Below are 115,343 nucleotides of genomic sequence, written 5' to 3'. Positions count from 1 at the left end.
TCATGCCGATGCCCTCGCCGACCAGGGTGCCGTCGGCACTGTCGTCGAGCGGCTTGATGACACCGGACCGCGACAGCGCCCCGACCTTGCTGAAGCACAGGTAACCGAAGATCGAGTTCTCGGTGTCACAGCCACCGGTGATCATCATGTCGGCGCGACCGGACACCAGCTCGCTGATCGCGACGTGGACCGCCGACAGCGAACTGGCGCACGCCGCGTCGACGGTGCAGTTCATGCCGCCGAGGTCGAGGCGGTTGGCGACCCGGCCCGCGATCACATTGCCCAGCAGACCGGGGAACGAGTTCTCCTCCCACGACGGGAAGGCGTCGGCGTACTTCTGCGCGATCTGTTCGGCGTCGGCCTGGGTCAGCCCACAACTGCGGATGACCTCCTTGAGCACCGGCGTCGACAGACGGGCGGCCAGTGGGTGCGACAGTGTCGTCGGTCCGGCGACGCCGAGAACCACACCGGTGCGCTCGGGCCGGTACCAGTCCGACCCGACGGCGCCCGCGTCGGCGAGCACGTCACGGGCGACGAGCAGGCTCAGCAGCTGCACGACCGTGGTGACCTCGAGCTGATTGGGCGGCAGCCCGAACTCGGTGACGCTGAACGGCATCTCGGGCACGAAACCGCCACGGCGGCAATAGGTCTTGTCGGGCGCCGTCGGGTCGGCGTCGTAGTAGTCGTCGAGGTTCCAGTGCGTGGCCGGCACGTCGGACATGCAGTCCGCGGCGTCGACGACGTTCTGCCAGAAGTCACGGAAGTTGGCGGCCATGGGGAACAGGCCGCTCAGTCCGACGATCGCGATCGGATTGTCGGCTAGTCGCCGCGTCATGGCCGGGTCTTCGGAGTGCCGAAGGTGGTCGTTCATGGTTGCTATCCCTTGTCTTCTGCTCAGAGTTGCGAAACTCGCACAGTCCGGACCTCGTCGATGAGGTCGGCCATCGCCGTGCCGATGAGCTGATGGCCCGCCGGGCTCGGATGCATGCCGTCCGGGGACCACATGACCGGGTCCGCGGTGATGGGTGCGTTCACCAAATCGAGTCGCACGAGATCGAACTCGTGGACGAGGTCGTCGAGATAGTCGTTGGCTTGCGCGAATCGCGACCGCAACACCGTGCGGACGGATTCGGGCAGGCCGGGCAGGCGGTCCGGGATATTCGGCCAGTTCGTGGTGAACACCAGCCGATCCGGGCGTGCCAGCCCGGCGTAGATGTGACGCAGGTTGCGGCGGAAGCGGTCCGGGTCGTAGTCGGTGACCAGGTCGTTTCCGCCGACGATCACGCCGACCAGCGGAGCATCGGCGGCGAGGGCGACCGGCAGCTGCCGGTCGAGGACATCCTGGGTGGTGGCCCCGTAGGAGCCGAGGTTCAGGGTCGCGCCGGAAATTCCGAGCAGGTGCTCGACGTGCGCGACAAATCCCGCGAAGGAGCCGTCGGCGTTGACCGAACCGCCGCGCCCCTCCGCGAAACTGTCGCCGAGCACCATCAGCTCATACGTTGGCACCGAGCAATTTCGCGATGCGTTCCGGCGCGAAGAATTCCTCGCCGGTCATTCCGCCGCCGACCATCGCATAGAAGTCCGTGGCATATTCTTCGTTCTTTTCCAGCGCACGGAAAACGGCCAGCAATTGCGGAGTCAGTTCCAGCGTGGAAATCGTGCAGGTGAACTCGAAACTCGACTGCGATTTCTCGTCACGCTCGCGCTGGTAATCGGCGAGCGCCTCGGCCATCGGTCGCTGATCGCTCAGACCCTCGTGCACCCGCTCGGCCAGCAGCGCCGCGTAGTCGAACGCGTCGGAGATGCCGAGCCCGGTGAACGGGTCCTTGTGGTACCCCGCGTCCCCGACCAGCGCCCAGCCTTCGCCGTGCGACTGGCGGCGGTAGTTGTCCGGGTACCGCATCGGGGTGAAACGCTCCTCGCGCTTGCCCTTGGTGACCAGTTCCTCGGCGAACTCGGGCAGGATCTCGCGAGCGACCTTCACGAAGTTGGCCTCGACGTCGGCACGGAAATCAGCGTAGGTGTCGATCTTGCGCATGACCGCCACGAGGGTCTGGTCGTTGTGGGTCGGCCAGATGCCGATCTGCTGCTTGTCGCCGATCCGGCTGTGGAACTCCGACACCGACAGGCCGCTGAAGTAGCTGTAGTAGATGAAGCACTCGGCCGCGACCTTCGTGTAGGTCTCGGCGCCGACAGCGTTGGCGACGAACGAGTTGGTGCCGTCGGCACCGATCACGATGCGGGCCCGCTCCTCGGCGATCTCACCACCGGCGACCGAACCGCGAATACCGACGACCACACCGTCTTCGATGATCAGTTCGCTGACGGTGTACCCGGTACGCACCTCGGCGCCGGCCTCCCTGGCACCCTCGACCAGGATCGCGTCGAGTTCGGTGCGCCGCGGCGCGTAGGTAGCGTCGATGCCCTGGATGGGATCGGCGAACCCCGCGATGACGATGTCGAGGTAGGACACCGTCATGCGCTTGATCGCCGGCACACCGGTGGCGATCAGCTTGTCGAGCAGGCCCCACTGGGCCAGCCGGGCCAGCCCGCGCTGCTGAATGTAGTGCGTCGAGATGGTGTCGCTCGGGAACGTGGCACGGTCGACCACCAGGACTCGATGCCCCTGCCTCGCCAGCAACATGGCAACCGGTGAACCCGCGCACCGCGCGCCGACAACAATCGCGTCATACATCAGGGTGACTCCTCAGTAAATGAAACGCTTATGGCCCCGGATGCGATTTTACGGAGTCGAACCGCTCGATCCGCGTACCGATTTCCAATCGGATTACATGAATAGATGTTCCAGAACAATGATTTCGAATATTAGCGATCCGGCAGCTCGGATGAATAGTTGAATTCAACTTCCGTTCATCACGAAAAACGGTTCGATATGGGCTAATTGGGGCATGCCAACTGGAAATGAACCGGCCCCCGGAATCGCCGCAGCACAGGCTCGGCTGACGAATATGACCGGTGCCGCGACGCCGGACTACGAACAGATCCGCAAGACCGTCGACACGCTCGTCCCGTTCGTGAATCTGGTGGGCGTGCGCATGACCGAGCTGGGCCCCGGCTCGGCGGTGGCCGAGATCCCCGAGGCACCGGCGATGAGCAATCACCTGGGCACGGTGCACGCGGGCGCGCTGTTCCTCGCCGCCGAAGTCGCCTGTGCCGGTGCGTTTTCCGGCATCATCGCACCGCGCATCCTGCACGTGCGGACCTTCGTGCTGCGCAGCACCAAGGCCACCTTCTTCCGGCCTGCCCGCGGCCGGATCCGCGCCAGTGGCACGGTGAGCTCCCCGATCCTGGCCGAGGTGGTCGGGCGCAGGACCGAGGAGCAGTTCGATATCACCGGAAAGGCGCTGCTGCACGACGACAGCGGCGCCTTGCTCGCCAAGGTGGATCTCGAGTACTTCTGCTGGCTGGGCGCGGCTTAATCCGGATACAGCGTGGTGATGACGGCGCCGAAGTCGGCTTCGATCGCCGCGCGACGCAGCCGCAACGAGGCCGTCAGCTGACCCTTTTCCATCGAGAAGTCCTCCGCGAGAACGGCGAACCGGCGAATCGACTCCGCACGGGAGACGAGCCGGTTCGCCGCCTCGACACCGGCGGAGATCTCGGCGAGCAACCGGGCGTCCTCGGTCGGGACCCCGCCGGACACGTCCACGCCGTGCTCCGCGGCCCAGCGAGCCAGCACCACCGGATCGACGGTGATCAAGGCGGTCACATACGGTCGGCCTTCACCGACGAGCATGCAGTTGCTCACCAAGGCGTGCAGGCGAACCCGGTCTTCGAGCGGCGCGGGCGCCACGTTCTTGCCGCCGCTGGTGACGATGATCTCCTTGCGCCGGCCGGTGATGAACAGGAATCCGTCCTCGTCGAGCCGGCCGAGATCGCCCGTGGCCAACCAGTTCTCGGCCGAATGGCCGCCGTCGGGCCAGTACCCGGGGAAGACCTGCGGGCCCCGGACCAGGATCTCGCCGTCGTCGGCGATCGCGACGGTCGTGCCGGGCACCGGTCGGCCGACCGCGCCTGCCCGATTGGCGTGCGGCGCACTCATACTGACCGTCGACGACGCCTCGGTCAGCCCGTACGCGCCGATGATCTCCACACCGATGCCGGTGAAGAAGTCCGCCGTCGACGGTTCCAGCGACGCGCCACCCGCGACCATGTGCTCGAGCCGCCCGCCGAGCATGCCACGCCACTGTTCGCCGATCCGGGCGTCGATCACCGCGTCCGCCGGTGGCTGCTGACCGCGCCTGCGCGCATGGCCGACAGCGATCGCCGCCGCCTCCGCGGCGTCGTACCGATCACCGCCGAGGGCCTGACGCGCCGCCTTGCGGATCTTCTCCAGGACGTAGGGGACACCGATCAGGAACGTCGGCCGAAAGATCGGCAGTTCGGCGGGCAGTTGCGCGGGAGTGGCGACCAGGCCCGTGCGGACTCCGGCCAATACACACCCGAACTGCACGACCCGCCCGTACACGTGCGCGAGCGGGAGGAACAGCAGTGTCGACGCGGGATCCGCCGGGGTGCGGCGGAATACGGTGTCGAGGAGTTCCACCACGTTGGCCGCGGCGGCGAAAATATTGCGGTGCGTCAGCAGGCAGCCCTTGGGGACGCCCGTGGTGCCGCTGGTGTAGACGATCGTCGCGACATCATCGGCGCGCACTGCCAGCCGACGCTCGGTGGCCTCGGCGTCGGCGATCACCTCGCCCTGCTCGACCAGCGCAGGAAACGACGAACCGAGCAGCCAGGCCCGGCCGCGCAGATCTCCCGCCGCCGCACCGATCAACTCGCACTGTTCGACCGTCTCCACGAAACACGCGCTGGGACGGGCATCGGCCACGATGTGCTGGATCTGCTCGGCCGACGATGTCGGATACACCGGTACGGCCATCGCGCCCACGCTCAGCACGGCGAAGTCCGCCGCCGACCATTCGAAACCGGTCCCGCCGAGGATCAGCACCCGATCGCCTACGCCGATCCCGTTGGCCAGCAGGCCCTTCGCGAGTTCGAGGACGAGCCGGGCGAACTCGTCGTAGCCGACGTCGAGCCAGCCCTCGGGCGTTCTCCGGCTGAACACCACGGCCGACGGGTCGGCCGCGGCCTTGAAGAACACTACGTTGGCCAAGTTGTCGTCATCGGCCATGGTGACCAGTGGCGCGACACTGTATTCCTGCGCGACCCGCAGTCCCTGCACGGCGCCGGCATCTTGCACGGCGCTATCCCCCTGCACGGCGCTACTCATCGTGACTCGATGCTGGTCAGCGGGGCCGGAACGTAGGTCGAGCAGCGACCCGGGAGCCGCACGCCCGCCGCGCGCAACTGACTCACGCGGGTGGCGAACGCCGCACCGTGCATGATCTGCAACCCGACCTCGGCGACATGGCGGTGCGCCGGTGCGGCCAGGTAGGTGCCGGCGACCCAGTCGTTGAACGCGCCCATCGCGGGCCCGCACCAGATCTGATAGTCGAGGGTGCGCTCGGGCGTCGCGGCCGTGCTCCAGCCCGACGACCGGCCCAGATACCACCGGAAGATCAGTGCCATCCGGCGTTTCGGGTTTCCCTCGGCGCGCGCGATCTGCTCGGGGTCGCGCTCACGGAAGTAGCCCAGACAGTCGTTCCACACCTCGTCGAAGGAGCGGGCCAGGATCCGCTGCTCGATCTCGGCGCGTTCGGCGGCGGGGATCCCCTCGATACCGTCGTAACGCCGATAGGTGTCGTACAACCGCCGTGCGCGGCTCGCGAACATCGTGCCGCGTTGCAGCACCTGCACGTCGACGCCGAGTTCGAACATGTCCGACGAGGGCGCCATGGTGGTGTCGGCGACGCCTGCGGCGGCCAGCAGCCGCTTCGCCGTCTCCGACTGCGCCGCTTCGACAGTGGCCTGATTGACCGACCCCGTGACCACGTAGGAGGCACCCATCGCGAAGGCGGCCGCGGCGGCCGCCGGAGTGCCGATGCCACCGGCCGCGCCGACCCGGACCCGCTGGGCGAAACCGTATTCGCGCTGGATCCGTTCGCGCACCGCCAGCAGCGACGGCAGCAGCACCACCAGCGGACGGCGGTCGGTGTGGCCACCGGAGTCCGCCTCGCCGGTGATGTCGTCGGCCATCGGAACCGATGCCGCCAGCTGCGCCTGCTCGGCGGTGATCTCCCCCGCGTCCAGCAATCCGCGCACCAGATGCTCCGGCGCCGGGCGCAGGAACAGTTCGGCCACCTCAGCGCGAGATACCTTGGCGATCACCCGGTTCCGGGCGATCACCTGACCGTTCGGGTCACGGTGCAGACCGGCCAGCCGGTAACGCACCACCTGCGGGGTCAGGTCGAGGAAGGCCGACGCCTCCACGCAGCGCACCTCGTGACGCAGGCACGCGTCGACGATCGCCCGCTCCAGCGCGTTCTCGCTGGGACTGTGGATCAGATTGCAGGCGAAGGGTTTACCCGGCGCCTCACGCCCGATCGTGGCCAGGGCCTCGTCGATCCGGGCGGGCAGCACACCAGCGGCGCCGAACGAGGCGAGCAAGCCGGCGCGCGCCATCTCGACCACCATCGGCGCCGAGGCGATCCCGTTGGCCATCGCACCGGCGTGGTAGGCGAAGTTCACGCCGTGGGTCTGCCGGAACTCGGTGTTGCCCAGCGTTTCCGGCCGCAGCGCCGGAGCCGCTGCCAGCACTTGCGCGCCGCGCGCGGTGCCGGCGTCGGTGGTCACCGCGACACCGCGTTCGTCACGGACCACGAACACCGGCTTGTCCAATTCCGACAGCGCACGGTAGATGGAGTTGTCGTCCCTGGCGAGCGCCGAGGGTGCAAGGGAAGTCGTCACTGTGCCAATCCTTCTGAGAGCCCGAGGGCAGAGGTCGCTATCGAGAAATGCCACGAACGGTCGGCGCCGCGAACGACGCACATCGGCGCCCGAGGTGGTCGGCCGTCCTGCGGCGAGGCGGGCAGCCATCGCTACCGAGTCGGCCGACCATCGCTGAGCGATCGGCCTGCGCTACCGACCGAGATCGGTCTTCGATGCCGAGTGGATCGGCCATCGCTACTGGGGCGGTCGGCCTTCGGCAACCCAAGCCGCGACCGCGGGCGCGACCAGTTCGCTGTCCTTCACCCACGACGCATGGCCGATGTGGGTGAAGCCCGAGGCCCGGTCGATGTGCCAGCGATGCTGATCCGCCGCGCCCATCCGCTTGCTCAGGAACCGCACCGTGGACTCGGGGCCCAGCGGGTCGCCGTCGAGCGAGATGAGCAGCACCGGCAGCGTGAATTCGCGCAGCAACCGGTCGTAGTCGCGGGCACTGCCGCTGGGCCGGTAGTTGCCGGTCCGCAGGTGCCGGGCCCAGTCGATCATCACGCCCGCGGTCATCGGCCCGATGCCGCCACCGCCGGTCCACCGGCCGCGCAGCCGGGTGACCGCACCGACCGACCAGCCGCGCGCCAGCACCTCGAGGCGCCTGCGCAGTTCGAACGACCACCAGTACACCGAGCCGGTACCGATCGTCGTGATGCTCGCGACCCGATCCGGTTCGGCCGCCGCGAACAGCAACGCGAGCTGTCCGCCCAGGCTGTGCCCGAACAGGTGCAGCGGCGCCTCGGGGAACCGCTCGCGCAGCGCGTCCGCCACGGCGGGCAGGTCCACCTCGATCAGCTCGCGATAGCCGAACCCGGGACCTTCCCCCAGTGCGGGCAGGCTGTCGCCCTGCGCGCGCAGATCGAGCACGGCGGCCGTCAGTCCGGCCGCGTGCAAGGCCGTGACCAGCGGCAGGTAGTACTTGGCCTTGATGGCCATGGCGGGCAGGATCAGCACCACCGGTGCGGCCGGATCCGCCTGCGGCAGCAGGCGTACCGCCAGGGTGGCGCCGTCGGGGGTGGCGACGGTGGTCGATTCCAGCCCGACGATCTGGGCGCGTTGCTCGCTCATCACGCCTCCGCGGCCAGCGTGCAGACGTAGTCGAGCGCCACCTTGCCGACCAGCACACCCGCGGTGTCGTACATCAGCGCCCGCGCGTCCACATCCAGCCGCTGGCCGCCCTTGGCCGCCAGTACCGTCGCGACGTCGCTCGGGTCGATGACCCCGATCGCCCGGATCCGGCCGAGGGCGGGCTTGCGGAACGACAGCCGCGCGTCGCGCAGCACCAGGGTGTCGATGGCCGACAACCGCGACGCCAGCGCGCCCACGAAGGCGCACGCGCCGGCGATATCGGCGGCCAGGAATTGCGCACCGGCGTGCACGGTACGCAGATGGTTCAGGACGTAGGGCTCGTCGGGAATTTCCACGATCGCGCGGTGCGGACCGATTTCGGTGATCTCGGTCCCCGCGTGGGTACCGAAGGGGACCAACTTGCTCACAATTCGCTGCAGATGCAAGAAGTCGGGGTTATCCGGATCGATCGCCTCGAATACCGAACCGAGGGTGGCTGAGGTTTTCAGTTCAGGTGCCATGAAATAATTGCACCATCCGCACCCGCCGATTCGGATTTCCATTGCCGATCTCAATCGACCGAATGGTAATCAACTCGCCAGCGGTTCTCCGTAGACCTTGCCGCGGATAGTGGATTGCAGGAAATTCTTCGTCGAATCGAGGCTGTCCAGGAATACCTGCACCACTTCGTTGGGACTGTCGACGCGCCAGGCGACCTGTAATTCCACCACCGGTTCCGGATCGACGAGGGGAACCACCTTCAAACCCATCGGCCGCGGCTCGTCCATGCTGATGAACGACGCGAACCCCACATACCGGCGGGCGGCCACGGTGATCTCGGTGGCCACCGAGTCGTTCATGTACTCGGCGACCTTCGGGAACGCGCCCGCCCGCTCGCCCGCGGTCATGATGGCGTCGTACATCGCCGGGCTCACCTCGCGGTTGAACAGCACGCACGGCGTTTCGGCCAGTTCGCGGATCGAGATCGAGGACCGGTCGGCCCACCGGTGCCCCTGCCCCACCAGCGCGCCGATGCGCATCTGCAGCAGACACCGCGACAGCACCGACCCGCCGTTGGACGCACCGCCGTAGAGCAGCCCGACATCGAGCTCCCCGCGTGTGAGAGCGGTGAGCTGCGGCCCGGAGCGACCCGAGCTGAGTTTGGTGGTGATGTTGGGATAGTGCGCGTGCAATTGGGCCAGTGACCTGGGCATGATGAGCTGCCCGGCCCGCCCGTTGAACCCGATGTTGATCTTGCCCATCCGCCCGGCCGCGATGTCGCGGACGGTGTTGGTCGCCGAGTGCACCTCCCCGAGAATCCGTCGCGCGTCGGCGCGGAACGCCTCGCCCGCGGGGGTCAGCTGCACCACCCGCGACGTCCGCGACACCAGTTCGACGCCGAGATGGCGTTCCAGGCGTTTGAGTTGCTGGCTGAGTGACGGTTGCGTGAGATGGAGCCTGGCGGCCGCCCTTCCGAAGTGCAGTTCGTCAGCGATGGCAAGAAATGCCTCGATATGCCGTGTCTCCATAGTGCGCGCCTCGCGTGATCAGGTACGTGACTCGTCCGAGATATGCACCTTGTATAGCGGCACCGCACGTCATCGGGGAACGGGCCCGTGAAGCCCAGATGAGCAGCGACCGAATTCCTGCCGACCCTGCGGCGTGTCCACCCCGCCTCGCGGTGACCGGTGCCGCGAGCGGCACCGTGAACACGGTCGATTCGGCACTCGAATCGCTGACTCGGAAAAACCCGATGATCCCCGTCTTGACAGGGCGATCCATTTCGTACCGCAATTGATCAATAATGCGTTCCGCGTTGTCGCCCGCGACACCGGAGTGGAAGACTTTTATCCGGTGCAGGCGAAGTAATTTCGACGCCGATTTTCGAAGGAGCCCAGAATATGACGACCACGGTTGCCAGCCAGCACGACGCCGAGTCGACACTGGCCGAACTGTTCGCTCCCGATACCCGACCCGATCCGTATCCCGTCCACCGCGCACTGCGCACGAAGTCCCCGTTGGTCACCAAAGGCGGCGACCTCGTGATCATCGCCAACTACGCCGATTGCCAGCAGGTGCTGCGCGACCCGTCGGTGCGCAACGACCCCAAGCTTTCCCGGCTCGGCAAGGATCACCCGGAGCGCTCGGAGTCCCTGCTGTTCCTCGATCCGCCCGCGCACACCCGCATTCGCCGGCTCGTGTCGAAGGCCTTCACACCCAGGGTTATTCGGGCCTCGCAGCCGCAGATCCACTCGATCGTGGACGAACTCATCGAAAATATCGCGAGCAAGAGCGAATTCGACGTGATCTCCGAATTCGCGCTGCCCCTGCCGGTGCGGATCATGTGCGCTCTGCTCGGCATCCCCGTCGAGGAGTTCGGCGACTTCGAACCCGCCGCCCGCAGGCTGGGCCGTGTCCTCGACTTCAACCTCGTCGTCCACAACGACGATCTCGACGACGCCGAGGGCGCGCGCAACGAGCTGATGAACTACCTGGTCAACCTGATCTCCCGCAGGCGCGGCAACCTCGGCGACGACCTGCTCTCGCGGCTCATCGAGGTCGAGGAGGAAGGCGAGGTGCTCAGCGAGGGCGAACTGCTCGCCACCTGTGTGCTGCTGATGGTCGCCGGCCACGAGACCACCGCCAACCTCATCGCCAACGGCGTACTCGCCCTGCTCCAGAATCCGGACCAGCGCGAGATCCTCGCCGCCGACCCCGAATTGGGGATCAGCGCCGCCGACGAGGCGTTGCGCTACGACGCGCCGATCCAGTTCGTGATGCGCATCGCCACCCGTGACATGGAGGTGAGCGGCACCGCGATCAGCCCCGGCACCGCGATGCTGGTGCTGCTCGCCGCGGCCAACCGTGATCCCGAGCACTACCCCGACGCCGACCGCTTCCTGGTCGCCCGCGGCGCGGCCGACCACCTCGCCTTCTCGGCCGGGGCGCACTTCTGCCTCGCCGCGGCGCTGGGCCGGGCCGAGGGCGCCGCGGCGCTGTCCGCCTTCGCCGGGCGGGTGATCGACCCGGTGCTCGTCCCGGGCTCGCTGCGCTACCGGCCCAATGTGAACCTGCGTGGCATCGACGCTTTGACCGTCACGCACGGCGGAGTTCGTCTCCGTTGATCTCCGATTCGACCACCCCCTCCACAGAAAGCCTGTTATGAACTCGCACCACCACGGCCGTAAGGCCGGATGGGGGATCGTGCTCGTCGCGGTCACCACGCTGCTCGCGGCCTGCGGCCAGAACAGCTCGGCCCCGGTCGCGGCCGACGACCCGGTGACCATCACCTTCCTGTCCTACACCTACGGACAGACCAACCCGCTGGGCAAGGGCATCGAGAAGTTGATCAACGACTTCCAGACCGCCAACCCGAAGATCACGGTCAAGCCGCAGTCGGTCCCGACGGCCGACGCACTCACCAAGCTCCAGAGCGAAGTGGTGGCGGGCAACCCGCCCGATGTCGCGCAGATCGGGTGGAGCAAGGTCGCGCAGGCCTCGCAGACCTTGCCGCTGCGCTCGCTCGAAGAGGTCGCCGGGACCGACGAGTGGAACAAGCACATGGCGGGCTTCGTGCCGTCGGTGCTGAAGGCGACCCCGGTCGCCGGTGCGAAGAAGCCGGTCGCGATGCCGTTCATGATGGCCACCCCGGTGGTCTTCTACAACGCCGACCTGTTCACCGCGGCCGGGCTCGATCCCGCCCAGCCGCCCAAGACGATGGCCCAGCTCAAGCAGGCCGCGCAGGCGATCAAGGACAAGACCGAGGCGCAGGGCGTGTACGTCTCGGCGGCCGACCCGGGCAAGTCCGACTACCTGACCCAGTCCCTGGTCAACAGTGCCGGTGGCGCGCTGGTGTCGAGCAGCGGTGAAGTCACCGTCGACTCGGCCCCGGTGATCACCGCGCTGTCGACGATCCAGGATCTGACCAAGTCCGGTGTGCAGCCCGCGGTCGACTTCGCTTCCGCGCAAAGCGCTTTCAACTCGGGCAAGCTCGGCATGCTGGTCACCACCGGCGGCGGTCTGCTGACCCTCGACGCGGCGGCCAAGGGCAAGTTCGCCCTGCAGGTGGCGCCGCTGCCCGCCTTCGACAACCTGCCTGCCCGCCCCACCTTCTCCGGGTCGGGCCTGACGGTCGTGGCCAAGGACGCCGCCAAGGCGAAGGCGGCGTGGAAGTTCGTGCAGTTCATGACCAACGACGAGAGCTTCAAGCTCATCGCCTCGCAGATGGGCTACCTGCCGCTGCGGACCGCGGCGGAGTCCTCGGCCGATCCGCGGCTCGGCTCGGCTGTCAAGCAGATGGCCGATCTGGCTCCCTACACCGCCTTCCCGGGCAAGCAGTCCAACCAGGGCGTCGTCATCCTCCAGGACGAGGCCGTCGAACCGATCGTCCTTCGCGGCGCCGACCCGGCGGCGACCCTGCGCGCCGCCGCCGCGAAGATCCGCGGACTCAACTGAGTTCACGCACCCTCCGCTGACCACCACCCCCTCGAAGAGAGACACCGTTGTCACACCAGGTATTCGCACACACGCCGCCGAACGGTTCGACCGACGGCGGCGCGATCCCGAACAAGATCGGCCTGACGGTCAATCCGTGGTCGGGAAAGCAGCTCCTACGCTCCGATTTCGAGGAGATGCGCGAATTCCTCGATGAGGCCGCGACCGCCGGGTTCGGCTATGCCGAACTCGGTGGCTGCGGCCTCGGGGTGGTGATCGGCGGACAGGTGCAGCGCTCCCGGCTGGCGGCGCTACGCGACGCGCTGGCCGATTGCCGAGTCCGGCTCACCCTGCACAGTTCGTGGCATTCCTCCGGACGCACCGGCAATCTGCTCGACACCGGGTCCGCGTCCTCGCAGCAACTCGGTCTGCTGGCGGATCTGGAGATCGCCGCCGCGATCGGCGCCGAGGTGCTGGTCTACCACGCCGGAGTGCTGCCGAGCCTCTACAGCGACGGTGCGGCACTGACCGAGGGCATGGCGACCGAGCGCACGATGTTGCGTGAGCTCGCCGACGAATCCGGCGCGCGCGGGGTCACGATCGCGATCGAGAACCGGGCGCCCGGTCCCGCGGTACTCACCCGCCGTTCCTACGGGATGCGGCTGGATCTGGTCGCCGAGCAGGTGCGCCAGATCGATCACCCCGCGGTGACGATGTGCCTCGATGTCGGCCACGCGTACCTGTCGGCCGGCTACCTGAACTACGACTTCCTGGCCGCGATCCGCGAAGTCGCCCCGGTTGTCGGCCACATTCACCTGCACGACAATTTCGGCCGGATGCCGCGCCAGCCCGACGCGAACCCGTACGAACTCGAACTCCTCGGTGAGGGCGATCTGCACCTGCCGCCCGGCTGGGGCACGATCCCGCTGGACGAGGTGCTGGCGACGCCCTTCCCGCACGACCCGGCGATCATCATCGAGATGCGCCACGCCCGCCACCACGCGGAAGCCCTGCACACCACCCGGCGGCTGCTCGATGCGCGAGCCCGGTCATGACGCTCACCAAGGACCCCGAGGTCACGCCGAAGGCGCGCGTGGTCACGCCGAAGGCGCGCGTGGCCGAACGCCCCGCCGCGACCGGGCTCGCCTGGCTGTACTTCTCGCCGACCATGCTCTCGATCACCGTGTGGGTCTACGGGCCGCTGCTGTTCACCGCGGTACTCAGCTTCCTCGACTGGAACCTGGTGTCACCCGACATCGCGTTCAACGGCCTGAAGAACTACGAAACCCTCATCACCGAACCGGAATTCGGCAACGCGGCCTGGAACACCCTGAAGTACGCGCTGTTCGTGCTGCCGTTCGCGACGGTGGTGCCGTGCGCGCTGGCCATCGCGCTGTGGAAGCGCCCTGGCCGGATGAGCGAGTTCTACCGGATGCTGCTGTTCCTGCCGGTCGTGCTCGCGCCGGTCGCCAACGCGTTGTCGTGGCAGTTCATCCTGGACCCGCTGTACGGAACCCTCAATCAGGTACTGGGGTTCGCCGGGGTGGAACCGATCAATTGGCTCGGTGACCCCGCCACCGCGCTACCGACCGTCGTGGTGGTGACCGCCCCGAAAGTGGTGGCGCTCAACACCTTGCTCTTCGGCGCGGCGCTGGCGAACCTGGACCGCCGCACCATCGACGCGGCGCGCCTCGACGACGCCACCGAGGGCGAGATCACCCGCTCGATCATCCTGCCCCAGCTGCGACGCCCGATCATTCTGCTCGGACTGCTGTCGATGGTGGTGGTGTGGCCGTGGTTGTTCACCAATATCGGGGTGCTCACCCGAGGTGGACCGAGCAATGCCACCGACAACGTCTACTACCGGCTCTACACCTACGGTTTCACCTTTTTCGACGCGGGCACCGCATCGGCGGCGGCCATCGTCATCGCGCTCGCGTTCGGGCTGCTGCTGACCGTTCACACCCTGCTCTCGAGGAGATTCCGTGCGACGCGGTGACGCGATCGGCAGACACCTGCTACTGATCACAGCCATTGTGCTGATGCTGTTCCCGGTGGCGATGGCCTTGGCCACCTCGTTCAAACCGGTGTCGACCATCTTCGATCTGAATCCGATCCCGCTTCCGGCGAGCTTGGAGAACTACGAAATGGCAGTGGGCAAGTTCCCGATCGGCAGGCTGCTGTGGAACACCTTCGTGATGGCCGCGGGCGTCACCATCGCGACAATGCTCGTCGCCCTGCCCGCCGCCTACGCGCTGGTGCGCTTCGACAAGGCGCGCGGCCGTGGTTTCGTCCTCGCGGCCGTGGGCATTTCGCTGCTGATCCCGCCGCAGGCGCTGATCATCCCGCAGTTCCTGATGACCGCGAAACTGGGCTGGCAGGGGCACACGATCGGGGTGATCGTCCCGCAGCTCGGCGTCAGCGCGCTCGCGGTGCTGTTGCTGCGCGACCACATCCGTTCGGTGCCGCAATCGCTGATCGGCGCCGCCGTGCTCGAGGGCGCTACGTCGTGGGAGATCCTGCGGCACGTGGTCCTCGGCGTGATGCGCCCGGCACTGGGCGCGGTGGCGATCCTGCTGTTCATCAGTACGTGGAACGAGTTCCTGTGGCCGCTGCTGGTGATGCCCGATCCCGAGGACACCACCATCCAGCCGGGTCTGGCGCTGTTCCTCGGCCCGGAGAGCGCGGACTACGGACCGATGCTCGCCGCGGCGATGCTGGCCTCGCTGCCGGTCGTCGTGATCTATGTCCTGGCGTCGCGACGGATCGCGGACGCCTTCCTTCATTCAGGGGTTCGGTAATCGACATGACCAGTCTCAGTGTGAGCGAGCCCCCGGTGCTGACCACCGAGCTCGATCTCTCGGCCGGCGTGGTGCTCGACGGCATCACCAAGCAATACGACGAGGACCGCCCGGCTCTCGACGTCGACCTGCTGCATGTGCCCGGACAATCGCTGACCGTGCTGGTCGGCCCGTCCGGCTGCGGCAAATCGACCGCGCTCGGCGTGGTGTCCGGCCTGATCACCCCCACTGCGGGACGGGTGCTCATCGACGGCGCCGACGTCACCGAGGTGGCGCCGGGACGACGCGGAGTCTCGATGGTGTTCCAGGATTTCGCGCTGTACCCGCATATGACCGTCGAGCGCAATATCTCCTTCGGCCTGCGGCTCGAGGGCAAGCACAACCGCAAGTCCGGGCTGGACCGCACCGAGATCGAACGACGGGTGGCCGGCGCGTGCGACAGCCTCGGCCTGAGCGAACTGCGCCACCGCAAGCCCGCTCAGCTCTCGGGCGGTCAGCGTCAGCGCGTCGGGCTGGCCAGGGCGATCGTTCGGCAGCCGAAGGTGCTGCTGCTCGACGAGCCGCTGTCCGCACTCGACGCGCAGCTGCGCCAGCAGGCCCGGGTCGAGCTGGTACGACTGCATCGCGAGCTCGGCAATACCGTCGTGCTCGTCACCCATGACCAGCTCGAGGCCTTGTCGATGGCCACTCACCTGGTGGTGATGAACAACTCGCGGGTGTTGCAGGTCGGTAGTCCGGCGCAGGTGTACCGGCGACCGGTCGATCTGTTCGTCGCGACGTTCCTGGGTAGCCCGCCGATGAACCTGGCGACGGTGACGATGAACGACGCCGGGGACGAGATGACCGGGCGCGGGCTGGAAGTACTGCTCCCCCAGGCTGTCCCCGGTGTTCCCGCCGAACTGACACTGGGCTGGCGGCCCGGTGACGGCACGCTCCGTGACCACGACGGCCCGGGCTTGCTCGTGCACGGTGTGGTGGAGCTGGTCGAGTTCACCGGCGACTCCAAGATCGCGCAGTGCACCGGCGAATCGGGTCGCTGGGCCGTGACGCTGCCCGCCAACGATCCGGCTCCGGCCGTCGGCGCGCGGATCCAGGTGTTCGTCCCTGCGCACCGGCTGCACCTGTTCGACCCCGACACCGGCTCCCGGGTAACGGCTTTCGATGCACCTGCTGATCACCAACGATGACGGATACCGCGCGCCGGGGCTCCTGGCGTTAGCGGAAGCCGTGCGGGCGCTCGGCATCGACGCGACGGTGGTAGCACCGAGCGGTCCGATGTCGGGCGCGAGCCAGTCCCGGCGCAGTGGCGTCGCAGTGGAGTGGGAGTGGGCCGCGCCGACCGCCGGAATTCCCACGATTCAGGTGGGGTCGACCCCGGCGGCCTGCGTGGTGTTCGCGCTGACCTCCGGGGTCCTCGCGCCGGTGGATCTGTGCCTGAGCGGTGTGAACGCGGGCGAGAACATCGGCGCCACACTCAATGTCAGCGGCACCTACGGTGCCGTCCAGGAGGCGGGAGCGCGCGGTGTGCCCGGCATCGCGCTCTCGCGCGAGTTCGGTGGTCCGTGGAACGCACCGCACGATTGGGATTGGAGCTGGGTCCCCGAGGCGACAGCCGGCGTACTCACCACGCTGCTCACAGCGCGGGCGGGCTGGTTCACCGCGAACGTCAACCTGTCCGGCACCGACCGGGGCGCGGATCCGGCCTACACCACGGTCAGCCGCGCGCTGTATTACACCGATGTCTTCGACATCGCCCAGGGCGCCATCCTCAGCACGATCGGTTACCGCGCCGAGGATCTGGCGCCCGACGACGACATCCACGCCTTCGCCGAGCAGCGGCGGACCAGCATCACCCTCGTCCGGCGGGCTTGAACGGTTCGGACCGCAACGCGGTCTTGACGACCTTCCCGCCGGGGTTGCGCGGCAACGGCGCCGTGCGCACCGAGAAGTACTGGGGCACTTTGAAATCGGCGAGCCGCTCGCGCAGGTGGTCGAGCACGGCGGCTTCGTCGAACTCGACGCCCTCGACCGGCACCACCACCGCGCCGACCTTCTCGCCCATCATGTCGTCGGGCACCCCGACCACCGCGGATTCGCCGATGCCCGGGGCACCGGCCAGGGCGTTCTCCACCTCGACGCAGTACACGTTCTCGCCGCCACGGTTGATCATGTCCTTGGCCCGATCGGCGATCGACACCAGCCCTTGCTCGTCGATGCGGGCGAGGTCACCGGTGCGCAGCCAGCCGTCGACGAAGGTCGCGGCGGTGGCGGCGGGGTTGTTCCAGTATCCGGCGACGACAGTGGCGCCGCGGATGAGCAGTTCGCCGACTCCGCTGACCGGATCGGGCGCGTCGATGGCCAGGTCGATGATCGGCGCGGCGAACCCCACCGATTCCGCGTGTTCGGTGGCCCACTCGTGGGGCAGATAGGTCGCGATGGACGAGGTCTCGGTCAGACCGAACCCGTTGGCCAGCCGCGCGTTCGGGAAGTGCCGGGCGATCTCGGCGACCAGCGCGGGCGCGACCGGCGCGCCGCCGTAGGCGACCCGGTTCACCGCGCTCAGATCGAAGTCGGCGAAGTTCGGCTGCCGAAACGCAAGGTAGTAGATGGCGGGAGTGTTGGTGAGCGAGGTGACCCGCTCATCGACGATCGCGCGGAGGAAATCCTGAATCTTGAACTGCGGCAGGATGATCGTGCTGCCGCCGATGGCCAGCTGAGGAATCAGCTGACTGTTGCAGGCGGTGACGTGGAACAGCGGCACCGAGACCAGGTTGCGCAGGGTCGGGCCTTCGTCGGCGGCGATGTGGGCGAGTCGGCGCACGTTCTCCACGGTGGACAGCAGGTTGCGATGTGTGGTCATCGCTCCCTTGGGTCGTCCGGTCGTCCCGCTGGTGTAGAAGATCGCGGCCAGATCCGTGGGACCCGCACCCTCGTGGACGTTGGGATCGCCCTGGGGCAGTGCCTCATTCGGCCGCAGGCTGAACGCGGCGTCGGAATCGGTGAGGACATAGTCGATTTCGGGGTCGGCGAACCGGGTGTTGACCGGCACGGCAACCGCACCCGCGAGCACGATTCCGAGAAAGCCGACCACCCACTCCGTTCCGGCGTTCAACAGGATGGCAACACGGTCGCCCGGTTGAATTCCCTTGTCCCGCAACCCACCGGAGACCGCGGCGGCCCGGTCCCACAGTTGCCGGTACGAAAGTCGCTCGCCACCGATCTCGACGACGGCTTCCTGCTCGGGCCACGTCTGCACGGTGTGGCGCAGCATGTCCACCAGGGAATCGGGCAGGTCGGCGTAGTGCGCGATACCGTGCTCGTCGCGAAAGATCCCGGCGGGGCCGAACGGTTGCACGGTCATCGCGCACCCTGCGGGTTCAGCAGCGCGGCGAGATTGTCCTCGGCGAAGAAGTCCCGGCCGCTGAGCCCGCCCGCCATCATCCGGAACCATTGCTGCGTGTGCTTCGCGCTGCTCGGCAACGCGCGCATCACCTCGACGTGCTTGTCCGGCAGCACCAGTCGCGAGGACTCACAGGTGAACCGGTACATCGGCTTGCTCGACCGATCCCGCTGCGCCTGATAGTCGGCGAGCGCTTCGTCGAGTGGCCGCGCCGCCGACAGCCCCTCGTGCGCCCGCTCGGCGAGCAGGTCGGCGTAGGTGAACGCGTCGCTGATCCCGAGGCCGGTGAACGGGTCCTTGTGATATCCGGCGTCGCCGACCAGCGCCCAGCCGGGGCCGTGCGATTCGCGGTAGAAGTTCTCCGGATAGCGGGCGATATAGAACCGTTCGTCGCGTTCGCCGGTGTCGAGCAGTTCGGCGAGGTCGGGCGCGGTTTCCTTGAACGCCAACGAGAAGTTGCGCTCGACATCGGCGCGGAACGGCGCGAACCGGTCGACGTATTGCACACACCAGATCAGCGTCTTGCCGTCGTGGGTCGGCCAGCCACCGACCGCCTGCTTGTCGCCGATCCGCAATTGGCTCTGCATGGTCAGGCCGGACCAGTACGAGTAGGCGGTGAAGGTCTCCCCCGGGATCACGTCGTATTTCTGGGCCCCGGTGAGTTGGGCGACAGTGGACGCGTATCCGTCGGCGCCGATCACGAGGCGAGCATGTTCGGTCACCGGTTCGCCGTCGCGGTCGCGGCCGACGATGCCGGTGACGAACTCACCGTCGCGCACCAGATCTGTCACGGTGACGCCTTCGCGCAGATCGACCCCGGCCTCGCGGGCGGCATCCTGCAACAGCTTGTCGAGCACGATGCGCCGCGGCGCGTAGGTCTCGGCGATACCGTCGATCGGGTCGGAGAAGCCGGAGAAGTGTGCGTCGGCGTAGGACATGGTGATCGAGTGGATGGGCGTGCAGCCGGTGGCTTTCAGCCGATCGAGCAGGCCCCAATCCCGCAGTCGCGCCAGACCACTCTGCCGCAGCATGTGGGTCGACACGGCGTCTTTGGGAAACAGCGCCTGGTCGACGCAGAGCACCCGGTAGCCACGCCGCGCGAGCAGCATCGCGACTGTGGCGCCGGCGCAGCGCGCGCCGACAACAATGACATCGTGCACAGTTTTCGACCTTTCAGGCATCGAGCACGAGACGGTCCGTGCGCGCTCGGGAAACGCAGATCATCATGGTTTTGCCCGACTCTTGTTCAGCCGGGGTGAGCACCGAATCGCGGTGCTCGACTTCGCCTTCGAGCACGGTGGTCTCGCAGGTCGCGCACGTTCCCTCACGGCACGACCACAGCACGTCGGCGCCCGCCCGTTCGAGTGCGTCCAGGACCGACGACCCGGCCGGAACCTCGATGGTCCGGCCGGAACGGTTGAGCACGACGGTGCTCGTCCGCTCGGGTCCGGTGGCCGCGATCTCCTTCGGATGAAAACGCTCGACCCGCAAGGCATCCGCGACACAGTGCTGCTCGACCGCGGCCAGCAGCGGCTCGGGGCCACAGCAGTACACGAGCGTGCCCGAGGTCACCGGCGCGAGAATCTCGGCCAGTGGCATCAGCCCGACGTCGTCCTGCGCGTAGCGACGAACCCGCGCACCATAGGCGGACAGCTCGCCGGCGAACGCCATCCGCGCGCCGGTGCGGCCGCCGTAGTGCAGTTGCCAGTCGGCGCCGCGCTGCTGCAGTTCGCGGATCATCGGCAACAGCGGGGTGATCCCGATACCGCCGGCGATCAGGAGGTAGCTCGCCGCCTGCGTGAGCGGGAAATTGTTGCGTGGCTCCCGGATCTCCAGCAGCGTGCCCGGCCGCACGTTCTCGTGCATCCACGCCGACCCGCCGCGGCCCTGCTCCTCGAGCAGCACCGCGATGCGATAACTGTCCCGATTCGCGGGATCGCCACACAGCGAGTACTGGCGAACGACGCCGTCGGGCAGGACGACGTCCACGTGCGCACCCGGTGCCCACGGCGGCAGTGGCGCGCCGCCGGGGTCGGTGAGCACAAAGGACAGCACGCCCTCTGATTCGTAGGTGATGGACCGAATTCGCACAATCGCGCTGATCACACGACGAGTCTCGCAGGGGTTCGGCGGCCCGCGGGGATTGATACTTTCAACGAATTGCCGGATTGAAATGGGGTCGATCGGCTATCGGCGGTCAGCGGGAGAAACGATCAGGAATCGAGAAGTTTCCAGGTCGGCGCCGTGTCAGCATTGTTTTCCATGGATCGACGAAAGGGTTTTGCGATGAACATCACCTGGGTTCGGCGAACCCATCGCGTGCTCGCCGTCGCCTTCCTCGCGGCCGTGCTCATCACGGTGCTCGGATTGTCGCTCAGCGGGCCCGAATGGGTGGTCTACCTGCCGCTCGTTCCGCTCGCCGGGCTGTTCCTGTCCGGTGCGTCGATGTTCGTGCGGCTCTTGCGCGGCCCGCACCCGCTGTCGGCGTTCGGCGACAGTGCCGGTCGCGTCCGTCAGGTGCATCGCTGGTCCGCGGTGGTATTCGTCGTCACCGTTGTCGCCACGGTGATCGCGCTGGCACAACCGGAGCCGATCGTGTGGATCTCCTACCTCCCGCTGATCCCACTCGCCGGGCTCTTCCTGTCCGGCTCGTTCATGTTCGTGTCGCCGCTGGTACGGGCGCGGCGCGCCCACTAGCTGGGTGACTCCCGTCAGCCGATGTCGACCACTCGCGCCCATGCGGGTGGGCTGTCCGGGACGTAGTCCGGGTCGTCGTGGCGCCACGCGCGTTCTCGGCGGAAGAGGCCGACGACGGTTCGGCAGGCCGGTTGGTGGGAGGGCCAGGGGGTTTGGCCGTCGGTCAGGGCGACGAGTACGTCCGGGCGGGTGCGCAGGGCCTGGGTGAAACCGGTGCGCAGGTCGGTGCCGCCACCGCCGATCAGCGTCATGCCCTCGGCCTGGCACAGCGGGTGGGCGATTCTCGCCGCCGCGTCGCAGGAGAACACGGTGACCAGGTCGCGGCGGCCGCCGACGGCGCGGATGATGGCGGCGACTTCGAGCAGGGCGCTGCCCAGTTCGTCGTCGCTGACCGAACCCGAGGTGTCGATGACCACGCTGACCTTGGGTGGGGTGCGACGCAGGCTGGGCAACACGATGCCGGGCAGTGCGGTGCAGCGGCGGGCGGGGCGCCGGTAGGTGTAGTCCTCGCCGACGCCCGGAGCCGAGGCGGCCGCGCGCAGTGCCGCGCCGAGCAGGTCCCGCCACGGCTGGGAAGGATGCAACGCCTCCTTCGCCCAGCGCCGCCACCCCTGGGGCGCGTCTCCCGGACGCCCGACGATGCCCTGTGCCACCAGGAATCGGACGCCGTCGCGCTGCTGTTCGCTGAGACCGTCCGCGCCGTCGGGTCCCAGCTCCCATTCGCGGTCCGATCCGTCCGCGCCGCTGCCGCAGTCGAGCCACGCCATGTCTTCGGTCAGCCGCCCGAGGCGGAACTGACCCAGGTAGTCCTCCATGAGTTGCCCCGGGTCCAGCCCCAATGTGCTGGGCAGCACAGCGCCCTCGGGCCAGACCAGCCCGTCACCGAACGCGTCGTCGTTGATCTCGGCGTCCGCGGCGATGTTCATGCGCAGCCGCTCCCCCGGACCGGTCAGGTCGTGGGCGTGGGCGTAGCGGTCGCTGCGCGCGTGATGGTCTCGCAGCAGGTGCGACACCTCGTGCACCAGGATCGAAGCCAGTTCTTCCACCGGTGTGTAGTCGACGAATCGTGGCGAGACGTAGCACCGCCAGTGTTTGTCCACGCCCATCGTCGGTGACCTCGGCGACTCGACGATGTGCAGCGCGTACAGAGCGGTCGCGAGATAAGGGCGGGCCGAAACCGCCTGCAGCCGTGCGGCATACAGCTTGCCGAAATCCAGTCCGGTGGCGTCCGCTGTCATCGGCCCGCCTGCACGGCAACGCGGGCCGCGGCGCGATCGGCACTCTGCGACACCGCCACCACCCCGGCCAGCTGTTCGATCGCCGCGGGCACCTCCCAGTTCTCGCGGCGCAGCGTGGCCAGCGTCGTCGCGGGAACAACCACCAGGTCGGGTGCTCCGGTTTCCACGGCTTTCACCAGCAGCGACCAAGCCGCGTCCCACCGAGCCCGCTCCGGCCGTTTGCGCACCGCGGCCACCACACCGTCGAGAACGGCCTGACGCAAGTCGCCCCGGGTCGGCAGTTCAGCGGCGACCGGATCGGCCAGCAGTGCTTCCGGGTCGGGCAGATCCATCCGATCGATGCTGGTGAGTAGTTCGAAACCGGGCCCGTCACCAACGGTGCCGCGGATCAACTGCGACAGCGCATCACGACTCGCGTCGGCCGCGGTGGCGAAGGCGATCAGCCGCACGGTCATCTCCCAACTCCGCGGTGACGCCCAGGCACCGCCCCGCCGGGTTTCGGTGGTGGGCATCTGGTGCACGAGCTTGGGCCGAGCCGCGAGCAAGGTGCATACCGCGCGACGGGCGAATGCGACCGACTCCGGCAGGCTTTCGGCCGCGAGCCGAGGCAAGGTCGCGTGTGGCCAGGTTCCGCCGAGGCCGCGGACGACCACGTCGTGCTCGTGAGTCCACTGCAGGTGCACGAATCGGTTCGCCAGCGGCGGGCTCAGCTCCCAGCCGTCGGCGGCCGACGAGCGTGGGTTGGCGGCCGCGACGATGCGCACACCCGACGGCAGTTCCAGTGCGCCGACCCGCCTTTCGAGAACGACGCGCAGCAGCGCGGCCTGCACGGCGGGCGGCGCGGTGGACAGTTCGTCGAGGAACAGCAGGCCGCGCCCGGCCCGCACGAGCCGAACCGCCCAGTCCGGCGGCGCCATCGGCACCCCCTGGGTCGCGGGGTCGTCGCCGATGATCGGCAGGCCGGAGAAGTCCGACGGTTCGTGCACACTCGCGATCACCGTGGTCAGCGGCAGTTCCAGGGACTCCGCGAGCTGGGTCAGGGCAGCGGTCTTGCCGATGCCCGGCTCACCCCACAGCAGCACCGGCAGGTCGGCGGCCACAGCCAAGGTGAGCGCTTCCAGTTGCGTGTTGGTGCGCGGCTCCGTCTTCACCTCACCCAGCAGGGCAAGGAGTTCGCTCGCGACGTCGAGCTGGGAGTCGGTGGCGCGAGTCGGAAGCGGGCAGAGGGTATGAACAGTCATGTGTGCATCACCTTTTGGGTTCGGAGGAATTCGATGGGCGAGCTCAGGCGGAGCGAGCCCGGCCTCGGGGTCTGTCGATGAAGTACGAGGTCGGCGGCGCGAAGGCCGCACGAATCCACGGTCGAGGCGAGGTCCCGGCGACCCGCGGATCAGCCGGTCGTACCAGGCCCACACGACCCCACCTGTCAGCGAGACAAGGCGTGGCCCTGATGGCCCGGACGCCAACTCAGCGCAAGGCCAGGCGTTTCGGACGTGCGCGACGACCCTTGCGGTCGTAACGGTCGGGAAGAACGTGGCCGCGACCGGGTGCGGGTAGACCGGCCCGGAACAGACCATAGGTAATCCGTTGCCGTACAGCGGCTTCGAGTGCGTCGCGAAGTGGTCCGTCGCGCAGCGTCGCGTCCGCGCCGAGCTGGGCTTCGACGATGGTGAGGGCGCCGTCGATATCGCCGTGGTCCAGGCGGTCGCAGACGCCGACGAGCCAATCCGGTTGGCGCAGTGACCGGTCGATGGCCTGGAGGCAGGGCATCGGTGTTCCGGTCAGGGCCGCCAGGAGTTCTTCACGCCGGATCTCGGTGGGGTCGTGATCCAGGGCGGCGAGCACCCCGTTCACCAACCCGATCCGATGACGTTCGCCCCGGCACTCCACGATCCGATGACCGGCGGCGGTGATCCCGGAGGTCGCGGTCGGCGCGCCGTCACAGCCGAGCGCCGAGGCGACCAGCGGATGCAGTCGATCGGCGGCGAGCACGCCCGCGCGCAGCAATTCCAGGTCGGGGAGCACCCAGGTCGCCGCGTCGGGCAGAACCGGGAGGGCGGAGATTCCGCCACGCGGGTGTTCCCTCGAAATCCGCACGGCGAGTGGGTCCTCCGCACTTACGTCCAACACGAGCCGCTTGCGCGCACCACACCGCACCGCTACCAACCCGGACCGGCGCCCCTCGGCACGCAGCAGAATCCCCGCTTCGTCCGCCCACCGGTCGACGGCGCAACCCGGCGGCGCCGTTGCGGACACAGAATCCCTGGGGTCGTCGCCTGCCGCAAGCCCTGGGGCGGCGAATTGCCCTGCACCAGAACGGGTCCGCAACTCCCCCACCCTGCGCGAATCCCACAGGTGACGGTGCAGGTCGAGCCGGTAGCGACTGCTGGGTCGGGGGTGTGGGTGCATGCGCGCGCTGGCGACGGGGCTCGCCGTGTCCCACAGCGCGAGGCTGATCCGCTGTCCGGCGGCCGCCCAGGCCGGTGGCGTACGGACCACCAGATGCACGGAATCCGCACCGTCACACTGCGTTACGTCACCGGCCGCGCTGTCGAGGCCGGCGATGCCCCCGGATTCGTACCGAGCCAGCGCCATCGTCAACCCGGGTCGCAACAGACCGTCCGGCGCGATTCTGGGTAGATGCCAGCGCAACAGGTCCGGCGCCAGATATCGCAGGTCGGCCCGTACCCGGGCGGCGAGTCCTCGACCGTGGGTCCGCGCCAACGTCCGCAGATCCACATCGAGATCGACGTGCGCAGCGGCGCAGGCCCCCGACCAGTCACCGACGAGCCGCCGTGCGGTGGCGGCCTCGATCATGGCGGACGGCACAGCGAGTTCGCGCACACGCAGCCAGAGGTCGAGGCGCGCATCGTCATAGGACGTACGGGAAGACTGCTGATTTTCGGTGAATTCCCCGCGTTCACGCGGGGCAGAAGCCGGTTCGATGACCGGCGTGGGGCTCAACGGCCCGGGCGCAGAACGCCCTTTCGACTCGATGTCATGTCGCCAGTATGCACAACAACACGCGAGCCGACAAGCGGTGCTGGTCGGGTCGCGCGGTCTGCCACCGAGTCGACGAGGCAGGCGGGCCCTGGTCACCGACCAGATGCCCGCCTTGCCGGCGGGCCGCTATCGCGCGTCGGTGAGCTCGCGCACGTCGGACTGCGCACCCAGTTGCGGGTAGGTCGGGTATTCGATGCCCGAGATGTACTGCACGGTCCGCACCACCTGGCACGAGTAGCCGAATTCGTTGTCGTACCAGACGTAGAGGATGGCGGTGTCGCCCTCGACGATGGTGGCGTTGGCGTCGATGATCGAGGCCGCCCGCGAGCCGATGAAGTCGCTCGAGACCGCGTCGGTGGCGGCTGTGTAGTCGAGGTTGCGGCTCAACGGGCCCGCGAGGGATACCTGACGCAGGTACGCGAGCACGTCTTCCTTGGTCGTGTCCTGCTTCAGCTGCAGGTTCAGGATCGCGACGGAGACGTCCGGGGTGGGAACGCGGATCGAGTTGCCGGTGATCTTGGCTTTGAAGTCCGGCATCGCCTTGGCCACCGCGGAGGCGGCGCCGGTCTCGGTGAGCACCAGGTTGAACGGCGCGGAACGACCGCGCCGATCGGCCTTGTGGTAGTTGTCCAGCAGGTTCTGGTCGTTGGTGAACGAGTGCACCGTCTCCACGTGTCCACGCACGATGCCGAACTCGTCGTCCATGGCCTTGAGCGGCGGCACGATCGCGTTGGTCGTGCAGGAGGCGCAGGAGAAGATCTGCTGCGACAGGTCCAGGTCGCGGTGGTTGACGCCGTGCACGATGTTGGGCACGTCACCCTTGCCGGGCGCGGTGAGCACGACCTTCGCGATGCCGGGACGCAGGTGCTGCTCCAGGCCCTCGCGGTCACGCCAGCGACCGGTGTTGTCGATCAGGATCGCGTTGTCGATGCCGTAGGCGGTGTAGTCGATCGTCGTCGGGTCATCGCTGTAGATGAACTTGATGACGTTACCGTTCGCGGTGATCGTGTCGTTGTCGGTGTCGACCTTGATCGTGCCGTTGAAGTGCCCGTGCACCGAGTCGCGCCGCAGCAGCGACGCCCGCTTGGCCAGGTCGTCGTCGCCGCCCTTGCGCACCACCACCGCGCGCAGGCTCAGCCCGTTGCCCGACCCGGCCTTCTCGATCAGCAGCCGGGTGACCAGCCGCCCGATCCGCCCGAACCCGTAGAGCACCACATCACGCGGTCCCTGCGACACGGCCTTGTTGCCGTCGCTCACCTCGGCCAGCACCGAGGTGGTGAACTCCTCGACCGACAGGCCCCGCTCGTCGGCGTGAAACGCCATCACCAGCTGGCCCAGGTCGATCTTGCACGGCCCCAGATCCAGCCGGCTGATCACCTCGAGGAACGGCAGGGTCTCGTCCACCGACAGCTCTTCGCCGCCGATCTGGCGCGCGAACCGATGCGTCCGCAGGATGCTGATCACCGACTTGTTCACCAGCGACCGGCTGTGCAGCAGAATCGTCACACCCTTGCTGCGGTACAACGTCCCGATGATGGGAATCATCGCCTCCGCCGCAGCTTCCTGAGCGTTCCAGCGATCAAGTTGTTCGGTAGTCAACACACGTCCTCTGGGTTCATCGATACTTCCGCTGCATCGATGCTAGTGAGCGCGGAATTTTCACCGTGGGCCACTCCCCACCGGTGAGATCGTGCGCACTGTGCCGAGAGGAATGCCCGCGATCGGGCGACTGTGACCCGCGGCACCGAACACGGCTCAGAACTTGCCGGTGTGGTGCTCGACGCGGTGGCCGAGCCGGGCGGTGAACTCGGCGATGAATTCGTCGGTCAGCGGTGGCCAGCCCCAGAAGTCGAAGGCAAGGGCGCCGAGGGCGAAGCCCCACGGCCATTGCCAGTCGGTGATCGCGCCGGCCGTACCGCACGCGGTGCAGGCCACCGCACCGGTGCCCGTCTGCTCCCACCCTTCGATCGCGTCCGAAAACGGTTGCCACACTGCGGGATCAGGTTCCCAGGCCCGCGGATAGTCGATGATCACCGTGCTTGCCCGGCAGCTCGGGCACGTCGCGTCGGCCGGGGCGATCTCACCCTGGCCGCCGTAGTGGGCGTGGCGGCCGACGATGACCCCGACCGGGGCGGGAATCCACTCGGCGCCCCAATCCTGGGCGATCTCCGCCCACGCGGGCCCTGCCACATACCCTTCGTCCACGTGGAGGCTGTACATCGCGTCCGCCGAGGTCTCCCGCAGCAGCCACCCCCGCGACACCATCCAGTCGATCGTCGCCTCGGCCGACGCCTCGGCATCCGCCGCGGCCACATCGAGATCGACGATCCGTTCGAAGTTGTCACCCACCCTTCGCATCCTGCCACCGCGGTCCGACAGAGTGTGGCGCACGTCAGCACCGCGGGTCGATGCTGTGGTCAGGTCACGGCAGCCCAGCGGATCGACGCGGGTTCCACCCTCGCGCACAACGGGTTTCCGGTCGCGTCCGTGAGGCCGAGACGAGCCTCGAGCACGCCCGATTCGGTCGCGGCCGCCAGCGTCTCTGCGGGAACGTCGGCGAGCATCAGCTTGGCGCGCCGGAACATCGTGAGCGTTGCGGTGTCATCGTCGCTGACCCAGCTGAGGTAGAGGAACCGCTCCCCCGGTCGGCCCTGGACGTAGGGCCCTCGGACGTCGGTCTCGTGGACGGTGCACTCGACCGTCCACGTGACGGTTTCCGAGTCACCACGCTGTAGGTCGAGCAGCTCCTGTGGCCGGTTCCTGCGCTGCACGCCGACATGAATGTTCGAGTACGCCGTCTCGATCCCGGGCGGTCGACAGGACGACCCCGGCAGCTGTGTCCCCACGATTCGGATACGCATTCCGCGATTCTCCCGCACGCCTGCGCCGATTTCCGCGCAATGTTCGACGACGCAGCGGAGTCCGCCGATTTCACCGCGGAGCTCAGTCCACGGCCTCCGCTTCGGTCGAAGCAGGCTGTGCCGCTTCGGCTTTCGCGAGCGATCCCGGCCACCACACCTTGTCGCCCAGCAGCGCGAACAGCGCGGGGACAACCAGCGTGCGCACCACGAACGTATCCAGCAGGATGCCGATCCCGACCACGATGCCCAACTGGGTCAGGGTGATCAACGGCAGCACACCGAGCACACAGAACACCGCGGCCAGCACCACACCGGCGCTGGTGATCACGGCTCCGGTCGAGGCGACCGCGCGCACCATGCCCTGGGTGGTGCCGTGCGCGCCCGCTTCCTCGCGGGCCCTGGTGACCAGGAAGATCGTGTAGTCCACCCCCAGCGCGACCAGGAACAGGAAGCCGAACAGCGGCACATTCGTGTCCAGGGCGGGGAAGCCGAAGATCGTGCCGCTGATCCAGCTGCCCGCACCGAGCGCCGCGAGCGCGCTGAGCACCGTGACGCCGACGAGCAGCACGGCGGCGGGCACCGCGCGCAGCAGTGCCAGCAACACCAGCAGCACAACGGCGAGGATCAGCGGAATGACCAGCGCCTGGTCACGGCGGGCGGCGTCGCGGATGTCGAGCGCTTCGGCGTCCGTACCGCCGACGAGGGCCTCGGCGCCGGGGACGGTGCCGACCGCTGTCCTGATCGCCTCGATGGTGGTGAACGCCTCCACCGAGCCGGGCGGCGCCTCCAGAACGACCGACCACCGTGTCGCACCGTCGGCGGAGGTACCGGTAGCGGTGGCGCGCGAAATCCCCTGTACGCCGTCGAGGGCCGACTGGATCCGGGTGGTGGTTTCGCTGCGCGCGATCACCACGGCGGGATCCGACGAGCCGGACGGGAAGTGGTCGGCCATCGTGTCGAGCCCGTCGACGGACTCGGCCTCGACGCGGAACTGCTCGGTCTGCGAGAGCCCGATATCGGTGGTCGCGAGCCCGGTCGCGAAGACGATCAGCACCGCCGAAGCCGCGCCGGCCACGACGGCAGGGCGGCGCACCACCCGCTTCGCGACGACTGCCCAGACGCCCTGCTCGGCCGCGTCGCGACCGTCCGCCTTCGGCACGAACGGCCAGAAGACCCGCCGACCGCACAGTGCCAGCGCCGGCGGCAACGCGGCGAGCACGAAGATCAGCGCCACCACGAGTCCGGCGGCGGCGAACGCGCCGAGGCTGCGGGTGTTGGGGAGCAGCGCCAGCAACAGCGTCAGCAGAGCCAGCACAACGGTGACGTTGCTGGCCACGATGGCGGGCGCGGCATGGCGCACCGCGGCGCGCAACGCCACTCGATGATCGGTGTGGCGATGCAGTTCGTCGCGATACCGCGATACCAACAGCAGCGCGTAGTTCGTTCCCGCCCCGAAGACCAGCACGCTGGTGATGCCCGATGTCGAACCGTCGAAGGCGAGTCCGGTGAGCTCGGCCAGGAGCGTGCCGACACTGGTGGCGACGCGGTCGGCGAGCCCGACCACCGTCAACGGCACCAGCCACAACACCGGCGAGCGATAGGTGACGATGAGCAGGGCCATCACCACGATCGCGGTGACGATGAGCAGCAGCGAGTTCGCACCGGAGAAGGAGTCGGCGATATCGGCGCCGAAGGCCGGTCCGCCGGTGATCTGCACGCGCAGCGCATCGGGTAGATCGGTGCTGACGGCGGCGCGTAGTTCGTCGACCCGATCGGTGAGCGCGAAGCCGTTGAGCTGTGCGGACACCGGAATCTGGGCGAGCGCGGCCCGCCCGTCGGGAGCGAGCATCACCCGCGGATCGTCGGTGGGCGAACCACCCGCGCGGGTGAGCGCCGCGTCCACTGCCGTGAGATCGGCCGGTGTCAGCGGACCGCCGTCGTCGCGGGTCGCCACCATGATCGCGGCGGCGGTTCCGGCATCGGGAAACCGTGCCGCGGCCTCGGCGGCCAGGGCGGATTCCGCCGATCGCGGCAACGACACCGGGGCCTGGCCCGCGCTGTCGTTGCTCCCCGCCAGCGCCATCACCGCCATGGCGGCCGCGACGACAGCGAGCAGTACCGCCCACGATCGCCGACCGGTGACCAGCCCGGCGAACCGGTCCCAACCGTTTCCGTCACTCACTCGCATCACGCCGAAACTATTTCAGAAACTTAACTAATTGGCAATGCCGCCGGCTCCGACGGCTAAGCTGCCTGTCGGACAGAGAGGAGGCCGCGCGTGGATGACGACACCGCCGACACGAACCCGGCCGCCGACCGGACAGCGCTCGAGACCGGCATCGCCCGGGATCTGCGTGCGCTGACCGCGATCTCCGAACAGATCGGTCATGTCTTCGCGCGATCGAACGACCTGCGCCCGAACGATTTTCGCGCCCTGATGCACGTCGCCACGGCCGACGCCGAGGGCTCACCGGTGAGCGCGGGCCAGTTGAGCAAGCTGATGGGCGTCTCCGCGCCCGCCGTCACCTACCTGGTCGAGCGCATGATCGAATCCGGGCACCTCGACCGCGTGCCCGATCCGGCGGACCGACGGCGGGTCAACCTGACCTATACCGACCACGGCATGTCGGTCGCCGCCGGATTCTTCGGACCACTCGGTTCCCGCACCCGCGAGGCGCTGTCCGCCCTGCCCGACAGCGACCTGACGGCCGCCCACCGCGTGCTCGTGAGCGTCACGGCCGCACTGCGCGAGTTCTACGCCGAGCTGCCGGAGCCAGGGCGAACCGCCGAATAAAAGTGTCCGGAACCGGCATACGCGACCGCTCGGCTCGACACGGCGCCGACGTCTACCGGGCCCGCTCGATCTGCGATCGGACACGCGTGTCGCCCTCTCCGCCGGTAGCCCTCAGGGAATAGCCTGGGCTGGTCAGCAGCATTTCCGACCTTTGTTGCCGCCGAATCGGTGTCCACGGTCGGCCGAATTCTTCTCCGCCTCGAACACCACAAGCGAGGGAGTTGGCTGTGTCGGATTTCATTCTCACCGCGGGCACCGTGATCACCATGGACGAGAACCGCCCCCGCGCTGACGCCGTCGCGGTCTCGGGTTCACGCATCGTCGCGGTCGGGTCGCTGGCCGAGTGCGTGTCCGCAGTGGCCCCGGACGCCGAGGTCATCGATACCGGCGCGCGAGCGTTGCTGCCGGGGTTCGTCGAACCGCACGGGCATCCGTTCCTGGGCGGGGTCCTCACCCAACCACCCATCGCGCAGATCACCCCGTGGGTAGCGCCGACCTGGGACGATGTGGTGGCCGTGTTCACAGCGGCCATCGCCGCGACCGACCCGTCGACGCCGTTGGTGTTCAACGGGTTCGACGCACTGCTCCAGGAACACGCGGCACCGACAGCATCGGACCTGGACGCGATCTTCGGTGATCGGGTGGCCGTGGTCCTGGACAACTCCGCGCACGGCATCTACTTCGACACCGCGCTCATCGAGCGCTACGGCTGGTCCGACAACCCGCCACCGGACCCCGACGGCGGTCACTACGGCCGCAATCCGGACGGCTCGCTCGACGGTCAGGGCTTCGAAGTGCCGGTGCTCACCGCGGTCATGACGCCGTTGATCGCCGAGATGCCCAGCCCGCTGCTCAGCGGCGCCGGGTTCTTCGCGGCGATGTCGCGCGCCGGGTACACCACGACCTCGGACATGGCCTACGACCCGCAGACCGCACACGACTACGAAACACTGGCCGCCACCACATCGTGCCCGCTGCGGGTCAACCTGTGGGAGATGTCGACCACCGACACCTACACCGAGCCCGAGACCTTCGCCGCCGGCGACGAGATGCTGCGCAAGGCCGGCGTCAAACTCTGGACCGACGGTGCGGTCTGGGTGGGCAGTGCGGCGACGTCGTTTCCCTACCTCGATACCGAGGCGACTCGGCGCGCCGGTATCGACCCGGCGACCGCGGGCGGCACCGGTTCGCTCAACTACACCCGATCGCAGCTGGACGAGATTCTGGACGAGGCCGCGCCCGCGGGCTGGCAGATGTCGTTCCATTCCAACGGCGATCTGGCCGTCGAGCTGGCCCTGGACGCTTACGAGGCGGCGTTGCAGCGCCACGGCCTGACCGGCACCGATCACCGGTGGCGGATCGAGCACCTGGGCGGAGCGAGCCGCGCGCAGATGGACCGAGCGGCCCGGCTGGGCGTGCACGTGTCGCTGTCACCGTTCCAGTACTACTTCTGGGGCGATCTGCTCGACGGCGCGATCTTCGACCACGAACACGGCAGCCGGTGGCAGCCCACCGCCGACGCGCTGGCCTCGGGGGCGTGCGTGTCCCTGCACAACGACGGGCCGGTCTCGCCACCGTCGCCGCTGGTCAACATCCAGACCGTCGCCTCCCGACGCACCCGCGCCGGCACCGTACACGGCGCCGATCAGGCGATTCCGCTCGAGGACGCGATCCGCGCGCAGACGATCAACGCCGCCCGCACCCTGCGCCGCGATCACCTGATCGGGTCCATCACGGTCGGCAAGCTGGCCGACTTCGTCGAGTTGTCCGGTGACCCCTACGAGGTCGACCCGGCCACGTTGGGCGAGACCGTCCGGGTCAACGGCACGTGGGTGGGTGGGCGCCGGGTCGACCTCGACGCGTTCCTGGCCGCAGTGCCGAACAGCGACACGACCCCGCGCCCGAGCGCGCGCCTCGGACCGTGCTGCTGAGCCTGCGCCGACCCTGGACCGAGGGAAATCCCTGAGCTGAAGCTCCGGGTCGGGACCTGATGTGCCCGACCCGTCCCGACGGGAGCATCGAAGAATGGAAACCGTTGGCAATCAGGATATTTCAGGAACCGTTCGACGGCGTCTCGGTGTCGCGGCGCTGGCATCGGCTGTCACGGTAGCGGGCTTGCTCGGGCTCTCGACGGCAACCGCGTCCGCGGACACCGCCGTCAGCTGTTCGTGGGCGGGCACCCCGTACACACAGGGAGCCACCGTCGTCGCCGGTGGCTGGACCTTCACCTGCGGCCGATCGCAGGCCGGGGACGCACGCTGGGATCGCGGAGCATCGACGCATCGGACGAGCACGGTCGCCAATCCGGGCGCCGCCGCCGAGCCCACCGGCCGCTTCAGCGCGGGGGCGGTCCAGCCGGGCACCGGATACAACGACTATTGCGTGGGTGAGCAGCTCGTCAGCGGTCGGGAAGCCGTCTACGAAGCCGTGCCGGACGGGCGCGGCCTGCGCTGGCGGCAGGCGGGTCCGATCACACAGTGGCGTTTCGATCAGGGCGACGGCACTGCCCCGGCGGGCCGGTCGGCGAGCGAGTGCCGGGTGGATCCTCAGTTCTGAGCAGCATCGACAGCGATGGGGTGATCCGGCGTCGGCGCGGACACGCTTCGACAACGCCGAGGACACGACCCTGGTTCTCCGGGCGAAGGGGAGAAATGATCGAACTTGACCGGCACTCCCCGGCCATCGGCACAACGTGGAGGTTCGAGCGATGTGGAACGCGATTGTTCAGATCTGTGGATTCTTGATCATCGGCGCCGTGGTCGGCGTGCTCGCCAGGGTGCTCAAGCCGGGTAAGGAGAACATGAGCATGGGCATGACCCTGGTGCTCGGCATGGTGGCGGCGCTGATCGCGGGCGTGATCGCCAGCCTCATCGGCGTCGGCTCCATCACCGAGCTCAACTTCTGGGGCTTCGTCCTCGCGGTCATCGCGGCGGTGGTGCTGCTGTTCGCGGCCGAGTCGATGGGCGCCCGCAAACACCCGCCGGTGGCCTGAGCCGAACGCGTCGGCGCTCGCCCGTCGCCGTGACCTGGCGACGAGGTGTAGCGCCCCCTGTGCGGCGCCGCTCCTCGGCGGGCCTCGGCCGGTAGCGCCGAGGCCCGCCGCAGCGCGGTCAGGTGATCTGCTCCGCGACCTCTCGATCGGCGTCGCGTGCTCCGGTGATCGCGGCCACCTTCGCGAACGACTCGGCTGGATCGCTGCCGACGATCTCGTGTTCGAACTCGCTGACGGTTCCAGGCCAGGCATTGGTGACCGTGCCGTCCGCGCGTTTCCACCATGCCGTCGCCGCACCGTCGCACCAGATGGTCCGGGCGAGAGCATGATCCAGACGGTCGAGGTAGCGCGCCATCGCCCGCTCGGTCACCTCCACCGGCGCACCCCAGTCCGCGCTGAGGGCCAGACAGCGCGTGATGTACCGGGCCTGGTGTTGCTTGACCGCGGGGTTGCTGTTCGACGGAGTGAACGAGTGCGGCCCCGCGATCATGTAGAGATTCGGAAAGCCGGGCACCGCGAGGCCGTAGAAGGCGGCCGGTCGACCTCGGCGCCGCCACCGGTCGTGCAGATCCACTCCCCCACGGCCACGGATCCGCACCCCGGCGAGGAACTCCGGCGCACGGAACCCGGTGGCCCACACGATGACGTCGGCGCGGCGCTCGGTGCCCTCGACAGTGCGGATCCCGTCCGGGCCGAGCCGGTCGATGCGGTCGGTGACCAGTTCGACGTGTGGCCGGGTCAGCGCCGGATAATATCCGCTGTCGAGCAGGATCCGTTTCTCCCCGATCCGGTAGTTCGGTGTGAGCTTCGCGCGCAGTTCACGATCGCGCACCTGCCACCGAAGGTGGGCGCGCGCAACGAGTTCGGCCGGTCCCGCCGACCACCCCGCGCGCATGATCGGCGCGAGAACCAGATCAGCCGCGTGGTAGATCCCGGCCCGATACAGGTCGTGCAGACCGGGCACACGCGTCAGCGCCCACCGTGACAGCGGACCGAACGACGCGGCGGGCTTGGGCAGCACCCAGGACGGGGAACGCTGATACACGGTGACACCGGCCGCGACTCGGGCCAGCTCGGGAATCATCTGCGCCGCCGAGGAACCGGTACCGACGACGGCGATCTGCCCGCTCAGGTCCGCGGTGTGATCCCATCGTGCGGAGTGGAACGCACGGCCACCGAAGGTCCGCGCTCCCCGCAACCGAGGAATCGCGGGTCGATGCAGTTGGCCGAGCGCCCACACGACCGCGTCGGTGCGGATCCGCTCCCCGGTGGTCGTGGTCAGGGTCCAGGTGCGGTCGGTGTCGCTGTAGTCGGCGGCCATCACGGCGGTATCGCAGCGCAGATGCGCACGCAGACCGTTGCGGTCGGTGACCTCCCGCATGTAGGTCAGGATCGCCTGCTGATCCGGATAACGCACGCGCACGTCTCGATAAGGGTCGAAGGCGAAGCAGTACAGGTGCGCGGGCACATCGCAGGAACAGCCCGGATAGGTGTTCTCCCGCCACACCCCGCCGACCTCCGGTCCTTCTTCGAGGATCAGGAAGTCGCGCACCCCGGCCTGTCTCAGCTGCGCGGCCATGGTGAGCCCACCGAAGCCCGCCCCGACGACAACTACTTCGTGGGTGATCGTGGGCCCGGTCATCGGCGGAGGCCATAGGGGCGCGCGAGAATGACGAGTACATCTACTGTGGTCATCGCAGAGTTCTCCAAGTGTCTGCATCTGCTCTGCGGGCGGTGGCGACCGCCGTGCAGAGCTGTTTTCGGGTGTCTCCCCGTGCTCGCGGGGAGGCACCCGATCCGGTATCCGAGGGAGAATGCGCGCTGAACGCGGCGACACGACCCCGGTTGAATTCGCGAGCGGAGCGGTCGACAACGACCCCTTCCGCCTTCACCACCGCGGCGGTCCACGGCCCAGTCCCGGGTGCGCCGAAGACGACGCTGTTGCCCACGGAATCACCACCCGGACAATCGAATTGGGCCAGGTCATACCGTGAACTCCTCCAATGCTCGGGAACGGCCGCGCATGATTCGCTTGCTTCCGGACTCGGGAGTTCACTCCGACCGGCGCGCACGCGACTTGTCCCCGCCCCACCAGCAACGGCAATCATCCGGCAATCGAGCCGTTCGGCAGGCGGTCTCGGTCGAGCCGGGGTGTCGTCGCGCTTCGGGCCTGCATGCGCCACCGATCCGGCGGCCCACCGCTATTACGAGTGGCCACCACGTCAGTCAGCCGGGGTTCGCGGAAGGCCGCGAGCGCGGATTGCGAACCTGAAACATCGCCGCATCAAGCGGCGAGTCTCCGGTAAACTCGCTGCGGGTCGAGCTAGACGGATCGTGGGCGATCGAACTCCGATCGCGAGCACCACCCTTCAGTCGGCGCTGCGCAGAGGCGTGCCGCGCAATCCGCCGTCCCTACCGAAGTACGCGATTGCCTGTCATTGCGACCCGTCGGAGTCTCGGAGATCCGCGATGGCGGAATATCGCCGCAGCAAGGGGCTTGCCATGACCGAGCGCAATCCTTCCGCAAATCGTCCCGTTCCCGAAGAAGAGCCTTTCGCGCGGCAAGCCGCCGCCGAGGGGATCTCCGTGCTGGCGGCGATCATGCTGTTCATCGCCGCGGCGGCCTCCATCCTCGAGGGCATCTCCGCGATCGCCGAGGACGAGTTCTATGTCGCCGGCTTCAGCTACGTCTACGAATTCGACGCGACCACCTGGGGCTGGGTTCATGTCGTCCTCGGCGTGATCGCCATCGTCTGCTCGATCGGTCTGATGTCGGGCACCGCGTGGGCGCGATACGCGGCGGTGGGCATCGCGGCACTGGTGATCATCGCGAACTTCTTGTCCCTGCCCTACTATCCCGCGTGGTCCATCGTGATCATCGCGATCAGTGTGGTGGTCATCTGGGCCGTCACCGCCTGGCAGCCCGCTCGCCACGACCGGGCATGATGCCGAAAACCGCACAACGCGAAAGCCGCAGGCCAAGGCTCGACCGTCACACCGCGCGGCCCCCGGCAGCTAATCTGAAATGAAACTGTGTCTGAAAACCTCGGCGAAACCGACGGCGAGTGGCGAGAATTGGCCCCGACGGACGGTTCGGCGCAACTCTGCACCTGTCGTACGTCACGAATTCCCTTCGGCAACAGAGGAATTGGACGATGGACAGGTTGTCGAGATCCGCCGCGGCGATGCTGGTTGCCGCCGTCGTCGCGGTCGGGACCGCGGCGGTCGGCGTCGCGCGGGCGGAGACACCCAGCACGCAGCCCTGCACCCCGTACACGGCAATCTTCGCGCCGGGGACCTGGGAGACCACGCCGGGCGCCGATCCCGGGGTGCCCGTCGGGATGCTCCAGCCCGTCGGCGATGGCCTGCAACGGCAGTTCGGCCGGGACATCACCGTGCGCTATGTGCCCTATGCCGCCAGCGCTTTCGACCTTGGTCTGAGCTACGCGGAGTCCCTGGGCACGCTGGAGTCCCGCTTGCACCAGATGATGCGCGGCCTGTGCCGCTCGACGCGGGTCATCCTCGCCGGCTACAGCCAGGGCGCGGACGGCATCGGCGATCTCGCCACCGAGATCGGCAATGGCGACGGCCCCATCGATGCCGATCGAGTGGTCGGTGTCGGACTACTGGCCGATCCACACCGCGACCCGAAGACCACACTCTCCCTGGGCAATCCGCAGCCCGGCCTCGGCATAGCCGGAACGCGAAGCCGGGATTTCGGTGCGTTGACAGACCGGGTTCGCACCCTGTGCACCGACGGCGACCTGTACTGCTCCCTCGATGCCACCACCTCCCCGTTCCTCGCTGTATTGGGCCGGGTCCTGAGCGGTGATCCCGAACCGATCGCGAATGTCATCCCCGCCACGGTCGATCCCCGCAGCCTGATCGCTCAGGCTGTCACCATGGGCGCCGGCTGGACCGCCACCGCGGCGAACCTGCCTACCATTCTCGACAACCTCACCCACCTCTCGGAATTCATCGCGGCGGGTGACATTCGCGGTGCGCACCGGACCGCGAATGCCCTGAACGTTGCCCTGTCCCCGTTGGTCGAGGCCGCCGCGGGTGTGGACCGAGTCCTGGTCGCCCAGGTCATCCGCGCGGCCGCCGCCGTCGACCCCGCTGGTTGGACCGCAGCCGTCAGCGTCATCGCCGACGCCCTCGTGCCCATCGATTTTCTGAGCATCGCCGACAGGGTGGGCCGAATTCAGGAAATCCTGTGGCGTGCGGTCGAATCCCTCGATCGCAACGACCCCCTCGCCGCCGCCACCGACCTGGCGACCTTGGCCGCCACCGGCGCCGACCTCACGGGTTCCGTGCTCGGCCCTGTCGCCGCCGGGCTCCGAGCAGACCTCCGCGCGACCACCCGAACCCTGCTCAGCATCGCCGACCCCGCCACCATCGACGAACTCGTCCAACTGGCCCGCCAAGGCGTGGACATGGCCAACTTCTACGCCTCCGAGGCTCACGTCGACTACGGCGACGACGTCCTGATCCTCCTGAACTACCTGAGCTCCCAGGTCGTTTCGTAGCCTCGCTGGTGTGTCGGCTCGACCTGCATCGAGCCGACACACCAGCATTCAGATCAGCACGTCACGGCATCGCCGACCGAGTTGTCGAGACGCACCCCCAGAACCCTCGACAACTCGCCGACATTGTCGGCACTGGGTGTCACCACATCGCGCTCCCACCGGCTGATCTGGTTTCCGTCCGCGATTCCGATCCAGTCGGCCAACTCCGCCTGGGTGAACCCGGAGGCCATCCTTGCCGCCCGAATCGCTTTGCCGATCGTGGACATGGTCTCCCCTTTCTCTCGATGCCCTCCGCGCGGACCGCATCGGCGCGGGTGCCCGTCGGCGAACCCTCGTACTCCTGATGCGGTCTCGCGCAGCCACATTCGAAAGGTATCGGCGAATCGGCCTGCGAAGGAGGCTGTGACTGCACGGCAACTGACTGTGCACGCACAAACGTGCGTGCATCCGGGCGCGGAACTCCGGCTACTTCGGTGGGTTGCCCACATCGGTGGCGCTGCGGCGCCAGTCACGCGGCGTCATCCCGAATGCCTCGCGGAATCGCCGGGCGAAGTGGGCGGCGTCGCGGAAACCCACGGCGCCGGCCACAGACGCGATGGACCGGTGCGCATAGCCTCTGTCGATCAGCATGTCGCGGCCCCGGACCAGGCGTTGTTCGATGATCCACTGCTCGAGGCTGATACCCGACTGTGCACAGACTTTGTACAGGTGGCGCACAGAGATGTTGTTGCCGGCGGCGATATCGGGGATCTTCAAGTCCGAATCCGACAGGTGGGTCCGCACATACCCGAGGATCTGCTCGATCAGCAGCTGCTCCGGGATGGCGGCGCCGTCACCCGGCCCCCGGCCGGCCGCCGAGATCAGTAGCGCCCGAACCATTTCCAGACACGACTCACCCACGGAAGCAGCGGCCGGATCCGTTTCGAGCTGGTCGGCGATCCCGACCAGATGCTGGATCTGCGCCGTGACCATCGGGTACAGCGGCGACGCCGCCAGTCGCCCGTGCGCCGCGACGACCGTTTCCGCGGAAATGCCGAGGCGCTCCCTGGACAGCTGCAGGCACAGCGTTCCGCCGAGACCGTGCCAGCCGGAGGCGAACGTCGTGGCCAGGTCGATCACTTCGCAGGCGCCGGGCTCGATCAGCGTTTGCGCACCGAACTGTTCGTGCCTGCGAACCTGTCCGTTCTGCACGGTCACCGTCAGGGTGTCGCTGGGCGTGGTTCGCTCATGCCGACTGGTTCGGCAGACCTGATGACCGGATACCTCCGAGCGAGTGAGCGCGATCGGACCCAGCATCCAGGCCTGGTGCCGGCTGACCACTTCGGCCGGCGAATCCCACATCTGCAGGGTGGCCCCGATATCGGCTTCCTGCAGGATTGCGGTGACCGCCTCCCGCCGGTCCGCCGGCGTGAAGTAGTCGGAGTCGATCAGCACTGCCATTTGTGATCTCTACTTCGGATTCTCGTCGGCGGTGGTGTCCCTCCCATCGCCGACCGCTGCGCGTATTCGGGTGGTGGCGATTCGGGGGCCTGTAGTCGGCGATGCTATCGCGCCGTGGCGCGCCCGGAGCCCGATTCGGCAGGGTTGCCGCACCGACTTCACCGGCCCACGGTGGCGTGTTCCCTTGCCGTGGTTGGCCGTAACGCCAGGATTCGACGTTCGGCAGGTGTCGCCGTCGCAGCCCATTCCGGCCGTATAGCCGCATAGATGCACACGTCGCGCCACCGACCCTGGGTTCGGTACAGCTGGCGCAGCCGCGCCTCCGGCGTCAAGCCCACTCCCGACATCACCGTGTCCATCACCGGATGATCGTGGCGGTGCCCGGCCCATACTCGGTGAATCCCGAGCGGCCCGAAGGCGAATGCCGCCAACAGCCGCCCCGCCTCGATACCGCCCGCGCGCAGCGCCCCCTCCGGAACCACGACCAGACCGCCGATCATCGCGTTGCTGCCGAAATCCTCCACCAGCAGGCCGATGGTGCCGACCATGGTGTCCTCACCCGGCGCCGTGATCGCCAAGGTGTACTTGCGCCGCGGAGTCTCGCCTCGGGAACGCAGGGCGGCGTCGAACGACGTCGCGGCCGCCCGCACGCCCATGCTGTCGGTGCCCATATATCGGGTCAGGTGCGGGTCGGTGAAGATCCGCTGATAGACGCCCAGATCACCGGCACGGAGATCACGCAACCGCAGCCGCGGACCGACCAGTTCCACATTGCGCAGATCGATCGTCAACGGACTTCCTCCATCACCCGCACGAATGCCGGAGCGATCTGTGGGCCTACCGCGGGGATCAGCTCGTCGAGGTCGATATAGGTTCGCCCCGACGGGATCAGCTCGCCGAGCAGGATCCGGCGAGCCGTGTCCGCCACCAAGGCGCCGCCGAGCATCACCCCGGAGGCGAGCTGCGGCCAGCTGCACAGGCTTCGGCCGATCTCACCGACAGCGTCGCGCATCGCCGGACTCAGCCGCGGCTCATCGACCACTGCCAGCAGAAATGCCAGCAGCTCGCCCCGGTTCATCCCCGCGACATCGGACGAGGTCGACCCACCGATGCGGCCGTGGAACAGCGGGCGATGGGGTTCGCGATCGAAACGCTCCACATCCAGCAAGCCGCGATCGTTGGTGTCCATCAGTACCGGGATCTCTCGGCGCCGCGCGTACTCACGGGCAGCGACTTTCGCCCATCCCGTGTCGCATTCCTCCACCAGCAGATCCAGCGGACGGGTGCCCTCCACTCCGTCGAAGAACGGCCCGATCGATTCCTCGGTCAACCCGTCGGTGAACACCTCGATATCGAGATAGGGGTCGATCTCGAACATCTGACGCGCCGCCAGCACGGCCTTGGAGACCCCGAGATCGCCCACCCCGGCCCGCAGCCGGTTCAGATTCGACAGCCCGACGGTGTCGAAGTCGGCCAATCGGAACGATCCGCCGACCCCTTCCATCGCCAGCGTCACAGCCGCGCTGTTGCCCACCGACAGCCCGATCACACCGATCCGGCGCTCACGCAGGACTCGCTGCTGCACTCGGTCGATCTTGTTGCGATTCCGATCTGTCCGCACCCTCTGGAAAACCTTGCGCGGCAGCACATGTACCAACCTGCCGTTCCACGGATAGAACACCCACGTCCCCCACTGCCACAACGGAGTCCCGTCACAGATCCGACGACGGGATGCCACCAGTGAGCCGGTCGACTGCGCGACCGCAGGGTCCTCGCAGCGGATCAGTTCGTCGAGCTGATCTTCGATCGTGTCGTGCACCGCACTGACCGAACCCGACGCTGTCAGCGCTTCGAGATCACGCAGCCCTTCCGGGCTCGATGCATCGAGCAGCTCGGGACGGAAATGCGACGTCGCGGCGCCGGGCGTGAGTGCCGCCGGACGCGGAACCGAGCGATGCCAAACCATGTGTGCACAAACCTCCGACCCTCATGAGGCGAACGGCCACCCGCTCGCCCCTGTCGACCAAGACGCGCAAAGGATACACACAGCACACCTTCAGCAAACCGACCTTCGGTCCACCGGCATGGCGCGACAATACCTCCGGCAAACTGGGACTATGACCAATTGAGTCGGCACGAAAGGCGACCCGTTCCACCGCTCTTTCTCACTATCGCAATAATCCCGCAAGCATCGATTCCAGGGTCTCGGGTGCCGACGACCGCTCACTGGCGCCCGGTTCACCAGAGCGGACACAGTTCGCACCGGCCGGCCACCCCGGGGACGGACTTCCACCGGCGTGGCACAGAACAGTCCGGCTACACCGGCGGCGCAGTGGACCCGAGGCACACCATTTGCTCGAATCGGAGCGATACCCTTGAGCAAGGGAGTCTTGATGGAAGGAGCTGACGTGGGGCAACTGGGCCGCATCGCGTATAGCCGCTCTGTGATCGCCCGAGGCTGAGCTCGAGCTGCCGATGTCCGAGCCGATCGACCTGGTCGATGCAGCCGAACGAACCCGCACCGCGCTCGCCAGTGCCGTGGCGGAACTCTCGCAGGCTTGGGCGTCCGGTTCTCCACCCGACCTCTCGGCGTTCCTCCCCGGAGAACCCGCGGCGCGGCACACCGTTCTGGTCGAACTGATCAAGATCGACCTCGAATACCGCTGGCTTCGGTATCACTTTCCCAAACGACTGATCGAATACCGCGCGGAATTCGCCGAGCTGCGGGATGGTCCGCTGCCCGCCGAGCTCGTCTATGAGGAATTCCATGCCGTGCGCCGCGGATCGGAGGCGACCGATGCGGCTCCCACCGCGGATGCGGTAACCGCGGGGGCGACCAGCCCCGACCTCGTGAGCGACTACCACAGCACGATCATCGCGCGTCCCGGCGCGCAGGTTCTGCTCGACGCCGTCGATGTCGGCGACCACGTCGACGACTTCGACCTCCTGATGAGGATCGGCGCCGGCGCCTTCGCCCAGGTCTATCTCGCTCGGCAACAATCGATGCAGCGACTCGTCGCGGTCAAAATCTCCCACAACCACGGCATCGAACCGCAGACTCTCGCCCAGCTCGACCACGAATACATCGTGCGCATCTTCGACCAGCGGCTCATCGCCGATGGCCAGCTGAAGCTGCTCTACATGCAGTATCTACCGGGCGGGACGCTGCTCGACGTGCTGCGGTTGCGGCGCTCGACGCCGCCGGAACGCCACGGTGGGCAACTGCTGCTCGACGCCGTCGACGAGGTCCTCGCCGCGAAGGGTGAGGTCCGGCCGACCGAATCGGCGATCCGGACCAGGACCGCGGCACTGACCTGGCCGGAGACCGTCGCCTGGCTGGGTCGCCGACTCGCGGACGCGCTGCAGCACGCGTCCGAGCGAGGGGTGCTGCATCGAGATATCAAACCCGCGAATGTGCTGCTGAGCGCCGAGGGAGTGCCGAAGTTGGCCGACTTCAACGTCAGCTTCAGCCAACGGGTCAAGGGCACCAGCCCCCTGGCCTACTTCGGCGGATCCCTGGCGTACATGTCGCCCGAACAGCTCGAAGCCTGCCATCCGGACCTGCCCGCGACCGCTTTCGATCTCGATACTCGCAGCGACATCTTCGCGCTGGCCGTCATGCTGTGGGAATTGCTCACGGGGCGGCGGCCCTTTCCTGACGAGACGTCCGCGGGCGAGTCGGAGACGTCGCTGGCCCGCATGCTCGAATTGCGGCGCCGACCGGTAGAGGCGGCATTCCTGTCGGAGCTTCCGCCGGATTGCCCCATGGCGCTGCGCCGCGTGCTCCTGAAATGCCTGTCGCCCGACCGCGAGGACCGCTATTCGTCCGGTTCGGAAGTGGCCCAGCAGTTCGACCTGTGCCTCGAGAAGAGGGCCCGCGACCTCGTCGATCCGCCGCCGGACAGTTGGCGAACGCGACTGTCGCGATGGCCCACCCTCACCCTCTGGCTGTCATCGATGGTCGGTGTCGGCCTGGCTACGCTGTACCTGGCTGTGCACGCCCAGGAACTGATCAGAGAGCGCCTGCCCGATGCCGCGAACGCGCAGATCAACAGGGGCGTGATGGTGTGCATCCTCTGTGGCTTTCTGCTGGCTGTTGTCATCTACGCCTGCATTTCACGTGATCAGCTCGAGGTTCTTCGCGGCTTGCGCAAGGGCAGACGCTACGACGAGGCAAGGCTCGCGCGGGTGCGGTCGCGGACACTGCTGTGGGGCGACCTGTGTGCGCTCAACACCCTGCTGTCCGCGCTTCTCGCCACCGGGACGGCCGTGCTGCTGCTGCGCTGGTTCACCGATCTTCCGGTGCGGCTGCAGGTCCATGCGGCGATGACTGTTCTGGTGGCGGGCACCATCTCGGTCGCCTACACCTTCTTCCTTTCCACCTTCTATCTCGTCCGCTGCGTCTATCCCCGCTACCTGCGCCACGGGCGCACAACGGAGCGCGACTCCGCCGACTTGCGCTGGCTGCGCCGCAGGACCACGGTCTACCTCGCGGTGACGGCGTCGGTGCCGGTGGTCGGGGTGCTGGCCGGATTCAGCTTTCTCGAACCCGAGGAGCTGTGGCTCGTGCGCGATTCGGTACTGGGGCTGTGCGCGGCCGGCGGGCTCGCCTTCGTCGCCGTGTACTGGTTGTTCCGGAAGCTGGACGCGGACCTGCGCGCGCTCAGCCGGGTGGTCTAGCGATCAACCCATGGCGACCTGGATCCGTCTGCCACGCCTCCCGTGCCGCAGGCAGGGAACCAACATTTCTTCACGCACATTGCACAAAAATGGCTGGCCGCCATGAAACCCATGTCGGCCAGCCTTTATCTGTGGTCCCAGCTGGTTTCGAACCGGCAGACACCAGGTCGCCGAAACCTGCTCCCACCTCGAAAAATCGGCATCGACCAGGAACTTTGCCCTCCATCGCGATCACGCAGGTATACGCACCGATAGGCAACATTGGGCTGCACTATTGCACTGAGGTTCACACGAATATTGCACGTCGAACGGCGCCAACCGGACATACGTAGAGATCCCCACATCCAGAAGGGGACTGCTGCACGGATCGGTGACATCTGATCTGTGGTGCCTACAGGCACTGCTGGAAGGATGTACACCGTGCCCAAGCCCTACCCCAAAGAGTTCCGCGACGACGTCGTCCGCGTAGCTCGTAACCGAGAACCAGGCCACAAGCTCAAGCAGATCGCGGCCGATTTCGGGATCAGCGAGTCGTGCCTGGCTGGTTGGCTCAAGCAGGCCGACGTCGAAGACGGCATAAAAACCGGAACCACGAGCGAGCAGTCCGCCGACAACGCTGAACTGCGCAAACGCATCCGGTTACTCGAGCAGGAGAACGAAGTGTTGCGCAGGGCCGCAGCCTATTTGTCGCAGGCGAACCTGCCGGGAAAATGATCTACCCGCTCGTTCGTGAGCTGGCCGCCGACGGGATTCCTGTCGCGGTGATGTGCCGGGTCCTCGATATCGCGCGCCAACCGTACTAGCGGTGGCTCGCTGATCCGGTCACCGCTGCCGATCTCGAGCAGGCGTATCGGGCCAACGCCTTGTTCGATGCGCACCGTGACGACCCCGAATTCGGGTACCGATTCCTCGCCGACGAGGCCGCCGACGCGGGCCAGCTGATGGCGGCGCGGACCGCGTGGAGGATCTGCTCGACCAACAGATCGCGATCGGCATCGAAGGCGACGTGATCCGATTGCGCGGCCTCCCCGATGACCGAATCACTGACGTCGGCAACATCGGACAGTCCGCCGTGGCCGCGTTCGACCCGGCCGGCCAGCGGCTGGTGGTCGCCCAGGAGTCCGGGCCAATGCTCATCGTTGATGCGAGGACAGGAAAGGAATCTCGCAGACTGGAGGGGCAAATCGGAGTGGGCCGTGTCGAGTTCAACAACGACGGCACGCAGTTGGCTGCCGTCGGACAGGACGGGGCGACGTGGATTTGGGACACCGACGCTGGGGAACGCATCCAAGTCCTCCGTGGGCTCGACTCCACCGCCGTGCTCACATTCAGTCCCGATGGCGGCCAGATCATGGTCGGCGGCGGCCACAGCGTGCGAGTCTTCGATCCTGTCACCGGACAAGAACTCATGAAGTTCGAATCCAAGGGTGCCGCGTGCTGCGGCGTCTTGGGCGACCAGCTCATCACCGCAACGAGTTATTCTGCGGACGGAACCCGCATTCTGATATTCCACAGCGATGGGATTATCAAGGTGCACAACGCATTTAGATCTGACATCGCCGTCCTGTGCGCCAAGCTGACCACCAATATGAGCGTCGCCGACTGGACCACGAACATCTCTTCCCGCGTCGGATATCCACGGCAATGCGAAGGGCTACCGGAGCCAGCCGGCACTGGACAAATAGTTCCCGGCAGTTGACGGCCGCATTGGGTCCCGGACCCTGCCAAGCCGACGCTGGGTACAAGTCCACCGCGGAGCACGACCCGCACGAGGCGACGGCACTGGAATCGCTCATCAATCTGCGATCGCCACGCTACCCAAGCCCCACTGCTGACAGCTGGTCAGCGCCGTCAGCCGAGAGGTCGGCAAGCGCCCCTCCGCAAGGACATAGGATCAAGCAAATGCGTTCGCGAAGGCCGTGGCGTAGCGCTGGTTGTCGCTCGGCTTCATGTCGCCGGCGACCCTGAGCAGCACCGATCCGTGCAGATGGTGGTATTCCTTCCCGAAGATCCGACTGGCGTTGTGCACCTCAGCGATGTAGTCGGCCCGTCTCTGCGCCTGTTCCGCGTTCGGCCAGACTTCGATTGTGGCACCGCAGTCGACTCCGATTACCGCGCCGCATTGGACCGCGTTGTCGTAGACCACCGCCGCATCTATATAGCCTCGTGGCCTGCCGATCAGGTTGTTCGGGTCGTTGTCTTCGGTGATGGTTACGACCTGCGCGATTGAATCCACGGCGGTGCGGAGCTTTTCTGCGACGGCTGTGGCGGACAGGGACGGGCTGGGAACCGCCGTGGTCGTTGACTTCACCGATTGAGGCTGCTCAGCGGCTCGGCCTGATGTAGACGTCAACGACGCCGCGGACACGGCGTTGTGTTCGTCGTGTGTCGATGGAATGGAACGCCAGGCGAAGATGCAGGCGGCGCCAATGCTGACTGCCGCCGCGAGGGACGCGCCGATGAGTAAGCGCCGTCGTTTTGGCACTGCGTTGTGGGTGTCGTCGGGGTTCCGAGGACTTCTTCCTTTGGGGAGCGTTGCTTGAACCGTGCCGTCAGGTCGATAGCTGGCCAGTGCGGCTTTGGCCGCGCCTGCGAGTTCGCCAGCACTGCTGTACCGGTCAGCCGGGTCTTTCGCCATGCCACGTGTGACGACGTCGTCGAACACCGGCACGATGTCGACATCTGCGTTGCTCGGCCGTGGCGGAGGCGTCGTCAGATGTGCCGAGATTTGCTGTTCGAGGCTGTCGCCGGGGAATGGCTGTTGTCCCGTCAAGCATTCGAAGAGGACGCAGGCGAGTGCGTAGACATCGGTGCGGGCGTCTGCCGATCCGCTGGTGAACCGTTCAGGTGCCATATAGGCAAAAGTGCCTATCGTGGTTCCCGTGCTCGTCAACCCGGCTTCGCCAGCGGCGCGTGCGATACCGAAGTCGATCAAGTAGGCGAAGTCGTTGTCAGTCACGAGGATGTTGGACGGCTTGATGTCCCTGTGTACGAGTCCTGCCGAATGCGCGGCATCCAACGCTGATGCGATCTGGTCTACAAGCGCGACGACGCGAGCTGCGGGTTGCGGCCCGCTGTCGGCGATGATCCGTTTGAGGTCTGAGCCTTCGATGAGGCGCATGTCCAGGTAGAGGCGGCCGTCGATTTCGCCGAAGTCGTGGATCGGGACTACGTGAGGTTCGCGCAGGCTAGCGGTGATCCGGGCTTCGAGTCGGAACCGGTCCTGAAAGTCGCGGTGGGGCGCGGCCTCCGGCGGAAGGATCTTGATTGCGACGATGCGGTCGGTGAGGGTGTCGAAGGCCTTGAAAACCTGGCCCATCCCGCCCTCGCCGAGCTTCTCGAGCAGTCGGTACCTGCCGAACGGTTTCCCATCCATGTCACTCACCCTCGCTGGCTAACCGGCACAAACTCCGCGAAGCGTACCAGCGGCGAGTTCCCCTTCTTGTCGGCGAACCGGCGCCAGCAGCGAGCTGAATTACGTCGCTGGGGCGAACGCCGATGTTGTCGACGACAGTCGGTGGTTGAGGGTCGAGACTCGGCGGTGTTCGGGCTCGACTCTGGGCGGCCAGCGGTGGTAGCTCGCGGGCTGTCTGCGCTTCAAATCCGTTGGCCGAACGTGCCGTTGGTGATTTGCGAACACACCCGCAGGCCCGAGGGCTGGACCTATCGATTCCCCGGTGCCGCCACGCTATTAATGGAAGCCGAACAGGCGACCGTCGCGCACACCCGGGTCTCGGCGGCAACCCCAAGGCATGGACTAGGGAATCCCGAAGCGGGCCACTAGGACCGCCCGCCGCATCCGGACCGGGACCTTGCTGCGCCGGGCGATCTGGGCGAGCTTGCGGCCTTCCTCCGGGGTTACCGCTCTGACGAACACATCCGGCTTGCGAGCCACCGGCACCACCTCCGACAGGCAGCGTCACCGGTCACCGGCCGCGGACCAACCTGCCACCCCCGAGCGGTTACCGCATCAACCTTCCTGGACGCGGTACTAGCCGCAGGACAGGACTCGCGGTGACTACCGCGCATCAGACGCCCTTATCCGCGGGGTGGCCGACCTCGACGACGACGCGATGCGTCAGGTGCGCCGGGCCAGCATCCACCGCAGCTACCTGGCCGAGTCGATGCGGGATGGTCCCGTCAGCGGCGAAGCCCTCGATGTCCTCGCCAACCTTGGTTTGGTCGGGACGAGTACCGCGCTGTGACGTTCCACCTCACGTCGGCTACCTGCGATACTACAGCTTGCCGATAGGATGCCTCGGCATAGAGCGCCTCAGTTCAGGCGTTGGGTATGGCCGGATGGTCCGGCGTGAGCAGAGGGTGGAATTGAGCGCAGTCGAGCAGGTGTTTCTGGAGTGCGAGCGGGCCCGATCGGACGGTGATCTGATCCAGCGAGTGTCAGCCAGCGACAAGGAGTACCACTTCCAGAACTGGGTCCAGGCCCGGATCGAGTCTTGCGGCCTTGACTTCGACGAGCCAGGACGGAACACCTACCCGGACTTTCGATTCGTTAACCATCCCGAGGGATACGAGGTCAAGGGCTTGGAGTTTCCTGGGCGCGAGGCAGACTACGACTCCAACTCCCAGGTACCGACCGGCAATCACAACGGCCGTGAGGTCTTCTACATCTTCGGGCGCTATCCAAAGGCTGAGCGCAGCGTCAACGAGTACCCGGTCGTTGATCTCGTGGTCTGCCACGGCAGCTTCCTCAACGCCGACACCGAGTACATACATAAGAATAAGTCGTTTCGCGGCTTCGGCTCCTACGGCGACATCATGGTTCGTGACCGCAAAATGTACGTCGTGCCGACCCCGTTTGCGCTGGCCTCCGGGACGGCCGGGCTCGCCACGCTGATCGTCCCTGCCGACTACCAGGTGCAGTCTGACCAACTCGTACAGGTCGGCGAACTGGAACGCGTCGAGGTCGAGGACGTGCTCGTGTCCTACGAGTTCAACATGCAGACCAACGAGATGGTCACCTACGAGGAACCGAACCCGAAAGCAGGCAATGTGCATCGCTTCCGTGCCTACCGATCTCGCGGGGCCGGCGATAGTAAGCGGGTCACACTTAACGGATCCCGCTCATGAGCGGCATCGTACCCACCCGGACCAGCTTGGAGTCCGCGTTCCCGGCCGCGATGCTCAGTGCCGTCGGAACCAAGGAATCCTGGCGCAAAGAGGTTCACCGCCCAGCGACTAGCACCCACAAGTGGTGGGCGAAGCGGCTAGGCACCGTATTCCGTGGAATCATCGTATCTGCAGTCACAGCCGAGGATGACGATGCGGCAGCCGCCTACGGATCGCGTCTAGATCTTGGCGGCGCCACCGTCTTCGATCCATTCTCCGGCTCGGGAGTTACCGGAGTTGAGGTGCTAAAACTAGGCGGACGGGCGGTCTGCTTCGACATCAACCCCGTCGCGACCTTGGTCCAGCGTCAGGCTATGCAACCTTGGAGCATGCAGAGCCTGGCAGCGGCATACAAGGCCGTCGAGTCCAGCTGCCGTGAGGAGGTAGACCGACTCCGCCGGTCTGAAGACGGCCGGACCGTCCTGTACTACTTCTGGGTCGCGACCGTCGAGTGTCCCGACTGCTCCGACACTGTGCGCCTGTTCGACTCGCCAGTTTTCTCCAAGAACGCGTATCCAAAGCGAGTGCCAAAGGCGCAGATCGTCTGTCCCGAATGCCTCACAGTGCAGGAGGGCCGGTATGACTTCGAATCCGGAAGTTGCGCCAACGGCCATACATTCACCCAGCAAGGTGCAGTCCGCGGCCAGACGGCGACCTGCCGACTGGGCCATAATTTTAAGACACTGACAGCCCTGGGCGGCCACAAGCCGGGGTACGAGATGTATGCCAAGTTGGTCTCGAACCCGGATGGATCGAAGGTCTATGAGGGCATCACCAACTGGGACCGCGATCTCTATGCTGAGTGCGTCGAGCGGCTCGCCGCTCTCCCTGACTCCGCTGTTCTACCTCAGGGAGAACTCGCGCGCGGCAACAACACCAACCAGGCGCTGAAATGGGGTTTCCGTCAGTGGCGTGACTTTTTCAACGCGCGCCAACTTGTCTCGCTGTCTCTGATCGCGACTGCAATTCGAGACCTACCCGGCTCAGCAAAGGAGCGGGAGGCTCTTTCCGCGCTGTTCTCCGGCACCCTTGAGTTCAACAACCTCTTCACCTCATTCAAAGGCGAGGGCACTGGCGCAGTCCGTCATATGTTCAGTCACCATATCCTCAAGCCGGAGCGCACGCCGCTTGAGGCTCACCCCTGGGGCACTTCGCAGTCATCCGGCTCGTTCTCCACGCTCTACAAGAGTCGGCTGCAACGAGCCCACGAGTACAAGACCGGCCCTGTGGATCTCGTCGAAGACGGCACCGAGATCAACCGCGTTACCGGGATTGCCGATCCAGTGGCCGCGACGATAGCCAACTCCTGGGACTCATTCTCAGTTGCCGATGGTCAGGCTGCCTACGTGGCGACCAGAAACTCAGCGGATACAGATTTGCCTGATGGCTCTATCGACCTTGTCGTGACGGATCCTCCGTATATGGACAATGTCCATTACGCGGAGCTGGCCGACTTCTTCCATGCGTGGCTGCAGCCGATTCAGCCCTATGCCGGGTATGCCACCACAACAACGACGAGACGCATTGGCGAGGTGCAACATGCGGACCCCGCTGAGTTCGGTAAGGCCATCGAGGCCGTATGGGCGGAATGCGCACGGGTCCTGAAGCCGGGCGGGTTGCTCGCCTTCACGTTTCACCAGGCTCGTATCAGTGGGTGGGTACAGGTAGTTGAGTCTTTGCGCCGCGCGGGCTTCGTCATCACAGCTGTCCAGCCCGTGAAGGGAGAGATGACGACGAGCATCGTGAAGGCTGGTGCTCGGGAACCATCAAATCTAGACAGTGTTGTGGTCTGCCGACGAACGGTAGACGGGGCGGCGAATCCGAACGACTCGCTTGAGGAAGCTCTCTCGACCGCGTACAAGGAGCTGAATGGGTTGCTGAACGCCGGTGTCGACGTGGGGGCCGGCGATGTGCGATCCGTCGTGCGGGGCTCCCTGTTGGCTTATCTCTCGTCAGTGGGAACTACACTTACCGACGCGGTCACTACCCGGGTGGACACACTGGCCTCCGAAGCGATCGACTCGCTGATCGTCTCCCAGAGCTCCGCTTCGGTCCTTGTCTGAGTCGTGAACTATTGGGAACGTGGATCCTGAACCTGCCGCTTGCAGCCCGAAGGTGTCTCGTGGAGGTTAGGGTGGTTATGCGAACGAAGCACGTGCTCCTATTTCTCCGGGGCGCACCGCGGTACACGCGGCCTAACCTAAAGTTGGAGAGCTTCTATGGAACTCCAACGTAACGACTCCAGCAACCGCGCTTCGAAGGTTTCCCCTGAAAACCGTTGGTGGACGGGGCTCGTGTACTGACGCCAACGCGATGGATGGCGCGTACTCGGGCCGACATGAAGTATCCGTGAATGGCCTGAATCCACAAGACCACCTAAAGCCGAGTTGATCAGGCCAGCCCAATGTCGCGCTTTCCAACCAGCGGGCGGGCACGTTCCCCATGCAGCTACGACTACGTTCATTGGACCCGATGCAGCCCGAATCCGATGCGTGACTTGCTCAGTGTCCACTGCACCCGAGAGATAGCCCAAGTCTTCGGACGATCGGGACGATACCTCGATGAGGTTACAGATGGTGAGATCTGTAGCACCCAGTACGTCTCGAAGCGTTTGTAAATTCCGCCAGGAGGTCGTGAGGAACGTCTCCTTCAGCGGCGGATTGCACAGAATCGCAAGGATCCGTGCACCTTGGCAACGGTCAATCCATTCATGCACTCGCAAATCCTGCAAGATAATATCTTCCATCCTTAACATGGCCAACGGCACATGATTCGCTCATAGCTGGTTCAGAAATGCGCTAGACCACAAGCTCGACATTCTTCCCTTCCTTGGTCGCCTCTAGCAAAATACGCTCCAGCCGTGAAAGTGCAACCGGAATCACTTTGAACGAAGATCCTGTCTTAATCGGCACCCCTAGATCGACAGCGAACGGACCCGCACCAGAGGTTGCCACAGCAATACGTTGATTATCTACTTGTATTTCTCCTACTGTGCAAATTTGCACTTTATTCTTTACCACATAACCAAATGCCCCTGGCCTCAAATCCGACGACAGGTCATTAAGCCTTCCGATGGATCGAACATTTGTAGCCCTGTTTGTCCACGCATGATCGATTGTGCCAACTTCTACAGCTTCACGCTCAACTAGACCGCTGAGATGGGAACGAGCCATAGTTCGGAACAGCCACAAATCGTATCGGTAGATTGTCTCGGCAATCGCGCGGAGCGTATCTATATCAACTATTTCAGAATCCGATCCGTGCGCCACGTCGTTGCGCCGGTTAGCAAGGTCGTCCAGGACGGATTCTGCTGTCGCATACAAGCCAACCAATACACCGAACGGGAACTCGCCGAACCCTTCGGCGTCAGTTCCACAATCCTCCAACTTGAAATCCAGCCTCGACAGCACCTGCCGCACAGTCCCAGATCTGAAATTGGAGGTATGCTTTGCCATTGCTTCTTCATTAAGAGCAATTACACCATCGAAACACGCGACCAGATCTGAAATCTCGTTCCTTAATATAACGGGGTCGAGAGGGTTGCCCTGAGCCATGTCTTGCAACCGCTTTAATGTAAGCATGAGGTGTTCCCGCTTAAGAACGTCTGGCAGACTTTCATATGTCGAATAGAGATCCTTCATCAAACGGGTTGTCACGGTAACAAGATCTCGAATGAAGCGCTCGTGCGTGCTGTAAATTTGCACGATAGCAAAAGAGTAATATTGACGACGCCATGAGGCGCCAGCAAGTATCGGAGACATCGTCCTTGCTATACCGGATATCCTATCGGACGAGCTTGCAGGGATCGCCGCTCGTAAGTCTTCAAGGCCGCCAACAATATCGAAGAAATCCGACAGATCCTTCATCGATGAATGCAGTCGCAGAACAGGTGATCGCAGATCTGCAGTGCTCAATTCGCGAACCCCTCGAGAAATCGACCGAACAAGGTGTCCCGCTTTTCCGCATCTCTAGCATTCACCTTTCGTCCATCGAATTCCACAGCATACTCGCTGTAGAATCCGGGGAGAGCTCTGCGAATATCACCGCTACGCTCCTTTAGTACATCTCCACAATGCAGTAGATCACTAAATGATCGCATTATTGGGTCGTAAGCAACGACGGTCGGGTCGCTCACCCAGAGCCATTCATCTGCACGTTTTCTGTACAACCAGAATGCTTTTGGTCCCAATACTGCCATGACCAGGTCGGATGCAGATTTGAACAACTCTTCCATCTGCAGAATAGTCCCTGCCGGCAACTTGTTTCCTGATATAAGATACTGCGTCAGAAAAGCGTCGAGTCCGCCGGTTCTCGAAAGACGACTTCGCTGACGGTGCGCAAAGAAGCGCAGAACCAGCTGTGCATCTTCCATCGTTCGATACTTCTTATTTTTGAGGAGCTCTTTCGATGGACGCCACGTTTCTGGCTGGCTCTCCTCATCCGACGTAGGAACTGGAATATCCCACATTTCACAGAATGACTGATGTCGAGATAGTCTAATGCATGCCTTATTCAGCGGTCCCGGATATAGTGCGTTCCGTGTTTCTTGCGGCGAAAGATCTTCACCACCCGTGTTGATCCGCTCGAACACGAGCTGCTTCAGCCGCTCCGCTTCACTCTCGGATTTTGCAGTTTCATGAAGAAGCACGATGGACGACAGGTACCGTCTATCAATACCCCTGCGGACCTGCTCTGGCAGTTCACTATACTTCCGACCATTGAGCTCTGCCCACTCTCTCAGACCTTCTAGAGCGAACTTGTCATCATAGAACTCCGCGATGGCGGTTAGGCGCTGCTTTCCATCCATAACCTCAAATCTGGAAAGCTCAGACTCGTAGAGAAATACCGGAGGTACAGGAACATTTATGATAAACGACTCGATTAACCGCGACCGCTTCTCAGCCCCCCATCGAGGTCGGCGTTGAAAATCTGGTTGCAAATCATAGTCGGCGCTTTGTACTAAATTGGGAATTTGCTTCAGCTGATACCGCGCCTGCTCAACGACAATTCGAATCTCTCCCCGGACATACTTGTCGTTGATCGCTTCGTCCGTATCGTTATTCTTTGCGACCACCCCATGAGAGGAGATCCGCTCGATGCGCTCACCCGGAAGTAGCTTGTCATTGGATACGGACAAAATCGCTCCTAGTTCTCCATGTTAAAGCTCTTGCAATACAACACAAGTCAAGGTCGCGCGGCTATTGGTGTGCTACCGACGATCAACATCAAAGACTCGGCAGCTCGGCACTACTATTCTCGTTGCCCGGCCCAGACAGAGCATACTCGGTCTGCAGGGTGCCTCGGTGGCGGTGCGGACACTCGCGCCAGGGCTGCCCCGACATCCCGTATAGATTCTTTGGCAGTCGCACCCCTCCCGCGCGCTTGGCATTGAGCCTGCGAAGTTCTAACTATATCGACGCCGCTATTCCCCGATCCATCGACTCGATGAACTCCACGATCCGCTCTCCTGAAGGCTGGAGGTAGGGCCGATACTCGGCGACTGCGAGAACGTAGGTCCAAGCAAGCAGTCGGTTTGGCGTTAGCAGTGGGTGGTCGGCTAGGTCGACTAGCCGTTCGGCGATTGTACGAGGTCCGTCTTGGATCGCCACCCACAGCGCGGCCTCAGCATTGACGTCGCCGATAGCGCCCAGGGGGTCGATCGTGTACCAGAGGCCAGGGCCTTGCAGAATGTTCTTGGCCTGGAGATCCGCATGGAGGACTCGGGGTCGTTCCGTTGTACGTAGGAGCTCGTCGGCCACCACTCGCGCGTCCGCAAGATGTCTGTTCCCGTCGATTCGCTGGATCGAGTCCGCGAACCGAGGGTCGTCGAAACGCTCTCTCGCCCAGCCCATCCGCATCTGGACTACGTCAGCGAGGTCTTTCAGAGCCGGCGGCTCCGGCAGGTCGGCTGAGTTGAGACGGCTGAGAAGCAGTCCATAACTCGCGGACTCGGCAGAATCGCCTCCGGGCCACGCCACGGTCCCCGGAACGATCCGCGTCATCAGGAACACACCGGTGTCCACATCATGTTGCAGGACCGACGGTGCAGCGTTGCCCGCCGCCCACCGGTCGATCATCTGCATCTCGGTGTTGCCTGCCTCGATATCGACAGGGATCTTCAGTACCGCGGCATGGCCCGATTCGACCACAGTGCAGTACGCGCAGCACGACATCGCGCCGTTGTCCGCGATGCTCTCCAAGTCCAAACCCCACCGCTCGGCGTACGCGGCCAGTTGGGCAGGGAGTGCACCAAGCCACGCGCGGCCATCATCCTCGCCGCGGAGGAAGATGATGGCCGCTTCCAGCCGTTCAGGGATTGTCGGGACGTTCATCGAGACAGCACCTCCTGGATTCGGTTGGTGAGACGATCGACGTCGTTCTCGTCGTTGTAGATGTGCGTCGCGAGCCGCAGTAGGCATTCTCCACTCGCACCGTTGCCGACCCAGGCCCGGATCTCGGCGGCTCCGAGCACATCCTTGACCTGGGGTGCTGTCACGCCGTCGAGTATGAACGAGCGAAGCCGCGGTGGCCTGAATTCCGTTGCGGCCGTGTGCCGGGCACCTACGTCGGCCAGCGCCTGGTCAGCGGTGTTGGCCAACTCGGCACAGTCATCGAGCAATCCAGACGTCTGCCATTCGAGCCATTGCCCGATCGCGGTAGCCGCGCACAGGCGAGGGACCGGGTCGAACGTCCCTGGCCAGGAGAATCGCTCGACGAGATCGGCGGAATCCCAGGTCAGCGAAACCTCTGCCGGTCGGACATCGAATTCTGTTGTGAGCCAGAGGAAGCCGACCGGACGCAACGTCGGAAACCACTTGTGGAGCGTTCCGAACACGGCCGAGGCCCCCCATAGCTCGGGCAACACGGGGATATGCCCCGGTCCGTGTGCAGCATCGACGATCAGCCGACCACCACGCTGATCGACCCACGCGCCGAGTGCCGACACAGGCATTCGAATTGCGGTTGAGGAGGTGACGGCGCTGACCTGGAGGTAGTCGACCTGGCCGGGGACCTGGCCGTCGAGGGCGGCCAGCAGTGCGGCTGTCGATTCGAGCGGTACCGGTACTGCGACCAATACGAACCGAGCTCCCGCCTTGGCACACGCGATCTCCCAGGCACGGCGGATCGACGAGTACTCGACATCGAGCACGACGACCGTGCTGTTCGGGTTGAGCGGCACCGAGGCGATGACTGCCGCTGCTGCCGATGTGGCGTTGGTACACAGCGTCATTCGGACATCGTCAATGCCGAGCGCTTGGCCCACCGATGCCGTCTGCGCGGCCAGTCGACGGGTCAGCTCGGATCCGAGATGCACAGTCGGATCGGATTCGAGCTCCTGCCGGAGCCGTTCTCCTTCCGTGGCGACCCTCCGTGATGTCAGTCCATATGACGCGTGGTTGAACTGGGTTAGTCCTTCGCGGAGCGCGAAGTCCACGACGGCGGCGGGTTTCATGGCAGCCCAGCGCGCAGAGCTGCCAGGTCGGGCACGTCGAACCGGAAGATCGCATCCGCTGCCTGGGCGGCTTCGAGCGGCACTCCCAATTCGGCGACCGCGAACGTGACAGCGTCCCACCCCGTCGGACGAGCAGCGAGCCGTTCGACCAACCCGCGCAGCAGCTCTCGCGAGTCCGCGAGCAGGAAGTCCTCGTTCGCGGCCCGCAACACCTCATCGAGGAATTCAGTCGCGGCGAACGGACCTCGCAGCGATTCGATTTCCGCCAGCTGGCACGCCAAGGTGGTCGATACCCGACCGGCCGCGGCGGATTGGCTGATGTCGGTGAAGACCGCGAAAGCATTGGCGGCGTTGGGGAACTCACCACGGAGGCCGAGTACCCGGCTGAGGTCTCGGACATGTGGCGGGTTTTCGCTAGCCACCCCGGAGGTTTGCGACATCTCCCGGAGTTGGGCGAGGAGCTCAGCGGAGCGTTCGACCTCCAAGCATGCCATCGTCTTCTTACTGAGCCAGTGCACCGCCTCGTACTCGGCGTACGGGTGCCCCGCGGAGCGGGCAACGTCGATCGCCTTCTGCAACCACTGCTCGGCCTCCATCGGCTGACCAGCGGCGAGGTGCGCGAGCCCGCGGTGACCGAAAGCGCGTGACTGCACTTCGGGCTCGGTCGACATCGCGGCCACCTGGTCGCACAGATCGACACACCGGCCGCAATCCTGGACCGGCCCACACAATGCGACCTCCGCATACAGGTTCAGCGTCTCCGCCAGCACTCCCCCGGGTTCGGGGAAATCGATCATCAGATGGTCAAGGACTTCGACGGCTTGGGCCCATCGGCAGGTCATGCGTAGGTTCCGTGCCCACAGCAGACGAACATGCGCGACCTCGGCGGAGGCTGCCGCGTCCGATTCAGCGAGCGCGAGTCCCGCCACGCACGCGTCGACGCCGCCAGCGTGATCGCCTCCGGCCGACAGACTTTCGGCCAGCAGCGCGTACGCGGCGAAATGCGGAGTGTGGTCCACCGCGATCCGTGCGAGATCACGGGCCTTCGAGACCGCTCCCAACGCGAATTGGCGACGAGCAGCTTGCAGCGCGAGCGCCCCGGCCTTGGCCCCATTGGAGGCTTCGACGGCTACAGCGGCCGCCCGCACGAACAGCTCATCGTCCCAGTCCTGTTCGGCTTCAATGATCTGCAGCAATTTGGCGTGGTGACGGCGCCACCGCGGCGCATTCGCGGCGCCGCGTTCCCGGAGCACCTGCGCGAACAACGGGTGATGAATGCGGTAGCGGTCGTATTGATTTCGTTGGTCGGCGGGTCGAACGAGATCCTGTTCGTCGAACAGGACGTGGAGTCGCTCATACACGTCGTCGATGTCGAGTCGCGTGAGCTGAGCAAGGTAGTCGACCTCGAAGCTGTACCCGATCAGCGCAGCGGTTTCGAGCAAGCGCTGATCCTCAGAGCTCAAGTAGGACAGTCGATCTTCGATTACGGCCGTGATCTGTCGCGGTGGATGATGTACGCGGTGGCGGTCGACTCGCGCCAAGGACTCCGCGAACAGCGGGTTGCCATCGCTCATCCGAACAATCCGCGACACCACGCTCGGTGAGGCACTCGGCCCGACGACCGTGCGGCGCACCAACTCCTCGGTGTCCTGCGGCGAAAGGCGCAGTAGATCGATGACCGGTGTCTCCGGCCGGTACCGGCACAATTTGAAGACTGTGCGCTGCAACGGATGCGTTTGATCAGCGGACTTCAACTGATCCGATCGGTACGCCAGGACAAGGACCAGCGGGCCCTGCACCCGCAGCGCGATGGCGGTCAGCAGGTCGATGGTGGCGGTGTCGGCCCAGTGCAGGTCGTCGAGCACCATCACCAACGGGGTGTCGGTGACGATGTCCTCGATCAGCCGCAGCAGCTGGTCGAGTCGGCTGTCCATCTCGGTCCGTTCACCGCCGGCCGCCGCGTACGTCTGCCCGGTTCTGACACCCGCCGCCAACACTTGTCCAACGACGGGCACCGATTCGATCCAGTCGGGTGCGTTTTGCTTGAACGACTGCGTGATTCGTTGCCACCGCGACGGAGATCCCGATCTCTGCGCCGACGCGGCCAACGATCGTAAGCACTCCCGCACAGCCTGGAACGAATCCGAGGCCAGCGAGTTCAGCATCGCTTGCCCATAGCCCGTAAGGAGGTGGGCAGCACTGTGCCGTTGCGCAGCTTCGTGGGCGAATCGGGTCAGCAGGCTGGTCTTCCCGACGCCCGCCTCACCGCGAAGGACGACGACCTGAGCCTCACGACTCTCCACCGAACGATCGACGGCCGCCAACAGCATCGCCAGCTCGTCAACTCGATCGACCAGTGGCGCTGGAGCACCAGTCCCCGGCACAGCATCCCCTCCCCGACGGTCCTCGCACAACTCACGTGGTTCCGTCACGAATCATAGATGCTCGCGGGCAGCCGCATCGGGAGATGTTGGGGTGCTGCAGGATTGAATCGACGGACGACCGATGCGTGCATGTCGCGGAGGTGACTGGAAGGCTGATCTGCAGAAGGAGTCGAACCAGATGAGCGAGCTTGACGAATGGGGCAGGACACCTCTCCACTACGCCGCAAGAGACGGTGACCTCGAGGCCATCAACCGATTGCTCGACGCCGAGGACGTCAACGCAGCCGATCACCATGGCTGGACACCGCTGCACTTCGCCGCACAGGACGGCCACCCGGCGGCGATAGAGCGACTCCTCGATGCCGGCGCCGATATCGACGCACTGACGGAAAAGGGTATGCCCGCCATCTACTGGGCTGCGACCTCCGCGGGCGGTGACCCGGTGGCCGCGATTCGCGTCCTACGCGCCCGCGGTGCCGACCCCACGCGCGAGACAATCCGAACCTATTTCGGCCTGCGTAGCCCCCTACACTTCATCAACGAATGGGCACATCAGGAAATCATCCAGGCCGAGTTCGCGGACCTGAACAGGTGAAGATCCCCGAAAATGAACGCTCGATCGACGGCTCGCCAGCGGGTTGCGCAACAGCAGTCGATGATTTCGCATCGAACTGCAAAAGCGATTAAGATTGATAACAGGAATTTCCGAACACAACGAACAGGACGCACAGCTATGGCGCGCAAGGTAGTTGTCACCCTTATCGACGACTTTGACGGCACCTCGATCGCCGAAGATACCGTCAGCTTCGAAATCGATGGCGCCGCTTTCGAGATCGACCTGTCCGATACCAACGCGACCAAGCTGCGCGAAACATTCGACCAGTGGCTGCCTTACGCACGCCGCGTCGGCCGCACCAAGTCCGGCGGCCGTCGCCAGTCTGCGCCGGTGGCCACTTCCTCTCGCCGGAACGATCTCGCGACGATTCGAGCGTGGGCGAGCGAGAACGGCCACACCGTTTCCAGCCGGGGCAGGATCTCCTCAGAAGTCGTCGCTGCCTACGACGCCGCGTCGGTATAGACGTCCTGTCACCATCATTCACCCCCGCACCGACTCGAGGTTTGGTCGGTGCGGGGGAGCGAGAACCGACATCCGACGCGAATCCCGAATACACCGTTGTATGGCAGGTTTCAGCGACCTCAGCCTGGGTTCGGTTACAGCACAGGTAGATTGGGTCGAATCGCCCAATACACTACACAGTCGCTGATGAGGTCACCTCGTCAGCGGAGGTCCAGAATCGGAACTGATCCGCCGGACAACAGTCGAATGCGGGACATCAGACTGAGGACGAACTCATCCCCGTTGAACGGTGTCCATCCACCGTCGTGATAGTGCTTCCTGGCCGCGTAGGACAGACAATGGCGCAGCATCAGCACGTCATCGGGCAGCGTGCCCGTCTCATTCCATTCGCTACGGATCACTTGCACCGCGTCGCCGAGCCCCTCCGGTCCGCCGAACCCCTCATAACCCGAGCATGTATACGCGAACTCGATGTGTGCCTGATCGTCGGAATTCTCCGGCGGCACCACACAGTACTCCGGCATGCGCACTTCTCCTTCGGCTTTCGACCGCCACTGCAGGTGGCCGTCCAGTAGACCCCGCACCTGTCACAGGATTCGGTCAGCGTCCCCGACGAACGCCGATCGTCGCGCCATGCGGTACGCACCGAATGATGACTTGACGTCCGACTTCGCTCTCGTCGACCGGGATCGGCAGTAACAAGCTCGCCGAAGCCGTGCGCGACATCGCCGTCCTACACAACGTCCTCGACACCAACCCGGTCAACAACGTCGCTTGCGGCAATCGATCGACCGCGGCACTCTTCCCGCGCCTCGGGGGCTGCGCGTCGGCGTGTCCCGGATCCGAGCAGGACCGAGCCGTCGGCACATCTCGCGCGTGCGCGCCTGTGATGCCTACCGGAGCAGCGGGCGTACACCACCGGCGCCGGCGAGCTCCGAAGGCGATCTGTCATCGAGCAAGGTGAGAGGTAAGAACACGTGCGCTGTGACTCCGCCGTGGTCCGACTCGGTGAGTCGGACCTTGATCTCGTTGCGGCCGGCGAGGATCGAGACCACGATCAACCCCATGCGCGCATCGCTGGACAGGTGCATGATGCCGAAATCCGGTGCGCTGTCGAGAATTCGATTGATTCGGTTCAGTTCCCGCGGGGACAGTCCCCGCCCTTGGTCGGCGACCTCGACGACGGCGCCACCTTCGACGAGTCCGCCCGAGACCGTGACGGGTGCGGTCGTGGATGAGAAGTAGGTGGCGTTCTCGACCAGCTCGGCAAGCAAGTGGATGGTGTCGGCGACGACGCCGCCGTTGACCGAGACATCAGGGAAGCGGTTGAGTGTGACGCGCGTGTAGTCCTTGGACTCGGTGATCGCCCCCTGCACGACGTCGCTGAGCGGCACCGGATATCGCCATTGCCGTCCGGGACGTTCACCGCCGAGAATGATCAGGTTCTCGGCGTTGCGACGTTCGCGAGTGGCCAGATGGTCGAGTTCGAACAGCAGCTCCATCTTGTCCGGGTCCTCCTCGTGAGCTTCCGCGGCGTCCAGAACTTCCAGCTGGCGAGACGCCATGGCTTGGCTGCGGTGTGCGAGGTTCAAGAAGATCGCGTTGACCGCGCCGCGGGTCCGGGCTTCGGCCATCGCCGCGGACACCGCCGCGCGCTGTGCGGTGTCGAAAGCCTGTGCCAACTGCCCGATTTCATCGTCACCGAAGTCGGATGGAGGTAGAGCCGAGGTCAGATCGATCGCCTCACCAGCACCGATCCGGGACATGATCGCAGGCAGCTCGGTGTCCGCGACGGCCAACGTGTGCAGTCGAAGGCGTCGGAGTCGTCGAATGAGTCCACTCGCCAACCATGAGGTCAGAACGAACGCCACGGCGGCGATGATCAGCGCTGCGAGCATGGTCAGGGCGGAGGTGCGCACGGCGTTGTCCGCGATGTCGGTCGCTCGCTGTTGGACACCGGCGAAGTTGGTGCGCCACAGCGTCAACAGGCCGTTCACCATCAGCCCCAGAATCTGCTGTGCCGCCACGGAATCGGTGGGCAGCGGCTCGGTGGGGTCGTCGCGGTCCGACGGGGCGGGGGCAGCGCCTCTGGCCACGACGGCGTTCTCGAACTCGACCAATTGTCTCCACTGCGGGCTGGAGGTCAGTTGCACGAGCCTCTGCCGGATGGTGGGATCATCCTTGTGTGCCAGTGAGTCCAGGTCGGCGTGGTAGGCGCCGACCCTGGTGGCGAACGCTTGCAAGGCGGCCTGGTCGAGTGCTGTCTCTGCGTCTGCGGCCGCGACGAGTGCGTGCACCGCGGAGATGGCGTCAGCTGTGCGCAGCAAGGTCGCGGTCGTGGTCAAAGCGATAGTGCTGTCCACGTCGGGAGCTCTGGGGACCAATGCCTCGACCGCGATCGTCCCGGTCGCGGTGAGCAGGCTGTAGGCCTGGTACACCTCGTCGACTGTCGAGGTACCGCTGACCGTACGCGCGCGCACGGCGCCGAGTCGGCGGACCGTGTCACGCAGCTGGTGAGCGGAATCGTCGAACGCTCCGGTGGTGAGTTCGCCGAGTGACGATGCGGCCTCCAGCAGTGCCGTGCCGGCGGCGTCGACGCGAAGGCGCTGGGCGTTGAGCTCGTCGGAGCCGAGTTCCGGCCGTGCGACGCGAGCCATCGCGAATCGACGTTCCCGCAGCATGGCTTCACTGAAGTCCACCGCCTGCGGCGCCACTCGGAGGATGAGTTCGGCCCACGCCCGGTTCTGCCGGTTCTCCTCGATGAGGTGCAGGCCTACCACGATCACCGCAGTAGCGAACACGATGCTCGGGATGAGCACGATGGCCATCACCCGTGCGCGAATTCCGGTCAGCGGATTCGATTTCGCCGGGCGCGCGGGAGGGTCGTGGCGGATCGGAGTGTGGGTCCGACCACCCCGTGTGCGCCGGAAGCGGGCGGCGCCGGCTCGTCGCGCGTTCGATTCCTTCCGTTCCAGCTGGTCTTTCATTGCCCACTCCCATCAGTTGATGAGAGAATCACATGCGATGCAAACATCAGTCAAGTGGCGTCGTGAGAGTGTCATGCCCGCTACTCGACTCGGTCGGACATCTCAGCTCCGTCGGCACCTCGGGGATCGGGGCAGGCGAGGACGACGGCGAGCCGTAGGCCGCCGAGTGGGCTCGTGATCAGTTCCGCGCGTCCGCCGTGTAGTTCGGCCTGCTGCGCGACCAGGGCGAGGCCGAGGCCCGATCCTTCGCGGGCCGCGCCGGAGCCCCGCCGGAATCGACCGAACACCACGTCGCGTTCGTTCTCGGGCAACCCGGTGCCGTTGTCGTCGACCGCCAGCAGGAATCCGTCATCGGTTCGGTGGACGGAGATCTCGATTCGGGTGGCGCGGCCGTGGCGGACCGCGTTCGTGATCGCGTTGTCGAGAATCAGGCGGATCCCGGCCGGGGAACAGTGGCAGTCCGCTCGTTGCTCGCCGGAGACGACCAGGTGGAGTTCCGGATGGGTCCGTGCCGTGTCCGCGACGACCGAGTAGGCCAGCTCGACCACGTCGGACGGTTCACTGATGTGGCGCGATGTCAGTTCACCGGCGGCGAGCAGTTCCAGCGCCACGAGCGTCGATTCGACCCGGCCGTGTTTGCGGAGCGCGTCGTCGAGGATCTGCGCGCGCTCGGCGGGCACCAGTTCGACATCCCGCGCGATCTCGATGTCCATGCGGATGGCGGTGAGCGGGGTTCGGAGCTCATGGGCGGCCGTATTCGCGAACGTGCGCGCTGTCTCGAGAGCCGAGATCGTGCGCTGCTGCGCGGAGTCGATCCGCGCGAGCATCGACCGGACCGAACCGGCGAGTCGATCGGCTTCCCGCACCCGGAACCATCCTCTCGCCTCGGGCAATTCGTCACCGGCATCGATCCTGCGGGTCAGGTCGATCAGTGGCCGGATCGCCCGGCCGCCGAGTAGCCATCCCAATCCCGATGCCACCGCGATCGCCGCCGCCCCGGCGAGCAGGACGTGCTGGCGCTGCTCCCGGGTCACCGATTCCGCCGCGGACAGTGGCGCGGCAACGGACACGAGGTGCGGGCCGATCGGAGACTGCTCCACCGTCATGGTCTTGACGCGGTAGCCTGCATCGTCGAGCACCAGGGTCTGGTGTCCCTCGGGCAGCTCCGGCAGTCGCGTGGACGTGCTGGCGAGAACGGCGCTGTCCTGGTGCAGGGTGATGGCGGCGACGCCGCCGTCGCGCACGCTGCCGATGAACAGTTGCGCGGTACCGACATTCGCTTCGACCAGGCCGGTGATGATGTCGAGTTGCTCGTCGACGTGCCTGATGTTGTTCCGCTCGATCGCGACGAACAGGAAGACGGCGAGCGCGCCGACAACGAGCGTCGTTCCCGTCGCCGCCGCCACCGCGACCCGCGTTCGCAGCGAGAGATTCCCCCTCACGGCCCTTCCTCCCGGAGGACGAACCCGACAGCGCGCACCGTGTGCAGGAGGCGGGGCACGCCGTCTTCTTCGAGTTTGCGGCGAATGTGCCCCACGACGACATCCACGACATTGGTCTGCGGCCGAAAGTCGTAACCCCACACCGTCTCCAGCAGCCGGTCGCGGGTCACGACCTCCCCGTGATGGGTGGCCAGGACACTGATCAGCTCGAATTCCCGCCGTGTCAGCGGAATCTCGCGGCCACGGACCGTCACCCGCAGCGCCGCGAACTCGACCCGCAACACCCCGATGGTCACCGAGTCCTGCGCGGTGCTCCAGCCACTGCCGCGGCGGCGCAGCAGCGCACGCAACCGCGCGGTCAATTCGACGAAGTCGAACGGCTTGGTCAGGTAGTCGTCGGCGCCCAGCTCGAGCCCTTCGATCCGGTCCGATACCCGCGTGCGAGCGCTCACCACACAGATGGGCACGTCGTTGCCGAGTGCTCGCAGCGCGGTGATGAAGGCCAACCCGTCCAGTCCCGGCATCTCGATATCGAGCACCACCACGTCGGGCGTCTGCTCGCGGGTCACCGCCAGCGCGGCCGCGCCGTCGGCCGCGGTACACACCGCGAAGCCGTTGAGACGCAGACCACGTTCCAGCGATTCACGAACGTCGGCGTCGTCGTCGACGACCAGCACCATCCCGCTCGCACCCGGGGCGGCGGAACCCTCGCGGGCGTCCACGGCGCGCGGCCGCACCGTTCGCGCCGTGGTTGCTACGTGCACCTGAATTCACTTCCTCTGCCGGTCGAAACGCTTCCTGTCGAAGGTTTACCGATTGCTTGAGAGTTCTCTGACGACGATTGACTGATCAGATGATCATCTGTGACGTTTTATACCATCAGGGCGCAGTTCCGCCGATGACGCCGGTCACGCTCCTGCCGAACTCCCAGAGACGAACGGAGCCAGACCGGTGCGGACGAACATGCACACCGCGGCCATCGCGTTGGCGGCCGGTGCGGCCATCGCGCTCACGACCGTGCCCGGCACGGTGACGGGCAGCGCCGCCGCGGATCCGGGCTGCCCCGGTCTCACGGTCATCGCGATCCCTGGCACCTGGGAAACCGGCGAAGCCCGGCACACCCCGGGCCCCGGCATGCTCGCCGGCGTCACCGACGGCCTCCCCGCGAGCCAACAGGTCGCCTATGTCGACTATCCCGCGACGGCCTTCCCCTGGGAGGGCAAGGTCTACGGCGCTTCGCAGCGGGTCGCCGTCGACACCGCGCGCGAGATGATGCGAACCATCGCCGACCGCTGCTCCGGCACCGATTTCGCTCTGGTCGGCTACAGCCAGGGTGCCGACGCCGCCGGTGATCTGGCGGCGGAGATCGGCAGAGGCGGCGGGGTCGTGTCGCCGGATCGCGTGCAGGCCGTCGGCCTGCTCTCCGATCCCCAGCGGTCACGGGCCGATACCCAGGTCGGCCCGCCCGCCCGCGGCGTCGGCGTCCGGGGGCCGCGCCCCGACGGGTTCGGCTCGATCACGGCTCGAGTCCGCACGATCTGCGCCGTCGGCGATCTGTACTGCTCGACCGACGACGAGGACTTCGTCATCGCCATCGCCGGCGCCCTGGCCGGAGTTTCCGCCGACCACCCCGACGATCTGCCCCGCTACCGCAGCAGAGCAGCGGAAATGCTGACCGCCCTGCGATCCGCCGACGAACAGGGCGAGCTCACCGACCAGGCCCGCGATGAACGCGCGCGACAGCTCGCGCACTTCTACGGATCCGGAACGCACATGTCCTACGGCAGCTACCCCGTCGACGGCCGGCACACCGCCGTCACCTGGCTGCACGACTGGCTGTCCGCGCTCGGCTGATCCGACCCACCAGACCCTCCCCGGGAAATCTCCGCCACGAAGAAGGAACAGAAATGCGCATCAAGCACTTCACCGCCGTCTCAGCGATCCTGATCGGCGCGCTGGCCACCGGCACCGGGACGGCCTACGCCGACCCGGCCGACGACCTCGGCGTCGTGAACTACACGACGACCACGACCGACACGTCCACGCTCGTCCAGATCGACGCGGGCTCCCTGGTCGTCGAGGACGGCGCCCTGAAGGTGAAGGCACCGGACGGCAAGGTTCTCGCCGGCACCGAACTGAAGTTCCGCGTCGACGAATTCGTCTTCCCCATCGGAGCTGAGATCAACGAGCGGACTGCGACGCTCACTCCGCAGTTCACCCTGGACAAGGCCCACTATGAGCCGGTCGCCCTACCCTACGAGGAGCAGGCCACCTGGAAGAACGACTACGACCGTGAGCGCGACGCCTGGGCCCGCATGACGAGCACGATCGGACTCGGCGCCTCGATCGGCGCCATGGTCGGCGGAATCGGCGGCGCGGCGGTCGGTTGCGTCATCGGCGGCGCGACCGGCGCGACACTGACCGGCGCGCTCGCGACCATGTTCAGTGGACTCCCGTCCGAGGTGCAGGGCTGCATCGCGGGTGTGGCGGCCGGTGGTTTCCTCGGCGTGCTGGCGGGACAGCTGCTCATCGCCGCGCCCGTGGCGATCTACGCCGCGGTCCAGTACTACACCACGATCAACCAGCCGTCGGTGCAGAGCCAGCAGCAGTCGAAGTAGCGGTCGGAAAGCCGGGCGCGCGGTGGGCCCCGCGCGCCCGTGGCCTTCCACTTCGAGCTGAGCCTCCGCCCGGTGACCAGTATCGAACTGGCTCCGACAACCCATGAAAAGAGACGAAGCGTTGATAGCGCTCTCCCGAATGACATTGTGGCTTGCCCTGTTCTCCTTGCTCACGTTTCTGCTCGTAACGACACCTCGGTCGAACGCCGCGTTCGATCCCGTCGGCGTCGACTTCTGGGTCGACTCCGACATGGGCCCCGTCAAGACCCGCGTATTCCGCGCGGCCGACGGCAACACCCAGCGCGTGGTCTACGCCCTCGACGGAATGTGGGCACGTGAGGACCTCAACGGCTGGGAGATCGAAACCGAGGTCGCCAGGACACTGACCGAGAACAACATCAATGTCGTGCTGCCGGTCGGCGGACAATCCAGTTTCTATATGGATTGGGATCGCCCGTCGTACCTTCCGGAGGGCGCCGTATCCGAAATCGCCGGTGATTCCGCACCCGACACCGGGCCGGGAAAGTCCTACACCTACACCTGGGAGACACTGTTGACCCGGATCCTGCCCGCCGCCCTGCACGAACGGCTCGGCCTGTCCCCGACCCGCAACGGTGTCATCGGACTCTCGATGGGTGGTAGCGCCGCGTTCGCGCTCGCCGCTCATCATCCCGCCCAGTTCAGCTATGCCGCGTCCCTGTCCGGATATCTGAACCCGTCGGCTCCGGGCATGCGCGGAGCGATCTCGGCCGCCATGGCCAAGGCTGGTGGGTACAACATCTCGTGCATGATCAGCTCGCCGACCTCCGACAAATGGCAGTGGATGGATCCCATGTTCCTCGCCCCCGCTCTCATCCGGAACGGGACCGAGCTGTGGGTGTCGGCCGCCAACGGCGTGCCGTCCGAGGCCGGGGAGCCGAGCAAGCAGGCCGCGGAGGGCTCGGCACTCGAGACGCTGTCCCTGACCAACTCACGGTCGTTCCAGACACGCATGAAGTCACTGGGCGCCACCACCGTGACCTACGACTTCCCTTCCTCGGGTGTCCACGCCTGGAAGTACTGGGAAGCCCAGGTCGTGAAGATGCTGCCCGTCCTGTCCGGCGCCATCGGCTGAGCCGACCCTTCGCGCCGGTCGGTCGCTGTGGGTGCGACGCCGGGCCCACAGCGACCGCCACACCCACGCCACGAGTCGCACGCATCGGTACTGAATATCCGATCAGTTATGATTGCTGCGGCAACTCGAGGTGGAGGGCAGATGACAGCCGAGCAGACCACACCCACGCGTACCGATCGTCGCCGGGAACGCACGCGCAATGCGCTGCTCGGCGCTGCGCGGAAGTTCTTGTCCGAGGGCAAGTCATCGGTCAGCATCAAGGAGATCACCGACGCCGCGGACGTCGGTTTCGGCTCCTTCTACAACCACTTCGACTCCAAAGAACAGCTCTTCGACGAGGCCGTGCGGTCCGCGCTGAACGTCTACAGCACGATGCGCGACCAGGTCGTGGCTCGCTACGACGACCCGGCCGAGGTCTTCGCGGTCAGCTTCCGGCTGACCGGACGGCTACAGCGCCGACTTCCCGAGATGGTGCGCGTGGTCCTGCATTCCGGCATGGGGGTCATGTTGCGCGACGAGGGGCTCGCGCCCCGTGCCCGTCAGGACATCGTGGCCGCGCAGGAGGCAGGGCGCTTCGAACCGATGGATCCCGATCTGGCCGTCATGGCGGCGGGCGGAACGCTGCTGGGACTGCTGCAACTGCTCGACGCCGATCCGGATGCGGACGCGGCGGCACTCGCCGACGACATGGCGTATCGAGCCCTGCGCATGTTCGGCGTGAACAAGCGAACCGCGCAGCGCCTCAGCTCCGGACCACTCCCCCAGCTGCCCGCCGACCCCGATCTGCCCCTCGGGGCCGGCGAGTAGACCCACACTCGGTCCGGCCGGGACAGATGCGGACAGGTGTCACCGGTTCGGGTCGAACTCTTCGGTTCCGAGCACGAGGCGCAGTCCGGAAATCCCGGAATGCGCTCGTGCGTAAGCGAGTTCGCGGCTGATGTCGCCGACATTGTTGATGATGGGCAACCCGAGCCCCACAGTCGAGAGCGTGCCCACCGCTCGTCCTTCGGCGTCGAGGAAGGCGCTTCCGCTGTCACCCGGAATGCCGGGCGTCGGCGATTTCAGGGCGTGGGTCCACCCGCCGAGTGAGCTGTCATCGGCGAAGCTCTCACCTCGCTGCGGCGACAGCCCGGGGAGGCCACCCCGGATTCTCGAGTTGCCATAGCTGTAGACGTGTTCGCCCTCGGGCGTGCCGGTGGTGTTGAGACCGGTGGGACCGCCCCAGTACGGCACGCTCGGATTGACCTGATCGACGAGGCCGGGGTCGATCTCGATCAGCGCGAAGTCGTTGTACGCGCAGGCATTCGGGTCCGCTTCGCCGAGTTGCCGCATCGTCAGCCAGCTGCTGTAGGCCAGCCGGCCGGTGCCGATGGTGGTGCCGTCGGAACGGAGTGAGCCACGGCGGGTGAAATCGACCGCGGTGTCGAGCGGCTGACTGGTGGCCGTACATCCGTCGGTTTCGGTGGATCCGCCCGTTCCGGCGCAGTGCGCGGACTGGCCGAGGTAGACCCTGTCGGTGTCGTCGACGAACACGTAGTTCGTCGTGCACTGCCCGCCTCCGTGCGTGTTCGCTTGGATCCCGGGGGTCAGGACGGCCGAACCGGCGGCCGCCCACCGATGACCGGCGTCTTCCGGGGTGACCACCTCCGCCGCGACGGGACTCGTCGTCCGGGGCGACGTCGCGACCGTGCCGCTCGCACCGGACTCCCGCGATCCTCCCGGTACGCCGATTCCACACCCGGAGATCAACAGTGACGCGGAGCACATGACTCCGATCACAGGCAGGGCGACTACGCGCTGCAGGTTCGACATCTCGACCCGGTCCCTTCTGCCGGTGCGGGGCATGGAGCAGCGCGCCGACCGGGCGATAGTTTATGACTGTTTCATCAATAATGATGGTCAGTTCTATGAACTGCAACGACGCCGCACCGAGAGTGACGGGAGTCATCCCGATCCGAGCCCGACACTCCGGGCGTATTTGATGATTTCATCACCAGATCGTGTCGATGCTTCTATCATTTGTGATCGCATCATCATTTATTGGAGCGCGAAGGGACCCGTTCATGCTGGGCAGAAAGAAGGCCGGGTTCCACTGGCTGTGCGTCGCGGGCGGAGCAGCCGCCCTCACCCTCGGCGGTTGCTCCGCCCTGCCGACATCGACGCCTCCCACCAAGATCACCGCGGATTTCGAGAACATCGCGGGCATGTACGAGGGCAACGAGATCATGGTCCTCGGCCTCGCGGTCGGCAAGGTCGACAAGATCGTCCCCAAGGGCACCTACGTCGAGGTCCACATGACCATCGACGCCGGCGTCAAGGTCCCGAAAGACGCCATCGCGGCGATCATCTCGCCCTCGATCGTCACCGACCGCCACATCGAGATCACCCCGCCCTACACCGGCGGCGACACCCTCGAATCCGGCGATCACCTGCCGCTCGCGCGGACCAGGACCCCGGTCGAGCTGGACACGATGATCAAGACCATCGACCAGTTCGCAGCCTCGCTCGAGCCCGAGGAAGGCCAGGAGGGTCTCGGCCCGCTCTCAGGCCGGGCGCTCTACCCGGTGCTCAACGGCAACGGCCAGAAGATCCGCGAAACCCTCGACGCGCTCTCGGGTGCTTTGAAGGTCGGTGTCGACAACAAGGACGCCATCGCCAACATCATCATCAAGCTCAACGAGCTCACGACGATGCTGGCCGACAACGACCAGTCGGTGCGCGACTTCAGCGACCGGATGACCGCCATGTCGGGGCTACTAGCCGACCAAGCGCCCGGCCTGCAGGCAACACTGGACCAGCTCAACGCCTTCCTGGCCAACACCAGCATCGCATTCGCCGGGCACCAGGACGAGCTCGCCGCCTCACTCGCCGGTTTGACCAATGTTACCAACCAACTACGTGCGAACTCCGGCGCGCTCACCGAGATCGTTGACCTCACTCCGCTGCTCATGGAGAACATCGACCGCACGATGGACAAAGACGGAAGGTACTTCCGCCAGAACGTGCTGATCGGAACCGCCCTGTCGGGCGAGATCATCAGCGTCTTCTGCGAGCGGATCCAGATGCGCGCGGACGGCTGCCGCACCGGCAACATGCAGGACTTCGGTCCCGACTACGGACTCACGGCCGCCCTGCTGGGGCTGACGAAGTAGCCCGCACCCAGCGCGAAGCTGCTGACATTTTCATCACTATAGCTAGAGAGTCGTCGTAACTGATACTATCATCACATAAGTGCCGATGGTGTAGCCGCAGATCTCTCCACCATGAACGGAAGGACCCGATGAACGCGGACCGAATCGACGTGCATCAGCACATGATCCCGCCGGTCTATCGCGACGCGCTGCGCCGCCACGGCATCACCGCCCCGGGTGGCCGGGATCTGCCGGACTGGTCGCCGGACTCGGCTCTGAGCCTGATGGCGACTGCGAGGATCGGCTCGGCGATTCTGTCGGTGTCGACACCCGGAACCACCTTCCTCACCGATCCCGCCGAGGCCACGACGCTCGCCCAGGCCCTCAACGACTACTCCTGCGAGATCTCGGCCGCCCACCCGGGACAGCTCGGATTCATGGCCACCTTGCCCATGCCCGACGTGCGAGCGTCCCGGCTGGAAGCCGAACGAGCCCTCGATACTCTCGGCGCCGACGGAGTGGTGCTGCTCGGGAACTCCGCCGGGGTTTATCTCGGCGCCGAGGGCCAGGACGAACTCTTCCGCGCGCTCGACGACCGTCGCGCGGTCGTTCTGGTACACCCGGCGGATCTTCCCGGCGAGTCGGTTCCCGGAATCCTGCCCTTCGCCGCGGACTTCCTCCTCGACACGACCCGGGCCGCCTACCTGTTGGTGCGCAACGGGATTCGACGTCGGTACCCGAACATCAAGTTCATCCTGTCGCACGGTGGCGGCTTCGTCCCCTACGCGGCCCACCGGCTGGCGCTCACCATCTTCAGCGAAACCGGAGTGAGCCCGGCCGACCTGATCGACGAGTTCGCCGGGTTCTACTTCGACACCGCGCTGTCCTCGAGCGCGTCGGCGCTGCCGAGCCTGCTGTCGTTCGCCCGGCCGGGCCACGTCCTCTACGGCAGCGACTGGCCGTTCGCCCCCGATCCGGCCGTGCTCTACTTCGGCGGCGGCCTCGACGCCTACGCGGGTCTCGACGACGCCCAGCGCCGTGCCGTCGAGCGCGTCAACGCACTCACCCTGTTCCCCCGTTTCGGTGCCGCCCCGGCCATCGCACCGTCGACGCCGGTGCTGAACCGGGTTCGGAGCACGATTCGGCGCCAAGCTTTCCGTGGCATCGCACGGGCGATCGGTCCACGAGCGTAGGCCGGAGGAAGGTTCGATGACAGCCGAACCCATTACACGGAATCGGGTGGACCGGCGACGGGCACGCACGCGCAACGCGCTGCTGGCCGCGGCGACCGCACTGCTGGCCGAGGGGCGGACCGCGGTCAGCATCCAGGAGATCACCGATGCCGCCGATGTCGGATTCGGGTCGTTCTACAACCATTTCTCCTCGAAGGACGAGCTGTTCGAGGAAGCCGTCCGCGCGGTGCTGAACACCTACGGCGTGCTGCGCGATGGCGTGGTCGCGGCATACGAGGATCCGGCGGAGGTGTTCGCGGTGAGTTTCCGGATGACGGGCCGCATGCAGCGCGACTTTCCCGAAGGCGTCCGCGTGATCCTGCACTCGGGCACATCGATCCTCGTTCGCGACGAGGGCCTCGCTCCCCGTGCGCGCCGCGATATCGCGGCCGCGCAGCAGGCGGGCAGGTTCGACCCGATGGATATCGAGATGGCCATGATGGCTGCTGGTGGGGCGCTGCTCGGGCTGCTCCAGCTACTGGATCGCACGCCCGACGCCGATGCCGGGGAGCTGACCGATCAGGTGACCAGCCGGGTGCTGCGCATGTTCGGGATGTCCAAGGAGGCCGCCGAGAGGCTGGCTACGAATCCGCTGCCCCGTGATCTGCCGAAGCCCCTCGGGTAACCACCAGCATCGCCATGTTCGTCAGGAGCTCGATCAGGCTCGACGGCGGCAGCTCGGGGACGCACGACAGGCCTTCGCGCGCGACAGCGTTGACCGTCGCGGTCAGCAGCCCGACGGTGTCGTCGGCCGGACGTGAACCTCTCGCCGCCAGGAAACTCCGGATGTGTCCCGCCCATCGGTGGGCGTGCGCGCGGCACTGCTGCTGTGCGAGTTCACCGACACCGCTCACCTCGAGCAGGGCGAACCTGGCGCCGTACGGCTCACTCTCGATCGCGGCGAAATAGGCGATCAGGGCGGCGCGCAGTGCGACGACCGGTTCGACGGGTCCGGTCTGGTCCGCGAGCGCGCGTGCCACCGCGGCGGCCGCCCTGTCCTGGATCCGGGCATAGGCCGCGACGAGCACCTCGTCGAGAGTGTGGAATTCCTCGTAGAACTGCCGCTTCGACAGCGACGCCGACGCACAGATATCGCTGAGCGAGCAGCCGAAACAGCCGCGCTCCGCGCAGACGCGGGTGGCCGCGTCGAGGAACTGACGCCGTCGTCGCGCCTTGCGCGTCGCGACGGTCTGGCCGCCGTACCGCCTGACATCGGCGGCGGTCGTGGCACACCCGTGTTCCGACTCGTGGGGACGGCGGTCCCGGCCTCCTGTGACAAAGGCCGGGACCGCGTCACCTTCCGGTCCGCGCGAGCCGGAAGTCTCAGTGATCACCGACCAGGTCGAGCGCGATATCGGCGATCATGTCTTCCTGTCCGCCGACAAGCCCTCGCCGACCGGCGACGGTGAGCAGCGTGCGCACGTCCACGCCGTAGGTGGCCGAGGCGTTCTCCGCATGGCGCAGGAAGCTCGAGTAGACACCCGCGTAGCCGAGCGTCAGCGTTTCGCGGTCGACCTGGACGGGCCGGTCCATCAGCGGCCGGACCAGATCGTCGGCCGCATCGGTCAGCTGATCCAGGTTCGCGCCGTGTTCCCAGCCGGTCAGGTCGGCGACGGCGACGAACGCTTCGAGCGGAGTGTTGCCCGCCCCGGCGCCCAGTCCGGCCAGGGACGCGTCCACCCGGGTCACGCCCTCCTCCACCGCGACGACACTGTTCGCCACCGACAGCGAGAGGTTCTGGTGGGCGTGGATGCCGATCTCGGTGCCGGGTTCGAGCACATTCCGGTAGGCACGGACGCGGTCGCGGACACCGTTCATGGTGAGCCGCCCGCCGGAATCGGTGACGTAGACACAGTGCGCACCATAGGATTCCATGAGTTTCGCCTGGTCGGCCAAACCTTCCGGGCTGTTCATGTGACTCATCATCAAGAAGCCGGACACGTCCATGCCGAGTTCGCGCGCGTAGGCGATGTGCTGGGCGGAGATGTCCGCCTCGGTGCAGTGGGTGGCCACCCGCACCGAGCGCACGCCGAGATCGAACGCGCGACGCAGGTCCTCGATGGTGCCGATGCCGGGCAGCAGCAGGGTCGTCAGCCGGGCGAACTGCACCGCGCCCGCGGCGGCTTCGAGCCATTCCCAGTCGGTGTGGCTGCCCGGCCCGTAGTTGAGGCTGCCGCCGTGCAGCCCGTCACCGTGGGCGACCTCGATCGCGTCCACGCCCGCGGCATCGAGCGCGGCGGCGATCCGGGCCACCCCGGCGGGATCGATGCGGTGCCGCAGTGCGTGCATCCCATCGCGCAGGGTGACGTCCTGCAGGAAGATTTCGGCGCTCATCGGACACTCTCCTTCGTGGATGCCGCGATCCGCTCCGCGACGCGCACGGCGGCCGAGGTCATGATGTCGAGATTCCCGGCATAGGCCGGCAGGTAGTGCGCGGCACCCTCGACCTCGAGGAACACGCTGACCTGGTGGGTGACCGGAGTGTCGCCGACCAGGGTGCGCAGCGGAGCTCCGGCTTCGACGGGCGTGATCTGCACGCCCTGCTTCAACCGGTAGCCCGGCACATACGCGGCGACGTCGGCCACCATGGCCAGGATCGACTCCTTGATCCGCGCGTGGACCTCGGCGTCGGCGGTGTCGATGAGCGCGAACACGGTGTCGCGCATGATCAGCGGCGGTTCCGCGGGGTTGAGCACGATGATCGCGCGTCCGCGCTGGGCGCCGCCCACCGCGGCGATCGCGGTCGAGGTGGTCTCGGTGAACTCGTCGATATTGGCTCGAGTGCCGGGGCCCGCGGATTTCGACGCGATCGAGGCGACGATCTCGGCGTAGGGCACCGCGGTGACCCGGGCGATGGCCGCGACCACCGGAATCGTCGCCTGACCACCGCAGGTGACCATGTTGACGTTGTCGGCCGCCACATGCTCATCGAGGTTCACCGCCGGAACGACGAACGGGCCGATCGCGGCGGGAGTCAGATCGATCAGGCGTTTGCCGAAGGGGGCGAGGGTGGCGGCGTTGGCCTTGTGCGCGCCCGCCGAGGTGGCGTCGAAAACGATCTCGATGTCATCGAAATCCGGTAGCCCGATCAGACCCTCGACACCATCGGAGGTGATCTGCACACCCAACCGGCCGGCGCGGGCGAGCCCGTCGGAATCCGGGTCGATGCCGACCATGGCGGCCATCTCGAGTGTGTCGGACAGGCGCAAGACTTTGATCATCAGATCGGTGCCGATATTGCCCGATCCGATGACGGCGACTTTGGTGCGGCTCATCGCTGTTCCTCCAGGGTGAAGTCGACGGTGCCGAGCGGCCCCGAACGCTGAGTCAGTTCCGCGTGGACCCGCGCGCCGGGCACCAGCGGCGCCATCGGCCCCAGCGCGCCGGAGAGCACGATCTCGCCCGCGCGCAGCGGATCTCCCAGCGCCTGAGCGGTGCGCGCGAGCCAGGCCAGCGCCAGCAGTGGGTCGCCGAGGCAGTCCACGCCTTTTCCGCGCGAGACGATCTCGCCATCGATGCGCATGGCCATCGTGATCTCACGCGGTTCGAAGTCATCGAGGGAGAGCCGCTGTTCGCCCAGCACGAACCAGCCGCTCGAGGCGTTGTCGGCCACGGTGTCGCCGAAGGTGATGTCCCAGCCCGCGATTCGGCTGTCCACGATCTCGAGTGCGGGTGCGGCGTAGTCGATGGCGCCGCGCACCGAGATGGGATCGAGGTCGTCACCGGTCAGGTCGGCGCCGAGGACGAAGGCCAGCTCGGCCTCGATCTTGGGCTGCAGCAGCCTCGGCCGCTGCGACAGCGGCGTCGTGCCCGCGTCCATGTCGCCGAAGAGCACGCCGAAGTCGGGCTGGTCGACACCGAGCTGACGTTGCACCGCCGTGGAGGTCAAGCCGATCTTGTGCCCGACGACGCGGGCGCCCTCGTCGATCCGTCGGCGAGTGCCCAGCCTCTGCACCGCGTAGGCCAGGTCCACGTCGTCGGCGCCGATCAGGTCACGCACCGCGGCCACGGGCACGCCCAGCTGCGTCGCGGTCGCCAGTCGCTCGGCGGCGGCGAGGACGGCGGGCAGTTCGCTGGTGGTCGTGGTCATCGGGCTTCCTCCAGGGGGCTCGGCGCGGCGGACGCCACGACGCGCAGGGGGCTGTGGTTCGCGGTCAACATCGCGGGCGTGACGGCGAGGCGGGCCAGCAGTGCGGTGACCAGCTCGCTCGCGTCGGATTTCGCGCTGATCCCGAACACGTATCGGTCCGGGCGGAGCAGGACCGTGCCACCCTGGGCGACACCGGCTTTGGCGAACCACCGGGCCATGTCCCCGGTGTAATCCTCGACGTCGGCGTAGTCGGTGGCGGCGACCCGGGCCTCGCCCGGCTCGCCCTGCGGACGGCCACCGGTCGCGTACACGGTCACGAACTGCGTGCCGAGTATCTGCAGGGCATTGCGCTGGGCGACACTGAGTCCCGCACGCGGATCGACACCGTAGCCGACGACGGCGAAGCCGAGGCCGAGCGCTTCGTCGAGGCGCTGGTGGCGGCCGTCGAAGGTGCGGATCTCCGGCTGCGGTGCCAGCGTGCCCTCGACGCCGCGCGTCCACTTGCGCGGGAGCCCGAAGTAGGCACCGCGCTTGAACCGCGGGGACGGCTTCATCTTCGCCTCCCGGATCCAGGTGTTGAGTCCGGGGACCTTCAGCGCGGTGGCCAGGGCGATATCGCGGGCACCCGCGGCGAGCTTGTTGTCGATCGAGACGAGGCTCTTGTTCAGCACCGACAGATCGATCATCGCCTTGGCGTGGGGCCGCCGCTCGGTCTCGTAGGTGTCGAGGAGATCGAGACTCGCACGGTGCTGGATGATGGCGCCGAGCTTCCAGGACAGGTTGTCGGCGTCGCGGACACCGGCGTTCATGCCCTGGCCGATGAACTGGGGCGTCATGTGCGCGGCGTCGCCGGCGAGCAGGACGCGTCCCTCACGCCACTGGTCGGCGACCACGGCGTTGAAGGTGTAGACCAGTTTGCGCAGCACCGTCACTTCGTCGGGATCGACGTAGTGGGCGATGAGACTGCGGACCTGGTCGGGGTCCTCCATCTCCTCTTTGCTCTGCTCATCGTTGAGCATGAACTCGAAACGGTGATGCCCACCAGGCTGCGGACACGACACCGTCGGCAGCTCGGGATCACAGACGAAGTTGAAGTACGGCAGATGCCGGAACGCGTCGACACCGTCGTTGGCGAGCAGATCGACCACGAGCCAGCGTTCGGGGTAGCTCGTACCGGTCATATCGATGCCCAGTTGCGTGCGGACCACGCTGCGGCCGCCATCGCAGCCGACGAGGAACTTCGCCCGTACCTCTTCCGAGGTGGCCGCATCGGTGTCGGCGGCGTGTTTGCCGTACCCGGTCCCCTGACATTCGGCATGCCGCACGAGCACACCGTCGGCGTCCTGATCGAAACCGAGGACCTCCCGGCCGCGGCGAACCGTCACGTGCGGGTAGCGCTCGAGGGCGTTCTCGAGCGTGTTCTCCAGGTAGGGCTGGTACAGGAAGTTGGCCACCGGCCAGCCCAGCGGGCGCGAGACCTGGTTGAACTGGGCGAGCACCGAGCCGTCACGGCGCACCCACTGCACGGTGCAGTCGAGGTTCATCTGCGCCGAGGCTTCGTCGGCGACACCGGCGGTCTGGAAGATCCGCATGCCTTCGTCGTCGGTGTACACCGCCCGCGCCAAGCCGTAGAACTCCGGTTCGCGCTCGAGTACCAGGACCCGCACGCCGCGACGGCCTAGCAGGTTCGCCAGGGTCAGCCCGGTGGGCCCCAGTCCGACGACTACCACGTCGTAGTCGAACGATGTCATCGCGCCATGCCTCCGGTGAGTTGGGGGACAGTGATCTCGGGGGTCCGCAGGGTCCGAACGACCTGCCGGAACTGCGTGAACTTGTCCAGCACGGTCTCGCCGACCGGCGTGTGACCCCAGATACTGATGCCCTGGTAGGTGGTCGGCTCCCACGTCGATTCGCGTTCCGGACCGAACACGATCGGATTCCAGCCGACCTCGAGTTCGAATCCGGACGGGGTGACGCAGTAGAAGGACAGCTCCCGATCATTGGTGTGCTGGCCGACCGACCAGGCCATCCGGAAGCCGAGATCGGTGACCCGCCCGTAGGCGGCCAGCACGTCGTCGAGCGAGCCGGACTGAATGTTGATGTGCTGCACCCGGGTTCGGATCGGGTCGATCTTCACTCCGCGGATGTTGGCGATCGCGATCGAGTGGTGCCGCTCGTTGACCCGCAGGAACCGGATCTTGAGCTTGAGACCGGAGACGTTCTCGTCGATGTAGTCGCTGAGCCGGGAGTCGAAGACCGTCTCGTAGTAGCCCCGCAGTGATTCCGGCTCCCTCGACACGATCGCGACATGTCCCATGCCGGCTTCGCCGGTCACCCACCCGGAGCTGAGCATGCGCAGCGGCTCGGGCGTGGTCACCGGGACGGTGAAGATCTCCTGCCGGATCCCCTTGGGGCCGGCGAACCGCCACAGACGCTCCACGCCACGGCGGGCCGCGTCCTCGGCACTGCCTTCGGCGATCGGCACGCCACGATCGGACACCCGCGCGATGATCCGGTCGAAGGTTTCGTGATCGTCGACCTGCCAGCCGACGGCCGTCACGTCCTCCTGCGGACCCTGCTCCACCAGGAAACGGCACGCGTGCTCATCGAGGCGGAACCGCACCGTGGAGCTGTCGACGTCGTCGGCGTGCATGCCGATCGCGTCGGCGCCGAAGCGACGCCACTCGCCCAGCCGCGCCGACTCCACGACGACGTAGCCCAGGTGCACCGCCCCGAAGACCGACCCGTCGCCGGGTACGAGGCCGCTCATCGCTCGGCCTTCAGGTACGCGATCGCGAGGGTGTTGAACAGTTCGGCCCGCTCCCACTGCGCCCAGTGCCCGGTGCGCGCGACCAGGTAGAGGTCGCAGTTGGGCATGGTCTCGGCGAGCATCCTGCCCCCGGACGGCCGGTTGACCTTGTCGTCCTCACCCCACACCACCAGCGTGGGGTGCGCCACCTCGCTCAGGCGCGAATCCCGGGTGAAGTCCATCCGCCAGAGCGTGCGCAAAGCGAACAGGCCCGAGGGCCGGCGCAGCGGCGGGTTGGCGACGACCTCGGGGTCGATGCTGGCCCGGTAGCGCTCCTCGATCACTTCGTCCGGCACCGTCGCACCGTCGTACACCAGGAACTCACGGATGAAGCGGATGATCTTCTCGCGACTCGGGCCACTGCCGGGGTAGTACGCGAGGAGCTCCTGCAGACCCTTGGTCGGCAGGGCACGCGTGGAACCGACGCCGCCGGGGCCCATCAGGATCAGGCGGCCGACCTTGTCGGGACGGTCCATCGCCAACCGCAGCGCCGCTGCCCCGCCGTAGGAGTTGCCGATCAGGTGCGCCGAGTCGATCTGCAAGGCGTCGAGGAACTCGCCGAGCACACGCGCCAGGTCGCCGAAGGGATCGGACTGGTCGACGTACTTCGACGACCGTCCGTAGCCCGGCATGTCGAGCACGAGCACCCGGAAGTGCTGCGCCAGCGCCTCGATATTGCGCGAGTAGTTCGACAGCCCGGTCGCGCCGGGGCCGCCGCCGTGCAGCAGCACGACCGCGGGTCCTGATCCGAACTCGGTGAAGTAGATCTCGCGGTTGCCGACCTGGACCGTGCGCCCGGTGTCGACTCCCTTGTCGATGCTTGTCACGATGTACCTCCCAGTGAAGTTGATAATATCATCACCTCCGATCGAATCCACGTCAAGTGTTTCTGATGAAATACTCAGAACTGGTGGTTTGACCGGTCCTCATCCGAGCAGCAGGACACGGTTCGCGGTCTGGCGATCCATCTCGTCCTGCATCACCCGGCGCACCCGCTCGGCGAACTCCCCCGGCGACTCCCCACCCTCCGGCCCCATCGCAGGCAGCACCGCGGTCCGAACCTTGGTCGGCAGCGGGATGTAGGGGAACAACCCCGCGATTCCGACGGTGAGCCCCCACGGCAACGACAGCGTGATCGGGAGCCGCTTGAGCCGCAGCGCCTTGTCGAGGCGAAGCAAGCGCGCCAGCGCACGACCATCGGACAGGCAGATCAGCGACTCCCCCGCCCCCGACGTGACCACCGGAACGATCGGCACCCCCGCCTGGATCGCCAGCCGCGCGAAACCGGTCCGCCCGTCGAAGATGATCCGGTTGCGCTCGCCCCACGACTTGAACGCGTCGACATCACCCCCGGGAAACACGAGGACATGCTCGCCACGCGCGAGGGCCGCCAGGGCGTTATCACCGGTCGCGGGCTCGGCCCCCATCTTGGCGAGCAACGGGCCGAGCCCCATCGCCCAGGCCATGTGATGCGTCAGGACGACCGCCCGTCGCGGATCCCCGATGCGGACATAGGCCGATCGCGCGGCCAGGACATTCAGATCGAAGACACCGCCGAAGCCGTGGTTGGCCACGAACAACGCCGGCCCCGATGCCGGTTCGAGCACGCCCCCTACTTCGTGGCGGTGATACCACCGGAACGCCCCGAGCAGAATCCTCACGACAACCGGCGCCCGCGCGGATTCGACCCCCTTCCCACCCTGCGGCGCGTCGTCGAACGACTCATCGTGAAGCGGCTGAACACCACTGTCAGGCACTACTTCTCACTTCCCGCGCTTGTCGCCGCGCTATGACACGAACACCGGACAGCACTCCTATCAATGATCGCAACATTGATATTTTGATCATATTTGATCAACACATTCATATGACTGTGAGTTCACCCACTGGGGCCGGTCGTGCCCGCCATCGGACGACGAGGCCATGCGGTGGCCACCCCCGACGGCACAGCCCCGGTACGCCAGACTGGGAGACGATGAGCACCAGCACCCCGGACGGCCACGCGATTCGCCGACGTCCACGCGACCGCCGCGCCACGATCCTCACCGCGGCCGCCGACGCCTTCGCCCGGGCGGGCTACCACGGCACGTCCATGGCCGAGATCGCCACCGCCGTCGGGATCTCCTCGGCGGCGCTGTACCGCCATTTCCGCAACAAGCAGGAGTTGCTCGGCCACTGCCTGATGTCCGGCATGGACGCGACGGTGTCCCGGCTGGAGGCCGCCGCGGTCCAGGACGCGAGCGGGCATCGGGTCTTCGAGGAACTCGTCGCCATCGCGCTCGAGCTGCGCGGGCTGCCGAGGCTGTGGCAGCTCGAGTTCCGCAACCTCACCGCCGCGCACCGCTCTTCGGTGTTGATCCGGGCGGTTCGATTGACCGGCTACCTGCGCCGGGCAGTGCGCGCGCGGCGCCCAGAACTATCCGACCATGATGTCGAGCTGCTGAGCTGGTGCGTTCTCTCGGTGGCGGTCAGCCCGTCGTACCACCGCCAGCAGTTGCCGCCGACGACATTCACCTCGGTGCTCGACGCCGCGATCCTGCGACTCCTCGCCACCGAATTGCCTCCGGGCGGGACCTCGCCCCGCACGTCGCGTCCGGCGCCGCCGCTGTCCCCTGAGTTCGAACGAATCACCCGACCCGAGCGCCTCATCGGCGCGGCGGCGCGCCTGTTCAACACGCGAGGCTATGCCGCGGTGGGCATCGAAGACATCGGCGCCGCCGTCGGCGTGAGCGGACCCGCGCTGTATCACCACTTCGCGAGCAAGGCCGACCTGCTCAACGAGATCATCGTGCGCAACGAGCAGTGGATCGGCCTCTACACCTCCCGCGCACTGGCCGAGGGCCGCGACGCCCGCGAGGCGGTACATCTGCTGATGGAATCGTTCGTGGGATTCGCGCTCCAGCAGCCGGACCTGCTCGGTACCACCGTCAGCGAGGTCGGACACCTACCGGAACCGCAGGCCACGCGCTACCGCCGGATCCATCGCGACGGCATCCTGAACTGGGCCCGGCTGTTGCAGACGGCCCATGCCGAACTGCCACTCCCGCAGGCCCGCATCCTCGTCCAGGCGATCGGCACCGTCGTGATCGACGCCGTGCGCAACCCGCGCGCCCTCGGCCACCGGAATCTCGCGGGCGCGTTGATCGCCATCGGTGACCGGATCGCCCTGCACGACTGACTCGCTCATCAGCTTAGCGGTGGTCAACTTAATGCGAGAACGACGATCTCATGATCTGGTACCAGCGGCTCTCAGATTGAATCTACTTAGCCGAAAATAACTTACGGTTGCGTAGCGCTTCGGCGCGAACCCACAATGGCCCACGGCGCGCATCGGATCCGCGCATTCCACCTCACTCCCGGTCGTCTCGACCGGCCTGTCGAAGGGACTCGGCCGTGGGCCACTACAAGAGCAATGTCCGAGACCTCGAGTTCAATCTGCTCGAGGTCTTCGGCCTGGCGGACGTGCTGGGCAGCGGCGCGTTCAGCGACCTCGACGGCGACACCGTGCGCACGATGCTGGTCGAAGCAGCGCGGATCGCCGAGGGTCCCGCCGCCGCGTCGTTCGCCGACACCGACCGCAACCCACCTCAATTCGACCCCGCGACCCACACCGTGCAACTACCGGAGGCGTTCAAGCGCTCGGTACGGGCGTGGCAGGACGGCGAATGGTGGCGCATCGCGAAATCCGAGGCCATCGGCGGTATTCCGGCGCCTCGCATGCTCGCCTGGGCGATCAGCGAGCTCATTCTGGGCGCCCAGCCGGCGGCGTACATGTACCTGACCGGGCCCGGTATGTCCGATATCGTCGACCGCATCGGCACCGAGGACCAGCGCCGCTGGGCCAGGATCGCCGTCGAGAAGAGCTGGGGCGCGACCATGGTCCTGACGGAGCCCGACGCGGGCTCCGACGTCGGCGCGGGCCGCACCAAGGCGGTCCAGCAGGAGGACGGCTCCTGGCATATCGAGGGCGTCAAGAGGTTCATCACCGCGGCCGATGCCGACGATCTGTCCGACAACATCATCCACCAGGTCCTGGCCCGCCCCGAAGGCGCCGGCCCCGGCACCAAAGGGTTGAGCCTTTTCCTGGTGCCGAAGTTCCACTTCGACTCCGAGACCGGCGAACTCGGTGACCGCAACGGTGTGTTCGTCACCAATGTCGAGCACAAGATGGGGCTCAAGGCCTCGGCCACCTGCGAGCTCACCTTCGGCGGCCACGGCGTGCCCGCCAAGGGCTGGCTCGTCGGCGACGTCCACAACGGCATCGCCCAGATGTTCCAGGTCATCGAGGAAGCGCGCATGATGGTCGGCACCAAGGCCATCGCGACCCTGTCGACCGGCTACCTCAACGCGCTGGAATACGCCAAGACCCGCGTCCAGGGCACCGACCTGACCCAGATCGCCGACAAGACCGCACCGAAGGTGACCATCAGCCACCACCCGGATGTTCGGCGCTCGCTGATGATGCAGAAGGCCTACGCGGAGGGCCTGCGCGCGATCTATCTCTACACCGCCGCCCACCAGGATCCCGCAGTCGCCCAGCATGTCTCGGGAGCGGACGCCGAGTTGGCCGCGCGGGTCAACGATCTGCTGCTGCCGATCGTCAAAGGTGTCGGCTCCGAGCGCGCTTACCAGTACCTGACCGATTCGCTGCAGACCTTCGGCGGCTCCGGCTTCCTGCAGGACTACCCGATCGAGCAGTACATCCGCGACGCCAAGATCGACTCCCTCTACGAGGGCACCACCGCCATCCAGGCGCAGGACTTCTTCTTCCGCAAGATCGCCCGCGACCGCGGCGTGGCCCTGGCCCATATCGCCGACCAGGTCCGGGCGACCGCCCAGCCCGAATCCGGCACCCCCGAGTTCAAGGCCGAACGCGCAATTCTGCTGACCGCGCTCGACGACGTGCAGGCCATGACCGCCACCTTGACCCAGCACCTGCTCGCGGCCGCGAACGACAGTCGGGAGCTGTACAAGGTCGGGCTCGAATCGGTCCGTTTCCTGCTGGCGGTCGGCGATCTGCTGATCGGGTGGCGACTGCTGGTAGCCGCGGAAATCGCCTCGGCCGCACTCCCGTCCGCCGGATCGGACCGTGACTTCTACGCGGGCAAGATCGCGGTGGCGTCCTTCTTCCTCCGAACCGTGCTGCCCCGGCTCGGTGCCGACCGTGCCGTGATCGCGGATATCGACCCCGCCATCATGGATCTCGACGAGGCCGCCTTCTGATCGCGGGACCGGCGCCCACCATGTCCTGGTCGGCGCCGGTCCGCGCAGAACTCACTGCTTTCCGGCCGCCGGGACAGCCCGGCGTTCCAGCCCCTTCCGGTCGTAGAAGATCGTCGCGGCCAGGCCGATGACCAGTCCGATCAGCAGGCCGAGCAGGGCCATCCCCACGCCGTGCGCCAGGCCCGAACTCGCCCGGGCGTCGTAGTAGAGAATCGCCCGCACCGCGATGAAGATCTGGTGCATCGGTTCGAAGGTCGACAGCCACGCCATGGCCCGCGGCGTCGCCTCGATCGGCACGGTTCCGCCCGCGGAGGGCAGGCCGAGGACGATGAACACGATGAGATTCACGAGCATCCCGGCCGCACCGAAGATCGCCAGGATGGACAGCGCGGTGATCCCGACCGCCACAATCGCGAGCACCCCGTAGAGGAACAGCATCGGAGCACGCTCGATCGACATCCCCAGCATCGTCGCGACGGCCAGGTAGATCCCGGACACCACTGGCGCGACGACCACCAGAATGCCCCATTTGAGCAGCAGCGTCCGCACGCGCGAGATCGGCGTCGCCGGGTAGTGGACGTACCAGGGCCCGTACTCGGTCGGCGCGAAGCCCAGTGCCGAGTCCACCATCGCGTGGATGATCATCGCGCCGGTGAACCCGGCCAGCAGCAACAGCAGGGTGTAGAAGAACGCCGACAGTCCCCCACCGGCGCCGTCGGGGAGCTCACGGAAGGGCACGACCACCACCGAGACGGGCTCGGCCATGGCGAGCCGGCTCACGCCGGAGAGCTGGGTAGCGGGTGCGTCCGATGTCGGCTGGAGCTGGTTCTGCACCCGCTCGAGCAGTTGCGCGCCTACCGCTTTGTTCGCCGCGTCCGTCGCCTGAGTGGTGATGCGCAGCATGATCTGCGTGGCGTAGGCACCCGCCGCCGGATTCGATTCGACGGTGATGACGGGCCAATCGACATCGCCGGGCACGACACCGGCCGCGCCCAGGATCGACACACGCTTGGTTAAGTCACTCGGGATGACGATCGCCCCGTAGATCTCGCCGTTGAGCATGGCCCGATGCAGCTCCGGCAAGCCCATCTCACGCAGCGCGACCTTGTCGGCGGGGATCTGCTGAACCATCGAGGCCGCGATCTGATCGCCGACATTGACCTGCTCACCTCCGACGGTGTCGCCGACATCGAGGTTGACCAGTCCGATCGGGAAGTCGTGCATGTTCTTCTCCGGGTCGACGATGTATCCCAGATACATGGTCGCCAGCAGTGCCGCGAGCACCGCGACAACAGCACCGGGACGCAGCCACCTCGCAAGATTCCTACCGGTGATCGCCATGGAACCACTCCTCTACCGTCAGCTCGGCAACTTCGTCGCAACCCACCACGTCGATCATCGAGCACCGGCTCTTGGCAGGTCAAGCTATTCCTGATGAAAAGATCAGCACGTGTCGCCGGATACCGGGAGCTCGGTGGCGCCGCCACGGAGTTCGACCCGGATTCCCGTGTCGGCCACGGTCACGGACTCCGGCCGAAGCCCGAGCGGATAGTCGCGCAGGCTCTCCGTGAGCAGGTCGGCGATCTCGTTCGCCAGTTGCGGCGGGACCCCGCGAGAAGAGACGATCTCGACGCGGATCGCCCCGTCTTCGATGTAGGGGCGCAGCCGCACCGACACCACGCCGATGACCCCGGTGACATCGACCGTGCCGTCGGCAGCGGACATCCCCACCTCCCCGGCCAGCCCGTGCAGCGTGCGCTGGATCGCCTCGGCGCTCCAGTCGACGCGCGCCTCGGAGCTGCCCACGGTGGCCGAAGCCCCGCCCTGCGCCATCGAGACCTGATGCAGTGTCGCATGGACCGCCATCCCGACCGCCGGACCGAACTGCGCGTCGTCGCCATCCACGGTCAGCTCGGGAATCCGCCGGTCGATCAGACTGAATACGACCGGTCGCGGACCGAGATCCACGTCCACCGAGGAGCCGAGGTCGTCTCGCAGGCCGGCCGCGAGGCAGCCCTCGATCCGGTTCCGCAGATACAGCTCGACCGACACGATCCCGATCGTCGCCAGCACGAGCGAGACGACCAGGCCGAGAGTGATGCCGCGCGCGATTCGTCGCCGCACACTCCCACCGGGCACGTTGCCGTTGTCGACGGGATCCAGCTCTCGAAGCTTCATCAGTTCTCCTCCAGATTCCCCCTGGCGGGCCGGGGAGACGATCCCGGGCACAATCGCCACACCAACATGGCGATGATGAAATCATCATATCTGACGCAAAGCTCCATGTTGCGTGACGTCGCGCACACGCTTCCTGTCGGAGGTCTGCGGATCGCCTGAGAATTCTCTGGCAGCAATTGACTGACCATGTCGTCATCTATGACGGTCTATAGCAGCAGTGAGCGCCTCCGCCGATGATGCCGGTCGCACTCCCTGCCCAGACCCTCCGGCGGAACGACTTCGGTGCAAGAAGACCGGTTCAGCCACGTATCGCATCGCATCTGATACTTTCATCAGCGATTCGCGCATCGCTTCGCCCGATCAGCTCGATCGAGCACTCCCCACCCCGCAGCCCATCCCCGTTCGGGCGGACTCCGACCGCGCCGAGCGGGACTTCGCGATGCGACCGAAACAACCGAAGGAAAGGACATTCTCGTGAACGAATCCGATACTCCATCGCGCGCCGGCGTGAGCCGCCGCCGCATGCTGGGAGGAGCTGTCGCAGGCACGCTCGGTGTCGCCGCGGCCACGGCTCTCCCCCTCGGTACGTCGACCCGGTTCGGCGCGGCTGGAACCGCCCGCGCCCAGCAGCCCGCTCCGAGCGGTACCTACCGCATCGATCTGCATTCCCACGTCTTGCCACCGGACTACCGCGCGGCACTGCTCTCGCATGGGCACTTCACGATCGGCGGCTATCCCACGCCCCAGTGGTCGCCCGAATCCGCGCTGGAATTCATGGACTACTACGGCATCCAGGCGCAAGCCCTGTCGGTGTCCGATCCCGGCGTCGGTTTCCTGCCCGCGGGCAAGGAAGCCAACGACATGGCCCGATACTGCAACGACTACGTCGCCGGACTCACCAAGCAGCACCCCACCCGCTTCGGTTCCTTCGCCGTCCTGCCCATGCCGGACATCGCAGCCTCGGTCGCCGAGGCGATCTACGCCCTCGACGTCCTGCACGCCGACGGCATCGTCCTGCTGTCCGCCTACAACGGCGTCTATCTGGGCGATCCGCTCTACGAGCCCTTGATGATCGCGCTGAACGACCGCAAGGCCTACGTCTTTGTCCACCCAGCCGCTATCCCGGACGACGCCAAGCCGAAGCTGCCCCTGCCCGACTTCCTCGAAGAGTTCACCTTCGACACCACCAGGGCCGCGACGATGATGATGCTGACCGGCGTCACCCAGCGGTACCCCAACATCCGGTTCCAGCTCTCCCACGCCGGCGGCACCCTGCCTTTCCTGTCCTGGCGGATCGGCGTCGCCTCCGAGACGGCCATCGGCGAGAACTGGCCCGAGGGCCTGGGCAAGCCGTCGCTGCTCGACACGAAGACCCAGATCTCGCGATTCTTCTACGACACGGCTCTCAGTGCCTCCAATGCCGCGATGTCGGCGGTGTCGGCCGTGACCACGCGTGACCACATCGTCTTCGGCTCCGACTGGCCGTTCAGCGCGACCACCCTGCCGCAGTCCGGAACCCACGACCCCGCCCCGGGTCTCAGCGACATCTTCGACGCCGAACAGCGCATGGAAGTCGAGCACCACGCCCCGCTTCGCCAGCTTCCCAGGCTGGCCGCGGCGGTCAACGCGGGCTGATCTCCACGTCTGACCACGGGTCGGGCGCGGGGCTCCCCACGCGCCCGACCCGGGCCGACTTGGACCGACCTACGACCCGGCGGCGGACGCGGAACGTGCCGCCGGAACTCAGATCTCCGGCAAGGCACGTCGACTGATGTCGTGAGCCTCTTCCGCCCCCAGGCCGAGCATGCGCAGGAGATCTTCGGTCACCTGGTCGACGGCCGCGGCGTCGTCACGGTTCGTCTGTTCGTGCAACAACTGACCGAGGCGCAGCGCGGCACCCGACACGATCACCAGCGCGAGTTCGACATCGCGCACCCGGAACCGACCAGCACGCATACCTATCTCGATATCCCGGCGCGCTCGTGCGGCCACACCCCTGTCCGACCCGGCGTAGACCAGTCCCTCCGCGAGCAGAACCTTGCTGGCGGTGGGTTCACGCCGATGTACCCTGCCCACCAAACGAAAGCTCTGCGCAAAGACGTGCGCCGGGTCTTCGAGGTCTGCCGTCAGTTCGTCCAGCGCACCACCGAGCCGGTCGAGCACCTCCCCTACTGCCACCTGCAGGAGTTGCTCCCGGCTCGAGAAATGGTTGTAGAACGACCCCATGCCCACGTCCGCGGCCTGGGTGATCTCCAGAATGGGCACATTGAGCCTGCCCTGCGCGATGAAGACCTGCGCCGCCGCGACGAGCGCTGCCCGAGTCCGGGCTTTCCGCCGCTCCAGCCGATTGGTGCCGCCAGTGTCATCCATCGTGCCCTCCACACCGAGCCAGTCGATTACCGATCACACAAATGACCACTATCTCATAGTTGATGCTATCCTCCAGATGATCTCAACTGATGCATACGTCTTAAGTGATGATATCGTCAGTATATGAGCAGCTGATCGGCTAGAAGAAAGTAGCGTTCATGGCACACACCGTTCTCCGTGCGATCGACGGCTGGTGGCTGCTGACCTCTGCGGGCGCGGCCCGGATCGCCACCGACGCCACCACGACCGCCGCACTTCTCGCCGACCGCTCCGCGATCACCCAGGCGGCGCGAACCACCGATCCGGTCCCAGTGCACGAACTCTCGTTGGTCTCCCCGGTCACGGTCCCGTGCCGGGTGGTCGCCCAGATGACGAACTTCGCCTCCCACGTGAAGGATTCCGGCGGAGATCCCGGATCGGTCCCGCTCACCTTCTTCAGGAAGGCATCGGGATCGATCAGTGGCCCCCACGACGAGGTCGTCCGTCCGAGCCATGTGCGACTCCTGGACTACGAAGTCGAAATCGGGTTGGTGTTCGGCAGGGAAATGCCCGTCGGTACCGAGATCGACTCCGGCAACCTCGGCGACTACATCGCGGGACTCGTCGTCACCAACGACATCTCGGCGCGCGACGTGCAATTGCCGCAGACCCAGTACTACGAGGGCAAGTCGTATCCGACGTTCACCCCGACGGGACCAGCACTGGTTCTCCTGGAAGCAGGCGAACTCGACCGGTTCGTCGACTTGCGGCTACGGCTGTGGGTCAACGGTGAGAAGCGCCAGGACATGACCGTGGCCGACATGATCTACCAACCGCTCGAGACCGTGCGGGCGCTGTCGCGATTCCAGCGGATGAGTGCCGGCGATCTGCTGCTCACCGGCACTCCGGTGGGAACCGCGATCAGCGCTCCACCAAAACCGGTGGAGATCATCGGCGCGATACTGCCACCCAAGATCAAGTGGAAACTCTTCTTCGACCGCCAGGCCAAGAACCCGAAGTACCTGCGCGACGGTGACGTCATCGAAGCGACGGTCGCCACCGATGACGGCGCGATCGATCTCGGACGACAACATACGACCGTGCGGTACGCGTAGCGATCGCCTTGGGCAAGCACTCCCTATCGGATGGCTCTCGACCGGCCGATCAGCCAGGTCGACCGAGCCGGGTCAGCGCCAGCCTTCGGGGACGTGCCCGAACTCCCACGAAGAATGACTGACCACTGGGAAAGGCACCGTTATCGGACCTCAGCGCCTCCGACCAACGGCCCCCGACCCGACTACCTGCAATCCCGTGACCACGGAAGGCACATCGTCGCGGGATCCGAGCCTCAGCCGACAGTGCGGAATCCACGGTCGACATAGACCAATGGAGCCGGTATCGGGTTGGTTCGAGCAACGGTGACCTGCCCGATCAACACCATATGGTCACCTGCCTCGTGTCGATTGACTGCGCGGCAATCGAGGGTAGCCAACGCATCCCCGACCACCAACGCACCGCCAGGCGCGCGTGTGAGTTCGCCACCGGTGAATTTCTCTCCCAGGCTGCCGGCGAACCGGCGGGCGGTGTTCTCCTGGTCCGCAGCGAGAACACTGATCGCGAACCGCTCGACCCGAGCGAAAACGGGATACGAGCGAGCCTTGCGTGCAAGGCAAACCAACAACAGTGGCGGATCGAGCGAGACCGAGCACAACGAGCTGGCGGTGAACCCGTAAGGCGTGCCGTCCTCGTCCTCGGCGGTGACGACCACGACGCCCGAAGGAAATCGCGACATCGCCAACCGGAAATCGTCAGCGGAGCACTGCTGCTGTTCGGCCGTGGTCACGCGGGTACCTCCTGACGAGTCGTGGAAGGGTTTCGGGTGCTGGCGGCGAACACACCAAGGGCCACCACACTCGCGCCGATCCCCAGCGCTACCACCGCGTGCCAACCGAACTGAGCCCACAACGCCGCGCCCAGCGCCGAACCGGCACTGATACCGGCGAACCGAGTGAAGAAGTACAGCGTGTTGAGTCGGCTGTGGTCGCGGGCTGCCGCGCCGAACAGTGCGGCCTGATTCACGACTTGGTTGCCCCACAATCCGACATCGACGAGTATCGCGCCGAGGACGACCACCGGCCAGCCAGGTGGCCCCGCAATGACGAGCCAGCCCACGACGAGCATGCTGATCAAAGCCGTCTGGGTCAGGCGAACCCCGTGCTGGTCCGCGATGCGACCGGCGACCGGCGAAGCCAGTGCACTCACCGCGGCGATCATTCCGAAGGCTCCCAAAGCCGCCGAGCCGAACCCGAATTCGGAATGGAGCTCGAAGGTGATCGTGCTCCAGAAGGCGCCGAAGGCGATCCCGACCAGGCCACCCGAAACGCAGATTCCCGCGACGGCGGGCCTGCGAATCAGCACGGCCATCGAGCGCATCAGCTGCGGATAGGTCAACGATTCGGTCGATTGTGCGGTGGAGGGCAGCGCCCGCAGGAGCAGTACCGTCACCACGATCATGGCCGCCAGCGAGCACCAGTATGCGCTGCGCCAGCCCACCCATTCGGCCATAGCTCCCGCGTAGGCGCGGGAGCAGACGATGCCGATGAGCAGACCTGCTTGCAGGATTCCGACCGTCCGGCCCCGCGCTGCGTCGCCGCCGAGCAGCACGGCCAGCGGGATCACGACTTGCGGGATCGGGGTGAACAGGCCGACCAGGAAGCCCGCGACCACCAGTGCCGTGATCGACGGTGCCAACGCGGAGCAGACGAGTGCGGCGCCCGTCAGTCCCATCATTGTCAGGATCAGGGGCCGTCGGTCCCTGATGTCACCCAACGGCACCAGCAGCAAGATGCCGAGGGCATAGCCGATCTGAGTTGCCGAGAGCACAAGGCTCGTGGTCTCGGCCGTCGCGCCCAGATCGGCGCCGATCTGCGGCAGCAACGGTTGTGTGAGATAGATGTTGGACGAAGTCACTCCGCAGGTGATCGCCAACAGCACAGTCAACCACCGTGACATACCGTTCCCGTTCATCACCCGGTGACCGGATCCGGATCCACCGCGACACCGGGCACGACGGTGAACTCGGCGTCGAGCGGGCCCTTGCTGCGATAGACCGCGAGCGTGTCCCGCAACGCGGTCAAGGAGATGCCGCGTTGCGAGCCCGCGGCGATCTGTGCGCGCTCGGGATGGGAGAAGTAACTTCCGCCGCTCTGGTGTCTGCCCGCCGCGATCGCGCCCGGTAGGTCGGCGAGCACGGCCGAGAGCAGTTCGGTTCCGCTGCGGTTCACGACGTCGTCCTGATAGATGACGGACCGGCCCGCGTCAGGGACAGCCAACTGGCCGATGATCGGGCCCGCGTCGATCTGTTCGTCCTCGATCAGATGCGCGGTGATTCCGAAGGTTCGGTCGTTCTCGATGGCCGAGAACAACACCGGCCACAACCCGCGGCACACGGGCAGCGGAGCTGCGTGCAGGTTGACCACGCCGTGGGCAGGCAGATCGATGACCCGCTGCTTCAGGATCTGGTCGAACCAGTAGATGACGATCAGATCGATGCCTTCGGCACGCATCGCCTCGATCACGTCCGCGCCGTTGACATTCTGCGAATGAACATGGCGCAGGTCGTTGCGCTCGCACAGTTCCGCCACCGAGAGGCGGTCACGTTCGCTACCGGTCACCGCCGAGCGAACCCTGTCGAAGCTCAGCCATGCGTTGTAGAACTGAAACGACGACAGCAGGTAGCCCGCGAAGCCGAGCCCGGAGCGGCGAATGTGCTGGACGGCCTGTTGGGCGGCACTCCCCCGGGCCGGGCGGGTGACGTCGGAGGTGACGATCATCCTCACCTCCGGGTGGCGCGCCACGATTTCCGCCATGGCTGCCCCGGTCTGCGCGCACTCGACGGTGAACAGCGCGATCCGGTATTCGCTCATCGCGCACCAGCTTTCTGTAGTTGGGTGTGGATGTAGTCGGCGAGCGCGTCGAAGGACGCGGTGGTGTCGGGAGCCATGTCGTCGTCCCACTCGACGCCGAGTGTGTCTTCGAGCTCGACCATGAATGCCAGCAGTTTCATGCTGGTCAGCTTCAGCGCACGGATGCTCTGAGGGCCGGTGGTGTCGACGTTCGCGGGCACCGCACCGTCGGTGACCTCGCGCAGTACTTCGACGAGACGGTTGACGAGGTCTGTGTGGGTCACGCGGCGTCCAGTCGCAGCGCGGCGCGCACGACGGCAGGCCAGGTCGACGGGTTGGTGCCGTGCGCGTGGATCAAGGCGAGAGCGATCCGTTCGAGTCCGAAGGCCGCACAGGCGGTGTGGGCAGGTTCGCCGGCGACGGTGATGTCGAACGGTTCGCCGAAGTGCTCCTTGTGGCAGTTGGCACTGGCGACCGCTTGCACGAGTCCGTCGCCGACGGCGACGCACTGCTCGTATTTGAGCTCCTGTTCCTTCTGTGTGGCGCTCATCAGTCGACCCGCCGCGCCGAAGAACGGATCACTGGCGGGAACCACCGACACCTCGAGACCCAACGATTCCAGCCAAACACGCTGCCGCTGGACCCATTCGTCGCGCCAGGCGGTGCAGTCGTCGGCACCGGCGATACGCACGAATTCGCGCATCCGGAAGCTGCGCAGCCGACCGAGTTCGTGAGTGCCCTCCTGCCGATAGCAGTGTGCTTCGGCGGTGAGCACGGTCGGTGCGTCGAGGTCCTGGCCCTCGAACAGCGGGTAGACGTGATAGCAGGTGGCAGGCAGTACGCACAGATCGCTGATCTGCTGGTCGTCATGCCAGTGGCCGGCCTCGGCCGTCCGAGCGGCATCCAGCTCGCGCCACCGCTTGGCCGAGCCGGTGAACGAGTGGATGGTGCCGAGCAGATCGGGGAAGGTGTCGACATAGCCGACACGTTCGAGCAGCGATCGCGAAATCACCGGCGGCACCGCCAGTGGCGTCGGCTGCTGGGGAGCGGCGAGTTCGACCAGCGCGGCGCGCATGCCGGAGATGATGGTGTCGAAGGCATGGTTGGTCACGCTGACACCCGGTGTTTCCGAGGCGATCAGCACGGCGTCGGGGGACGCCAGCAGGGTGTTCGGGGAGATGGTTTCGATGCTCATGGTCATCCTCGCTTCAGCAGGGCAAGTTGGGTATTGGTGGCGATGAGCCGCTCGTTGCCGATCATCAGCCGTGCGGAGTACAGGTCACGCAGGTGACGAGCGACTGACAGCGGGCCCGCTTCGGCGTAGCCGGCCATCCCGCAGATCTCGAGGGCGAGTTCGACGACATCGACCGATCCTCGGGAGACGAGCACCTTCAGGTCGTTGAATTGCATGGTCAACCCAGGCCCACCGAGGGTGTCCAGCGCCGCTGGGTCATCCCAGATCGGGGCATACCGGCGGACCGAATCGGCCAGCAACGCTTCGAGTTGGGTCAGGCTTCGGGCCGCATCGGCTAGTCGCACATCGGTGGTTCCGCGTTTGCGGACCGCGGTTTGGGCGCGTTTGAAGGCATCGGCGGCGACGCCGATCCATACCGCGGCCCACAGGATGTGTGAATGGGGCACCATCGTGGCTGCCGCGATCGTGTCGAACCCGGCGGGCAGCACATGCGAAGCAGGAACCACGGCGTTGAAAGTAAAAGCAGGACTACAGGTTCCGCGCATACCCATCGGATTCCACCCGGGTCCGGTCGGGACGAGCTCGCTCGACGAGGCATCGGCCAGAACCGCCACCTGGTCACCCGCGTCCGCGTCGGCACGGCGGCGTGCGGTCACCAGGTAGGCACCGGCGTGCGCACCGTAGGACACGGTGGGCGCTTTCTTCCTCAGCGCGGCGCGATCACCGTCGAATTCGACCGCGGCCGTCGAGGTGCGCAAGCTACCACCCACGCCGACCTCGGAGGTGATCGAGGCGACGAGCGTGCCGTCGGTGACGTAGCGGGTCAGGGTGGCGGCGAGTTCGGTACCGTCACCGTGGTGGCGTGCAATGCAGGCGATTTGGACTTGGTGCATCGCCCACACCATCGCCGATGCCGAGCACCCGCGGCCCAGTTCCTTCGCGACGCCGACTTGCTCGTTCAGCGACAGCTCTGCTCCGCCGTACCGACGTGCGACGGCCGCGCCTAGCAATCCTGCCTCGTGGATCGCCGCGACGGATTCGGCGGGAAACACTGCTTCCCGGTCGACGGTGGCGGCATGTGCGGAAAGCACCTGTGCTGCAACTGTCTTCGCGACCCTGATCGGGTCGCCGATCGTCATCGGCTCACGACCGACCGTGGTCGTCATGCCGACACCATCGTGTCGTCGTCGATCTGAGTCCGCACCGCGGCGGCGATCGAAGCGACAGAGGTGAATGTCGCTCGGGTAAGCAGCGCTTCGGGAAACTCGATGTCGAATTCGTCCTCGACGGCCATCATGACGTTCACGCTGTGCACCGAACTCATGCCGGCCGCCCACAGATCGGTGTCGGTACCGATGATGGTCCCGGCCGCGCCGAGCGAAGTGTGGGCCAGTACGAGCGAAGTGATGCGTTCTTCCATCGCTGTCCTCCTGTGGTTCTCGTAGTTCAGAGGGGGTCGATCGTGGTGGTGAATTGCAGGGCGACCATCGCGATCGCGTAGTCGCCGTCGTGGCTGAGGCTGACCGAGCCACCGACACACCCGTGCGCCAGTGCTGCGGCCCTGGTGTGCTCGTGTAACCGCAGCATCGGCCGGCCGTCGTCGTGGCTGACGGTCTCGATCTCGCGCCAGCGCAGCGTCGGTAGCGCTGAGGCCAGCGCCTTGAACGTGGCCTCCTTCGCCGCGAACCGGGCTGCCAGCGACGCGGTACCCGCAGTGCCTTGTGCGGCGCAGTAGGCGCGTTCGGTATCGGTGAAGACCCGGTACAGGAATCGCTGTCCGTGACGGGCCAGCACCTGCTCGAACTGCGGTTGATGGACCAGGTCGACGCCGACTTGCGCGAAGCTCACGTGCGGATGCGGTCAGCGGCCAGGTAGTCGGTGAGCATGGCGTTGAATGCCGTTTCGCGACCGTGCAATTCGGTGAGCAGTCGAGCCAATCGCGCCGGGCGCGGTGCCGCGTTACCCGAGGCGATCTCTCTGGCCATGGTGTGCGCCAGATACCAGCGTCGCGACAGTCCTGCCAATGCTTTGGCCACATCGGGAGCCCACGACCGGTCCAGGCCACCGACCAATTGCCCGAGCACGAGCCGTTCGGCGGCGACATCGGCGACATCGGCGACGCCGTCACCAGCTTCCACGTCCACCGCGAAAGCGGCGGCGATGCCGAGTTCGCCGCGGTGAGCCGCGACTTCGGTAGCCAGCAGCTCGATGATCTCGGCTTGATCAGCGGGCCGACCGGCGAGGCCGGAGCAGACAATCGATACGCCTGCTCCAGCCTCACTCATCCGCGACGCGGCGTAGGCGGCCAGGTTCATCCGCCGCGGTTGTGGATGGTTCATGGCATCGGCAACGACCACGTAGTCGTCATGATGTTCGAGCACGACAACGGCATGGGTGAGGTGCTCGAGATTCTCATACGGCGACGGGATGTCGAACGAATCCAGCCCAACGATCAGATCCCCTGCCGCAGCGAGGATCTCGCGCTCGAATCGGATCGCGTCCGACCAATCGGTATGGTGATGCGAGTTCAGCGACAAGCCGGTCACCCGTGCGGTGTTGGCCACCGTGCGCTCGCCACCGGTGAGCCGAGTCGCACTCCGGCGCCCGAATCCGAGCGCCGGGCCGAGTGCACTCAGCGGTTCGGCGACACCCCGTTTGCCGAGGATGTTCGCCAGTGCCTGCAGGAAGCACGTGGCGAACGGGGTGTCGCCCTGCATGGTCAGCCCACCGCCCAACGCCCCGATCATTCCGATGCCTCCTGCAGTACCCGAATCTTGCGCAGCGGCGCCGGGAAGTACCAGTTCCAGCGGCCGAGCATGGTCATCGTGGCGGGGACGAGGATCAACCGGGTGATCGTGGCGTCGACCGCGACCGCGACAGCGCAGGCGATGCCGAGCTGCTGCACCACCGGAATACCGGTCACCCCGAAGGCGGCGAATACCGCGATCATGATCACCGCGGCGCTGGAGATGACGCCGGCGGTGCTCCCGACGCCTTCGGCGACCGCACGCCGATCGTCACCGGTGGCTTCCCACCGTTCCCGGATACGAGACAGCAGAAACACTTCGTAGTCCATCGAGAGGCCGAAAACGACAGCCAGGACCAGCGGTAGCGCCAGGCTCTGCACGTGTCCCAGCGGCTCGATGCCGGTCAGGTCCTTCAACCAGCCCCATTGGAACAGTGCGACGATCACACCGAATCCCGCGCCCACCGAGAGCATGTTGGTGACAATCGCTTTGAGCGGAAGCACCAGACTGCGCAGCAGCAAGGCCAACAGCAGATACGACAGCACCAGCACGAGAGCTGCCACCATCGGCAGCCGCTCACGAACGAGATCGATCAGGTCGACGCCGCTGGCGCCGGCGCCACCGACAGCGACCTGTGCGGTGCTCTCGATTCCGGTGGCGGGAACGATCTCGGAGCGCAGCGATCGCACAAAGGCGCGCGCGGCATCGCTCTCGTAGTCGGCGCGCAGCACGACAGCCAGCACACGGATGTCACCTTCGGCGCCGATAACCTCTGCCGATTCGACCAAGGAGTCAGCGCGCAGGGCCACAGCCAGTCGTCCGGTGTCGGCATCGACCGCACCCCCCTCGCGGGCTTGCAGGGTGATGACGACAGGCGCGTCAGCACCCGGCCCGAGCAGCCGGTGCGCGGTTTCAGCGGCCTGGCGTGCCGAATTCTGCCCCGGCAGCTGACGCAAGGTGTCATCGCCCATCCGCAAGGACAAGACCGGCGCGATGAGCAGCGCGAGAACGCCGAGCGCGAGAACCGTCGCAATGACCGGTCGTTCGACGACACGGACAGTCCAGCGGTACCAGAAGGTTGATTCCAGGGGTCGTTCGACCGCGCCGGCCTTGACTCGGCCGATCCGGGTGGCGAGCAGCTCGAGCAGCACAGGCAGCAACGTGACAGTCACCAGTACAGCAACGCAGACCACCAGCACCGCGCCGAGCGCCATGGAACGCAATGCCGCGTTGTCGATGATGAACACACTGCTCAGTGCCGCGACAACCGTCGCGCCGCTGGCTACCACCGCCATCCCCGACGTGCGCATACTGATGGCGCGAGCTTCCGCTACGCTCGCTCCGCCTCGCAGTTCCTCCCGGAACCGCACCACGACGAACAGCGCGTAATCCACCGCGACGCCGAGGCCGATCATCGACGACATGTTCACCGCGAAAACAGACATCAGCGCGTGTTGGGAGATCAGGTAGATCGCCGCACCAGTGACCGCCAAGCTGACGCCCGCGATCACCAGCGGCAGTGCCGCGGCCGCCAACGAGCCGAAGATGACCAGCAACATGATCAGAAGGACCGGCATGCCGATCATCTCGGCCTGTTTCAGACCGCTTTCGGAGACGTCGTGCAGCGCCGCCGCCTGGGCTCCGCGCCCGGCGACCTGAGTCCGGCAACCCTGCTCGCCCGACGACTCATCGAAATGATGGGTGAGGTCGCGACCCGCGTCGATCGCACCGTTCCATCCAGTCGCCACATGCAGTGGAATCGCCAGTTCACGGCGCCCCGCCGCGGCAGCCTGTTGCGCCGCGACCGCCGCGGTTGCGGGCACCGAGACGGCGCTGCCACCAGCGCCGACCTGGGCCAGTGACCGCTCCAGTTGCCTGCCCGTCGATTCCGGGGCGACGTCGCTGTCGCACCGGATGACCAGCAGCAGCTGTTCCTGGGACAAGGCCGGGAACTTCTCGGCAACCAGTTGCTGAACCTGCTGGGATCCGCTGCCCGGAACCTCGTAGCCGCCGGCAGTGAGCCGGTCGGACTGGTGCAGCATCAGCGGCAACGCGGCCGCGACCAGCAGCAGCCATGCCGCGACGACCCACCAGCGGTACGCGCCGGTGAGCTGAATCAGTTTCCTCACCTGCGGCTACTTCGCCCGAGCTTCGGTGGCGGCGACGAATCCCGCGACCGAGGACTGGAATCGGTCGGTAGCCTCGAAGAACGGCAGATGGCCACAGCCTTCGATGATGTCGACACTGGCCTCAGGCAGGATTTCCGCCAAGGCGTGCAGCGAGGCAGGGCTGTTGCAGAAGTCGTCGTCGCCATTGAGAAGCAGTGCGGGCGCGGTGATCGAGCGCAACAGATCCGCGTCATCGCTTGCATCGATCGACTCACGCAAGTTCTCGGCGAGCTGCTCGGCAGTGTTCATCGCCAAGAAGCGCTCACGCAGCGCCAGGTAAGTGGCGTTGCCGCCGAGCGCGAGCATCTTGTCGCCGAACACCAACGGATAGATCTGATCGAAAAGTGCTCGCGGACCGCCGGTTTCGACAGAGACCAACCAGGACTTCGCGATACGACGACGACGATTGGAGCCCCACGGGCTCAGCGGCGTGCCGATCAGCACCAGCCCGGCGACACGATCAGGGTGTGCCACCGCGAAATCACGACAGATCAACGTCGAGATGGATGTACCGACCAGGTAGGTCTTCTCGATCCCGAGGTGATCGAGCAGCGACAGCAGATCGTCGGTGTGTTGACCGAAGCCGAGCGCGGCATCGCCGGAAGTTCCCTGATTACGCAGGTCGTAGGTGAGGACCTGGTGGTCTTGCACAAGATTGCCGGTAAAGGCACGCCACGCCGTACTCACCACGTAGATCGTGGACACGAAGGTAATGCTGGGGCCCTGCCCCTCGACCTCGTAGTACAGCTCGCAACCATCGGCCGTGTGATGGACCGGGCTACCCTCCCGATAGCTCAAATCCACCGCTTCGATGCGGTCAGCTTCCATCATGTTGCTCATCTGCATGCCCCTTGCGCACAGCAAAGCAGAGGCGCACAGCGCCTCCACTTCGACCTGAGAAAGTAGAGACCCCACCCCGGGGTTCCACGTGTCATCGAATTCAGGAATCCAACTGACCCAACGGTTTACGCCGTTGAAGCCCGGCCACAGTCGGCCGTCATCCCCCGTTACCGATCTGCCCCTCAGTAACGCCTGTGACTTTACGTCACAGATATTGAAACCCGCAACGCGACAACACCGTGCCCGCCCTCACACTCGATGCCGTAGCAGATCCATCGTGACGGCAGTCTCAGCAACGAACATCAAGCGTCAGATCTCGACATGGCTGATTGCCATGGTCTTCCCACGCAAACACGAAACTCTCACTCCCCAAACAGGCCGCCGCGGCGGGGATCCGGATCGCGTCATCGTCGCCGCACCGACCCGATGGTTTCGCCGAATCCTGCCAGTACGACCTTGCCGGCCGCCTGACCGCTGAAACCGACTACACCGGCGCCACGACAGCATTCACCCCCGGCGAACACACGAACCTGCACCCCCGCACGGGACTTCCCGACCGGAACCGGATCGGATCCGAAGACGGAACCCGCAGCATCAGGCTCGGAAATCATGAAATGAGCAGCGAGCCAACCAAATTTCACTACCACGAAGAAACATGGACCTAAAATCCATCCGCAAACGCGTGGCACCTCGACAACCGAGTTGTCCGAGTGCCCTTCCCGAAGGGAACATGGTGATGCTGGTTACCCTGCTGACCGACATGCCGACCGGCACATCGGGACTGGTCAGATCACGCAGCGGCGACTGGCCCGCAGTGTGGGCCGGACGGAACCCCGGAGTAGCGGGCGCCCAGTACGACGTGGAGATCGAACTGGGCGACGAGGTCTCAGAAATTCATGTTCATGATTCCGATGCACCTGAAGAGGGAATCTATCTGAAGGATGGTCAACTCATGGTTTGCTGTACAGTCACAACCATTTTCGACGACGGAATCGTTGCACTTGACCTTGAATCCGGAAACCTTCTAATCGAAGCCAGCAATCCACTCCCCACACTCCGTGTCGGTCAAGTAGCTTGCGCTTCTCCCAGCGAAATATCCTTATTCCCAACCGACATCTGAGCCTCACTCCATGGGATGGGGGTGCCGGACTGGTCAGCACGCCGGCAGTGATCGAGGGTTCACCTATGCATGTCGAGGCGGTCGGAGCCTGCCAGCGAGAATGACAGAACTCGGCGCCCGCGTTGATCCCAGGGGTTCCGCATGCATCTTCGTGAATCAGCCTCCCGTCCAAGCGAAGCCGCCTACGTTGATGCCGTGAGCCACCGCAGCCGCCTGTGCCACATCGTCATCGACGTCGACGACCTCGACGCCGAAGTCCACACACTCGAAGCACTCGGAGCCATCCGCTACGACCACCAACGCGAGCGCCGATTCGAATTCTGGATCCTGCAAGACCCCTGGAAGAACGAATTCTGCTTGCTGCACACCGAATTCCCCACGCTGCTGTCCCAGCGGCCGACATGGACCTAGCAGCTCGCACCGAAATCGAAGACGCCCGTCCGCGCGACATCGGCAAAGATCAGGGTTCACCGCGTACCGAGGGGCACACGATTTGAGCGAGATCGCACTCGATCCGATCGCGAGCACGCGAGAGCTCGACCGGGTGATGTGGGTCCAGTCGCGCGGGCTATGGGACCTGCGGACTAGTTCGAGAACCCGGCATCGGCTCAGCAATGAATGCCCTCGAGCGCGGAAGCGCCCTGCCGATCGTCCCGGATCTGCCCGTTACCACGATCATTGAGATTCTCCTTGCCATAGCGGGCAGTAAATCAGCCCCCAGTCTGTGGACCCCCAACTCAGGACAGGACAAATGCCCGCCGGCTGCGATCCGATCGCTGCCCCGCCGAGGTCACGATGCCGACGCGGTAGCTGCCCGCGAGGGCGCCGAGGACCCGCTTCGACCTCATCTGCCACTGTTCCCGCCAGGTCAGCTAGCCATTGTCCGCCACGATCATGTCGACTGTTTGTGCTGCACAACGCCGGTTCTCGCCCACCCCACCGCGCCCGCCACGCTTTGCCCAGCCGACGACGTAGAGCCCCTCGATCGGCTCACCAGTCACCGGCGAGACGACCCGGCCATGATGGTTGTCGACAGCGCCGTCGGATCTCAACGCAACACCCGGCAACGGTTCACAGGTGAACCCCGACGCCATGATGACCGAATCGGCGGTGACGACGTTTCCTGCCGCGGTCTTCAGTCGGACTCGACCACCGGCGGCGACCTTGTCTGTGTCGAGGCGAATGCGGCCCTCAGCCGTCGTCAGCGCGGTCACTTCCTGTCCGAAGATCAGCTCGACCGACAGCCGCGCTGAGCGCGTCGGCGCACTGCCCTCTCGCGCGAATGCGGATAGCAGGCGGGCGAGTGGATCCTTCGAGTCGACACCGATCCGCGTCCCACCGGTGTCGACAGAGATATCGACATCGAGCTGGCTCAGTTCGTGCAGCGCTGAGAAGGTGAATGAGGGCTGAGACGCCGACGAACGTGCGACGATGACCACCCGGCTGATCGGCGCGCCTGCCCGAGTAAGGATCCGTCGCTTGGCGATGGTCGTGGCGATATCCAGCGCGACATTCCCGCCACCGACGATCACCGCGGTCGGTCCGGCCAACAGCCCGACCGGTCCGGTGCCGTCTGTTTGTGCGGCGTAGGCGGCGGCCAGCACATCGATGGCTTGATGGACATCCGTGGTTGCCGCCGCGGCGATCTCTCGCGGCCGAGTGGCTCCGTGTGCCAGAACCACCGCGTCGTATCGCTTCAGAAGCGATTGCATCGTCACCTCGACACCGACACGGGTATCGAACCGGGTCTCCACCCTGGGGTCGGCGAACGGCACATCGAACAAACGGGCCATCTGCCGGATCCCCTGCTGATCCGGTGAGACCGCGGTCCGCAGCAGCCCGCCAAAGTGAGAGCTCTGTTCGAACACCGTTATCTGCACAGAGCTGGAGCGTTGCAGCAGCTCGCGCACCGTGTACATCGCGGCCGATCCGGCGCCGACGATCGCGACGCGAATCGGGCCCGAGCCCAAGGCCGTCGGGATCGCCGGTGTAGTGATGCGCGGTGATCGCGATGTCGCGAGCAGGTCGAAATACACGCCGCTTTGCTCGGCGTACGTCTGCTCGGTCTCGGTCAGCGCCGTGTCGGGCTTGATGGCTTGTGCGGGGCACGCATCGACACACGCCGAGCAGTCGATGCACGCGGCAGGGTCGATATACAGATGCTCGACGAGCTCGAATTCCGGTTCGCCGGGTGCGGGATGGATGCAGTTCTGCGGGCAGACCTGCAGGCAGGACCCGTCTTTGCAACAGTGCCCGAGAATCACGAAACTCACTGCGGGTCGCCTTTCACAGCAGGTTCGACTTGCGGTAGATGGTGCGTGCGACCGTATTCAGCAGTCCTTCGCGGGCGAGGAACTCCACCAGGGGTGCAGTCGCCCGGCGGAACATCATGCGATGCTGCTCGTTTCGGTCGATGTCGTCCTTCACCGCACGCCAGTCGAGCCCGAGATCCAGGTAGACTTTCTTGTTGACCAAGCCTCTGGCGATGACGTGCGCGCCCACGGCGATCAGAACAGCACTGACATTGCGACGAACCGACGAGACACTGCGCAGGTGATCTCGGATCTTCTGGCGCGCGAAGCTCATGTGACGCGATTCCTCTACTACGTGCACGTGTGAACTGCGTCGGACCGCGGGAGCAACTCGGTCGTCGATCGACCAGTCGCGTTGCATCACATCGAAGATCTCCTCGCCCGCCAGGACGATTCCGTAGGCGACCTCTCCCCAGGCGAAGGTGCGAAACAACCAACCAACGACGACAAGCAGACGATCCAGGGGGCTGTGGCGCTCACCGAGGCGTTCGATCGCAGCGACGAACATCAGCGAGTGCAGGTTCTCGTCGGCGCATTCGTTGAACAAGAACTTCACATCCGCACGTGTCGGGTCGACGCTGTGATTGCGGCGGAGCAGAACGATCTGCAGTGCGACTTCCAGCCAGATCGCCACGCCGAGAAAGTGAGAGACCTCGCGTCGGGTCAGCTGCATCCGCTCGGTCTCGGCCATCCGATTCCAGGTCGGTGTTCCATAGAGCGGGGACCATTCCGGCGTCATCCCATACCAGTCAAGATCGATGTGGGCGTCGGTTGAGTCGTTGCGTAGGTCGAACGAGAGCCGTTTCGCGGACTCGAAGAGTTCTCCGTACAGGGGTGTGGAATCTTCTGGCGTGGGCATATCAAACTCTCCAAATCGACGCCCGTGCAGCATGGTTCGCGTGCACGACTATCCGAGGACTCGGGTGCGTCAGTTCCAACGGTGATTTCGGCTCGTTAGTTCGTCATCCGACGGGTATGTATACGGCCGATCGGTACATCTCGTGCACCACGAGCAAAACCTGGCGAACGTCAGCGAATGTCAGGACCGTCGTGGTGGACATGTTCGGCTCGAACGAATGTCCACGCGGTCAATGCAGTGAACAGTCGCCAGTGAGAGGCATGCGTTCCGGGCAGGCCGGTCAGGGCCAAGATCCGGCGCATGCGGTAGTCGACGGTGTTGGGATGTATGCACAATCGACGGGCACTTCTTTTGCGATCGAATCCCTGGCGAACAAGCACCTCCAAGGTCTGCAGCAGCTCTGGGTGCTCATCGAGAGGCTTTAGAAGCGACATTAGGTGGTCGCGCCCAGGTCCAGGGCGCGTGACCTGGTACTCCACAGCCAGTTCTCCCAGCCTGTAGAGCTGCGGCTCCTTGCGGAGGCGGATGGCGAGGTCGAGTAATTCGTGAGCGGTCCCGGCCGCTTCCGAGATCGAGGCGGTCGCGGACTCGACGGCGACCGTAGTGGTGGCCTTTCGCGCGGCCGCAGACAACAAGGCGGGCAGGTCACCGATCCGACGACCCAGGTCCGAGGAAGCAGGAATCAGGATCGTGCCGTAACCCGGGCCCAAGAGTGCCGGTACCGGAAACCCGCATTCGGCCGCCAGGCATCGGCGGATGTCGTCCAACCGAGCCTCGGGGATCGCGGTCGCCCGATCGGTCAGGGCCGCGTCCGGCGGTGGGGAGAATCCGGCAGCGACGACGACGAACGTGTTGGCGGTGGGGATCTGGAAGTGTCGGGCGATCGATAGGTTGATGCGGCTGCCGGACAGCAGCGACATCGCGAACTCGTTGAGTGCGGCAGCTGTGGCGCTGCCTTCCGAGTGCATAGGTGCACGGAGGTTGTCATCGATTGTCAGCATCAGATCTCCAGTCGCGCGTCACGTCCGGTCCCGGGCCCCGCTACGGGACCGGACGTGTTGTCATCGGTTCGAGGTCATCGCTTGGCGGCGGCGTCGGCGATGGCGCGGAAGGCGTGGATGGCTTCGCCCATGTTGACTTCGGAGTTGAGGTCTTCGCTGTTCTTGACGATCACGATGCCGTCTTTGGGCGAGACGTAGATGAACTGGCCGAGGATGCCGATCGCGGAGTAGTCGCCGCGGTCGCCGTCACCGAGCCACCACTGATAGCCATAGCCGTAGTTGTTCTCCGAGCTTTCGGGCTTGTCGGGGCGCAGGTTGTGCGGCTGCAAGTGCGGGGCGGAGGCGTGGGTGGAGTCTTTGACCCACTGCGCGGGCAGGACCTGCTTGCCACCGGCCTGGCCGTCGCGTAGATACAGCAGCCCGAACCGGGCGAAGTCGCGAACAGTCGCGTGATAGCAGCAGTAGCCGACGGCGTTACCCTTGTAGTCCTTGCCGATCAGCGCCGAGGTCTCCATCCCGGCCGGCTTCCAGATCCGATCCTCGACGTAGTCCGAGAGCGACTTACCGGTTGCCTTCGACACGACCCAGCCCAGGACGAAAGTGTCCATGGAGTCGTAGTTCCACTTGGTTCCCGCGGGCCGCTCGCGTTTGATCTCCTTGGCCTGGTCGGTCAGCGACGTGCCGGCAACCATGCGGATCGTGGTGGCGGTCGAACCCTTGGTGGGGTTGGTGTAGTCGGTTTCGTCGTAAGCGGTGCCCGACGACATCTGCAAGACGTTGCGGATACTTACCCCGTTGTAGCCACTTTTCGCCAGGTCCGGGACGTATTTGGTGACCGGGTCGTCGATCGAAGCGATCCGCCCCTCCGACACCGCGATGCCCAGCGCGGCGGAGGTGATGGACTTTCCGACCGACCACGAGTTGAAGCGGCTGGTGGCCGAATAGCCGCCGAAGTAGCGCTCATCGAGGATCTGGTTGTCCTTCATGACCAGGAATCCCCTGGTCGAAGAACGATCGAGATAGTCGGCGACAGTGCGGGTCTTGCCGTTGTATACGTAGGTCGCATCGAGGGCTTTGAGCCCCTGCGCGGTCAGTGACTCGGGCCGGTTGGCGGCGTCTGCGGTGTCGGTGAAGTAGAAGGGCACGTGCGGCAACAGGGGCAACGGCAAGGCGCCGTCGGCGTGTGCGGGTGCCGCCCACGGCGCCGACAGCACCGCCGCCGCCGAGATCGCGACGACCAAACTTCGCTTGAACATTCGTTCTCCGTTCATGTGAGGTGGCCAGAATGCAACCATTTGTCACCACTGGTGTCAACAGCGGTGCTTAAATCGCAGGTATGCTGACGCGATGCCGACCAGTCCTGCCGCCCCTACCCGAAAGCGCCGTCCACGAGGTGTTCTCACCCCGGATCGGATCATCGAGGTGGCGATGGGAATCATCGAAACCGACGGCTCCGATGCCCTCACGTTCCGGCGGCTCGGCACAGAGCTCGGAGTCGACCACACCGCGGTCTTGCGCCACTTCCGCGGCAAGGACGATCTGATGCTCGCCCTGGCAGACCGACTGATGGCCGAAGCGCTCAGCGGTGTCGAGGTGAGCGACGACTGGCGAGCCACCCTCAAAGGGTTGGCGCAGCGTGTGCGGCTCGCCTGTCACGCACACCCGCAGGTCGCAGTGGTGGTTTCCGGGCGGACCAGCCGCAGAGCATCGGAATTCGAAGGCGCCGAAATCGTCCTCGGCGCTCTGCTACAGGCAGGCCTACAAGGCCGCGAAGCCGCATCCTGTTACCGAGCCCTGGTCGAGATCGCACTGGCCTACGCATCCATGGAAGCCACACTCATGGCTCTACCCGCCGACTCCATGGCCGGTGACCGCGACGCCTGGAGCCGTGAATACCTCGCCTTGTCCCCGACTCGATATCCCAACATCGCCGCGGTCGCGCCACACCTGGCCGAGGTCGACGAGGAAGACCAATTCGACGTCGCGCTCGACCTGTTCATGGACGCCATCGAGGTACGGGCAGCTCGTAGGTGACATCGCGCCCTGCCCGTAGGTCGCACTCGAGAAGGTCGCTGCGCTGAACACGCAGAGACGTTCATTGAGCGTGATCGGCCTGGACCCGGTCAATGTAGGCATCTACACCCGGTACACCAGAGCCATCAACTGGAGATAGGCGTCCTCGGCGAGATCCCTCACCACGTGCTCATGATGGATCTTCGGAGCCACGAGCACGTGTCCCAGCACGGTCGGATACTTGCACAGAAACGCGATGTCGTTCTCGGTCTCGGCAACCACCTCGTGCCATCCGTCGCTCCCCGGGCCGGCGGCCACCTCGCAGATAAAGCAGGAGCTCGACTGAACTCGATGCACATATGCCACCACATCGAACGGAATACGTTGCATACCAAACGATTCTGCCGACTCAGCTAGGACGCTGCCACTCCCGGCTGAACCGCGCGGCAGTCACCTCGAACTGAGCATGCCGACTGCCGTCGTCCATCCACTCTTCGGCTGCCTAATACCGGCGTCAAAGCCCGATCCCGGCCGGCCCAGCCGGCCGAAGCGCGACTTATTGCCGGTCCGCGGGCAACGACCCTGCTCGTATTGCACGAAATCGGCCGGCCAACACGAAAGACGTACCCGTCCATCCATGATGCATAGTCCCAGTTGGTTTCAAGCCAGCAGGCCCAGGAAGACCTGCGACAGCACGTCGAGTCGGCGTGCCGACGCTCGACGGAGGGTTCCGAGAAGCAGATCCGGATAGCAATCGAAGACATCAACGCAGCGATGTGGCCATTCCGCCACGCGATTGAGCTGATTTGCGCCAGTTCGTCGGCTGAAGCTACCGAGCTTTATGCACCGCGCGGAGCGGGCAGACGAAGGCGATTGTGACGGGCAACACTTCTCGTCGGGCTTGTCGAGCACGATCGGCTACCCCGCCAGTCAGCGTCGAAGCCCCCGAAACTGAACGCTATTGCACGTATATTACACGGCCATCGCCAAAAAGACTCCGACCTGCACTTTCTGGTGGTCCCAGCTGGTTTCGAACCAGCGACCTTCCGCGTGTGAGGCGGACGCTCTCCCGCTGAGCTATGGGACCGAACACTTGTCGGGCGAGTTTTGAGCCGCTCGAACGAGATGGAACATTAGCACGGGGGGCCGGGATGACACCAAATCGCCTTGTGAAGCGGGGTTTCGGAGAGAGGAACCTCGCTGGTGTCGATGCCCGCGCTCGCGCGCGTGTACGCGCGGGCGGTCGATCGATGGTCCGCACACTCGACGCTCGGGCGGTATCATGGCTAGATGCGCATATCTATGTTTCAGAATGTGATCATCAGGGTCGCTGGGCGGCGCGGCTCGATGTGGGCGACATGCGTGTAATTCATATTTAGGGCGGTTTACCAGGCGATTTGTAGTCTGCGTCGAACGTCGGCTAATGTTCTCCTCGCACCGCAGAGAGCAGCAAAGCCGCCAGGCCGAGCCGCTCCCCTAAGTGTGAAGTAAATGCGGATGTGGCGCAGTGGTAGCGCATCACCTTGCCAAGGTGAGGGTCGCGAGTTCGAATCTCGTCATCCGCTCGAGAGGTAGGTAAGGCACTAGCCCCATCCTCCTTTGTACGGTGGAGTGGCCGAGTGGTGAGGCAACGGCCTGCAAAGCCGTGCACACGGGTTCGATTCCCGTCTCCACCTCGCGCGATTAGCTCAGCGGGAGAGCGCTTCCCTGACACGGAAGAGGTCACTGGTTCAATCCCAGTATCGCGCACCACCGTACCGAGTCAGGCCCCCTTTCGAGGGGGCCTGACTTGTTTGCGTTACCGGTCCACCGTACCGAGCCTGTAACCCAGATCACTCTCGGCACGGATTCCCGGTGAGCTCCCCTAGTATCGGCACACGGCATCGCCGGGCGGGTCCGGTGCGGGGACCTGCGGCATGGAGGGGCAATCGAGTGAGGCAGATCCTGTTATCGGCGGGGATCGCTCTTGTCGTCACCATCACGCTCACGCCGGGGCTGATCCGGGTCTTCGCGCGGCGAGGGTTCGGGCAGGAGATCCGGATCGACGGACCTGCCAGTCATCAGGCCAAACGCGGAACGCCGACGATGGGTGGGCTGGCGATCGGGGCCGGGGTGTGGGCCGGGTATCTCGGGTCGCATCTGATCGGGTTGCTGTGGGACGCACCGGGGCCGAGCGCGTCGGGCGTGCTGGTGCTACTCCTGGCGTCGGCGCTGGGTGTGGTGGGTTTCCTCGACGACTCCATCAAGCTGCGCAAGCACCGCAACCTCGGGTTGACCGCGGCGGGCAAATACATCGGGCAGATCGGCGCCGCGGTGGTGTTCGCTGTGCTCGTGCTGCGGTTCCCCGGCGCCACGGGGCTCACGCCCGCCGGTCGCAACCTGTCCTATGTCCGCGACATCAACACCATCACCTTCGCGTCGCTGTTCTTCGTGGCATTCATCGTGTTGCTGGTGGTCGCGTGGTCGAACGCGGTGAACATCACCGACGGTCTCGACGGACTCGCGGCCGGGTCGATGAGCCTCACGCTCGGCGCGTACGTGGTGATCACGCTGTGGCAGTACGACAACTCGTGCGAGATCAGTCCCGGACGCGCCTGCTACACGGTGCGCGATCCGCTCGACCTGGCGATGGTCAGTGCCGCGGGGGCGGCGGCGTGCATCGGTTTCCTGTGGTGGAACGCGGCGCCGGCCAAGATCTTCATGGGCGACACCGGGTCGCTCGGCCTCGGCGGGCTGCTGGCCGGGCTGTCGATCACCAGCCGCACCGAACTGCTGGCCGTGGTGATCGGGGCGCTGTTCGTCGCCGAGATCATGTCGGTGGTGTTGCAGATCGTGGTGTTCCGCACGACGCATACGCGGCTGTTCCGGATGGCGCCGTTCCATCATCACTTCGAACTCAACAACTGGCCCGAGACCGCGGTGATCATCCGGTTCTGGGTGCTGGCCGGGATCGCGTCGGCGACGGGGCTGTGCCTGTTCTACAGCGAGTACCTGACCTCGCTCTAGTTGTCGGGGCCTGCGGCTACGCTGACTCGATCGAGCGAGGGAGGTCGCCGCTGTGAGTGCCGAGATCGTCAAGCCACCGGGTCACGATATCGCCGCCGACGTCTCGTTCGAGCTCGAGGAGCTCGACGATCTGGTCGGCGAACTGCTCACCGACCATGCCGAACGCGCCGCCCGCGACGCGCGGATCGTCGCGCTGCGCCTCGGGATCGGAGGGCAGCGCCCGGAGACCCTCACCCGGATCGGCGCCCGCTACGACCTTGCCCGCGACAGGGTCCGCCAGCTGTACGCCAAAGCGGTCGGCCGGATCGTGCGCGACGCCGCCCGCGCCGGGCACCGGTCGGCGCAGGTGTTCGCGCACCGCTATCCGGTCGAGGCAGGTGATCTGCGCCTGGTGCGCATGCTGCTGGCCGAGACCTACGCGACCGATACCGACCTGGTGGCCATGGAATGGTCCTACCTCAAGCTCCGGCTGGCCGGACACGAACCGGGCGACGCCAAGCGGGTGGCCGGCTACGTGATGCAACGAATCCTGGGCTGGCAGAAGAAGACTGCCAGCATCTTGGCCAAGCTACAGGTGCCGGCGGACGGCGCCGACGATCTGTGGGCGCTGCTGGCCGACGTGGAGTGGGCGACCGGATCGCCGGCCCCGCTGCCCACGGAGTCGGCGCGCGTGGCAGACGGTGACGACGACGGCCGCGGCCGGTTCTACTTGGCGAAAGCAGGCCGCGACGTCGCCTACGACTCGGCCATGGCGGCCCGGCTACTGCGAACCCTCGATGCAGACCCGGCGGTCGCGGCGTTCCAGGAAGAACCGACCGCACTGACCTATCGCTTCGCCGACGAAGACCAGGTGCACTATCCGGCCGTGGCCGCACAGCTCACCGACGGCCGCGCGATGCTCATCGACGTGGTTCCGCTGGGCCGCACAGCCTTCCACCACAACCGGATCCAGAGCGAACTCGGCCGCGCCTACGCACGCGAGCACGGCTGGGGCTGGCTCGTCTGGACCGGGAGCGCGATCGGTACACCCCAGCTCGAAGCTCGCCCGGTCGACGCCTCGATCGAGCAACGCCTGGCCTCCGACCTGGACCAGGGCCCCTACGATCGACAGGCGCTGGCCACGGTCAGCGCGGACACCGGCCTCGACCTCCTCGACCTTGCCGGCCTCGTGCTCCGCAACGACTGGCAGTGGGACCGGTTGCCGATGCGGCTCAGCGCATCACCATCGCGCCGACCATCACGGTGAGGACCAGCAGCATCGCGCAGCAGGTGAGCCACTGCCACTGATCCAGGGTGCGATCCATCCGGCCGATGCTCGCGCGCAGGCTCGCCGCGACGCGCTGCTGGGCGAGGAGTTCGCTGCGCAGTCCGGCCATGGTGATGGCTTCGGCGTCGGCGTTCACCCCGGCCCGATCGATCCGGTTGTGCAGGCGGCCGACCAGTCGCTGCTTGTCGCGCACGGCCTGGCGCGAGACCGCCAGCTCCACCCGCTGATCGCGCAACTCGGTGCGCTGATGCTCGATCATCGCGGCCTGTGCCGCGGTGTGCCGTTCCCAGGTGCCCACGTCGGACCACCCTCCTGTCGTGAGATCCGCGTGCCCCCAGTGCATTGCGCCGGACACCCAGTCTTCGAGAAAATCACGCAACTCGGTACCGCCGCCGGCCGGGGCGGCGAAACCGGTCTTGCCCGCGGCGAGCATGCCCTGGTCGATGCGGTAATCGGCGGCCGCGGGCGCGAAATCGGCGATGCCGACCGCGGGGACCAGCGGCACCCAGAAACCCTGCGGGCACACCCACAGCACATCGTCGATTCCGGCCGCCTGCAGGCGTTTCCGGTGTGCGCGGGCCGCGGTGATGTCGAGCGGGCCGCTGCGCACCTCGACCACGCAGCGCCGGTCGCCGCGGCGCCAGTAGATATCGACGGGGATATCGCCGATCTGTGCGTCGACCTCGGCCTCATCGGCGCCCGCCGCCGTGAGCCTGCCGCAGATCCAGTGCTCGAGACGCTGCGTATTCCATTGGGTCGCCGCACATTCGGGGCAACCACAGCCATAGCCGGTGCGTTCGGTGACGGCGCGGCGGCTGCCCTCGGAAATCCCCAGTTCGTCGAGCAGCGCTCGACGTCCACACGCCACCTGGGTCTCGCTCAGCCGCTTCGTCCTCACACCATCACTCCCTCACCAAGGGACCTGTCGTAGGCTCACGCGCACGTCCTGGACATCAGGTTCCCGCAGCCATCGAAAAGGCGCCAGCCCCCTTGACCCGCGTTCGGGTGCGTCATCGCCTGGTGATTGAGGTCACAAACGCGACTCTGCTTGTATATCAAGCCATTTCATTGTGCCAACGTCGCACGAAGACGCCTAATTCTTGATCATTTCGATACACAGACCCGGCCTGTTGCGTGTCCGTTTCATCCTGATTGAGAATCAGTTCGGCGCGTCGCGGAAGCGGTCACGACAACGCGTGCTGTTGCTCCGGTGGATATGATCGCTGCGGCCGAGGCGGGCACGCTCGGGCGACCACGGGAAGTAGGGTGTGCATGAACCACGCTGAGCACGACGAGTCCATCGGGTCGATGCTGGCGAGTATCGCCACGGCGCTGCGCGAAGTCAGCGACAAGCTCGATATCGTCGCCGCGCGGGTCCAGCTCGATGTACCCACCTTCCCGGTCGACGAGGATCTGCCCGACCACACCCGGATCAGGCGGCTGGAATCCTGGGCATTTCGTGCGTCACAGGACATTTCACGCCTGAGTTCCCGGCTCGACGCCCTCGACAACGACGGTGAGCCCGATTCCGGCCGTCCGGCGCGGAGCACGCCCAGCCGTCGCGAAATTCGCGAAGCCGCGGAGGCCGCCGAACGCGCGGCCGACGGACTCGACGACCACCGAGCGGCCCCCGAGTCATTACCACCTCATCGGGACCGCGATACCGACAGCTCCCGGCCCCCGCTCGAACGCCGCAACTCCCCTGTCCGGCCGGCCACCGATCACCTCGGCGACCCCACCGCGCTGGCCGCGACGCCGATCCCGCGCACGGCCCAGGCCGAGGCGGCGCCCCTGGGTCAACCGGCGTCGTTCGATACCGACTCGATCGCCGCGGTCGGTGGCAACGCGGCCGCCGGCGAACCGTCCGGTCGCCGACCCGCGCCCGTGCGGCTCAGCAGTACCGACGAGCGGGTCTCGGCGGGCAATGGGACCTCGACGAACGGAATCAACGGCACCGCGAAGGGTCTGGCCGGCGACATCGCGTCCACCCGAAACGGCACACCGGTGCCCGCCGTGATCGGCACGGTGCTGACGGCACCGGTCGTCGACCACGCGGCAGAAGCGAGTGCGCCGACAGCTTCGAAGCCCACCGCGACGGTGCTCTCCGAGGATCGCCTGTCCACGTCGGGTGTCGACAACAGCACGCCGTCCTCCGCAACCAACGACCCACTACCCGGGAGCGCGGAGGTGAGCGCCCTCGTGCGGGAGAGCGGCCCCAACGGGTTCGGGCTCGGTTCCGGTGCGATGAAGCACGTTCCGAGCTCGCCGGTCGACGACCGGTCGGCGCGGCAGGCGCCCGGAGATCCGCAGACGGCGGAGATCAGCCCCGATGCCGTGATCGAGCGGGCTCGCCCGGTGAAGAAGCCGACGGAGAGCTCGGCCACAGCAGACGGCAGACCGAGCGTTGCGTCGCCGGAGAAGCTGTCCACCAACGGGAACGGTGTCGCGCGGCCCGCGCCGACCGAACCCGTCTCTGCTGCCGAGGACCACCTGTCGTCGGGATTCACCGGCGAGCGATCCGCGACGCCGCCGAATGGCAAGCCGGTCAATGGATTCGAGTCCCACATCCCGCCGGCAGCTGAAGTCCGCCCGGACACCTCGGTGGATGCACAGCCCGCGGGCAACACCGCCAACGGCATCCACTGGTCATTCACCGAGGAACCGGCGCCGCCCTCGCCGGCCCCGGACCGAAACGGACACGCCCGCAACGGCTTCACCACCGACTCCGCGCGCCGTGCCGAGTCCCTCTTCGACGATTTCACCCCGCGCGACCGCATGACCACCGGTGAATCATCCGAGCCACCGACCGTCTCCGGGCCGCCCCCACGCCTGACTCCACCGACAGAACTCACCACACAGCCGAACCAGGTGCCGGTGGATTCGGCGCGCACCCCCGGTCC

At 66.0% G+C, this 115,343-nt stretch carries 105 protein-coding genes and 4 tRNA genes (2 of these 109 cut by a window edge); 45 read left to right on the top strand and 64 right to left on the bottom strand.

All coding sequences use genetic code 11. The annotated features are described in order from the left end of the window. The 3 genes from ACFQ9R_RS04250 to ACFQ9R_RS04240 form a co-directional block, all read right to left on the bottom strand. The coding region annotated (locus ACFQ9R_RS04250) for a beta-ketoacyl synthase N-terminal-like domain-containing protein (protein WP_378988900.1) crosses the window boundary (this coding region is incomplete at its 3' end): on the bottom strand, positions 1-871 show 871 of its 4,320 nt. The annotated region extends 3,449 nt beyond the left edge of the window. A 23-nt stretch (positions 872-894) separates the two neighbouring features. Beyond that, positions 895-1,506 (bottom strand): GDSL-type esterase/lipase family protein, encoded by a 612-nt coding sequence (locus ACFQ9R_RS04245; protein ID WP_378988898.1) that lies wholly within the window; start codon positions 1,504-1,506, stop codon positions 895-897. Next, the gene (locus ACFQ9R_RS04240; RefSeq protein ID WP_378988896.1) at positions 1,493-2,695 is read right to left on the bottom strand and encodes an NAD(P)/FAD-dependent oxidoreductase; all 1,203 of its coding nucleotides are present in this window, start codon (positions 2,693-2,695) and stop codon (positions 1,493-1,495) included. Before ACFQ9R_RS04240 ends, ACFQ9R_RS04245 begins: the two co-directional genes overlap by 14 nt. 214 nt (positions 2,696-2,909) lie before the next feature. Here ACFQ9R_RS04240 and ACFQ9R_RS04235 point away from each other — a divergent pair, with 214 nt between their 5' ends. Then, entirely contained in the window at positions 2,910-3,440 is a 531-nt protein-coding gene (locus tag ACFQ9R_RS04235; protein WP_378988894.1) for a PaaI family thioesterase, read from the top strand. Here the strand turns inward: ACFQ9R_RS04235 and ACFQ9R_RS04230 are convergent. From ACFQ9R_RS04230 to ACFQ9R_RS04210, 5 genes are all read right to left on the bottom strand, one after another. After that, positions 3,437-5,224 carry an AMP-dependent synthetase/ligase gene (locus ACFQ9R_RS04230; protein ID WP_378988892.1) on the bottom strand — a complete coding sequence of 596 codons (1,788 nt, stop codon included), beginning with the start codon at positions 5,222-5,224 and terminating at the stop codon, positions 3,437-3,439. The two genes, ACFQ9R_RS04235 and ACFQ9R_RS04230, sit on opposite strands and share 4 nt — an antisense overlap. A 26-nt stretch (positions 5,225-5,250) precedes the next feature. Continuing rightward, positions 5,251-6,831: a PfaD family polyunsaturated fatty acid/polyketide biosynthesis protein gene (locus ACFQ9R_RS04225; protein WP_378988890.1), complete on the bottom strand. Its 1,581-nt coding sequence runs from the start codon at positions 6,829-6,831 to the stop codon at positions 5,251-5,253. 216 nt (positions 6,832-7,047) lie between these two features. After that, entirely contained in the window at positions 7,048-7,926 is an 879-nt protein-coding gene (locus ACFQ9R_RS04220) for an alpha/beta fold hydrolase (RefSeq protein ID WP_378988889.1), read from the bottom strand. After that, entirely contained in the window at positions 7,926-8,447 is a 522-nt protein-coding gene (locus tag ACFQ9R_RS04215; RefSeq protein WP_378626832.1) for a DUF4442 domain-containing protein, read from the bottom strand. Before ACFQ9R_RS04215 ends, ACFQ9R_RS04220 begins: the two co-directional genes overlap by 1 nt. A 69-nt stretch (positions 8,448-8,516) precedes the next feature. After that, positions 8,517-9,455: a LysR family transcriptional regulator gene (locus tag ACFQ9R_RS04210; protein ID WP_378626831.1), complete on the bottom strand. Its 939-nt coding sequence runs from the start codon at positions 9,453-9,455 to the stop codon at positions 8,517-8,519. Positions 9,456-9,827: 372 nt separating this feature from the next. On the opposite strand from ACFQ9R_RS04210, the gene ACFQ9R_RS04205 reads away from it, so the two are divergent. Genes ACFQ9R_RS04205 through ACFQ9R_RS04175 form a run of 7 tightly spaced genes read left to right on the top strand, consistent with a single transcriptional unit; the run spans position 9,828 to position 17,033 of the window. Beyond that, on the top strand, positions 9,828-11,051 hold the full coding sequence (locus ACFQ9R_RS04205) for a cytochrome P450 (protein WP_378988887.1): 1,224 nt from the start codon (positions 9,828-9,830) through the stop codon (positions 11,049-11,051). 37 nt (positions 11,052-11,088) lie between these two features. Beyond that, the gene (locus ACFQ9R_RS04200; protein WP_378988885.1) at positions 11,089-12,381 is read left to right on the top strand and encodes an extracellular solute-binding protein; all 1,293 of its coding nucleotides are present in this window, start codon (positions 11,089-11,091) and stop codon (positions 12,379-12,381) included. Positions 12,382-12,428: 47 nt separating this feature from the next. Next, on the top strand, positions 12,429-13,415 hold the full coding sequence (locus tag ACFQ9R_RS04195) for a sugar phosphate isomerase/epimerase family protein (protein WP_378988883.1): 987 nt from the start codon (positions 12,429-12,431) through the stop codon (positions 13,413-13,415). Continuing rightward, positions 13,412-14,359, top strand: a complete 948-nt coding sequence (locus ACFQ9R_RS04190; RefSeq protein ID WP_378988881.1) for a carbohydrate ABC transporter permease — start codon at positions 13,412-13,414, stop codon at positions 14,357-14,359. Before ACFQ9R_RS04195 ends, ACFQ9R_RS04190 begins: the two co-directional genes overlap by 4 nt. Then, positions 14,346-15,161, top strand: a complete 816-nt coding sequence (locus ACFQ9R_RS04185; RefSeq protein ID WP_378988879.1) for a carbohydrate ABC transporter permease — start codon at positions 14,346-14,348, stop codon at positions 15,159-15,161. Before ACFQ9R_RS04190 ends, ACFQ9R_RS04185 begins: the two co-directional genes overlap by 14 nt. 5 nt (positions 15,162-15,166) lie before the next feature. Continuing rightward, entirely contained in the window at positions 15,167-16,348 is a 1,182-nt protein-coding gene (locus tag ACFQ9R_RS04180) for an ABC transporter ATP-binding protein (protein ID WP_378988877.1), read from the top strand. Further along, positions 16,323-17,033, top strand: coding sequence for a 5'/3'-nucleotidase SurE (locus ACFQ9R_RS04175; RefSeq protein ID WP_378988875.1), 711 nt, complete (start codon positions 16,323-16,325; stop codon positions 17,031-17,033). The genes ACFQ9R_RS04180 and ACFQ9R_RS04175 overlap by 26 nt, the downstream gene beginning before the upstream one ends. Here ACFQ9R_RS04175 and ACFQ9R_RS04170 read toward each other — a convergent pair. Genes ACFQ9R_RS04170 through ACFQ9R_RS04160 form a run of 3 tightly spaced genes read right to left on the bottom strand, consistent with a single transcriptional unit; the run spans position 17,011 to position 20,667 of the window. After that, positions 17,011-18,522: a class I adenylate-forming enzyme family protein gene (locus tag ACFQ9R_RS04170; RefSeq protein ID WP_378988873.1), complete on the bottom strand. Its 1,512-nt coding sequence runs from the start codon at positions 18,520-18,522 to the stop codon at positions 17,011-17,013. The two genes, ACFQ9R_RS04175 and ACFQ9R_RS04170, sit on opposite strands and share 23 nt — an antisense overlap. Then, positions 18,519-19,721 (bottom strand): FAD-dependent oxidoreductase, encoded by a 1,203-nt coding sequence (locus tag ACFQ9R_RS04165; RefSeq protein WP_378988871.1) that lies wholly within the window; start codon positions 19,719-19,721, stop codon positions 18,519-18,521. Before ACFQ9R_RS04165 ends, ACFQ9R_RS04170 begins: the two co-directional genes overlap by 4 nt. A 13-nt stretch (positions 19,722-19,734) precedes the next feature. After that, on the bottom strand, positions 19,735-20,667 hold the full coding sequence (locus ACFQ9R_RS04160; RefSeq protein ID WP_378988869.1) for a PDR/VanB family oxidoreductase: 933 nt from the start codon (positions 20,665-20,667) through the stop codon (positions 19,735-19,737). Positions 20,668-20,847: 180 nt separating this feature from the next. On the opposite strand from ACFQ9R_RS04160, the gene ACFQ9R_RS04155 reads away from it, so the two are divergent. Continuing rightward, a complete protein-coding gene (locus ACFQ9R_RS04155; RefSeq protein WP_378988868.1) occupies positions 20,848-21,258 on the top strand; it encodes a hypothetical protein in 411 nt (136 codons plus the stop codon). A gap of 14 nt (positions 21,259-21,272) precedes the next feature. On the opposite strand, the gene ACFQ9R_RS04150 is transcribed toward ACFQ9R_RS04155, so the two are convergent. From ACFQ9R_RS04150 to ACFQ9R_RS04120, 7 genes are all read right to left on the bottom strand, one after another. Next, positions 21,273-22,496, bottom strand: a complete 1,224-nt coding sequence (locus tag ACFQ9R_RS04150) for a VWA-like domain-containing protein (RefSeq protein WP_378988866.1) — start codon at positions 22,494-22,496, stop codon at positions 21,273-21,275. After that, positions 22,493-23,737 carry an AAA family ATPase gene (locus ACFQ9R_RS04145; protein WP_378988864.1) on the bottom strand — a complete coding sequence of 415 codons (1,245 nt, stop codon included), beginning with the start codon at positions 23,735-23,737 and terminating at the stop codon, positions 22,493-22,495. Before ACFQ9R_RS04145 ends, ACFQ9R_RS04150 begins: the two co-directional genes overlap by 4 nt. A gap of 226 nt (positions 23,738-23,963) precedes the next feature. Beyond that, on the bottom strand, positions 23,964-25,460 hold the full coding sequence (locus ACFQ9R_RS04140; protein WP_378988862.1) for a hypothetical protein: 1,497 nt from the start codon (positions 25,458-25,460) through the stop codon (positions 23,964-23,966). Positions 25,461-25,625: 165 nt separating this feature from the next. After that, positions 25,626-27,044 carry a glyceraldehyde-3-phosphate dehydrogenase gene (locus tag ACFQ9R_RS04135; protein WP_378989131.1) on the bottom strand — a complete coding sequence of 473 codons (1,419 nt, stop codon included), beginning with the start codon at positions 27,042-27,044 and terminating at the stop codon, positions 25,626-25,628. A 210-nt stretch (positions 27,045-27,254) separates the two neighbouring features. Continuing rightward, on the bottom strand, positions 27,255-27,857 hold the full coding sequence (locus ACFQ9R_RS04130) for a hypothetical protein (RefSeq protein WP_378988860.1): 603 nt from the start codon (positions 27,855-27,857) through the stop codon (positions 27,255-27,257). A 59-nt stretch (positions 27,858-27,916) separates the two neighbouring features. Further along, entirely contained in the window at positions 27,917-28,360 is a 444-nt protein-coding gene (locus ACFQ9R_RS04125; protein WP_378988858.1) for a DUF5990 family protein, read from the bottom strand. Between the two features lie 82 nt (positions 28,361-28,442). Further along, positions 28,443-30,548: an MMPL family transporter gene (locus ACFQ9R_RS04120; protein WP_378988856.1), complete on the bottom strand. Its 2,106-nt coding sequence runs from the start codon at positions 30,546-30,548 to the stop codon at positions 28,443-28,445. Positions 30,549-30,638: 90 nt separating this feature from the next. Between ACFQ9R_RS04120 and ACFQ9R_RS04115 the strand changes: the two genes are divergently transcribed. The 4 genes from ACFQ9R_RS04115 (at position 30,639) to ACFQ9R_RS04100 (ending at position 34,146) form a co-directional block, all read left to right on the top strand. After that, on the top strand, positions 30,639-31,154 hold the full coding sequence (locus tag ACFQ9R_RS04115) for a MarR family winged helix-turn-helix transcriptional regulator (protein ID WP_378988854.1): 516 nt from the start codon (positions 30,639-30,641) through the stop codon (positions 31,152-31,154). A 227-nt stretch (positions 31,155-31,381) separates the two neighbouring features. Continuing rightward, a complete protein-coding gene (locus ACFQ9R_RS04110) occupies positions 31,382-33,085 on the top strand; it encodes an amidohydrolase (protein WP_378988851.1) in 1,704 nt (567 codons plus the stop codon). A gap of 94 nt (positions 33,086-33,179) precedes the next feature. Further along, positions 33,180-33,710 (top strand): hypothetical protein, encoded by a 531-nt coding sequence (locus ACFQ9R_RS04105; protein ID WP_378988849.1) that lies wholly within the window; start codon positions 33,180-33,182, stop codon positions 33,708-33,710. A 151-nt stretch (positions 33,711-33,861) separates the two neighbouring features. After that, entirely contained in the window at positions 33,862-34,146 is a 285-nt protein-coding gene (locus ACFQ9R_RS04100; RefSeq protein ID WP_378988847.1) for a GlsB/YeaQ/YmgE family stress response membrane protein, read from the top strand. Between the two features lie 118 nt (positions 34,147-34,264). Here ACFQ9R_RS04100 and ACFQ9R_RS04095 read toward each other — a convergent pair whose 3' ends face one another. Continuing rightward, on the bottom strand, positions 34,265-35,788 hold the full coding sequence (locus tag ACFQ9R_RS04095; RefSeq protein WP_378988845.1) for a flavin-containing monooxygenase: 1,524 nt from the start codon (positions 35,786-35,788) through the stop codon (positions 34,265-34,267). An 860-nt stretch (positions 35,789-36,648) separates the two neighbouring features. On the opposite strand from ACFQ9R_RS04095, the gene ACFQ9R_RS04090 reads away from it, so the two are divergent. Both ACFQ9R_RS04090 and ACFQ9R_RS04085 read left to right on the top strand, forming a co-directional pair. After that, the gene (locus ACFQ9R_RS04090; RefSeq protein ID WP_378626797.1) at positions 36,649-37,092 is read left to right on the top strand and encodes an acetyltransferase; all 444 of its coding nucleotides are present in this window, start codon (positions 36,649-36,651) and stop codon (positions 37,090-37,092) included. Between the two features lie 209 nt (positions 37,093-37,301). Then, on the top strand, positions 37,302-38,675 hold the full coding sequence (locus ACFQ9R_RS04085) for a cutinase family protein (protein ID WP_378988843.1): 1,374 nt from the start codon (positions 37,302-37,304) through the stop codon (positions 38,673-38,675). 53 nt (positions 38,676-38,728) lie between these two features. Here the strand turns inward: ACFQ9R_RS04085 and ACFQ9R_RS04080 are convergent, their stop codons facing one another. The 4 genes from ACFQ9R_RS04080 to ACFQ9R_RS04065 form a co-directional block, all read right to left on the bottom strand. Then, complete coding sequence (locus ACFQ9R_RS04080) at positions 38,729-38,941, bottom strand: helix-turn-helix domain-containing protein (protein WP_378988841.1); 213 nt, start codon at positions 38,939-38,941, stop codon at positions 38,729-38,731. 199 nt (positions 38,942-39,140) lie between these two features. Further along, positions 39,141-40,115 (bottom strand): helix-turn-helix domain-containing protein, encoded by a 975-nt coding sequence (locus tag ACFQ9R_RS04075; protein ID WP_378988839.1) that lies wholly within the window; start codon positions 40,113-40,115, stop codon positions 39,141-39,143. 158 nt (positions 40,116-40,273) lie between these two features. Next, positions 40,274-40,906 (bottom strand): GNAT family N-acetyltransferase, encoded by a 633-nt coding sequence (locus tag ACFQ9R_RS04070; protein WP_378988837.1) that lies wholly within the window; start codon positions 40,904-40,906, stop codon positions 40,274-40,276. Next, positions 40,903-42,081 carry a ThiF family adenylyltransferase gene (locus tag ACFQ9R_RS04065; protein WP_378988834.1) on the bottom strand — a complete coding sequence of 393 codons (1,179 nt, stop codon included), beginning with the start codon at positions 42,079-42,081 and terminating at the stop codon, positions 40,903-40,905. The genes ACFQ9R_RS04070 and ACFQ9R_RS04065 overlap by 4 nt, the downstream gene beginning before the upstream one ends. 509 nt (positions 42,082-42,590) lie before the next feature. Here ACFQ9R_RS04065 and ACFQ9R_RS04060 point away from each other — a divergent pair. The 3 genes from ACFQ9R_RS04060 to ACFQ9R_RS04050 all read left to right on the top strand — a co-directional run bounded on the left by ACFQ9R_RS04060 (position 42,591) and on the right by ACFQ9R_RS04050 (position 46,494). Beyond that, complete coding sequence (locus ACFQ9R_RS04060; RefSeq protein ID WP_378988832.1) at positions 42,591-44,795, top strand: serine/threonine-protein kinase; 2,205 nt, start codon at positions 42,591-42,593, stop codon at positions 44,793-44,795. A 420-nt stretch (positions 44,796-45,215) separates the two neighbouring features. Continuing rightward, positions 45,216-45,509, top strand: a complete 294-nt coding sequence (locus tag ACFQ9R_RS04055; RefSeq protein ID WP_378988830.1) for a transposase — start codon at positions 45,216-45,218, stop codon at positions 45,507-45,509. 244 nt (positions 45,510-45,753) lie between these two features. Next, positions 45,754-46,494, top strand: coding sequence for a WD40 repeat domain-containing protein (locus ACFQ9R_RS04050; RefSeq protein ID WP_378988828.1), 741 nt, complete (start codon positions 45,754-45,756; stop codon positions 46,492-46,494). A 195-nt stretch (positions 46,495-46,689) separates the two neighbouring features. Here ACFQ9R_RS04050 and ACFQ9R_RS04045 read toward each other — a convergent pair whose 3' ends face one another. Further along, positions 46,690-48,171, bottom strand: coding sequence for a serine/threonine-protein kinase (locus ACFQ9R_RS04045; RefSeq protein WP_378989130.1), 1,482 nt, complete (start codon positions 48,169-48,171; stop codon positions 46,690-46,692). Between the two features lie 381 nt (positions 48,172-48,552). After that, complete coding sequence (locus tag ACFQ9R_RS04040; RefSeq protein ID WP_378988826.1) at positions 48,553-48,690, bottom strand: hypothetical protein; 138 nt, start codon at positions 48,688-48,690, stop codon at positions 48,553-48,555. Between the two features lie 154 nt (positions 48,691-48,844). Between ACFQ9R_RS04040 and ACFQ9R_RS04035 the strand changes: the two genes are divergently transcribed. The 3 genes from ACFQ9R_RS04035 (at position 48,845) to ACFQ9R_RS04025 (ending at position 51,985) form a co-directional block, all read left to right on the top strand. After that, on the top strand, positions 48,845-49,000 hold the full coding sequence (locus tag ACFQ9R_RS04035) for a hypothetical protein (RefSeq protein WP_378988824.1): 156 nt from the start codon (positions 48,845-48,847) through the stop codon (positions 48,998-49,000). A 121-nt stretch (positions 49,001-49,121) separates the two neighbouring features. Beyond that, positions 49,122-49,883 carry a hypothetical protein gene (locus ACFQ9R_RS04030; RefSeq protein WP_378988822.1) on the top strand — a complete coding sequence of 254 codons (762 nt, stop codon included), beginning with the start codon at positions 49,122-49,124 and terminating at the stop codon, positions 49,881-49,883. Continuing rightward, on the top strand, positions 49,880-51,985 hold the full coding sequence (locus ACFQ9R_RS04025) for an SAM-dependent methyltransferase (protein WP_378988820.1): 2,106 nt from the start codon (positions 49,880-49,882) through the stop codon (positions 51,983-51,985). Before ACFQ9R_RS04030 ends, ACFQ9R_RS04025 begins: the two co-directional genes overlap by 4 nt. A 735-nt stretch (positions 51,986-52,720) precedes the next feature. On the opposite strand, the gene ACFQ9R_RS04020 is transcribed toward ACFQ9R_RS04025, so the two are convergent. The 5 genes from ACFQ9R_RS04020 to ACFQ9R_RS04000 all read right to left on the bottom strand — a co-directional run bounded on the left by ACFQ9R_RS04020 (position 52,721) and on the right by ACFQ9R_RS04000 (position 59,678). Beyond that, positions 52,721-53,788, bottom strand: a complete 1,068-nt coding sequence (locus ACFQ9R_RS04020) for an MAE_28990/MAE_18760 family HEPN-like nuclease (protein WP_378988818.1) — start codon at positions 53,786-53,788, stop codon at positions 52,721-52,723. Positions 53,789-53,832: 44 nt separating this feature from the next. Beyond that, positions 53,833-55,059 carry a DUF262 domain-containing protein gene (locus ACFQ9R_RS04015; protein ID WP_378988816.1) on the bottom strand — a complete coding sequence of 409 codons (1,227 nt, stop codon included), beginning with the start codon at positions 55,057-55,059 and terminating at the stop codon, positions 53,833-53,835. A gap of 271 nt (positions 55,060-55,330) precedes the next feature. After that, positions 55,331-56,254: an aminoglycoside phosphotransferase family protein gene (locus ACFQ9R_RS04010; RefSeq protein WP_378988814.1), complete on the bottom strand. Its 924-nt coding sequence runs from the start codon at positions 56,252-56,254 to the stop codon at positions 55,331-55,333. After that, positions 56,251-57,375, bottom strand: a complete 1,125-nt coding sequence (locus ACFQ9R_RS04005) for an aminotransferase class V-fold PLP-dependent enzyme (protein ID WP_378988812.1) — start codon at positions 57,373-57,375, stop codon at positions 56,251-56,253. Before ACFQ9R_RS04005 ends, ACFQ9R_RS04010 begins: the two co-directional genes overlap by 4 nt. Continuing rightward, positions 57,372-59,678: an ATP-binding protein gene (locus ACFQ9R_RS04000; protein ID WP_378989129.1), complete on the bottom strand. Its 2,307-nt coding sequence runs from the start codon at positions 59,676-59,678 to the stop codon at positions 57,372-57,374. The genes ACFQ9R_RS04005 and ACFQ9R_RS04000 overlap by 4 nt, the downstream gene beginning before the upstream one ends. Between ACFQ9R_RS04000 and ACFQ9R_RS03995 the strand changes: the two genes are divergently transcribed. The 3 genes from ACFQ9R_RS03995 to ACFQ9R_RS03985 all read left to right on the top strand — a co-directional run bounded on the left by ACFQ9R_RS03995 (position 59,565) and on the right by ACFQ9R_RS03985 (position 60,837). After that, positions 59,565-59,816, top strand: coding sequence for a hypothetical protein (locus ACFQ9R_RS03995; protein ID WP_378989138.1), 252 nt, complete (start codon positions 59,565-59,567; stop codon positions 59,814-59,816). The two genes, ACFQ9R_RS04000 and ACFQ9R_RS03995, sit on opposite strands and share 114 nt — an antisense overlap. Positions 59,817-59,937: 121 nt before the next feature. Further along, positions 59,938-60,354, top strand: a complete 417-nt coding sequence (locus tag ACFQ9R_RS03990) for an ankyrin repeat domain-containing protein (RefSeq protein WP_378988810.1) — start codon at positions 59,938-59,940, stop codon at positions 60,352-60,354. A 138-nt stretch (positions 60,355-60,492) separates the two neighbouring features. Next, on the top strand, positions 60,493-60,837 hold the full coding sequence (locus ACFQ9R_RS03985; RefSeq protein WP_378988808.1) for an Lsr2 family protein: 345 nt from the start codon (positions 60,493-60,495) through the stop codon (positions 60,835-60,837). Positions 60,838-61,037: 200 nt separating this feature from the next. Here ACFQ9R_RS03985 and ACFQ9R_RS03980 read toward each other — a convergent pair whose 3' ends face one another. From ACFQ9R_RS03980 to ACFQ9R_RS03965, 4 genes are all read right to left on the bottom strand, one after another. Then, positions 61,038-61,367 carry a hypothetical protein gene (locus tag ACFQ9R_RS03980; protein WP_378988806.1) on the bottom strand — a complete coding sequence of 110 codons (330 nt, stop codon included), beginning with the start codon at positions 61,365-61,367 and terminating at the stop codon, positions 61,038-61,040. 363 nt (positions 61,368-61,730) lie between these two features. Then, complete coding sequence (locus tag ACFQ9R_RS03975; RefSeq protein ID WP_378988804.1) at positions 61,731-63,824, bottom strand: nitrate- and nitrite sensing domain-containing protein; 2,094 nt, start codon at positions 63,822-63,824, stop codon at positions 61,731-61,733. Between the two features lie 80 nt (positions 63,825-63,904). Next, on the bottom strand, positions 63,905-65,266 hold the full coding sequence (locus ACFQ9R_RS03970; RefSeq protein WP_378988802.1) for a sensor histidine kinase: 1,362 nt from the start codon (positions 65,264-65,266) through the stop codon (positions 63,905-63,907). Continuing rightward, positions 65,263-65,946 carry a response regulator transcription factor gene (locus tag ACFQ9R_RS03965; RefSeq protein WP_378989128.1) on the bottom strand — a complete coding sequence of 228 codons (684 nt, stop codon included), beginning with the start codon at positions 65,944-65,946 and terminating at the stop codon, positions 65,263-65,265. Before ACFQ9R_RS03965 ends, ACFQ9R_RS03970 begins: the two co-directional genes overlap by 4 nt. 271 nt (positions 65,947-66,217) lie before the next feature. On the opposite strand from ACFQ9R_RS03965, the gene ACFQ9R_RS03960 reads away from it, so the two are divergent. The 4 genes from ACFQ9R_RS03960 (at position 66,218) to ACFQ9R_RS03945 (ending at position 69,805) form a co-directional block, all read left to right on the top strand. After that, positions 66,218-67,120 (top strand): cutinase family protein, encoded by a 903-nt coding sequence (locus ACFQ9R_RS03960; RefSeq protein WP_378988800.1) that lies wholly within the window; start codon positions 66,218-66,220, stop codon positions 67,118-67,120. A 53-nt stretch (positions 67,121-67,173) separates the two neighbouring features. Beyond that, positions 67,174-67,884, top strand: coding sequence for a hypothetical protein (locus tag ACFQ9R_RS03955; protein WP_378871200.1), 711 nt, complete (start codon positions 67,174-67,176; stop codon positions 67,882-67,884). Positions 67,885-68,023: 139 nt separating this feature from the next. Further along, the gene (locus ACFQ9R_RS03950; RefSeq protein WP_378988798.1) at positions 68,024-68,998 is read left to right on the top strand and encodes an alpha/beta hydrolase; all 975 of its coding nucleotides are present in this window, start codon (positions 68,024-68,026) and stop codon (positions 68,996-68,998) included. Positions 68,999-69,139: 141 nt separating this feature from the next. Further along, complete coding sequence (locus ACFQ9R_RS03945; RefSeq protein WP_378871194.1) at positions 69,140-69,805, top strand: TetR/AcrR family transcriptional regulator; 666 nt, start codon at positions 69,140-69,142, stop codon at positions 69,803-69,805. Positions 69,806-69,844: 39 nt separating this feature from the next. Here ACFQ9R_RS03945 and ACFQ9R_RS03940 read toward each other — a convergent pair whose 3' ends face one another. Continuing rightward, a complete protein-coding gene (locus tag ACFQ9R_RS03940; protein WP_378988796.1) occupies positions 69,845-70,642 on the bottom strand; it encodes a hypothetical protein in 798 nt (265 codons plus the stop codon). Between the two features lie 419 nt (positions 70,643-71,061). Here ACFQ9R_RS03940 and ACFQ9R_RS03935 point away from each other — a divergent pair, with 419 nt between their 5' ends. The 3 genes from ACFQ9R_RS03935 to ACFQ9R_RS03925 all read left to right on the top strand — a co-directional run bounded on the left by ACFQ9R_RS03935 (position 71,062) and on the right by ACFQ9R_RS03925 (position 73,986). Further along, on the top strand, positions 71,062-72,150 hold the full coding sequence (locus tag ACFQ9R_RS03935) for an MCE family protein (RefSeq protein WP_378988794.1): 1,089 nt from the start codon (positions 71,062-71,064) through the stop codon (positions 72,148-72,150). Positions 72,151-72,278: 128 nt separating this feature from the next. Next, on the top strand, positions 72,279-73,322 hold the full coding sequence (locus tag ACFQ9R_RS03930) for an amidohydrolase family protein (RefSeq protein ID WP_378988792.1): 1,044 nt from the start codon (positions 72,279-72,281) through the stop codon (positions 73,320-73,322). 16 nt (positions 73,323-73,338) lie between these two features. After that, positions 73,339-73,986 carry a TetR/AcrR family transcriptional regulator gene (locus tag ACFQ9R_RS03925; RefSeq protein ID WP_378871393.1) on the top strand — a complete coding sequence of 216 codons (648 nt, stop codon included), beginning with the start codon at positions 73,339-73,341 and terminating at the stop codon, positions 73,984-73,986. Here ACFQ9R_RS03925 and ACFQ9R_RS03920 read toward each other — a convergent pair. The 8 genes from ACFQ9R_RS03920 to ACFQ9R_RS03885 all read right to left on the bottom strand — a co-directional run bounded on the left by ACFQ9R_RS03920 (position 73,943) and on the right by ACFQ9R_RS03885 (position 81,867). Further along, positions 73,943-74,695: a TetR/AcrR family transcriptional regulator gene (locus ACFQ9R_RS03920; RefSeq protein ID WP_378988790.1), complete on the bottom strand. Its 753-nt coding sequence runs from the start codon at positions 74,693-74,695 to the stop codon at positions 73,943-73,945. The genes ACFQ9R_RS03925 and ACFQ9R_RS03920 overlap by 44 nt on opposite strands. Beyond that, the gene (gene dmpG / locus ACFQ9R_RS03915) at positions 74,685-75,695 is read right to left on the bottom strand and encodes a 4-hydroxy-2-oxovalerate aldolase (protein ID WP_378988788.1); all 1,011 of its coding nucleotides are present in this window, start codon (positions 75,693-75,695) and stop codon (positions 74,685-74,687) included. The genes ACFQ9R_RS03920 and dmpG overlap by 11 nt, the downstream gene beginning before the upstream one ends. Then, positions 75,692-76,636: an acetaldehyde dehydrogenase (acetylating) gene (locus ACFQ9R_RS03910; protein WP_378988786.1), complete on the bottom strand. Its 945-nt coding sequence runs from the start codon at positions 76,634-76,636 to the stop codon at positions 75,692-75,694. Before ACFQ9R_RS03910 ends, dmpG begins: the two co-directional genes overlap by 4 nt. Then, on the bottom strand, positions 76,633-77,451 hold the full coding sequence (locus ACFQ9R_RS03905; RefSeq protein ID WP_378988784.1) for a 2-keto-4-pentenoate hydratase: 819 nt from the start codon (positions 77,449-77,451) through the stop codon (positions 76,633-76,635). The genes ACFQ9R_RS03910 and ACFQ9R_RS03905 overlap by 4 nt, the downstream gene beginning before the upstream one ends. Further along, on the bottom strand, positions 77,448-79,202 hold the full coding sequence (locus ACFQ9R_RS03900) for a bifunctional 3-(3-hydroxy-phenyl)propionate/3-hydroxycinnamic acid hydroxylase (protein WP_378988782.1): 1,755 nt from the start codon (positions 79,200-79,202) through the stop codon (positions 77,448-77,450). The genes ACFQ9R_RS03905 and ACFQ9R_RS03900 overlap by 4 nt, the downstream gene beginning before the upstream one ends. Further along, positions 79,199-80,221 carry a VOC family protein gene (locus ACFQ9R_RS03895; protein ID WP_378988780.1) on the bottom strand — a complete coding sequence of 341 codons (1,023 nt, stop codon included), beginning with the start codon at positions 80,219-80,221 and terminating at the stop codon, positions 79,199-79,201. The genes ACFQ9R_RS03900 and ACFQ9R_RS03895 overlap by 4 nt, the downstream gene beginning before the upstream one ends. Further along, positions 80,218-81,078: an alpha/beta fold hydrolase gene (locus ACFQ9R_RS03890; protein WP_378989127.1), complete on the bottom strand. Its 861-nt coding sequence runs from the start codon at positions 81,076-81,078 to the stop codon at positions 80,218-80,220. Before ACFQ9R_RS03890 ends, ACFQ9R_RS03895 begins: the two co-directional genes overlap by 4 nt. Before the next feature lie 108 nt (positions 81,079-81,186). Continuing rightward, the gene (locus ACFQ9R_RS03885; RefSeq protein WP_378988778.1) at positions 81,187-81,867 is read right to left on the bottom strand and encodes a lysophospholipid acyltransferase family protein; all 681 of its coding nucleotides are present in this window, start codon (positions 81,865-81,867) and stop codon (positions 81,187-81,189) included. Positions 81,868-82,235: 368 nt separating this feature from the next. Between ACFQ9R_RS03885 and ACFQ9R_RS03880 the strand changes: the two genes are divergently transcribed. Next, positions 82,236-83,438, top strand: coding sequence for a TetR/AcrR family transcriptional regulator (locus ACFQ9R_RS03880; protein WP_378988776.1), 1,203 nt, complete (start codon positions 82,236-82,238; stop codon positions 83,436-83,438). 215 nt (positions 83,439-83,653) lie between these two features. Further along, positions 83,654-85,483 (top strand): acyl-CoA dehydrogenase, encoded by a 1,830-nt coding sequence (locus ACFQ9R_RS03875; RefSeq protein WP_378988774.1) that lies wholly within the window; start codon positions 83,654-83,656, stop codon positions 85,481-85,483. A gap of 51 nt (positions 85,484-85,534) precedes the next feature. Here ACFQ9R_RS03875 and ACFQ9R_RS03870 read toward each other — a convergent pair whose 3' ends face one another. Then, positions 85,535-86,824: a YhgE/Pip domain-containing protein gene (locus tag ACFQ9R_RS03870; RefSeq protein ID WP_378988772.1), complete on the bottom strand. Its 1,290-nt coding sequence runs from the start codon at positions 86,822-86,824 to the stop codon at positions 85,535-85,537. 102 nt (positions 86,825-86,926) lie between these two features. Continuing rightward, positions 86,927-87,661, bottom strand: coding sequence for a DUF2993 domain-containing protein (locus ACFQ9R_RS03865; protein WP_378988770.1), 735 nt, complete (start codon positions 87,659-87,661; stop codon positions 86,927-86,929). A 474-nt stretch (positions 87,662-88,135) separates the two neighbouring features. On the opposite strand from ACFQ9R_RS03865, the gene ACFQ9R_RS03860 reads away from it, so the two are divergent. After that, entirely contained in the window at positions 88,136-89,296 is a 1,161-nt protein-coding gene (locus ACFQ9R_RS03860) for an amidohydrolase family protein (protein ID WP_378988768.1), read from the top strand. A gap of 108 nt (positions 89,297-89,404) precedes the next feature. Here ACFQ9R_RS03860 and ACFQ9R_RS03855 read toward each other — a convergent pair whose 3' ends face one another. Then, positions 89,405-90,031 (bottom strand): TetR/AcrR family transcriptional regulator, encoded by a 627-nt coding sequence (locus ACFQ9R_RS03855; RefSeq protein WP_378989126.1) that lies wholly within the window; start codon positions 90,029-90,031, stop codon positions 89,405-89,407. A 158-nt stretch (positions 90,032-90,189) separates the two neighbouring features. On the opposite strand from ACFQ9R_RS03855, the gene ACFQ9R_RS03850 reads away from it, so the two are divergent. Further along, positions 90,190-91,125, top strand: a complete 936-nt coding sequence (locus ACFQ9R_RS03850; RefSeq protein WP_378988766.1) for a fumarylacetoacetate hydrolase family protein — start codon at positions 90,190-90,192, stop codon at positions 91,123-91,125. A 233-nt stretch (positions 91,126-91,358) separates the two neighbouring features. On the opposite strand, the gene ACFQ9R_RS03845 is transcribed toward ACFQ9R_RS03850, so the two are convergent. The 11 genes from ACFQ9R_RS03845 to ACFQ9R_RS03795 are packed head-to-tail and all read right to left on the bottom strand — an operon-like array spanning position 91,359 to position 100,865. Then, entirely contained in the window at positions 91,359-91,853 is a 495-nt protein-coding gene (locus ACFQ9R_RS03845) for a flavin reductase family protein (RefSeq protein WP_378988764.1), read from the bottom strand. After that, positions 91,850-93,022: an MFS transporter gene (locus ACFQ9R_RS03840; RefSeq protein WP_378988762.1), complete on the bottom strand. Its 1,173-nt coding sequence runs from the start codon at positions 93,020-93,022 to the stop codon at positions 91,850-91,852. Before ACFQ9R_RS03840 ends, ACFQ9R_RS03845 begins: the two co-directional genes overlap by 4 nt. A 14-nt stretch (positions 93,023-93,036) precedes the next feature. Continuing rightward, on the bottom strand, positions 93,037-93,936 hold the full coding sequence (locus ACFQ9R_RS03835; RefSeq protein ID WP_378988760.1) for a formyltransferase family protein: 900 nt from the start codon (positions 93,934-93,936) through the stop codon (positions 93,037-93,039). Then, positions 93,933-94,199 carry a hypothetical protein gene (locus tag ACFQ9R_RS03830; protein WP_378988758.1) on the bottom strand — a complete coding sequence of 89 codons (267 nt, stop codon included), beginning with the start codon at positions 94,197-94,199 and terminating at the stop codon, positions 93,933-93,935. The genes ACFQ9R_RS03835 and ACFQ9R_RS03830 overlap by 4 nt, the downstream gene beginning before the upstream one ends. Further along, positions 94,196-95,110, bottom strand: coding sequence for a hypothetical protein (locus ACFQ9R_RS03825; protein ID WP_378988756.1), 915 nt, complete (start codon positions 95,108-95,110; stop codon positions 94,196-94,198). The genes ACFQ9R_RS03830 and ACFQ9R_RS03825 overlap by 4 nt, the downstream gene beginning before the upstream one ends. 2 nt (positions 95,111-95,112) lie before the next feature. Beyond that, positions 95,113-96,276, bottom strand: coding sequence for an acyl-CoA dehydrogenase family protein (locus ACFQ9R_RS03820; RefSeq protein WP_378988753.1), 1,164 nt, complete (start codon positions 96,274-96,276; stop codon positions 95,113-95,115). After that, complete coding sequence (locus ACFQ9R_RS03815; RefSeq protein ID WP_378988751.1) at positions 96,273-96,530, bottom strand: acyl carrier protein; 258 nt, start codon at positions 96,528-96,530, stop codon at positions 96,273-96,275. The genes ACFQ9R_RS03820 and ACFQ9R_RS03815 overlap by 4 nt, the downstream gene beginning before the upstream one ends. 26 nt (positions 96,531-96,556) lie before the next feature. After that, positions 96,557-96,958 carry a holo-ACP synthase gene (gene acpS, locus ACFQ9R_RS03810; protein ID WP_378988749.1) on the bottom strand — a complete coding sequence of 134 codons (402 nt, stop codon included), beginning with the start codon at positions 96,956-96,958 and terminating at the stop codon, positions 96,557-96,559. Further along, positions 96,955-97,857 (bottom strand): hypothetical protein, encoded by a 903-nt coding sequence (locus ACFQ9R_RS03805; protein WP_378988747.1) that lies wholly within the window; start codon positions 97,855-97,857, stop codon positions 96,955-96,957. Before ACFQ9R_RS03805 ends, acpS begins: the two co-directional genes overlap by 4 nt. Further along, positions 97,854-99,986: an MMPL family transporter gene (locus ACFQ9R_RS03800; RefSeq protein ID WP_378988745.1), complete on the bottom strand. Its 2,133-nt coding sequence runs from the start codon at positions 99,984-99,986 to the stop codon at positions 97,854-97,856. The genes ACFQ9R_RS03805 and ACFQ9R_RS03800 overlap by 4 nt, the downstream gene beginning before the upstream one ends. A 6-nt stretch (positions 99,987-99,992) precedes the next feature. Further along, positions 99,993-100,865, bottom strand: coding sequence for an alpha/beta fold hydrolase (locus ACFQ9R_RS03795; protein ID WP_378988743.1), 873 nt, complete (start codon positions 100,863-100,865; stop codon positions 99,993-99,995). 329 nt (positions 100,866-101,194) lie between these two features. Here ACFQ9R_RS03795 and ACFQ9R_RS03790 point away from each other — a divergent pair, with 329 nt between their 5' ends. From ACFQ9R_RS03790 to ACFQ9R_RS03780, 3 genes are all read left to right on the top strand, one after another. Further along, positions 101,195-101,530, top strand: coding sequence for a hypothetical protein (locus ACFQ9R_RS03790; protein ID WP_378988741.1), 336 nt, complete (start codon positions 101,195-101,197; stop codon positions 101,528-101,530). A 71-nt stretch (positions 101,531-101,601) separates the two neighbouring features. After that, positions 101,602-101,985, top strand: coding sequence for a hypothetical protein (locus ACFQ9R_RS03785; protein ID WP_378988739.1), 384 nt, complete (start codon positions 101,602-101,604; stop codon positions 101,983-101,985). Between the two features lie 195 nt (positions 101,986-102,180). Then, positions 102,181-102,396, top strand: coding sequence for a VOC family protein (locus tag ACFQ9R_RS03780; protein ID WP_378988737.1), 216 nt, complete (start codon positions 102,181-102,183; stop codon positions 102,394-102,396). 461 nt (positions 102,397-102,857) lie between these two features. Here the strand turns inward: ACFQ9R_RS03780 and ACFQ9R_RS03775 are convergent, their stop codons facing one another. The 4 genes from ACFQ9R_RS03775 to ACFQ9R_RS03760 form a co-directional block, all read right to left on the bottom strand. Then, positions 102,858-104,249, bottom strand: coding sequence for an FAD-dependent oxidoreductase (locus ACFQ9R_RS03775; protein ID WP_378989125.1), 1,392 nt, complete (start codon positions 104,247-104,249; stop codon positions 102,858-102,860). 22 nt (positions 104,250-104,271) lie between these two features. Further along, complete coding sequence (locus tag ACFQ9R_RS03770; RefSeq protein ID WP_378988735.1) at positions 104,272-105,189, bottom strand: diiron oxygenase; 918 nt, start codon at positions 105,187-105,189, stop codon at positions 104,272-104,274. 137 nt (positions 105,190-105,326) lie between these two features. Continuing rightward, on the bottom strand, positions 105,327-106,157 hold the full coding sequence (locus tag ACFQ9R_RS03765) for a PucR family transcriptional regulator (protein WP_378988733.1): 831 nt from the start codon (positions 106,155-106,157) through the stop codon (positions 105,327-105,329). Between the two features lie 74 nt (positions 106,158-106,231). After that, on the bottom strand, positions 106,232-107,413 hold the full coding sequence (locus tag ACFQ9R_RS03760) for a serine hydrolase domain-containing protein (protein WP_378988731.1): 1,182 nt from the start codon (positions 107,411-107,413) through the stop codon (positions 106,232-106,234). 91 nt (positions 107,414-107,504) lie between these two features. Between ACFQ9R_RS03760 and ACFQ9R_RS03755 the strand changes: the two genes are divergently transcribed. Further along, the gene (locus ACFQ9R_RS03755) at positions 107,505-108,191 is read left to right on the top strand and encodes a TetR/AcrR family transcriptional regulator (RefSeq protein ID WP_378988729.1); all 687 of its coding nucleotides are present in this window, start codon (positions 107,505-107,507) and stop codon (positions 108,189-108,191) included. Between the two features lie 102 nt (positions 108,192-108,293). On the opposite strand, the gene ACFQ9R_RS03750 is transcribed toward ACFQ9R_RS03755, so the two are convergent. Both ACFQ9R_RS03750 and ACFQ9R_RS03745 read right to left on the bottom strand, forming a co-directional pair. Beyond that, positions 108,294-108,560: an HIT family protein gene (locus tag ACFQ9R_RS03750; protein ID WP_378988727.1), complete on the bottom strand. Its 267-nt coding sequence runs from the start codon at positions 108,558-108,560 to the stop codon at positions 108,294-108,296. Positions 108,561-109,182: 622 nt separating this feature from the next. Continuing rightward, positions 109,183-109,257, bottom strand: a tRNA-Val gene (locus ACFQ9R_RS03745). A 406-nt stretch (positions 109,258-109,663) separates the two neighbouring features. Between ACFQ9R_RS03745 and ACFQ9R_RS03740 the strand changes: the two genes are divergently transcribed. The 5 genes from ACFQ9R_RS03740 (at position 109,664) to ACFQ9R_RS03720 (ending at position 112,422) form a co-directional block, all read left to right on the top strand. Beyond that, positions 109,664-109,735: transfer RNA gene (locus ACFQ9R_RS03740), tRNA-Gly, on the top strand. A 40-nt stretch (positions 109,736-109,775) separates the two neighbouring features. Next, a tRNA-Cys gene (locus ACFQ9R_RS03735) sits at positions 109,776-109,846 on the top strand. A gap of 1 nt (position 109,847) precedes the next feature. Further along, positions 109,848-109,922: transfer RNA gene (locus ACFQ9R_RS03730), tRNA-Val, on the top strand. A 180-nt stretch (positions 109,923-110,102) separates the two neighbouring features. Beyond that, positions 110,103-111,176: a phospho-N-acetylmuramoyl-pentapeptide-transferase gene (mraY, locus tag ACFQ9R_RS03725; protein ID WP_378658313.1), complete on the top strand. Its 1,074-nt coding sequence runs from the start codon at positions 110,103-110,105 to the stop codon at positions 111,174-111,176. A 52-nt stretch (positions 111,177-111,228) separates the two neighbouring features. After that, a complete protein-coding gene (locus tag ACFQ9R_RS03720) occupies positions 111,229-112,422 on the top strand; it encodes a hypothetical protein (protein WP_378988725.1) in 1,194 nt (397 codons plus the stop codon). On the opposite strand, the gene ACFQ9R_RS03715 is transcribed toward ACFQ9R_RS03720, so the two are convergent. Continuing rightward, positions 112,388-113,341, bottom strand: a complete 954-nt coding sequence (locus ACFQ9R_RS03715; RefSeq protein ID WP_378988723.1) for a hypothetical protein — start codon at positions 113,339-113,341, stop codon at positions 112,388-112,390. The genes ACFQ9R_RS03720 and ACFQ9R_RS03715 overlap by 35 nt on opposite strands. A gap of 374 nt (positions 113,342-113,715) precedes the next feature. Between ACFQ9R_RS03715 and ACFQ9R_RS03710 the strand changes: the two genes are divergently transcribed. Further along, positions 113,716-115,343 carry the 5' portion of a hypothetical protein gene (locus ACFQ9R_RS03710; protein WP_378988721.1) on the top strand. 403 nt of this gene lie beyond the right edge of the window, so 1,628 of the gene's 2,031 nt are visible here — the first part of the coding sequence; its start codon is at positions 113,716-113,718; its stop codon lies beyond the right edge, outside the window.

This window comes from Nocardia sp. NPDC056541 (assembly GCF_042794235.1).
Lineage (GTDB): Bacteria > Actinomycetota > Actinomycetes > Mycobacteriales > Mycobacteriaceae > Nocardia.
Note: the sequence above shows the minus strand (reverse complement) of the source record. Positions and strands in the feature narration are given on the sequence as shown.

Bases quoted from the DNA above. Each gene is read 5' to 3' on its own strand.
- ACFQ9R_RS04150 (WP_378988866.1), bottom strand. From the start codon at position 22,496: ATGACAGCGGACGCCACCGGACTGGATTTCGGCAAGCTGTATGCCGCA.
- ACFQ9R_RS04125 (WP_378988858.1), bottom strand. From the start codon at position 28,360: ATGCGTATCCGAATCGTGGGGACACAGCTGCCGGGGTCGTCCTGTCGA.
- ACFQ9R_RS04130 (WP_378988860.1), bottom strand. From the start codon at position 27,857: ATGCGAAGGGTGGGTGACAACTTCGAACGGATCGTCGATCTCGATGTG.
- ACFQ9R_RS04045 (WP_378989130.1), bottom strand. From the start codon at position 48,171: ATGGATGGGAAACCGTTCGGCAGGTACCGACTGCTCGAGAAGCTCGGC.
- ACFQ9R_RS04240 (WP_378988896.1), bottom strand. From the start codon at position 2,695: ATGTATGACGCGATTGTTGTCGGCGCGCGGTGCGCGGGTTCACCGGTT.
- ACFQ9R_RS03925 (WP_378871393.1), top strand. From the start codon at position 73,339: ATGACAGCCGAACCCATTACACGGAATCGGGTGGACCGGCGACGGGCA.
- ACFQ9R_RS04155 (WP_378988868.1), top strand. From the start codon at position 20,848: ATGAACATCACCTGGGTTCGGCGAACCCATCGCGTGCTCGCCGTCGCC.
- ACFQ9R_RS04235 (WP_378988894.1), top strand. From the start codon at position 2,910: ATGCCAACTGGAAATGAACCGGCCCCCGGAATCGCCGCAGCACAGGCT.
- ACFQ9R_RS03990 (WP_378988810.1), top strand. From the start codon at position 59,938: ATGAGCGAGCTTGACGAATGGGGCAGGACACCTCTCCACTACGCCGCA.
- ACFQ9R_RS04215 (WP_378626832.1), bottom strand. From the start codon at position 8,447: ATGGCACCTGAACTGAAAACCTCAGCCACCCTCGGTTCGGTATTCGAG.
- ACFQ9R_RS04175 (WP_378988875.1), top strand. From the start codon at position 16,323: ATGCACCTGCTGATCACCAACGATGACGGATACCGCGCGCCGGGGCTC.
- ACFQ9R_RS03760 (WP_378988731.1), bottom strand. From the start codon at position 107,413: ATGTTCAAGCGAAGTTTGGTCGTCGCGATCTCGGCGGCGGCGGTGCTG.
- ACFQ9R_RS03905 (WP_378988784.1), bottom strand. From the start codon at position 77,451: ATGACCACGACCACCAGCGAACTGCCCGCCGTCCTCGCCGCCGCCGAG.
- ACFQ9R_RS03840 (WP_378988762.1), bottom strand. From the start codon at position 93,022: ATGTCACGGTGGTTGACTGTGCTGTTGGCGATCACCTGCGGAGTGACT.
- ACFQ9R_RS04065 (WP_378988834.1), bottom strand. From the start codon at position 42,081: ATGGTTTGGCATCGCTCGGTTCCGCGTCCGGCGGCACTCACGCCCGGC.
- ACFQ9R_RS04100 (WP_378988847.1), top strand. From the start codon at position 33,862: ATGTGGAACGCGATTGTTCAGATCTGTGGATTCTTGATCATCGGCGCC.
- ACFQ9R_RS03765 (WP_378988733.1), bottom strand. From the start codon at position 106,157: ATGCTGACAATCGATGACAACCTCCGTGCACCTATGCACTCGGAAGGC.
- ACFQ9R_RS03750 (WP_378988727.1), bottom strand. From the start codon at position 108,560: ATGCAACGTATTCCGTTCGATGTGGTGGCATATGTGCATCGAGTTCAG.
- ACFQ9R_RS04095 (WP_378988845.1), bottom strand. From the start codon at position 35,788: ATGACCGGGCCCACGATCACCCACGAAGTAGTTGTCGTCGGGGCGGGC.
- ACFQ9R_RS03855 (WP_378989126.1), bottom strand. From the start codon at position 90,031: ATGGATGACACTGGCGGCACCAATCGGCTGGAGCGGCGGAAAGCCCGG.
- ACFQ9R_RS03865 (WP_378988770.1), bottom strand. From the start codon at position 87,661: ATGAAGCTTCGAGAGCTGGATCCCGTCGACAACGGCAACGTGCCCGGT.
- ACFQ9R_RS03910 (WP_378988786.1), bottom strand. From the start codon at position 76,636: ATGAGCCGCACCAAAGTCGCCGTCATCGGATCGGGCAATATCGGCACC.
- ACFQ9R_RS03880 (WP_378988776.1), top strand. From the start codon at position 82,236: ATGAGCACCAGCACCCCGGACGGCCACGCGATTCGCCGACGTCCACGC.
- ACFQ9R_RS04220 (WP_378988889.1), bottom strand. From the start codon at position 7,926: ATGAGCGAGCAACGCGCCCAGATCGTCGGGCTGGAATCGACCACCGTC.
- ACFQ9R_RS04145 (WP_378988864.1), bottom strand. From the start codon at position 23,737: ATGACTGTTCATACCCTCTGCCCGCTTCCGACTCGCGCCACCGACTCC.
- ACFQ9R_RS04090 (WP_378626797.1), top strand. From the start codon at position 36,649: ATGACCGAGCGCAATCCTTCCGCAAATCGTCCCGTTCCCGAAGAAGAG.
- ACFQ9R_RS04020 (WP_378988818.1), bottom strand. From the start codon at position 53,788: ATGAAGGATCTGTCGGATTTCTTCGATATTGTTGGCGGCCTTGAAGAC.
- ACFQ9R_RS03755 (WP_378988729.1), top strand. From the start codon at position 107,505: ATGCCGACCAGTCCTGCCGCCCCTACCCGAAAGCGCCGTCCACGAGGT.
- ACFQ9R_RS03955 (WP_378871200.1), top strand. From the start codon at position 67,174: ATGCGCATCAAGCACTTCACCGCCGTCTCAGCGATCCTGATCGGCGCG.
- ACFQ9R_RS03950 (WP_378988798.1), top strand. From the start codon at position 68,024: ATGACATTGTGGCTTGCCCTGTTCTCCTTGCTCACGTTTCTGCTCGTA.
- ACFQ9R_RS03975 (WP_378988804.1), bottom strand. From the start codon at position 63,824: ATGAAAGACCAGCTGGAACGGAAGGAATCGAACGCGCGACGAGCCGGC.
- ACFQ9R_RS04085 (WP_378988843.1), top strand. From the start codon at position 37,302: ATGGACAGGTTGTCGAGATCCGCCGCGGCGATGCTGGTTGCCGCCGTC.
- ACFQ9R_RS03935 (WP_378988794.1), top strand. From the start codon at position 71,062: ATGCTGGGCAGAAAGAAGGCCGGGTTCCACTGGCTGTGCGTCGCGGGC.
- ACFQ9R_RS03795 (WP_378988743.1), bottom strand. From the start codon at position 100,865: ATGAGCAACATGATGGAAGCTGACCGCATCGAAGCGGTGGATTTGAGC.
- dmpG (WP_378988788.1), bottom strand. From the start codon at position 75,695: ATGAGCGCCGAAATCTTCCTGCAGGACGTCACCCTGCGCGATGGGATG.
- ACFQ9R_RS04190 (WP_378988881.1), top strand. From the start codon at position 13,412: ATGACGCTCACCAAGGACCCCGAGGTCACGCCGAAGGCGCGCGTGGTC.
- ACFQ9R_RS03770 (WP_378988735.1), bottom strand. From the start codon at position 105,189: ATGCTGCACGGGCGTCGATTTGGAGAGTTTGATATGCCCACGCCAGAA.
- ACFQ9R_RS04180 (WP_378988877.1), top strand. From the start codon at position 15,167: ATGACCAGTCTCAGTGTGAGCGAGCCCCCGGTGCTGACCACCGAGCTC.
- ACFQ9R_RS04205 (WP_378988887.1), top strand. From the start codon at position 9,828: ATGACGACCACGGTTGCCAGCCAGCACGACGCCGAGTCGACACTGGCC.
- ACFQ9R_RS03785 (WP_378988739.1), top strand. From the start codon at position 101,602: ATGCTGGTTACCCTGCTGACCGACATGCCGACCGGCACATCGGGACTG.
- ACFQ9R_RS04105 (WP_378988849.1), top strand. From the start codon at position 33,180: ATGGAAACCGTTGGCAATCAGGATATTTCAGGAACCGTTCGACGGCGT.
- ACFQ9R_RS03820 (WP_378988753.1), bottom strand. From the start codon at position 96,276: ATGACGACCACGGTCGGTCGTGAGCCGATGACGATCGGCGACCCGATC.
- ACFQ9R_RS03985 (WP_378988808.1), top strand. From the start codon at position 60,493: ATGGCGCGCAAGGTAGTTGTCACCCTTATCGACGACTTTGACGGCACC.
- ACFQ9R_RS04025 (WP_378988820.1), top strand. From the start codon at position 49,880: ATGAGCGGCATCGTACCCACCCGGACCAGCTTGGAGTCCGCGTTCCCG.
- ACFQ9R_RS04120 (WP_378988856.1), bottom strand. From the start codon at position 30,548: ATGCGAGTGAGTGACGGAAACGGTTGGGACCGGTTCGCCGGGCTGGTC.
- ACFQ9R_RS03895 (WP_378988780.1), bottom strand. From the start codon at position 80,221: ATGAGCGGCCTCGTACCCGGCGACGGGTCGGTCTTCGGGGCGGTGCAC.
- ACFQ9R_RS03870 (WP_378988772.1), bottom strand. From the start codon at position 86,824: ATGGCGATCACCGGTAGGAATCTTGCGAGGTGGCTGCGTCCCGGTGCT.
- ACFQ9R_RS04075 (WP_378988839.1), bottom strand. From the start codon at position 40,115: ATGGCAGTGCTGATCGACTCCGACTACTTCACGCCGGCGGACCGGCGG.
- ACFQ9R_RS03835 (WP_378988760.1), bottom strand. From the start codon at position 93,936: ATGAGCGAATACCGGATCGCGCTGTTCACCGTCGAGTGCGCGCAGACC.
- ACFQ9R_RS03825 (WP_378988756.1), bottom strand. From the start codon at position 95,110: ATGAGCATCGAAACCATCTCCCCGAACACCCTGCTGGCGTCCCCCGAC.
- ACFQ9R_RS03900 (WP_378988782.1), bottom strand. From the start codon at position 79,202: ATGACATCGTTCGACTACGACGTGGTAGTCGTCGGACTGGGGCCCACC.
- ACFQ9R_RS04135 (WP_378989131.1), bottom strand. From the start codon at position 27,044: ATGATTCCCATCATCGGGACGTTGTACCGCAGCAAGGGTGTGACGATT.
- ACFQ9R_RS03965 (WP_378989128.1), bottom strand. From the start codon at position 65,946: ATGGTGCTGGTCGTCGACGACGACGCCGACGTTCGTGAATCGCTGGAA.
- ACFQ9R_RS03930 (WP_378988792.1), top strand. From the start codon at position 72,279: ATGAACGCGGACCGAATCGACGTGCATCAGCACATGATCCCGCCGGTC.
- ACFQ9R_RS04060 (WP_378988832.1), top strand. From the start codon at position 42,591: ATGTCCGAGCCGATCGACCTGGTCGATGCAGCCGAACGAACCCGCACC.
- ACFQ9R_RS03815 (WP_378988751.1), bottom strand. From the start codon at position 96,530: ATGGAAGAACGCATCACTTCGCTCGTACTGGCCCACACTTCGCTCGGC.
- ACFQ9R_RS04200 (WP_378988885.1), top strand. From the start codon at position 11,089: ATGAACTCGCACCACCACGGCCGTAAGGCCGGATGGGGGATCGTGCTC.
- ACFQ9R_RS04005 (WP_378988812.1), bottom strand. From the start codon at position 57,375: ATGAAACCCGCCGCCGTCGTGGACTTCGCGCTCCGCGAAGGACTAACC.
- ACFQ9R_RS03850 (WP_378988766.1), top strand. From the start codon at position 90,190: ATGGCACACACCGTTCTCCGTGCGATCGACGGCTGGTGGCTGCTGACC.
- ACFQ9R_RS04010 (WP_378988814.1), bottom strand. From the start codon at position 56,254: ATGAACGTCCCGACAATCCCTGAACGGCTGGAAGCGGCCATCATCTTC.
- ACFQ9R_RS03945 (WP_378871194.1), top strand. From the start codon at position 69,140: ATGACAGCCGAGCAGACCACACCCACGCGTACCGATCGTCGCCGGGAA.
- ACFQ9R_RS03805 (WP_378988747.1), bottom strand. From the start codon at position 97,857: ATGATCGGGGCGTTGGGCGGTGGGCTGACCATGCAGGGCGACACCCCG.
- ACFQ9R_RS04210 (WP_378626831.1), bottom strand. From the start codon at position 9,455: ATGGAGACACGGCATATCGAGGCATTTCTTGCCATCGCTGACGAACTG.
- ACFQ9R_RS04080 (WP_378988841.1), bottom strand. From the start codon at position 38,941: ATGTCCACGATCGGCAAAGCGATTCGGGCGGCAAGGATGGCCTCCGGG.
- ACFQ9R_RS04170 (WP_378988873.1), bottom strand. From the start codon at position 18,522: ATGACCGTGCAACCGTTCGGCCCCGCCGGGATCTTTCGCGACGAGCAC.